The 115,343-nt window shown below is 60.9% G+C and carries 95 protein-coding genes, 4 tRNA genes and 5 pseudogenes (1 of these 104 cut by a window edge); 62 read left to right on the top strand and 42 right to left on the bottom strand.

The genetic code is table 11. The features are described from left to right. Window positions 1–32: 32 nt before the first annotated feature. Complete coding sequence (locus tag POF45_RS06020; protein ID WP_282315324.1) at window positions 33–812, top strand: AraC family transcriptional regulator; 780 nt, start codon at window positions 33–35, stop codon at window positions 810–812. A 191-nt stretch (window positions 813–1,003) separates the two neighbouring features. Here the strand turns inward: POF45_RS06020 and codA are convergent, their stop codons facing one another. The 3 genes from codA to POF45_RS06005 form a co-directional block, all read right to left on the bottom strand. Then, window positions 1,004–2,248: a cytosine deaminase gene (gene codA / locus POF45_RS06015; protein ID WP_282315323.1), complete on the bottom strand. Its 1,245-nt coding sequence runs from the start codon at window positions 2,246–2,248 to the stop codon at window positions 1,004–1,006. 129 nt (window positions 2,249–2,377) lie between these two features. Further along, the gene (gene queD / locus POF45_RS06010; RefSeq protein WP_017736453.1) at window positions 2,378–2,734 is read right to left on the bottom strand and encodes a 6-carboxytetrahydropterin synthase QueD; all 357 of its coding nucleotides are present in this window, start codon (window positions 2,732–2,734) and stop codon (window positions 2,378–2,380) included. Between the two features lie 83 nt (window positions 2,735–2,817). Further along, window positions 2,818–3,897 (bottom strand): patatin-like phospholipase domain-containing protein, encoded by a 1,080-nt coding sequence (locus POF45_RS06005; RefSeq protein ID WP_282315322.1) that lies wholly within the window; start codon window positions 3,895–3,897, stop codon window positions 2,818–2,820. A 272-nt stretch (window positions 3,898–4,169) separates the two neighbouring features. Here POF45_RS06005 and POF45_RS06000 point away from each other — a divergent pair, with 272 nt between their 5' ends. The 4 genes from POF45_RS06000 to POF45_RS05985 are packed head-to-tail and all read left to right on the top strand — an operon-like array spanning window position 4,170 to window position 6,771. Next, window positions 4,170–4,478, top strand: coding sequence for a PepSY domain-containing protein (locus POF45_RS06000; protein ID WP_259495131.1), 309 nt, complete (start codon window positions 4,170–4,172; stop codon window positions 4,476–4,478). Next, window positions 4,478–4,789: a PepSY domain-containing protein gene (locus POF45_RS05995; RefSeq protein ID WP_259495129.1), complete on the top strand. Its 312-nt coding sequence runs from the start codon at window positions 4,478–4,480 to the stop codon at window positions 4,787–4,789. The genes POF45_RS06000 and POF45_RS05995 overlap by 1 nt, the downstream gene beginning before the upstream one ends. A 3-nt stretch (window positions 4,790–4,792) precedes the next feature. Continuing rightward, window positions 4,793–5,461 (top strand): response regulator transcription factor, encoded by a 669-nt coding sequence (locus POF45_RS05990; RefSeq protein ID WP_259495127.1) that lies wholly within the window; start codon window positions 4,793–4,795, stop codon window positions 5,459–5,461. Further along, on the top strand, window positions 5,458–6,771 hold the full coding sequence (locus tag POF45_RS05985) for a sensor histidine kinase (protein ID WP_259495125.1): 1,314 nt from the start codon (window positions 5,458–5,460) through the stop codon (window positions 6,769–6,771). Before POF45_RS05990 ends, POF45_RS05985 begins: the two co-directional genes overlap by 4 nt. A gap of 83 nt (window positions 6,772–6,854) precedes the next feature. Here POF45_RS05985 and POF45_RS29805 read toward each other — a convergent pair. Both POF45_RS29805 and POF45_RS29800 read right to left on the bottom strand, forming a co-directional pair. Continuing rightward, window positions 6,855–7,448 (bottom strand): annotated as a pseudogene (locus tag POF45_RS29805) (methyl-accepting chemotaxis protein); the annotation flags it as partial. 264 nt (window positions 7,449–7,712) lie between these two features. Further along, window positions 7,713–8,783, bottom strand: a pseudogene (locus POF45_RS29800) (PDC sensor domain-containing protein); the annotation flags it as partial. 488 nt (window positions 8,784–9,271) lie between these two features. Between POF45_RS29800 and POF45_RS05975 the strand changes: the two are divergent. The 5 genes and pseudogenes from POF45_RS05975 (at window position 9,272) to POF45_RS05960 (ending at window position 12,781) form a co-directional block, all read left to right on the top strand. Beyond that, window positions 9,272–10,591 carry a Na+/H+ antiporter family protein gene (locus tag POF45_RS05975; RefSeq protein ID WP_259503214.1) on the top strand — a complete coding sequence of 440 codons (1,320 nt, stop codon included), beginning with the start codon at window positions 9,272–9,274 and terminating at the stop codon, window positions 10,589–10,591. Between the two features lie 140 nt (window positions 10,592–10,731). Further along, a pseudogene (locus POF45_RS29795) lies at window positions 10,732–11,508 on the top strand (cache domain-containing protein); the annotation flags it as partial. Window positions 11,509–11,592: 84 nt separating this feature from the next. Next, the gene (locus tag POF45_RS29790) at window positions 11,593–12,414 is read left to right on the top strand and encodes a methyl-accepting chemotaxis protein (RefSeq protein ID WP_409077965.1); all 822 of its coding nucleotides are present in this window, start codon (window positions 11,593–11,595) and stop codon (window positions 12,412–12,414) included. Window positions 12,415–12,424: 10 nt separating this feature from the next. Next, window positions 12,425–12,546: pseudogene (locus tag POF45_RS05965) on the top strand (DMT family transporter); the annotation flags it as partial. A gap of 76 nt (window positions 12,547–12,622) precedes the next feature. Next, on the top strand, window positions 12,623–12,781 hold the full coding sequence (locus tag POF45_RS05960; RefSeq protein ID WP_259495122.1) for a metallothionein: 159 nt from the start codon (window positions 12,623–12,625) through the stop codon (window positions 12,779–12,781). A 142-nt stretch (window positions 12,782–12,923) separates the two neighbouring features. Here POF45_RS05960 and POF45_RS05955 read toward each other — a convergent pair whose 3' ends face one another. Then, a complete protein-coding gene (locus POF45_RS05955) occupies window positions 12,924–13,151 on the bottom strand; it encodes a DUF6555 family protein (RefSeq protein ID WP_123516283.1) in 228 nt (75 codons plus the stop codon). 145 nt (window positions 13,152–13,296) lie between these two features. Here POF45_RS05955 and POF45_RS05950 point away from each other — a divergent pair, with 145 nt between their 5' ends. The 3 genes from POF45_RS05950 (at window position 13,297) to POF45_RS05940 (ending at window position 15,353) form a co-directional block, all read left to right on the top strand. After that, window positions 13,297–14,064 (top strand): AraC family transcriptional regulator, encoded by a 768-nt coding sequence (locus POF45_RS05950; protein ID WP_259495120.1) that lies wholly within the window; start codon window positions 13,297–13,299, stop codon window positions 14,062–14,064. 128 nt (window positions 14,065–14,192) lie between these two features. Beyond that, entirely contained in the window at window positions 14,193–14,366 is a 174-nt protein-coding gene (locus POF45_RS05945; RefSeq protein ID WP_259495119.1) for a XapX domain-containing protein, read from the top strand. A 30-nt stretch (window positions 14,367–14,396) separates the two neighbouring features. Continuing rightward, window positions 14,397–15,353, top strand: coding sequence for a quinone oxidoreductase family protein (locus POF45_RS05940; RefSeq protein WP_259495118.1), 957 nt, complete (start codon window positions 14,397–14,399; stop codon window positions 15,351–15,353). Window positions 15,354–15,384: 31 nt separating this feature from the next. On the opposite strand, the gene POF45_RS05935 is transcribed toward POF45_RS05940, so the two are convergent. Beyond that, window positions 15,385–16,419 carry a purine-nucleoside phosphorylase gene (locus POF45_RS05935; RefSeq protein WP_282315321.1) on the bottom strand — a complete coding sequence of 345 codons (1,035 nt, stop codon included), beginning with the start codon at window positions 16,417–16,419 and terminating at the stop codon, window positions 15,385–15,387. Between the two features lie 15 nt (window positions 16,420–16,434). Next, window positions 16,435–17,391 (bottom strand): nucleoside-specific channel-forming protein Tsx, encoded by a 957-nt coding sequence (locus POF45_RS05930; protein ID WP_259495116.1) that lies wholly within the window; start codon window positions 17,389–17,391, stop codon window positions 16,435–16,437. A gap of 456 nt (window positions 17,392–17,847) precedes the next feature. Here POF45_RS05930 and POF45_RS05925 point away from each other — a divergent pair, with 456 nt between their 5' ends. From POF45_RS05925 to mnmH, 3 genes are all read left to right on the top strand, one after another. Next, on the top strand, window positions 17,848–28,341 hold the full coding sequence (locus tag POF45_RS05925; protein WP_282316008.1) for an autotransporter-associated beta strand repeat-containing protein: 10,494 nt from the start codon (window positions 17,848–17,850) through the stop codon (window positions 28,339–28,341). 157 nt (window positions 28,342–28,498) lie between these two features. Continuing rightward, window positions 28,499–29,533, top strand: coding sequence for a selenide, water dikinase SelD (gene selD, locus POF45_RS05920; protein ID WP_259495114.1), 1,035 nt, complete (start codon window positions 28,499–28,501; stop codon window positions 29,531–29,533). Continuing rightward, on the top strand, window positions 29,533–30,636 hold the full coding sequence (mnmH, locus tag POF45_RS05915; RefSeq protein ID WP_282315320.1) for a tRNA 2-selenouridine(34) synthase MnmH: 1,104 nt from the start codon (window positions 29,533–29,535) through the stop codon (window positions 30,634–30,636). Before selD ends, mnmH begins: the two co-directional genes overlap by 1 nt. A 124-nt stretch (window positions 30,637–30,760) precedes the next feature. On the opposite strand, the gene POF45_RS05910 is transcribed toward mnmH, so the two are convergent. Continuing rightward, window positions 30,761–31,816 (bottom strand): permease, encoded by a 1,056-nt coding sequence (locus POF45_RS05910; protein ID WP_282315319.1) that lies wholly within the window; start codon window positions 31,814–31,816, stop codon window positions 30,761–30,763. 201 nt (window positions 31,817–32,017) lie between these two features. Continuing rightward, window positions 32,018–32,692, bottom strand: coding sequence for a histidine phosphatase family protein (locus tag POF45_RS05905; RefSeq protein ID WP_259495110.1), 675 nt, complete (start codon window positions 32,690–32,692; stop codon window positions 32,018–32,020). A 237-nt stretch (window positions 32,693–32,929) separates the two neighbouring features. On the opposite strand from POF45_RS05905, the gene POF45_RS05900 reads away from it, so the two are divergent. The 3 genes from POF45_RS05900 (at window position 32,930) to hemB (ending at window position 35,653) form a co-directional block, all read left to right on the top strand. Then, complete coding sequence (locus POF45_RS05900) at window positions 32,930–33,628, top strand: glutathione binding-like protein (RefSeq protein WP_259495109.1); 699 nt, start codon at window positions 32,930–32,932, stop codon at window positions 33,626–33,628. 29 nt (window positions 33,629–33,657) lie between these two features. Continuing rightward, window positions 33,658–34,500: a PhzF family phenazine biosynthesis protein gene (locus tag POF45_RS05895; protein WP_259495108.1), complete on the top strand. Its 843-nt coding sequence runs from the start codon at window positions 33,658–33,660 to the stop codon at window positions 34,498–34,500. 178 nt (window positions 34,501–34,678) lie between these two features. Further along, window positions 34,679–35,653, top strand: coding sequence for a porphobilinogen synthase (hemB, locus tag POF45_RS05890; protein WP_259495107.1), 975 nt, complete (start codon window positions 34,679–34,681; stop codon window positions 35,651–35,653). 184 nt (window positions 35,654–35,837) lie between these two features. Here hemB and POF45_RS05885 read toward each other — a convergent pair whose 3' ends face one another. Beyond that, the gene (locus tag POF45_RS05885; RefSeq protein WP_282315318.1) at window positions 35,838–37,367 is read right to left on the bottom strand and encodes an FAD-dependent oxidoreductase; all 1,530 of its coding nucleotides are present in this window, start codon (window positions 37,365–37,367) and stop codon (window positions 35,838–35,840) included. Window positions 37,368–37,584: 217 nt separating this feature from the next. Here POF45_RS05885 and POF45_RS05880 point away from each other — a divergent pair, with 217 nt between their 5' ends. Next, window positions 37,585–38,679, top strand: a complete 1,095-nt coding sequence (locus tag POF45_RS05880) for a DUF1615 domain-containing protein (protein ID WP_282315316.1) — start codon at window positions 37,585–37,587, stop codon at window positions 38,677–38,679. A 331-nt stretch (window positions 38,680–39,010) separates the two neighbouring features. Further along, window positions 39,011–39,634, top strand: coding sequence for a glutathione S-transferase N-terminal domain-containing protein (locus tag POF45_RS05875; RefSeq protein WP_282315314.1), 624 nt, complete (start codon window positions 39,011–39,013; stop codon window positions 39,632–39,634). 1,159 nt (window positions 39,635–40,793) lie between these two features. On the opposite strand, the gene POF45_RS05870 is transcribed toward POF45_RS05875, so the two are convergent. Then, the gene (locus POF45_RS05870) at window positions 40,794–41,234 is read right to left on the bottom strand and encodes a CBS domain-containing protein (protein WP_259495103.1); all 441 of its coding nucleotides are present in this window, start codon (window positions 41,232–41,234) and stop codon (window positions 40,794–40,796) included. A 255-nt stretch (window positions 41,235–41,489) separates the two neighbouring features. Here POF45_RS05870 and POF45_RS05865 point away from each other — a divergent pair, with 255 nt between their 5' ends. After that, entirely contained in the window at window positions 41,490–43,850 is a 2,361-nt protein-coding gene (locus tag POF45_RS05865) for a DNA polymerase II (RefSeq protein ID WP_282315312.1), read from the top strand. Here the strand turns inward: POF45_RS05865 and POF45_RS05860 are convergent. Together POF45_RS05860 and POF45_RS05855 are read right to left on the bottom strand one after the other, a co-directional pair. Next, window positions 43,815–44,285 carry a DUF1810 domain-containing protein gene (locus POF45_RS05860; protein WP_282315310.1) on the bottom strand — a complete coding sequence of 157 codons (471 nt, stop codon included), beginning with the start codon at window positions 44,283–44,285 and terminating at the stop codon, window positions 43,815–43,817. The two genes, POF45_RS05865 and POF45_RS05860, sit on opposite strands and share 36 nt — an antisense overlap. A 29-nt stretch (window positions 44,286–44,314) precedes the next feature. Further along, window positions 44,315–45,136, bottom strand: a complete 822-nt coding sequence (locus POF45_RS05855) for an aldo/keto reductase (protein WP_259495098.1) — start codon at window positions 45,134–45,136, stop codon at window positions 44,315–44,317. Window positions 45,137–45,326: 190 nt separating this feature from the next. Between POF45_RS05855 and POF45_RS05850 the strand changes: the two genes are divergently transcribed. Next, window positions 45,327–46,064, top strand: a complete 738-nt coding sequence (locus tag POF45_RS05850) for a hypothetical protein (protein ID WP_259495097.1) — start codon at window positions 45,327–45,329, stop codon at window positions 46,062–46,064. Between the two features lie 222 nt (window positions 46,065–46,286). Further along, entirely contained in the window at window positions 46,287–47,072 is a 786-nt protein-coding gene (locus tag POF45_RS05845; RefSeq protein WP_259495096.1) for a sulfite exporter TauE/SafE family protein, read from the top strand. Window positions 47,073–47,160: 88 nt separating this feature from the next. Here POF45_RS05845 and POF45_RS05840 read toward each other — a convergent pair whose 3' ends face one another. After that, on the bottom strand, window positions 47,161–47,631 hold the full coding sequence (locus POF45_RS05840) for a GNAT family N-acetyltransferase (protein WP_259495094.1): 471 nt from the start codon (window positions 47,629–47,631) through the stop codon (window positions 47,161–47,163). Window positions 47,632–47,858: 227 nt separating this feature from the next. Between POF45_RS05840 and POF45_RS05835 the strand changes: the two genes are divergently transcribed. Then, window positions 47,859–48,425 (top strand): DUF4174 domain-containing protein, encoded by a 567-nt coding sequence (locus POF45_RS05835; protein WP_282316007.1) that lies wholly within the window; start codon window positions 47,859–47,861, stop codon window positions 48,423–48,425. Window positions 48,426–48,569: 144 nt separating this feature from the next. Here POF45_RS05835 and POF45_RS05830 read toward each other — a convergent pair whose 3' ends face one another. The 5 genes from POF45_RS05830 to ampC all read right to left on the bottom strand — a co-directional run bounded on the left by POF45_RS05830 (window position 48,570) and on the right by ampC (window position 57,501). Continuing rightward, window positions 48,570–50,711, bottom strand: a complete 2,142-nt coding sequence (locus POF45_RS05830) for an autotransporter outer membrane beta-barrel domain-containing protein (protein ID WP_282315308.1) — start codon at window positions 50,709–50,711, stop codon at window positions 48,570–48,572. Window positions 50,712–50,867: 156 nt separating this feature from the next. Continuing rightward, a complete protein-coding gene (locus tag POF45_RS05825; protein WP_282315307.1) occupies window positions 50,868–54,434 on the bottom strand; it encodes an ATP-binding protein in 3,567 nt (1,188 codons plus the stop codon). A gap of 3 nt (window positions 54,435–54,437) precedes the next feature. Beyond that, on the bottom strand, window positions 54,438–55,061 hold the full coding sequence (locus POF45_RS05820; protein WP_282315305.1) for a response regulator transcription factor: 624 nt from the start codon (window positions 55,059–55,061) through the stop codon (window positions 54,438–54,440). Window positions 55,062–55,328: 267 nt separating this feature from the next. Further along, window positions 55,329–56,123 carry an SDR family NAD(P)-dependent oxidoreductase gene (locus tag POF45_RS05815; protein ID WP_259495088.1) on the bottom strand — a complete coding sequence of 265 codons (795 nt, stop codon included), beginning with the start codon at window positions 56,121–56,123 and terminating at the stop codon, window positions 55,329–55,331. 220 nt (window positions 56,124–56,343) lie between these two features. Next, window positions 56,344–57,501 (bottom strand): class C beta-lactamase, encoded by a 1,158-nt coding sequence (gene ampC, locus POF45_RS05810; RefSeq protein ID WP_409077964.1) that lies wholly within the window; start codon window positions 57,499–57,501, stop codon window positions 56,344–56,346. 168 nt (window positions 57,502–57,669) lie between these two features. Here ampC and POF45_RS05805 point away from each other — a divergent pair, with 168 nt between their 5' ends. Beyond that, window positions 57,670–58,554: a LysR family transcriptional regulator gene (locus tag POF45_RS05805; RefSeq protein WP_282315302.1), complete on the top strand. Its 885-nt coding sequence runs from the start codon at window positions 57,670–57,672 to the stop codon at window positions 58,552–58,554. A 128-nt stretch (window positions 58,555–58,682) separates the two neighbouring features. Here the strand turns inward: POF45_RS05805 and gudD are convergent, their stop codons facing one another. Both gudD and POF45_RS05795 read right to left on the bottom strand, forming a co-directional pair. Further along, window positions 58,683–60,026, bottom strand: coding sequence for a glucarate dehydratase (gene gudD, locus POF45_RS05800; protein ID WP_259495084.1), 1,344 nt, complete (start codon window positions 60,024–60,026; stop codon window positions 58,683–58,685). Between the two features lie 24 nt (window positions 60,027–60,050). After that, on the bottom strand, window positions 60,051–61,394 hold the full coding sequence (locus tag POF45_RS05795; RefSeq protein ID WP_282315300.1) for an MFS transporter: 1,344 nt from the start codon (window positions 61,392–61,394) through the stop codon (window positions 60,051–60,053). A gap of 281 nt (window positions 61,395–61,675) precedes the next feature. Between POF45_RS05795 and POF45_RS05790 the strand changes: the two genes are divergently transcribed. Continuing rightward, on the top strand, window positions 61,676–62,386 hold the full coding sequence (locus POF45_RS05790) for a FadR/GntR family transcriptional regulator (protein ID WP_259495080.1): 711 nt from the start codon (window positions 61,676–61,678) through the stop codon (window positions 62,384–62,386). A 59-nt stretch (window positions 62,387–62,445) separates the two neighbouring features. Here the strand turns inward: POF45_RS05790 and trhP are convergent, their stop codons facing one another. Beyond that, window positions 62,446–63,771 carry a prephenate-dependent tRNA uridine(34) hydroxylase TrhP gene (gene trhP / locus POF45_RS05785; RefSeq protein ID WP_282315299.1) on the bottom strand — a complete coding sequence of 442 codons (1,326 nt, stop codon included), beginning with the start codon at window positions 63,769–63,771 and terminating at the stop codon, window positions 62,446–62,448. A gap of 162 nt (window positions 63,772–63,933) precedes the next feature. On the opposite strand from trhP, the gene POF45_RS05780 reads away from it, so the two are divergent. Then, a complete protein-coding gene (locus tag POF45_RS05780; RefSeq protein ID WP_259495077.1) occupies window positions 63,934–64,995 on the top strand; it encodes an AI-2E family transporter in 1,062 nt (353 codons plus the stop codon). Here the strand turns inward: POF45_RS05780 and POF45_RS05775 are convergent. The 3 genes from POF45_RS05775 to POF45_RS05765 all read right to left on the bottom strand — a co-directional run bounded on the left by POF45_RS05775 (window position 64,961) and on the right by POF45_RS05765 (window position 66,049). Continuing rightward, a complete protein-coding gene (locus POF45_RS05775) occupies window positions 64,961–65,173 on the bottom strand; it encodes a hypothetical protein (protein ID WP_259495076.1) in 213 nt (70 codons plus the stop codon). The genes POF45_RS05780 and POF45_RS05775 overlap by 35 nt on opposite strands. Window positions 65,174–65,273: 100 nt before the next feature. Then, complete coding sequence (locus POF45_RS05770) at window positions 65,274–65,468, bottom strand: hypothetical protein (protein WP_123409983.1); 195 nt, start codon at window positions 65,466–65,468, stop codon at window positions 65,274–65,276. Window positions 65,469–65,716: 248 nt separating this feature from the next. Further along, on the bottom strand, window positions 65,717–66,049 hold the full coding sequence (locus POF45_RS05765; protein WP_259495072.1) for a hypothetical protein: 333 nt from the start codon (window positions 66,047–66,049) through the stop codon (window positions 65,717–65,719). Window positions 66,050–66,295: 246 nt separating this feature from the next. On the opposite strand from POF45_RS05765, the gene POF45_RS05760 reads away from it, so the two are divergent. Both POF45_RS05760 and POF45_RS05755 read left to right on the top strand, forming a co-directional pair. Beyond that, window positions 66,296–67,114 (top strand): shikimate 5-dehydrogenase, encoded by an 819-nt coding sequence (locus POF45_RS05760; protein ID WP_259503211.1) that lies wholly within the window; start codon window positions 66,296–66,298, stop codon window positions 67,112–67,114. Between the two features lie 182 nt (window positions 67,115–67,296). Continuing rightward, entirely contained in the window at window positions 67,297–67,815 is a 519-nt protein-coding gene (locus POF45_RS05755) for a cupin domain-containing protein (RefSeq protein WP_259495070.1), read from the top strand. Between the two features lie 138 nt (window positions 67,816–67,953). Here POF45_RS05755 and POF45_RS05750 read toward each other — a convergent pair whose 3' ends face one another. Next, window positions 67,954–68,601, bottom strand: a complete 648-nt coding sequence (locus POF45_RS05750; RefSeq protein WP_282315298.1) for a YceH family protein — start codon at window positions 68,599–68,601, stop codon at window positions 67,954–67,956. A gap of 137 nt (window positions 68,602–68,738) precedes the next feature. On the opposite strand from POF45_RS05750, the gene POF45_RS05745 reads away from it, so the two are divergent. After that, on the top strand, window positions 68,739–69,248 hold the full coding sequence (locus POF45_RS05745) for a DUF1993 domain-containing protein (RefSeq protein WP_259495066.1): 510 nt from the start codon (window positions 68,739–68,741) through the stop codon (window positions 69,246–69,248). 75 nt (window positions 69,249–69,323) lie between these two features. On the opposite strand, the gene sstT is transcribed toward POF45_RS05745, so the two are convergent. After that, window positions 69,324–70,556, bottom strand: a complete 1,233-nt coding sequence (gene sstT / locus POF45_RS05740; RefSeq protein WP_259495064.1) for a serine/threonine transporter SstT — start codon at window positions 70,554–70,556, stop codon at window positions 69,324–69,326. Between the two features lie 329 nt (window positions 70,557–70,885). On the opposite strand from sstT, the gene POF45_RS05735 reads away from it, so the two are divergent. Then, window positions 70,886–72,043: an MFS transporter gene (locus POF45_RS05735; protein WP_259495062.1), complete on the top strand. Its 1,158-nt coding sequence runs from the start codon at window positions 70,886–70,888 to the stop codon at window positions 72,041–72,043. Here the strand turns inward: POF45_RS05735 and nhaR are convergent. After that, window positions 72,038–72,938, bottom strand: a pseudogene (gene nhaR / locus POF45_RS05730) (transcriptional activator NhaR). The gene POF45_RS05735 and the pseudogene nhaR overlap by 6 nt on opposite strands. A 123-nt stretch (window positions 72,939–73,061) precedes the next feature. Here nhaR and POF45_RS05725 point away from each other — a divergent pair. Beyond that, window positions 73,062–73,304, top strand: coding sequence for a hypothetical protein (locus POF45_RS05725; protein WP_259495060.1), 243 nt, complete (start codon window positions 73,062–73,064; stop codon window positions 73,302–73,304). Between the two features lie 28 nt (window positions 73,305–73,332). Then, window positions 73,333–74,079: a TerC family protein gene (locus tag POF45_RS05720; protein ID WP_282315296.1), complete on the top strand. Its 747-nt coding sequence runs from the start codon at window positions 73,333–73,335 to the stop codon at window positions 74,077–74,079. Window positions 74,080–74,159: 80 nt separating this feature from the next. Here POF45_RS05720 and POF45_RS05715 read toward each other — a convergent pair whose 3' ends face one another. Continuing rightward, window positions 74,160–74,324: a hypothetical protein gene (locus POF45_RS05715; protein WP_259495058.1), complete on the bottom strand. Its 165-nt coding sequence runs from the start codon at window positions 74,322–74,324 to the stop codon at window positions 74,160–74,162. A 210-nt stretch (window positions 74,325–74,534) separates the two neighbouring features. Between POF45_RS05715 and POF45_RS05710 the strand changes: the two genes are divergently transcribed. The 3 genes from POF45_RS05710 (at window position 74,535) to POF45_RS05700 (ending at window position 75,817) form a co-directional block, all read left to right on the top strand. Continuing rightward, the gene (locus POF45_RS05710; protein ID WP_282315295.1) at window positions 74,535–75,236 is read left to right on the top strand and encodes a C39 family peptidase; all 702 of its coding nucleotides are present in this window, start codon (window positions 74,535–74,537) and stop codon (window positions 75,234–75,236) included. A gap of 89 nt (window positions 75,237–75,325) precedes the next feature. Beyond that, window positions 75,326–75,529, top strand: a complete 204-nt coding sequence (locus POF45_RS05705) for a DUF6021 family protein (RefSeq protein ID WP_259495055.1) — start codon at window positions 75,326–75,328, stop codon at window positions 75,527–75,529. A gap of 90 nt (window positions 75,530–75,619) precedes the next feature. Then, entirely contained in the window at window positions 75,620–75,817 is a 198-nt protein-coding gene (locus POF45_RS05700; RefSeq protein ID WP_259495053.1) for a hypothetical protein, read from the top strand. A gap of 55 nt (window positions 75,818–75,872) precedes the next feature. Here POF45_RS05700 and pbpG read toward each other — a convergent pair whose 3' ends face one another. Then, window positions 75,873–76,811 (bottom strand): D-alanyl-D-alanine endopeptidase, encoded by a 939-nt coding sequence (pbpG, locus tag POF45_RS05695; protein ID WP_259495052.1) that lies wholly within the window; start codon window positions 76,809–76,811, stop codon window positions 75,873–75,875. A 243-nt stretch (window positions 76,812–77,054) separates the two neighbouring features. Next, complete coding sequence (gene folD, locus POF45_RS05690) at window positions 77,055–77,909, bottom strand: bifunctional methylenetetrahydrofolate dehydrogenase/methenyltetrahydrofolate cyclohydrolase FolD (RefSeq protein WP_259495051.1); 855 nt, start codon at window positions 77,907–77,909, stop codon at window positions 77,055–77,057. A gap of 273 nt (window positions 77,910–78,182) precedes the next feature. On the opposite strand from folD, the gene POF45_RS05685 reads away from it, so the two are divergent. From POF45_RS05685 to POF45_RS05635, 11 genes are all read left to right on the top strand, one after another. Further along, window positions 78,183–78,259, top strand: a tRNA-Arg gene (locus POF45_RS05685). 32 nt (window positions 78,260–78,291) lie between these two features. Next, window positions 78,292–78,367 (top strand) — tRNA-His (locus tag POF45_RS05680). Window positions 78,368–78,423: 56 nt separating this feature from the next. Beyond that, window positions 78,424–78,508: transfer RNA gene (locus tag POF45_RS05675), tRNA-Leu, on the top strand. A gap of 78 nt (window positions 78,509–78,586) precedes the next feature. Continuing rightward, window positions 78,587–78,662, top strand: a tRNA-His gene (locus POF45_RS05670). Window positions 78,663–79,065: 403 nt separating this feature from the next. Next, a complete protein-coding gene (tig, locus tag POF45_RS05665; RefSeq protein WP_259495050.1) occupies window positions 79,066–80,376 on the top strand; it encodes a trigger factor in 1,311 nt (436 codons plus the stop codon). A gap of 93 nt (window positions 80,377–80,469) precedes the next feature. Further along, a complete protein-coding gene (gene clpP, locus POF45_RS05660; protein ID WP_282315294.1) occupies window positions 80,470–81,102 on the top strand; it encodes an ATP-dependent Clp endopeptidase proteolytic subunit ClpP in 633 nt (210 codons plus the stop codon). A gap of 112 nt (window positions 81,103–81,214) precedes the next feature. Further along, entirely contained in the window at window positions 81,215–82,498 is a 1,284-nt protein-coding gene (gene clpX / locus POF45_RS05655) for an ATP-dependent Clp protease ATP-binding subunit ClpX (RefSeq protein ID WP_054596541.1), read from the top strand. A 161-nt stretch (window positions 82,499–82,659) separates the two neighbouring features. Next, the gene (gene lon / locus POF45_RS05650; RefSeq protein WP_259495046.1) at window positions 82,660–85,056 is read left to right on the top strand and encodes an endopeptidase La; all 2,397 of its coding nucleotides are present in this window, start codon (window positions 82,660–82,662) and stop codon (window positions 85,054–85,056) included. Between the two features lie 148 nt (window positions 85,057–85,204). Further along, a complete protein-coding gene (locus POF45_RS05645; protein WP_002552737.1) occupies window positions 85,205–85,477 on the top strand; it encodes an HU family DNA-binding protein in 273 nt (90 codons plus the stop codon). 234 nt (window positions 85,478–85,711) lie between these two features. Continuing rightward, on the top strand, window positions 85,712–87,583 hold the full coding sequence (locus tag POF45_RS05640) for a SurA N-terminal domain-containing protein (protein WP_282315292.1): 1,872 nt from the start codon (window positions 85,712–85,714) through the stop codon (window positions 87,581–87,583). A 250-nt stretch (window positions 87,584–87,833) separates the two neighbouring features. Then, on the top strand, window positions 87,834–88,700 hold the full coding sequence (locus POF45_RS05635; RefSeq protein WP_259495043.1) for a DUF2242 domain-containing protein: 867 nt from the start codon (window positions 87,834–87,836) through the stop codon (window positions 88,698–88,700). A 298-nt stretch (window positions 88,701–88,998) separates the two neighbouring features. Here the strand turns inward: POF45_RS05635 and POF45_RS05630 are convergent, their stop codons facing one another. Beyond that, entirely contained in the window at window positions 88,999–90,039 is a 1,041-nt protein-coding gene (locus tag POF45_RS05630) for an AraC family transcriptional regulator (RefSeq protein WP_282315291.1), read from the bottom strand. A gap of 3 nt (window positions 90,040–90,042) precedes the next feature. Then, window positions 90,043–91,173, bottom strand: a complete 1,131-nt coding sequence (locus POF45_RS05625; protein WP_282315290.1) for a carbon-nitrogen hydrolase family protein — start codon at window positions 91,171–91,173, stop codon at window positions 90,043–90,045. A 208-nt stretch (window positions 91,174–91,381) separates the two neighbouring features. Between POF45_RS05625 and POF45_RS05620 the strand changes: the two genes are divergently transcribed. Both POF45_RS05620 and POF45_RS05615 read left to right on the top strand, forming a co-directional pair. Next, window positions 91,382–93,421, top strand: a complete 2,040-nt coding sequence (locus POF45_RS05620; RefSeq protein WP_282315289.1) for an NADPH-dependent 2,4-dienoyl-CoA reductase — start codon at window positions 91,382–91,384, stop codon at window positions 93,419–93,421. A gap of 72 nt (window positions 93,422–93,493) precedes the next feature. Further along, window positions 93,494–94,420, top strand: a complete 927-nt coding sequence (locus POF45_RS05615) for a 1-aminocyclopropane-1-carboxylate deaminase/D-cysteine desulfhydrase (RefSeq protein ID WP_282315288.1) — start codon at window positions 93,494–93,496, stop codon at window positions 94,418–94,420. Between the two features lie 115 nt (window positions 94,421–94,535). On the opposite strand, the gene POF45_RS05610 is transcribed toward POF45_RS05615, so the two are convergent. The 3 genes from POF45_RS05610 to POF45_RS05600 form a co-directional block, all read right to left on the bottom strand. Next, a complete protein-coding gene (locus POF45_RS05610; RefSeq protein WP_259495036.1) occupies window positions 94,536–95,096 on the bottom strand; it encodes a cytochrome b in 561 nt (186 codons plus the stop codon). Window positions 95,097–95,241: 145 nt separating this feature from the next. Continuing rightward, window positions 95,242–96,069 carry a phosphonoacetaldehyde hydrolase gene (gene phnX, locus POF45_RS05605; RefSeq protein WP_259495035.1) on the bottom strand — a complete coding sequence of 276 codons (828 nt, stop codon included), beginning with the start codon at window positions 96,067–96,069 and terminating at the stop codon, window positions 95,242–95,244. A gap of 153 nt (window positions 96,070–96,222) precedes the next feature. Then, the gene (locus POF45_RS05600; protein ID WP_282315287.1) at window positions 96,223–97,332 is read right to left on the bottom strand and encodes a 2-aminoethylphosphonate--pyruvate transaminase; all 1,110 of its coding nucleotides are present in this window, start codon (window positions 97,330–97,332) and stop codon (window positions 96,223–96,225) included. A gap of 109 nt (window positions 97,333–97,441) precedes the next feature. Here POF45_RS05600 and POF45_RS05595 point away from each other — a divergent pair, with 109 nt between their 5' ends. Beyond that, window positions 97,442–98,302, top strand: a complete 861-nt coding sequence (locus POF45_RS05595) for a LysR substrate-binding domain-containing protein (RefSeq protein WP_259495033.1) — start codon at window positions 97,442–97,444, stop codon at window positions 98,300–98,302. A 227-nt stretch (window positions 98,303–98,529) separates the two neighbouring features. Here POF45_RS05595 and POF45_RS05590 read toward each other — a convergent pair whose 3' ends face one another. Together POF45_RS05590 and POF45_RS05585 are read right to left on the bottom strand one after the other, a co-directional pair. Next, window positions 98,530–99,882 carry an OprD family outer membrane porin gene (locus POF45_RS05590; RefSeq protein WP_259495032.1) on the bottom strand — a complete coding sequence of 451 codons (1,353 nt, stop codon included), beginning with the start codon at window positions 99,880–99,882 and terminating at the stop codon, window positions 98,530–98,532. 300 nt (window positions 99,883–100,182) lie between these two features. After that, window positions 100,183–101,610, bottom strand: coding sequence for a type VI secretion system Vgr family protein (locus tag POF45_RS05585; RefSeq protein WP_282315286.1), 1,428 nt, complete (start codon window positions 101,608–101,610; stop codon window positions 100,183–100,185). Window positions 101,611–101,841: 231 nt separating this feature from the next. Here POF45_RS05585 and POF45_RS05580 point away from each other — a divergent pair, with 231 nt between their 5' ends. Continuing rightward, entirely contained in the window at window positions 101,842–102,549 is a 708-nt protein-coding gene (locus tag POF45_RS05580) for a YebC/PmpR family DNA-binding transcriptional regulator (protein WP_259495030.1), read from the top strand. 137 nt (window positions 102,550–102,686) lie between these two features. On the opposite strand, the gene POF45_RS05575 is transcribed toward POF45_RS05580, so the two are convergent. Next, complete coding sequence (locus POF45_RS05575; protein WP_282315285.1) at window positions 102,687–104,000, bottom strand: leucine-rich repeat-containing protein kinase family protein; 1,314 nt, start codon at window positions 103,998–104,000, stop codon at window positions 102,687–102,689. 319 nt (window positions 104,001–104,319) lie between these two features. On the opposite strand from POF45_RS05575, the gene POF45_RS05570 reads away from it, so the two are divergent. From POF45_RS05570 to POF45_RS05540, 7 genes are all read left to right on the top strand, one after another. After that, window positions 104,320–104,835: a Csu type fimbrial protein gene (locus tag POF45_RS05570; RefSeq protein WP_259503208.1), complete on the top strand. Its 516-nt coding sequence runs from the start codon at window positions 104,320–104,322 to the stop codon at window positions 104,833–104,835. A 107-nt stretch (window positions 104,836–104,942) separates the two neighbouring features. Further along, complete coding sequence (locus tag POF45_RS05565; protein WP_282316006.1) at window positions 104,943–105,476, top strand: Csu type fimbrial protein; 534 nt, start codon at window positions 104,943–104,945, stop codon at window positions 105,474–105,476. 20 nt (window positions 105,477–105,496) lie between these two features. Then, window positions 105,497–106,033, top strand: a complete 537-nt coding sequence (locus POF45_RS05560) for a Csu type fimbrial protein (RefSeq protein WP_282315284.1) — start codon at window positions 105,497–105,499, stop codon at window positions 106,031–106,033. A gap of 4 nt (window positions 106,034–106,037) precedes the next feature. Next, window positions 106,038–106,538 carry a Csu type fimbrial protein gene (locus POF45_RS05555; RefSeq protein WP_282315282.1) on the top strand — a complete coding sequence of 167 codons (501 nt, stop codon included), beginning with the start codon at window positions 106,038–106,040 and terminating at the stop codon, window positions 106,536–106,538. Window positions 106,539–106,577: 39 nt separating this feature from the next. Next, the gene (locus tag POF45_RS05550; RefSeq protein WP_259495024.1) at window positions 106,578–107,366 is read left to right on the top strand and encodes a fimbrial biogenesis chaperone; all 789 of its coding nucleotides are present in this window, start codon (window positions 106,578–106,580) and stop codon (window positions 107,364–107,366) included. 208 nt (window positions 107,367–107,574) lie between these two features. Continuing rightward, a complete protein-coding gene (locus POF45_RS05545) occupies window positions 107,575–109,932 on the top strand; it encodes a fimbria/pilus outer membrane usher protein (protein WP_282315281.1) in 2,358 nt (785 codons plus the stop codon). After that, the gene (locus tag POF45_RS05540) at window positions 109,929–110,900 is read left to right on the top strand and encodes a Csu type fimbrial protein (protein WP_259495022.1); all 972 of its coding nucleotides are present in this window, start codon (window positions 109,929–109,931) and stop codon (window positions 110,898–110,900) included. The genes POF45_RS05545 and POF45_RS05540 overlap by 4 nt, the downstream gene beginning before the upstream one ends. 123 nt (window positions 110,901–111,023) lie before the next feature. Here the strand turns inward: POF45_RS05540 and POF45_RS05530 are convergent, their stop codons facing one another. Both POF45_RS05530 and POF45_RS05525 read right to left on the bottom strand, forming a co-directional pair. Then, window positions 111,024–111,776, bottom strand: coding sequence for an anti-sigma factor family protein (locus POF45_RS05530; protein WP_259495021.1), 753 nt, complete (start codon window positions 111,774–111,776; stop codon window positions 111,024–111,026). Continuing rightward, window positions 111,773–112,279, bottom strand: coding sequence for an RNA polymerase sigma factor (locus POF45_RS05525; protein ID WP_259495020.1), 507 nt, complete (start codon window positions 112,277–112,279; stop codon window positions 111,773–111,775). Before POF45_RS05525 ends, POF45_RS05530 begins: the two co-directional genes overlap by 4 nt. Window positions 112,280–112,437: 158 nt before the next feature. Here POF45_RS05525 and POF45_RS05520 point away from each other — a divergent pair, with 158 nt between their 5' ends. The 3 genes from POF45_RS05520 to POF45_RS05510 form a co-directional block, all read left to right on the top strand. Then, window positions 112,438–113,523, top strand: coding sequence for a catalase family peroxidase (locus POF45_RS05520; protein ID WP_282315280.1), 1,086 nt, complete (start codon window positions 112,438–112,440; stop codon window positions 113,521–113,523). After that, entirely contained in the window at window positions 113,520–114,065 is a 546-nt protein-coding gene (locus tag POF45_RS05515) for a cytochrome b (protein ID WP_259495017.1), read from the top strand. The genes POF45_RS05520 and POF45_RS05515 overlap by 4 nt, the downstream gene beginning before the upstream one ends. Before the next feature lie 268 nt (window positions 114,066–114,333). Further along, window positions 114,334–115,343: the 5' portion of a hypothetical protein gene (locus POF45_RS05510; protein WP_282315279.1), read on the top strand. It continues 328 nt past the right edge of the window; only the first 1,010 of its 1,338 coding nucleotides appear in the window; its start codon is at window positions 114,334–114,336; its stop codon lies off the right edge, out of view.

Genomic DNA, 115,343 nt, shown 5'->3' with positions numbered 1-115,343 from the left:
GATCAAGGCCATTCGATAACGTGAAACTGCCAATGAACACACCGCTGATTTCCACTGAGCTGGCACAGTCTTGCACCGCTGCGCGGATGATTGCCGTGATTCAGGACAGCCCGCTCGAGCGCCAAAGCGCCTTGCACCAGCATGCTCGCGGCCAGTTGCTGGGGGCGCGGCGCGGGCTGTTGTCGGTGGCGGTGGCGGATCATCATTGGGTGGTGCCGGCCACCCACGCGGTGTGGATTCCCCCGAACGTGCTGCACGGCTTGCGCTCCCATGGCCCGTTCCATGGCTGGAGCGTCTATGTCGCAGCACCGGCCTGTGCCGGTTTGTCCGGGCACCCCTGCATCATTGCGACCTCGCAACTGCTGCGCGCCGCCGTTGATCGGGCGGCAACCTGGGGCGAACACGCACTAGATCCGCGACAGGAGCGGATCGCTCAACTGATCCTCGACGAAATTTGCGCATCACCCGCCGAGCCGTTCGGCCTGCCGCTGCCCCGCGACTCGCGATTGCGGGGCATCACCCAGGCGCTGGTCGATGATCTGGCCGATAACCGTTCACTGGCGCAATGGGCGCAGTGGGGCGGATTGTCGTCGCGGACCCTGGCCCGGCGCTTCGTCAGCGAAACCGGCTTCACTTTCAGTCAGTGGCGCCAGCGCGCGCGATTGCTGCGGGCGCTGGAACTGTTGGCAGCGACCGTGCCGGTGACCACCATTGCGCTTGAATTGGGCTATGAAAATGTCAGCGCGTTTATCGCGATGTTCCGGCGAGCGTTCGGGGTGACGCCGGGGCGGTATTTCGTCGTTGAGGTGTGACTTCTGCAGCGGACACCGGGGCATTGTCGAGTGATGAACAAGTGTTGGCGGATGGGGTGAATTCAAGATGGTCATCGCGAGCAAGCTCGCTCCCACATTGGACTCGTGTCGAATACACGATCTGTGACCACTGAAGATCAGCTGTGGGAGCGGGCGTGCTCGCGAAGAGGCCCGCCCAGTCGGCGATAAACTCAGACTTGTTGCGGCCACTCCACCACCGGCATTGTGCGTTTCATCAACACCTTCCCCCCGCGAATCGAATACAGCGGCAAGCCCTGGCTACGGATCACTTCGTAATCGCTGTCCGCCGACAGAATCAGCAGATTCGCCGGACGCCCCGGTTCCAGTCCATAACGCTCGCCGAGGTTCATGGCCTTGGCGCTGTTGTCGCTCACCAGGTCCAACGCACTTTGCAGGTTGCGATAACCGAGCATGTGGCAGATGTGCAGGCCGGCTTCCAGGACACGCAGGATGTTGCCGTTGCCCAGCGGGTACCACGGGTCGACGATGGAATCCTGGCCGAAACACACGTTCATGCCCGCTTCCAGTAACTCGTTGACTCGGGTCACGCCCCGGCGTTTCGGGAAGTTGTCGAAGCGTCCTTGCAGGTGAATGCTTTCGGTGGGGCAGGAGACAAAACTGATGCCCGAATGCCCGAGCAGGCGGAACAGTTTTGCGCAATAAGCGTTGTCGTAGGAGCCCATCGCAGTGGTGTGGCTGGCGGTGACGCGCGAGCCCATGTCGCGGCTGCGCGCCTCTTCAGCCAGCACTTCAAGGAAGCGCGAGTGCGGGTCGTCGGTTTCGTCGCAGTGCACGTCCACCAGGCAGCCGGTGCGTTCGGCCAGGTCCATCAGGAACTTGACCGAGCTGACGCCCTGATCGCGGGTGTACTCGAAATGCGGAATGCCACCGACCACATCGGCGCCCATGCGGATCGCTTCTTCCATCAGCTCACGGCCATTGCGGTATGACTCGATGCCTTCCTGGGGGAACGCGACAATTTGCAGGTCGATCAGGTGACGGCTTTCCTCGCGCACCTCAAGCATCGCCTTGAGCGCGGTCAGGTTCGGGTCAGTGACATCGACGTGGGTACGCACATGCTGGATCCCATGGGCGGCCAGGGTCTGGATGGTTTTTTGGGCGCGGACCCTGGTGTCTTCGAGGGTGATGGTGGCCTTGCGTTCGCCCCAGCACTCGATGCCTTCGAACAGCGTGCCACTCATGTTCCAGCGCGGCTCGCCGGCGGTGAGGGTGGCGTCGAGGTGAATGTGCGGTTCGACGAAGGGCGGCACCACCAGATTGCCGCCGGCGTCCAGGTCATTGGCGCCCAGGTTCGGCGCTTCGGTCTGGCGGGCGATGCTGCGGATCAGGCCGTTTTCCAGGTGCAGCTCATGCAGGCCTTCTTGATTGCGCAGGCGGGCGTTGATGATGAGCATCAGGACAATCCTTTTTTCGGTCTTGGTGGTTACTTATAGCCGAGATCGGGATTTGTCTGGAATGGTGGTGCCGAGAAAACACATGACCCCCCTTGTGGGAGCGAGGGGTGTGTTGTTTTGAAGGGGGGGTTACTCGCCGCGATAGATGCAGCCGCTGGTGCAGGTCTCGTGGATGCGAATCGCGCTGAGTTCCGGCAGCAATGGCTTCAACTCGGTCCAGATCCACTTGGCCAGCACTTCACTGGTCGGGTTTTCCAGGCCGGGAATGTCGTTCAGGTAGTTGTGATCCAGGCGCTCATACAGCGGCTTGAAGATCGCCTTGATTTCCGAGAAATCGCGGATCCAGCCGGTGTGCGGGTCGAGGTCGCCGCTCAGGTGGATGGCCACTTTGAACGAGTGACCGTGCAGGCGACCGCACTTGTGGCCGTCCGGCACGTGAGGCAGGCGGTGGGCGGATTCGAAGGTAAATTCTTTGAAGATTTCCAAGGGGTTTGAGCTCTGTCAGGTGGCGATCGCCGCAGCGATGTGGGCAGTCGGCGAGTTTACCAGAGCTCTGGGCAAAACACTGACTAAAGGGTCAGCAAGCGCTCGCCCAGGCGACCGTTGGCGGCCAGTTCCAGGAACTCGTCACCCAGGCGCCGGCTTTCATCCATCGCCGTGCGCCAGTATTTCTGCCGGCTCGGGGCATCGCCCATGAAGCGCTTGAAGTCGTTACGGTCGGGCAATTTTCCGTAGGGCAGGCGGGCCAGATAGTCCCTGGAGGGCGCCAGCAACAGCACATCCTGCAAACGTGTGGGGCAGGCGCGGCGCCACGGCAGGGGCTTGTCGAACCAGCCGGGAATGACCCGGTCGGTGAAGTGTGGGTAGAGCACGATGTCGCTGCCGCTGTAGGGCAAGTCCAGGTGATAGTCCAGCAGCCCCCCATCGCGGAACGTCCCGGCGCCAGCCCCCGGCAGGTCGCGCACGCCTTCCATGATCATCGGGATCGAGCCCGAGGCCAGCAGTGCCTGGCGCAGATTGCCGGCGTTCAGCATGACGAAGCGTGACGGGAAATCATTCAACGCGTTGACCGGTGGCGCCAGGCGCGGGTCATGGATGATCAGCCGTTCGAAGTGCCGCGCCAGCCGCGCACGACCGCGCAGGTTGTCGGCGATGACCGAGGACAGCCCCAGCCCGAGCCGGCCACGATGGTCGTCGGCGAGCAGGCCGTGGCTTTTGACCACCATGATGTTCAAGCGGTAATCGGCGTTGTTGAGGATCGAGGCGTCGCGCCCCTCGAGCAGGTCATCGAGCATGCGCTGCGAGCTTTGACTGATTTGCGCCATGGTCACGCCCTTGGCGAAATCCTGCTCGGTGTACAGGTGGCCGAGCCGGCGAATACCCTCGGCGGCATCCGGCAGGCAGGCGCTGGCGAACCGCCAGGAACCCACCGAGGCGCCGATCAGCGAGCGCTCCCGTGGCGCCGCCGGCAGCCATTGGCCGAATAGCGCCAGGTCCAGACCCTGGATTCCCAACGCCTTGGGACCCCCGGCTGCGCCCGGCAATGTGCCGACATCGGCGGCGCTCAGGCCATCCTTGCGGATACGCGCCAGGGCACGGGGGCCGGCCTTGAGGGTCAGGGACGGGAACTTGATGTGGATAGCGGTCATACCGGTCTCGATGTCAGGCAAGCGGCGAATTATAGGCGGATTCTGGAGCTGGACAATTTCAATGTGGGAGCGAGCCTGCTCGCGATAGCTGGGCATCAGGCGATTGAAAGGGTGAATCTCACAAAGCCATCGCGAGCAGGCTCGCTCCCACAGGTTCTGTGTCAGTCAGCCGGTCGCAGTGCCATGACAGATGATGGCAATTCAGTTTCAGTTAAGTTCATCCCGTTAACGTGTCCCCGCCACGCAGCACATAAAAAAATACGGAGACACCCATGAAAATCCTGACTGCCCTGTTCACCGCATCCCTGATCACAATGACCGCCAGCCTCGCCCACGCTCGTGACCTGGGCCCTGACGAAGCCCTGAGGTTGCGCGACGCTGGTACCATTGTCTCTTTCGAGAAGCTCAATGCCCTTGCATTGGCCAATCACCCCGGTGCCAATGTCACGCAAACCGAGCTTGAAGAAGAGTACGGCAAGTACATCTATCAGGTGGAACTGCGCGATCCCCAAGGCGTTGAATGGGATGTGGAACTGGACGCTGTCAGCGGCCAGGTGCTCAAGGATCATCAGGATACGTAATGAAGTTGAATCTACGCGCCAGCAGTCGAGCAGCCTTGGCGCTCCTGGCTTTTTGCTCGGTGGTCATGGCCCGCGACCTGGATCAGGACGAAGCCCTGCGCCTGCGCCAACAAGGTGTGATCCTGCCGCTGGAGCAATTGCTGGCACAGGCACTGGACCGGTATCCCGGCGCCAAACTGCTGGAAGCCGAGCTTGAAGAAAAGCACGACGTCTACATTTACGAAGTCGAGTTGCTGACCACCGCAGGCGTGGTACGGGAGCTGGATATTGAAGCCGCCACTGGCCGCTTACTCAAAGACAAGGAAGATTGATCGATGCGTTTGCTTCTGGTGGAAGACCATGTGCCGCTGGCGGACGAGTTGATGGCCGGCCTCAGCCGTCAGGGCTACGCCGTGGACTGGCTGGCCGACGGGCGTGACGCGGTGTATCAGGGCCAAAGCGAGCCCTATGACCTGATCATCCTCGACCTCGGCTTGCCTGGTTTGCCGGGGCTTGAGGTGCTGGAGCAATGGCGCACCGGCGGGCTGGCGACGCCGGTGCTGATCCTCACGGCGCGCGGTTCCTGGGCCGAGCGCATCGAAGGCCTCAAGGCTGGCGCCGACGACTACCTGACCAAACCCTTTCACCCCGAAGAACTGCACCTGCGGGTACAGGCGCTGCTGCGCCGCTCCCATGGCCAGGCCAATCAGCCGACACTCAAGGCCGCCGGGCTGCACCTGGACGAGGGCCGCCAGTGCGTGGTCCGTGACGGTGCCGACATCCAGCTCACCGCCGCGGAATTTCGCCTGCTGCGCTATTTCATGCTGCACCCCGAACAGATTCTCTCCAAGAGCCACCTCGCCGAACACCTTTATGACGGCGAAACCGAGCGCGACTCCAATGTGCTGGAAGTCCACGTCAATCACCTGCGGCGCAAGCTCGGTCGCAGCGTGATTGAAACCCGTCGTGGCCAGGGCTACCTGTTCGGTGGGCAAACTCAGTGAAGTCGATCCAGCGCCGCCTGAGCCTGGGGCTGATCAGCGTGATGGTGGTGGTGGGTCTGGTGTTGGCACAAACCAGCCTGTGGCTGTTCGAAGTGGGTTTGCAGCGGTATCTGGAAGCCGGTTTGCGCGAGGACAGCGAAAGCCTGTTGCTGGCACTGGTGCGCGGACCGCAGGGCCTGAAACTGGATGAACGGCATCTGTCACCGGCCTATCAGCGGCCGTTTTCCGGTCATTACTTTCGCATCGATTTTGCCGACAGCCATTGGCGTTCGCGCTCGTTGTGGGATCAGGAACTACCGCTATTGTCGCAACCGGGCCTGCACAGCAACCTGCAACTGGGGCCGGAAGGGCAACAACTGTTGGTGCTGCGCTCGGACTATCGCCGGCTCGGCCAGTCGATTTCCATCAGCGTGGCGCAGGATTACACGCCAGTGCGCCAGAGTTTCCAGCGCATGCGCCAGATCGGTCTGGGCCTTGGGCTGACGGCGCTGTTGCTGATTCTGCTGTTGCAGCGAGTTACCGTGCGCCGGGCCTTGCGCCCGCTGGAAAAAGCCCGCGAGCAGATCGCGCAATTGCAGCAGGGCCAGCGCTCGCAACTTGACGATCAGGTGCCAGTGGAACTGGAACCGCTGGTGGCGCAGATCAACCATTTGCTGGCCCACACCGAAGACAGCCTCAAGCGTTCTCGCAATGCCCTGGGCAACCTGGGGCACGCGCTGAAAACCCCGTTGGCGGTGCTGTTGAGCCTGGCGTCCAGCGACAAACTCGACGCCCATCCGCAACTGCGCAAAGTGATTCTGGCGCAGCTTGACCAGATGGAGCAGCGCCTGGGCCGCGAACTCAATCGCGCACGTTTGTCCGGCGATGCGCTGCCGGGGGCGTTGTTCGATTGCGATGCCGAACTGCCGGGATTGCTGGCGACGTTGAACATGATTCACGGTGAGCACCTTGATTTGAGCTACCGCGCTCCGGCCGGTTTGCAGCTGCCGTGGGACCGGGAAGACTTGCTGGAATTGCTTGGCAACCTGCTGGACAACGCCTGCAAATGGGCGGACGCCGAGGTTCGCCTGAGCGTGGTCGAGACCGCTGAAGGGTTTGAACTGAACGTCGAAGACGATGGACCAGGGATCCCCGAAGTGCAGCGCGATCAGGTGTTCAGCCGGGGGACTCGACTGGATGAACAGACTGAAGGGCATGGTTTGGGATTGGGGATTGTGCGCGATATTGTCGACAGCTGGGGCGCGGTATTGCGGTTGGGGGAGAGTGAGTGGGGTGGGCTGAAGGTCGTCATCGAACTCCCAAAACGCTGACACAACTCTAAAGCCAACGATAACCCTGTGGGAGCGAGCAAGCTCGCTCCCACATTGGATCTTTATCTGGCGCTAGATAGGGATTAGACCCTGAACTGATCCATCAAGCTCTGCTGCTGATTCGCCAGGCTGTTCAGCGACTGGCTGACCCGCGCCGACTCGTTCGCCTGCCCCGACAGTGATTCAGTCACATCGCGGATCGTCGCCACGTTATTGTTGATTTCCTCGGCCACCGCGCTCTGTTCTTCGGCGGCAGAAGCGATCTGCAAGTTCATGTCGCTGATCACCGTCACGGCATCGCCGATCTGGCGCAGGGCGATCACGGCCTGGCCGACCTGTTCGACACTGCCTTGCGCCTGGCGATGGCTGTTGTTCATCGAGCCCACCACTTGCTGGGTGCCGCTCTGCAATTGCTCGATCACCTGACGGGTTTCCTCTACCGACTCCTGAGTGCGGCGCGCCAGGTTGCGCACTTCATCGGCCACCACCGCAAAGCCGCGTCCGGCCTCACCGGCACGGGCCGCTTCGATGGCGGCGTTCAGGGCCAGCAGGTTGGTCTGCTCGGCGATGGCGCGAATCACTTCCAGCACCGAACCGATCTTCTCGCTGTTGGCCGCCAGGCCTTCGACTTGCACCATGGCTGCGCTCATGTCGGCGGCCAGGTTGTCGATGCTGGTGGTGGTGCGGTCGATCACGGTCAGACCCTGGCGCGTCGCCTGATCGGCGTCCCGCGCGGCATGTGCAGCCTGTGCGGCGCTGCGGGCGACGTCTTGCGCGGTGGCGCTCATTTCGTGGGATGCGGTGGCCACCTGATCGACCTGACGGTACTGCTGCTCCATGCCGGCGCTGGTCTGAGTGGCGATGGCCGAGGACTGATCGGCAGTACTGCGGGCGTCCTGCACCGAGCGTTTCACTTCGGCGATGATCGGCTGCAACTTGTCGAGGAACCGGTTGAACCAACCGGCCAACTGGCCCAGTTCGTCCTTTTTGTCGTAGGCCAGGCGTCGGGTCAGGTCGCCTTCGCCACTGGCAATGTCTTCCAGCATCTGCGCCACGCCGAGGATGGGCTTGGTCACGCTGCGCGCCATCAGCCACACCAGCAACAGACCGATCAACGCGGCCAGGACGCCCAGGCTGAGTTCGGTCAGGGTGCCGGCGGTGTTGCTGTCATCCAGCTGCTTTTTCAGTGCATCGGCGGGGCCGACCAGGACTTTTTCCGGCACGTCGAGCAACACGCCCCAGGACTTGCCGCCGGGAATCGGCTGGAAGGGCGACAGCACTTTCAATTGCTGATTGCCATGCAGGCTGTTGGTCTGGTTGCTGCTGGCGAGCATACGCAGCAACTCGGCGCCGCTGGTCTTGTCCACGGCGTCCAGGCGCTGGCTGAGTTTGCTGGCGTCCGGACTGTAGCCGGCGAGCAGGCCCACCGGGCTGACGATGCTGACGCTGGTCTGGCCGTCATAGAGTTTTTTGCTGGCGTTCTGGCTGATCGCTTGCAGGCTGTTGAGGTTGATGTCCACCGACAACGAGGCGATCACTTTGCCGTCGACCATCAGCGGGAACACGATGCTGGTCATCAGCACGTTCTGGCCATCGATCTGATAGAAGTACGGCTCGATCACGCACGGCTTGAGTGTGGTGCGCGGGCAGGTGAACCAGGCGTTGGCCGCCTCGCCGCTGGGGCCGGTGCTGGTGTCGGCCATGTCGTGTTCCGGCAGCGACATCGAGGTCAGCTTGCCCGGGGTCGGCTGCGACCAGTACAGGGCGAAACGGCCTTTGTCGTTACTGCCCAGTTCCGCTTGCCCGGCGAACAATTCGTCCTTGCCGTCCAGCGCGTTGGCTTCGAACACCAGCGACAGGCCGAGCAAGTCAGGGTTGGCTTGCAGCGCCGACTTGACCTGACGGGTCAGGTCTTCACGCAGGTCGAAGGCATCGAGAAAACGCTTCTCGGCCTGCTCGCGCAAAAACAGCACCTGACGCGAAAAGCCGTGGCCATATTGATAGGCGTCCATGAACTGCTGGCGAATGCCCAACGCCTGGACTTCACCCTGGGACTCGATCCGCGCCTGGGCGGATTCGGTGAGCATCTCCATGCTTGAGGCTTTCACCAGCGCCGAGCTGTGCTCCATGCGATACAGCGAAAGACCCACCAGCAGGGTCACGATGCCCGCCAGGCACAGCCCGGCCAGCAGGGTGATTTTCCATTGAATGGAAAGTTGACGCAGCGGCATGGGAATGTCCTTATTCGATAAATATCTGAGACTTTGCACTGTAACGGCTGCGATTCGGCTTTCTTTATGTTGCTTCCAGCGCTTTTTATCGCGACGCAATCCCCTTGGGGGATCATAAGTAGTTACACATCTACAGGGCCCATGCGCTTTGACAAGGCGCCAACGGTCCGGCACAGTGCGCGCCCTCTAATAAAACCCATTCCTTTATCCGCTGGCGGCCTGTGCAGGCAGCCGGACGGACTCATTTCGTCTGTCTTGAGGTTGTGATGATTAATGCTGTAATTGCCGCGGTTGGCGTCATGCTGATCCTCAGCCTGTGCCGCGTGCATGTGGTGATCGCGCTGATCGTCGGTGCGCTGGTGGGTGGCCTGACCGGTGGCCTGGGCATCGACGCGACCCTCAAAGCGTTCAACAGCGGCCTCGGTGGCGGGGCGACAGTGGCATTGTCCTACGCCTTGCTCGGCGCTTTCGCGGTGGCGATTGCCAAGTCCGGCATGGCCCACGCGCTGGCCGACAAGGCCCTGGCCATGGTCGATCGCCAGCACGCCCATGGTGCCGGGCAGGTCAAGTGGCTGCTGATCGGATTGCTCTGGGTGGTGGCCATCGCCTCGCAGAACATATTGCCGATACATATCGCCTTCATTCCGTTGCTGGTGCCACCGCTTCTCTATGTGCTGACCAAATTGCAGCTGGATCGCCGGCTGATCGCCTGCGTCATGACCTTCGGCCTGATCACCCCGTACATGGTGTTCCCGGTCGGTTTCGGCAACATCTTCCTCAATCAGATTCTGCTGGCCAACGTCGCCAGGAGCGGCGTCGACATCAGCCAGATCAACGTCATGCACGCCATGGCCATTCCGGCGCTGGGCATGGTCTTCGGGCTGTTGATGGCGGTGTTTGTCAGCTACCGCAAGAAGCGCGTGTATGACCTGGCGAAGATCGAGCAAGTGGAGCAGGTCAGCGTTGCCTACAACCCGAAAACCATCGGTGTCGCGGGCCTGGCCATCGTCGCCGCGTTTGTCATTCAGTTGCTGCTGGACTCGATGATCATCGGCGCGCTGGCCGGGTTCCTGATTTTCTCGGTGTCGGGCATCGTCAAATGGCGCGAGACCGACGACCTGTTCACCGAAGGCATGAAGATGATGGCGATGATCGGCTTCATCATGATCGCCGCCTCCGGTTTTGCCGAAGTGCTCAAGGCCACCGGGCAGGTCCGCACGCTGGTCGAAAGCGCGGCGGCGTGGATCAATCACAGCAAGGCGATTGGCGCGCTGTTGATGCTGTTGGTGGGGTTGCTGGTGACCATCGGCATTGGCTCGTCGTTCTCCACTGTGCCGATCCTGGCGGCGATTTTCGTGCCGCTGTGCGTGCAACTGGGGTTCAGCCCGATGGCCATCGTCTGCATCGTCGGCACGGCGGGGGCACTGGGGGATACGGGTTCGCCAGCCTCGGATTCGACCTTGGGGCCGACTTCGGGCTTGAACGTTGACGGTCAGCACCACCACATCTGGGACACGGTGGTGCCGACGTTCCTGCACTACAACCTGCCGTTGCTGGCGTTTGGCTGGGTGGCGGCGATGGTGTTGTAAATTGCCTGCAGGAGGGCTTTTGTGGCGAGCAAGCTCCCTCGCCACAAAAGCGGATACTGGGGGAGTGATATTCAACTTTTGGCCCGGCGTGCCGTTACAGCCTTTAACCACGCCAATAAAACCAAAAGAGTGAACGCCCCATGCGCCTGAGCCTGAAGGCTAAAGTCCTATCCCTTGCGGTCCTCCCGGTATTACTGTTTGCGCTGGTCATCAGCCTGACCACGCTGTTCATCTTGCAGGCCCAGGCCCGCAATGAAGTCGAAGAAACCCGCCAGCGTCTGCTCTCCGATGCCAAGGCCACCCTGCAAAGTTATGTCGCGGTGGCAATGACCACGATCAAACCCCTGTACGACGCTGCCGCCCCCGGCGATGACGCGGCACGGGCGCAGGTGGTCAAGTTGCTGTCGAGCATCAGCTACGGCAAGGACGGCTACTTCTTCGGCTACGATTCCAACACCGTGCGCCTGTTCAAGGCCAACAGCCCCGAAGGCGTGGGCCAGAGCTTCAAGGACAACCGCGATCCGAACGGCGTCTACGTCAACCGCGACCTGGTGAAAGTGGCCAAGGACGGTACGCACTTCCTGGAATACAGCTCGCCGCTGCCCGGCAACAGCCAGGTGCAGGTGCCCAAACTCGGCTACACCGACTACCTGCCGAAGTGGGACATGGCGATCGGTTCCTCGGTCAATCTCGACGGGATCGAGGCGCAGGTGGCCCAGGTTCAGGCCCAGGTCACCGAACGCATGGAAGGCGTGGTGTGGAGCATCGTCGCGATTGCCGCCGTGGTGCTGCTGGTGATCGCCATCGTCGGCATGCTGCTGGCCAACGCGATTCTGCGTCCGCTGAACCTGATGAAAGCCAACCTCGACGACATCGCGGCGGGTGAGGGCGACCTGACCCGGCGCCTGAACATCACCGGCGAAGACGAACTGGGCCAACTGGCCGGTTCGTTCAACCGCTTCGTCGACAAGATCCACGGCCTGGTGCGGCAGATCACCGAAATGACCGGGCAACTGACCGGGCTGGTGAATCAGGTGTCCGATCAGGCCCAGCGTTCGGACCAGGCCATGGAACGCCAGCGTCACGAGACCGATCAGGTCGCCACCGCGATCAACGAAATGTCGGCAGCGGCGCAGGAAGTGGCCAAGAGCGCGCAGAACGCCGCCGTGGCAGCCCAGCAGACCGACGAAGAAGGCCAGGCCGCCAAGCGCGTGGTGGCCGGTAGCATCGTCAAGATTCATGCGTTGGTGGACGATATTCGCAGCAGCGGCGTGTCCCTCGACAGCCTGCAAAAGGACGTGTCGTCGATTGTCAGCGTCCTGGGGGTGATCCGCTCGATTGCCGAGCAGACCAACCTGCTGGCGCTGAACGCCGCCATCGAAGCGGCTCGCGCCGGTGAGGCCGGTCGTGGATTTGCGGTGGTGGCGGACGAGGTACGGGCGCTGGCCAGTCGCACGCAGATCAGCACCCAGGAAATCCAGGGCATGATCGACCGCTTGCAGGCCGGCACCCAGTCGGCCGTGGAAGCCATGCGCCGCTCCAGCGAGGCGGGTGACGGCACCTCGGCGCAAGCCAATGAAGCCGGTGCGTCACTCGACACCATGGCGCAGTTGATCGGCACCATCAACTCGATGAATGCGCAGATTGCCAGCGCCGCTGAAGAGCAAACGGCGGTGGCCGAAGAGATCAACCGCAGCGTGCATCAGATCGCGGTGGCGGTGGATAACGTGGCGGACGAGACGCAACTGGGTGCGCAGACGTCGCGCAGCCTGGCGGATCTGGGACAGCGTCTGGGCAAGCTGGTCGGGCAATTTCGTATCTGAAAGCGCCGGCATCGACAACTTCGGCTGGCTGGGCAACCCGGCGATCGAGTTGTCCGGCAGCCGGGTGCTGGCGATGCTTGTCTGGCGCTGGCGCTGGTGTTCATGTATCGCAGCAGTACCCGGCAGGCATAACGCGTTGCAGCTCCTACACTGGTAGAACGGTGCGCAGTCAAAGCACCGGACGACCACACAAAATGGAGTCAGACCGATGACTGAACGTACCTGCGACTGCCCGAAATGCACTTGCAAACTGGGCGAACATCCGATCGTGCGCCACGGCAAACACTATTGCTGCGAAGGCTGCGCCAAACATCACGAACACGGTGAAGCCTGCACCAGCAAAGGCTGCAAGTGTGCCGCGCACTGACGTTTCCTTCAGCTAACACACCACACAAACTGTGGGAGCGAGCCTGCTCGCGAAGGGGCCGTCAGCTTCAACGTCAATGTTGACTGATACGCCGCTTTCGCGAGCAGGCTCGCTCCCACAGTAGATTTGCGGTGTCTGGTGTTCAGTTCGCGGGTCGCCACGTCACGTTTTCGACGCCGAATTTCTCCGCCAGCGGTTTGCTGGTCTTCTGCACCTTTTCACGACCAAAGCGCGGGATGCGTCCGACGCCGGCGTCACAACTCGCCCAGTGCCACGCTTCTGCGTTGTCCATTTTGTCCAGGCGGATGATGAAGGACTTGGGCGCGCCATGAAGGGTGTATTCAATGACGAAAAGTTTTGCGTTGTTCATAAAGCCTTTATTCCTCCCTGTGGTAATAGAAGGATCATTGGCGCCGCGGAAAATTCAGTCGGATTGTCAGGCGGCTGCCGCCAGTGGCGACAAGATCGGCGGCTGGTTACCATGCATTTCCTGAAAACCCCTGTGATCCTTGCCCATGGCCCTCGCCACGCCCCCTGATCTGAGTGACACCAATGTGCCCGTGCAACCGCTGGCGCGCACCTACCCGCGCGGCTTGTACATCGAGCCCCACGAGCATGCCTGGGGGCAACTGCTGTACGCGATGAGCGGGGTGATGTGGGTCGAGACACCGCACGAAGCGCTGGTGGTGCCGCCGCAACGGGCGGTGTGGCTGCCACCAGGCGTGCCCCACGGGATTCGCGTGGTCTCGGACTTGCAGATGCGTAACATCTACCTGCGGCCCTCATTGGCGGCGACGCTGGACGATACGGTCCAGGTACTCGAAGTCGGTGGGCTGCTGCGCGAGCTGATCGTGGGGCTGGTGGAGCAGGGCGACAACGGTGCACCAGACTATTACGAAGCGCTGGTCAGCCTGGCACTGCTGGAGCTTGGGCGAGCCCGGCGAACGCTGCTGAAAATACCACTGCCGGACGACTCCGACCGACGCTTGATGAATCTGTGTCAGGCGGTCATGGCCGCGCCATCGCTGGAGATTCCCTTCGAACAACATGCCGAAAACGCCGGGGCCAGCGTGCGCACCCTGGCGCGGTTGTTCAAGGACGGCCTGGGGATGGGCTTTGCCGAGTGGCGGCGGCAGGTGCAGTTGGCGACGGCGGTGGCCGAGTTGATCCAGGGCGCGTCGGTCGGCGTGATTGCCCGGGAACTGGGCTATTCGCCGAGCAGTTTCAGTGACATGTTTCGGCGGGAGCTGGGCATGGCGCCTTCACAATATCCAGTCAGCTGAAACACAAATCCCCCTGTGGGAATTGCGGTGTTCAAGGTATTTGGCCGAAATTCAGAAGCACTTGGCCGATGCCATTCTTCAGCGCCCTCTAGACTCTGCACATACCCCTTTGTGCCATGGAGTCTGTCATGAATTACCTCATTTCCCTGGGCATCGGCCTGGGTGTCGGTCTGCTCTACGGCGCTCTGGATTTTCGTTCCCCGGCGCCACCGGCCATCGCGCTGGTGGGCCTGCTGGGCATGCTGGCTGGCGAAAAACTCTGGCCCATGGGCAAGACGCTCGTGGCTGGCTGGATCTCCTGAACCTCTTCAAACCCTTCGACGGATACGCTCATGAAAGCACTGCAATTTGATAAAACCGGCGACCTGTCAGCCTTGCGCTACGTTGACGTGCCGACCCCGGTGGCCGGGCCTGATGAGGTGTTGGTACAGATCAAGGCCGCGGGCCTGAACCCCAGCGATGTGAAGAACGTACTGGGTCGTTTTCCCTACACCACGCTGCCACGGATCCCGGGTCGGGATTTTGCCGGCGTCGTGGTTGAAGGCCCGCAGGCGCTCATTGGTCAAGAGGTGTGGGGCACGGGCCGTGAGCTGGGCTTCTTCGCTGACGGTTCCCATGCACAATTCGTCAAACTGCCGGCCAATGGTGTTGCGCACAAACCGACGCACTTGAGTTTCGCCCAGGCCGCCAGCCTCGGCGTGCCGTTCACGACGGCCTGGGATGCGCTGGAACGCAGTCGGGTCTTGGCCGGCACCCGTTTGCTGGTGATCGGTGGCGGGGCAGTCGGTACCGCGGCATTGGCACTGGCCAAGGTGCGTGGCGCCGAAGTGCTGGCAGCGGCGCGACGGCCTGAGCAGGTCAAGGAATTGCAAGCGCTGGGGTACCAGACGCTGCAACTGGACAAGCCAGAAGACCTCGGAGCGCAGGTGCATGCGGTGTACGCCAAGGGCGCTGAAGTGATCTTCGACACCACCGGTTTCTGGTTGCCGGCCTCGGTGGCGGCACTGGCCGCTTTTGGTCGCATCGCGATCATTGCCGCGCCTGTGGATGGGCATGTGCAGTTGCCGGCGCTGGGTCTGTATCGCAAGGGTGGGTCGGTGGTGGGCATCAACTCGTTGTTGTATGGCGTGCAGGCGTGCGCAGTGATGCTGGAGCAGTTCGGTCAGTTCTTTGATCAGGATTTGTTGCCGTTGCCGCAGGGGCTGGTCGAATCGCCGCTGGCTGAGGGGGTGGAGCGCTATGGCGAGGTGAATAGCGGGGGCGGGGACAAGATCATCCTGTTGCCATAACCCGCTCCCACAGGTTTTTTGCAGTGTCAGATCAGGCCTCGGGAACACCTTTCTCCCACGCCGACCAGTGCTGCAAAATATCCTGCACCAACGGATTCCCCGTCCGGTACAGGTTCTCCAGCGCCGGCACGAACCCGCCCTGATCGGCGTACTTCAACAGGTTGTCCACCTCACTCTGCCCCGGCGCCGGGCGGTCAAAGTCGGACCCGGCACGCACCACCGCCAGGCGCTGCACATCCACCAGTCCCTCGCGTCCCGCGCGCAGCAGCGCTTCATAGGTGGAGTTGTCTTCCTGCTGAGTCGTGCAGTAGTCGCCCTTGTTGTCGGTCAGCAATTTGGTCCAGACCTCGGCCCGCTCGCTCAGGCGCGTCCCGGAGAACCAGGTGTTGCCCGCCGCCGTATCGCACTTCGTCACCACCGGTGGCTGATTGGCCGGTGTCTGCGGGTATTTCAGGCGCCACGCCGCCGATTCCTTGCTCTCGCTCAACTCAACCTTGTGCGACAGGGCGAAGGCCTTGGCCTGCAACTTCGGGTTGAGCTCGAAGACTTCGGTCTTGTAGTCCAGCGGCGGTTTTTCGTTCGGGCCTTGGGTGTTGATGCCGATGTAGCCGGTCGGCCAGTCTTTGGGCACGTCCCGGGAATCGATCTCCCACTGGGTGCCGAATTCCACCAGATAATGCGCCCACGCCGCGGTGCCGATGGTCCCGTATTTCGGGCTGATCCCGGCGATCCCGGCGATCAGGAAATAGCTTTTACGCAGGTCGAATTTCGGCGACAGGGCCAGCGCCAGGGTAGAAGCGGCGGCGTTGGTCTGGCCCATGCCGGTGACCATCAGGCACACCTGCTGTGCGTTGCAGCGAATGCTCGGGTACTCGGCGGACAACCCTGGTACGCGAACTTCCTGCTTGAGTTCCAGGCGATCGATCCAGTTCTGCGCCTCGGGGGCGAACATGGTGATCAGCATCACTTTCGGCCGAATCGGTGTCTCAGCGGCCCAGGCGGTGGAAGCGAGCAGGGTGCCGCAGGCCAGGGCCACGGACAGGGAAAGACGCGTCATTGCTTTCATACAACCTCCTTGTTTTCAGAACTGATAACCGATACCGGCGTAGTAACCCCAGCCATTGGAGCGCGCGCGGAATTCGCCGTCGCCGAAGTTCAGCACGCTGCCATCTTCCCAGTTGCCGCCGTTGTGGAAGTAACGGCCCACCAGGGTGAAACGCAGGTGGGTGAATGAGTACAGCAGCACGTTGGTGGCCACCGTGGCGTTGGCGGTACGAGCCGGGTTGTCTTTGTGCAGGTCCGAGCCGAAATCGAAGTTGGTGAAGCCGATGTAGGTCAGCGACGCGCCGTTGCTGTAGCTGTCGATCGGCACGATGTATTTGAGCTGGGCGCGGTAGCCGTCCCACGAATACTCGTTGCTGGCGCCATAGTTTTCCCACTGGTAACGACCGTAGAAGTTGGCCGACAGGTTGACCTTCGAATGGGTGTCGATGTCGGTGCCCAGACCGCTGTACAAGGTGTTGGCGCGGTTGGCGGTGCTGCTGCCGTGGTCGTAGATCCAGTCGAAGGCCACATACCATTCCTTGAACGGCCCGACCGCCAGGCTGCGACCGGTCAGGTAGTCGATGGAGATGCGCGGCTCGTGCTCCATGAACACCGGCGAGCCGTGATCCCAGGCGCCTTTGTCATGGCTGTTGCCGATGTCGAAGATCTTCGGGATGTCGACATAGCCGTACAGCTCGAAGGGGCCTTTGCGGCCGAAGTATTCGTATTCCAGGTACACATCGTCGGCCGGGCGCGGGCCGAAGCTGATGTCCTTGCTGCCGATGACGGTCAGGTCCTGGTTGAACCAGTCCGACAGATAAGCGCCTTTTTTCGGCGGGCTGGCTTCCGGGCTCAGGGTTTCGCCCTGGGCGGATTCTTCAGGCAGGGCGGGTTGCGCCAGAACAGTGCCGCTGAGTAGTCCTGTAACGCTGGCCAGTAGCAAGGAAACAGCAAAAGTGCGCGAGCAGGTCGCGCCGCTGGACGTGCAATGCATTAAAAGTCCCTTTTCGTGCAGGTCGAAGGCCCGGTTTTTCGGGCTTGCGCGGTTAGGTTGCGAATAGGCCGGTATCGGCGACTCGCAAACGTTTGCACAAGTTATACCAATTGTTTCAATTACATGAAAATTCTGGTGAATCTGCGTTTTAGCTGACGGCTTCGTCAAGCGTGCAATTGGTCGAAACCGACACAACCCCCACAGGGGACCAAAGGGCGGTAAACGGCCCGCGTGCACCAAAGTATTAATACTATTTTTCCCCGGTGCTTTTATGCCCCAACGCTGTGCGTCTACTACCGTGTGTCACGAATGATACGGTTCTTTCAACCGTCGCAGTCTTGATTCGCGTGTGATCGGATTCATGGCCAGGCTGGCCGTTGTAACACGCCCTTCAAGGAAGAAAGGTTCACCACGAAAAAGGAGTAACACGTGGATTTCAGATCTGTCGCCGCCCCGATGTCTCGCGTTTCCCCTCTCTTTCTCGCTGTTCGCCTCGGTATAGTCGGTGCGGTTGTCGGCCTCGTCAGTCCGCAAGCGCTGGCGGCGTGTACGCCCGCCAGCCCGACAGCGGGCGCCACGGTCACCTGTACCGGTGTGCCGTCGTTGCCGCTGTTTCTCAATACCTTTGCCAGCGCTGTGAACAACCTGACGGTCAACGTCAACTCCGGCGCGCAGATGAACGCGACGCTGGGCGGGGTGGCGCTCAACCTCACCGGCAACAACCTGACTTTCAACAACTCCGGGACGGTCGATCCGGGTTTGCTGGGGGCGGTGACGGCCCTGAGTGGCGGCCTGACGCTGGGCAATACCAGCGCTTCGACCGTCAACATCAACAACACCCTGACCGGGATCATTCGCGGCACCGGTGATGTGCTCGGTGTGAACCTGACCAGCCTCGCCGGCATGGCGATGAGCGTGGTCAACGGCGCCGGCGGTGTTACCAACATCACCAACAACGGCACCCTCGGTTCCAATGCCTTGCTCAACGTGACGCTGTTTGCCTCCGACACGCCCATCGTCGCGGTGCAGGGCGGCTCGCAGATCAACATGGTCAACAACGGCACCTTGACCGGCCGGGTGGCGTTCGAAACCTCGTCCACCGGCAACACCTTCATCAACACCGGCACCATCAGCGGCGGCGTGTCGATGGGTACCGCCAGCAACAACACCTTCACCGCCGTCACCGGTTCGAGCATTTCCAGCGGCGGTGGCGTGGGGATCAGCCTCGGCGGCTTGATCGGCGTCAACCTGACCTTCGCCCCCACCGGGCAAATCGATGGCGGCGCGGGCGGCAACAACTCGCTGATCCTGCAGAACACCATCGGCGTCGGCGGTGGCACCAGTGGCACCGGCACGGCATCGAGCGCCAACTACGTCAACTTCAACAACCTGACGGTCAACAGCGGTACGTGGACCCTGCAAGGTCCGCTGGTCAGCGGCGCCGCCACCCTCAATGGCGGCATCGCGCTGTTCAACAACGCCCAGTCGTTCGGCACCGGGGTGCTGACCTCCAACGGCGGGACGATCCAGGCCAGCAACGCCGGCCTGACCCTCAACAACCTGATTACCCTGGGCAGCGGCGGCCTGGCGGTGCAAGGCACCAACGGCACGACCCTGGGCGGGGTGGTTTCCGGCACGGGTGGCTTGACCAAGGCCGGCACTGGCCAGTTGACCCTCAGTGGTGCCAATACTTTCACCGGCAACACCACGATCAATGCCGGTTCGGTTCAGGTACTCAACAACCAGGCCTTCGGGTCCGGCGCCGTGACCTTTGGCGGTGCAGCGACGCTGACCTCGCCAGGCACCATCACCCTGAACAACCTCATCACCCTGACCGGCGACATGACAACCACCGGCAGCGGGGCACTGACCCTGGCCGGCGTGATCAACGGCGCGGGCGGCATCAACAAGAACGGCAACGGCAGCCTGATCCTCAACGGCAACAACACGGCCTACACCGGCACCACCAACCTGAACACCGGTACGCTGGTGGTGGGCAACAACAACGCGGTGGGCACCGGCGCCTTGAGCGTCAATGGCGGCGCGAGCCTCGATAGCAGCGCCAACGTGACCCTAAGCAACAGCATCGGGCTCAATGCCAACCTGACCACGGTCGGCAGCAACGCCTTGACCCTCGCCGGGGCGATATCGGGCGCGGGCGGCATCATCAAGGACGGCGCGTCGACCCTGACCGTGACCGGCAACAACAGCCAGACCGGCGCCACCGCACTTAATGCCGGCACGCTGCTGGTAGGCAACAACAACGCCCTGGGCACTGGGGCCCTGAACACCGCCGCCGGTACCACGCTGGACGCCACCACCGCCGTGACGTTGGCCAACGCGGTCACCATGGCCGCCGACCTGACCATCGGCGGGACGCAGGCACTGGGCCTGACCGGTGTGGTCAGCGGCGCAGCCGGGATCATCAAGAACGGTACGGCGGCGCTGACCCTCGGCGGCGCCAACACCTACACCGGCAACACCGCGCTCAACGCCGGTTCGCTGATCGTCGGCTCCAATACGGCGCTGGGCGTCGGCGGTACCTTGAATACCGCTGACGGCACCACGCTGGATGCGAGCACCGCAACAACCCTGGGCAACGCAGTCAACGCCACCGGCAACCTCAACATCGGCGGCACATCCGACCTGACCCTGGGTGGCGTGGTGGCCGGCGGCGGCCTGACCAAAAACGGCACTGCCAACCTGATTCTCAATGGTGCCAACACCTTCCTCAACGGTGTGACCCTGAACGCGGGCACGCTGACTGCCGGCACCAACACGGCGCTGGGCATCGGCAACCTGACCGTCGCCGGTGCCGCCTCGCTGGACAGCAGCGCCAACGTGAACCTGGCCAACAACGTCGCGTTGAACGCCGACCTGACCGTGGCGGGCACCAACCCACTGACGCTGGGCGGGGTGCTCAGCGGCACCGGTCAACTGATCAAGAACGGCGTCTCCAACCTGGTGCTCAACGGCGTCAACACTTATGCGGGCGGCACCACGCTCAATGCCGGTGGCCTGGTCATCGGCAACGGCGCAGCGCTGGGTACCGGTGCACTGACGGTGGGCGGCGCCAGCAGCCTCACCAGCACGGGCGCGACGACCCTGAGCAACGCGATCAACCTCAACGCCAACCTGAGTGCCGGCGGCGCCAATCCGATGACCCTCAACGGTCTGATCAGCGGCACGGGCGGCTTGATCAAGACCGGCCCGTCGGTCTTGACCATCAACGGCAACAACACCTATTCAGGCCCTACGGCGCTGGACGCCGGCACGCTGATCATCGGTTCCAACACCGCACTGGGCACTGGCGCGTTGAATGCCGCCAGTGGTACCACGCTGGATGCCAACACCGCCGTCACCCTGGCCAATGCGGTCAGCCTCGCGGGCAGCCTGACCTTCTCCGGCAGCAATGCGCTGACCCTGGGCGGCAACGTCAGCGGCGTCGGCAGCCTGATCAAGAACGGCGCGGCCGACCTGACCCTCAACGGCACCAACAACTACCAGGGCGGCACCACGCTCAACGCCGGCAAGATCATTGTCGGCGCCAACAATGCCTTGGGCAGCGGCCTGCTCACCACGGCCGCCAACACCGCCCTGGACGCCAACACGGCCGTCAGCCTGAACAATCAACTGAGCCTGGGCGCCGCCCTGAATGTCGGCGGCACGGCAGACCTGACCTTGTCCGGTCTGGTCAACGGTGCCGGCAGCCTGGTGAAAAACGGTACAGCCAACCTGACTCTCAACGGCGCCAATGGCTTCCTCGGCGGCACCACGTTGAACGCCGGCACCCTGACCGTCGGCAGCAACACGGCGCTGGGCCTTGGCAACCTGACCGTCGGCGGCGCCTCGACCCTGGACAGTAATACCGCGGTGACGCTGGCCAACAACGTCGCGCTCAATGCCGACCTGACGGTTGGCGGCACTCAAGGCCTGACACTGGGTGGCGTTGTCAGCGGCACCGGGGAGTTGATCAAGAACGGCGCGGCCAACCTGACCCTCAACGGCATCAACACTTACAGCGGCGGCAGCACGCTCAACGCCGGCACCCTGACGTTGGGCAACGGCGCGGCGCTGGGCAGCGGTAGCCTGACCGTCGGTGGCACCTCGACGCTGGACAACAGTGCGGCGATGACCCTGAACAATGCCATTGCCCTCAATGCCGACCTGAGCGTGGCCGGCAACAACAACCTGGCACTCGGCGGCGTGATCAGCGGCGCCGGCGCCCTGAACAAGAACGGCCTGGCGGACCTGACCCTCAGTGGCAGCAACACCTTCACCGGTCCGCTGAACGTACTGTCCGGCAGCGTGACCACCGCCAGTGCCGGTGCGTTGGGCAACACCTCGGGCGCAGCGGTCAGCGCCGGTGCCAGTTTGATTCTGGGCAGTGATGCCAGCCTCGCTACCCTCAGCGGCAGTGGTGGCGTGCAAATCAGTGGCAGCAATACCTTGTCGGTGGGTGGCGTCAACTCCACCAGCACCTTCGATGGCAGCCTGACCGGCACCGGTGCGCTGAACAAAGTCGGCACCGGCACCCTGAATGTCACCGGCATCAACAGCCTCAGCGGTGATACGGCGGTCAACGGCGGCACGCTGAATCTCAGCGGCTCGCTGGCCAGTGCCAATGTCAACGTCAACACCGGCGGCACCTTCACCGGCACCGGTTCGGTACTCGGCGCGCTGAATGTGAACAATGGTGGCCATCTGGCCCTGAGCAGCGGCAACACGCTGTCTGCCGGTTCGCTGGTCATGAGCGGCAACTCCAACCTGGACGTGGCGCTCGGTGCACCGTCCACCACGTCACTGCTCAACGTCGGCGGCAACCTGACCCTGGACGGCAACCTGAACGTCAGCGATGCCGGTGGCTTCGGCGTCGGCGTTTATCGCTTGATCAACTACACCGGCAGTCTCACTGACCTGGGCCTGACGGTGGCCGGCGTGCCGGTAGGTTATGGCCTCGGCGATCTGGTGGTGCAGACCTCGGTCGGCAATCAGGTCAACGTGCTGGTCTCGGCACCCGATGCCAACATCCGCTTCTGGGACGGTAGCCAGACCATTGCCAACGGCGTGGTGGATGGCGGTACGGGCACCTGGACGGCGGGCGGCACCAACTGGACCTCGGTCAACGGCACCGTCAACTCACCCTGGGCCGGTGACTTCGGCGTGTTCCAGGGCACGGCGGGCACTGTCACCGTGGCGGGCGCGCAGCTGTTCACCGGGCTGCAATTCGTCACCAACGGCTACAACCTCGTGGCCGGCAGCGCTGGGCAATTGACGGCGGTCAACGGCACCAGTGGCAACACGGCGATCCGAGTCGATCCGGGCTCCACCGCGACCCTCGGCGTCGGCATCGACGGCAGCGGCATCATTGCCAAACTCGACAGCGGCACCCTGGTGCTCAACGGCGCCAACAGCTACACCGGTGGCACCGAACTTCAGGGCGGTACGCTGGTAGTGGGCAGCAACACGGCGCTGGGCACTGGTTTGCTCACCACGTCCACCGGCACCACACTGGACAGCAACGCGGCTGTCGCGCTGGGCAACGCCGTGAGTCTGGGCGGTAACCTGACCGTCGGCGGCAGCAATGCGCTGACCCTCAACGGGGCGATCGGCGGCGTCGGCGGCCTGATCAAGAACGGCGCCGCCAACCTGACCCTGGGCGGCAACAACAACTTCCTCGGCCCGGTCGCGCTGAACGCCGGCGGGCTGATCCTGGCGTCGAACTCGGCGCTCGGTTCCGGCGCACTGAACGCAGCCAGCGGCACCACGCTGGACGCCGCCTCTGCGGTGAGCGTCAACAACGTGATCAACCTGGCCGGTAACCTCGGCATCGGTGGCACGGCAGACCTGACCCTGGATGGCGTCATCAACGGTGCCGGGAGCCTGAGCAAGAACGGCGCGGCCAATCTGACGCTCAATGCGATCAACGGCTTTACCGGCGGCCTGACGCTGAACGCCGGCACCTTGACCGTGGGCAACGGCCAGGCCTTGGGGTTGGGCAATCTGACGGTCGCAGGCGCTGCGAACCTGGACAACAGCGTGCCGTTGATTCTGTCCAACAACATCGGCCTGGATGCCGGTCTTGCGATCAATGGCAGCAATAACCTGAGTCTCGTCGGCGTGATCAGTGGCACTGGCAGCCTTAGTAAAAACGGTAACGCCAACCTGACACTTAACGGCGTCAACACCTATGGGGGCGGCACCACCCTCAACGGCGGCACCCTGACCCTCGGCAACGCGGCGGCTCTGGGCACTGGCGCCTTGACCGTGGCGGGCGCCTCGACGCTGAATAACAGCTCGTCGCTGGTGCTGGCCAACAACGTCAATGTCAACGCGGCACTGGCAGTGGCCGGCAGCAACAACCTGACCCTGACCGGTGTGCTGGCCGGCACCGGAACGCTGACCAAGAACGGCGCGGCTGACCTGAGCCTCGGCGGCAGCAACACCTTCAGCGGCAACTTCAACGTGCTGGGCGGCAGCCTGAGTACCACCAGTGCCACGGCGCTCGGCGACAACGCCGGGATGAACCTGGGCACCGGTACGCAACTCAACCTCGGTGCGTCCGCCAGCCTCGGCAGCCTCACTGGCAGCGGTACGGCGCTGGTCGGTGCGGACAACACCCTGAACATTGGCGGCGGCAACCAGAGCAGCACTTTTGCCGGTGTACTCGACGGCGCCGGTCAGTTGAACAAAACCGGCACCGGCACGTTCACCCTCGGCGGCGTCAACACCCTGAGCGGCGACACCAGCATCAACGGCGGCACCCTGAATGTCAGCGGTTCGCTGGCCAGTGGCAACGTGGCGGTCAACAGCGGCGGTACGCTGACCGGCGCCGGCAGCCTCGGCGGTGCGGTCACGGTGGCCGATGGCGGTCATCTGGCAGGCGCGACCGGCAGCACGCTGTCGGTGGGTTCGCTGGTGCTGTCCGGCAACTCCAATCTGGATGTCGGCCTCGGTACGCCGGTGTCCGGTGGCGGCAATGCGCTGATCAACGTCGGCGGCAACCTGACCCTGGACGGCAACCTCAACGTCAGCGATATCGGCGGCTTCGGCAGCGGTGTGTATCGCATCATCAACTACACCGGTGCCCTGACCGACAATGGCCTGCTGATCGGCAGTGTGCCGGGCAGCGTGGTGCCGGGGGATCTGCAAGTACAGACTGCGGTCGGCAATCAGGTCAACCTGCTGGTGACCGCTGCGAACACCACTGTGCAGTTCTGGGACGGCAGCCAGTTGGAGGGCAATGGCGCCATTGAAGGCGGCAGCGGCTCATGGGGCGGCAGCACCACCAACTGGACCAATGTCGACGGCACCGTCAATCAGGCCTGGGCCAACAGCTTCGCGGTGTTCCAGGGCACGGCGGGCACGGTCACGGTCAACGGCGCGCAAAGCATCACCGGGATGCAGTTCGTCAGCAACGGCTACAGCCTGGTGAACGGCACCGAGGGCGCGCTGACGCTGGTCAACGGCGCCATGGGCAACGCGTCGATTCGCGTCGACCCGAACGCCACCGCGACCCTCGGCGTCAATATCAACGGCGCCGGTGCCCTGGGCAAATACGACACCGGTACGCTGGTGCTCAACGGCAATAACACCTACACCGGCGGCACCGCGCTCAACGGCGGCACACTGGTGGTCGGCAACAACAGCGCGCTAGGCACAGGCATATTGACTGCGGCCAACGGTACTGCGCTGGACAGCAACACGGCGGTCAGCCTGGCTAACGCCGTGGTGTTGAACGGCGGCCTGAGTGTCGCCGGCTCCAACGCGCTGACGCTTGGCGGTGGGGTCAGCGGCAGCGGTAGCCTGATCAAGAATGGCGCGTCCAGCCTGAGTCTCAACGGCACCAACACCTACAGCGGCGGTACGCAACTCAATGCAGGCACGTTGGTCCTGGGCAACAACAGCGCCATCGGCAGCGGTGCGCTGAGTATCGGCGGCAATGCGGTACTCGACAGTACGGCGGCACTGCAACTCAATAACGCCATCAATCTTGGCGGGCAATTGAGCCTGGCCGGCACGCAAGACACCACCCTCGTTGGCGTGATCGCCGGCAGCGGCAGTCTGGTGAAAAACGGCAACGGTGCGCTGTTGCTCAGTGGCGCCAACACCTACAGCGGCGGCACCACGCTCAACGGTGGCAGTACCAGCGGCGACACCAGCACCCTGCAAGGGGCAATCCTCAACAACGCGGCACTGACTTTCGCGCAGAACAGCGATGGCACCTACAGCGGCACCCTCACCGGCAGCGGCACGCTGAACAAAACCGGCGGCGGCCAGTTGCTGTTGACCGGCACCAGTGGGTTTACCGGTAACACCAATGTGCAGGCCGGCACTTTGCGGGTCAACGGCACGCTCAACAGTGGCAACGTCAGCGTCGCCAGCGGCGCGACCCTCGGCGGCAACGGCCAGCTTGGTGGTGCCGTGCAGCTGGCGAGTGGCGCGACCCTGGTCGGTGGCGGTACGACTACGCCGCTGTCGGTCGGTTCGCTGTCGCTGGCTTCGGGCAGCAACCTGAACTTCAGCCTCGGTTCTGCCACGGCCTCGACCACGGTGGTCAACGTCGCCGGCAACCTGACCCTCGACGGCACGCTGAACGTCAGTAATGCCGGTGGTTTTGGCACCGGCGTCTATCAGCTGTTCCGCTACGGCGGCAGCCTGACCGACAACGGTCTGGTGTACGGCTCGCTGCCGGGCGATATCGTACCGGGTTCGTTGACACTGCAAACCGCCCTGGCCAACCAGGTCAACCTGTTGGTACAGAGCATGCCGGGTGAGGTGCAATTCTGGAACGGCGGCAAAACCAGAGCTGACGGCAGCATTGGTGGCGGCAGTGGCGTCTGGGACAACAACACCAACTGGACGGACGCCAGCGGCACCGTCAGCGAGGACTCGAACAACCAGTTTGCGGTATTCGGCGGGCAGGGCGGCACGGTGACCGTGGTCGGCAACCAGGGCTTTACCGGGTTGCAGTTCCTCGTCAATGGCTACAGCCTGGTGGCCGGTGCGAATGGCAGTTTGAGCCCGACCAACGCGGCGGACGGCAGTCTGGCGGCGGTTCGGGTCAACGGCGGCGACACCGCGCAAATCGACGCGCCGCTGGTGGGCGCTGGCGGTATCAACAAGATGGACTCCGGCACCCTGGTGCTGACTGGCGCCAACACCTACAGCGGTGGCACCACGGTCAGCGGCGGTACGCTGGTCGGTAACACCACCAGCCTGCAGGGCCGTATCCTCAACAACGCGCGGCTGTTGTTTGCGCAAGCCGGCAACGGTCGCTTCAACGGCACACTCAGTGGCACTGGCGACGTGGTCAAGCAAGGCGCTGGCACGTTGCTGATTGACGGCAGCCAACCGTTCAGCGGCACCGTCGAAGTGCAGCAGGGCATGTTGCAGGTCGGTGATGCGCCCGCGAATTTTGGTGGGCAGATTACCGTCTCCAATGGCGCTGCTTTAAGTGGTAACGGCAGTGTCGGTTCTGTGGTCAACCATGGCCTGGTGTCCTCTGGCACCAGCATTGGCAACCTGAGCGTAACGGGCAACTTCACCAACGCCGCGGATGGTGTGCTGGCGCTGACCGTGAATTCGCCAACCGTCACACCGTTGGCCGTCGGCGGCACCGCGACCCTGGCGGGCGGTCTGCAAGTCACCAATCTGGCACCCTACACCGGCAACACCACCTACGCGCTGATCACGGCGGGCGGTGGCGTCAACGGCACCTTCAGCGCCGCTGATCTGCCGGAAACGGCGTTCCTCAACGCTTCGCTGGTGTACACCGGCAATGAAGTCGGCCTGGCGGTCAGCCGTAATGGCACATCGTTCGCCGATGTCGCCACCACCGGCAACCAGCGTGGCACGGCCACGGCCCTGTCCAATAATGGCCCGGCCGGTGCGGCGTTGCAGAACCAGATCGTCAACCTCTCGACAGCCGGTGCCCGTGCGGCGTTCGACAGTTTGTCCGGGGAGATCCACGCCAGTACCGCCAGTGCCATTCTTGAGGACTCGCGCTACATCCGCGACGCCGTCAACGACCGCATGCGTCAGCCATGGTGCAGCGGCATGGATGATCCGCGTACGACCCTGGCCCCGAGCGAAAACCGCCTCACCAGCGGCGGCTGCCACGGTGAAATGGTTGGCTGGATGCGCGCCATCGGCACCTGGGGCAAGATGGACGGTGACAGCAACACCGCCCGTCTTGACCGCAAACTCGGCGGTTTCATGCTCGGCACCGACAAGCAGATCGACGACACCTGGCGCGCCGGTATGGCCGCCGGTTACACCCGCAGCAGCCTGGATGCCAATGACCGCAATTCCAATGCCACGGTCGACAGCTACCATCTGGCCGCTTACCTCAACTCGCAGTTCGACGCCCTGGCCGTCCGCCTCGGCGCCGCCTACAGCTGGCACGACATCGAGACCGAACGCGACGTCAACGTGGGCGCCTACAACGACCGGTTGAAGGCGCACTACGATGCACGCACCGCACAGGTCTTCGGTGAAGTGGGTTATGCCATCAACGCGGGCGGCTTTGCGCTTGAGCCGTTCGCCGGTCTGTCCTACGTCAACTACGACAGCGACACCGGTAAAGAGAAAGGCGGGGTAGGGCGCCTGAAGGCCCAGTCCAGCCAGGACATCACCTTCTCCACCCTGGGTGTTCGCGTCGGCAAGCTGCTGACCCTGGCCAACGGCAGTCAACTCACGCCGCGTGCCGCGATTGGCTGGCGTCATGCCTACGGCGACACCAAACCGGATGCCGACCTGACCTTCATCGATGGCGGCGCCTCGTTCAGCACCCAGGGCGTACCGATTGCCAAGGACAGCGCACTGCTTGAAGCGGGTGTGGACTTCCAGGTCACGCCGAACGGCAAGCTGGGGATTGGCTACTCGGGGCAGGTGTCGGGCGACAACAACGACAACGCGATGACGCTCAGCTACAGCCTCACGTTCTGAACATGGTCGAAGCACTTTAGCCGCCCGAAAGGGCGGTTTTTTTTTTGCGTACCGTTTTCAGGGTGTAGACAGACCCCATGTGGGAGCGGTCGGCGGGACTCATCGGTGGCCCCGCTCTGCTAGAATCGCCCCCATTGACCCCACCGAGGTGCACCCCATGAGCGAACCCGTTCGTCTGACCCAATACAGCCACGGCGCCGGATGCGGTTGCAAGATTTCCCCCCAGGTGCTGGAAGTGATTCTGGCCGGCAGCGGTGCGCAGAACCTGGATCCGAAACTGTGGGTCGGCAACGCCTCGCGCGATGACGCGGCAGTGTATGCCATCGATGAAGAGCGCGGCGTGGTTTCGACCACCGACTTCTTCATGCCGATTGTCGACGACCCGTTCGATTTCGGCCGCATCGCCGCCACTAACGCCATCAGCGACATCTACGCCATGGGCGGTGATCCGTTGATGGCGATTGCAATCCTCGGCTGGCCGGTCAATGTGCTGGCCCCGGAGATTGCCCGGGAAGTGATTCGCGGCGGGCGCTCGATCTGCGACGAGGCCGGTATCCCGCTGGCCGGGGGCCACTCCATTGATGCACCGGAGCCGATTTTTGGCCTGGCTGTCACCGGTCTGGTGCAAAAACGCCACATGAAACGCAACGACACCGCCACCGCTGGCTGCCTGCTCTATCTCACCAAACCGCTGGGCATCGGCATCCTCACCACCGCCGAGAAGAAGGGCAAGCTGCGCCATGCCGACATTGGCCTGGCCCGTGACTGGATGTGCACCCTGAACAAACCCGGCAGCCGCTTCGGCAAGCTCGAAGGCGTGAGCGCAATGACTGACGTCACCGGTTTCGGCCTGCTCGGGCACCTGGTGGAAATGGCCGATGGCAGCGGCGTCACCGCACGCATCGAGTACACCCGCGTGCCGCAACTGCCGGGGGTCGAGTACTACCTGGAACAGGGCTGCGTGCCCGGCGGCACGCTGCGCAACTTCGACAGCTACGCCAGCAAGGTCGGGCGGGTGCAGGAGCTGCACAAGCGCGTGCTGTGCGACCCACAAACCAGTGGCGGCCTGCTGGTTGCCGTCACGCCTCAGGGCAACGCCGAGTTCCTCGCGGTCGCCGCCGAACTGGGCCTGGCCCTTGAGCCGATCGGCGAGCTGGTTGAGCGACAGACCCACGCGGTCGAGGTGTTTTGATGTCAGTCGACTTCACCGATTACCGCGACATCTTTCTCAACGACCGGCCGATGATGGATGCGCGTGCGCCGGTCGAGTTTGTCAAAGGCTCGTTCCCCGGCGTGGTCAATCTGCCGCTGATGAATGACCATGAACGGCAACGCGTCGGCACCAGCTACAAGCAGCAGGGCCAGCAGGCGGCCATCGCCCTCGGGCATCAATTGGTGTCCGGCGAGGTCAAGGCTGAGCGTGTCGCCGCCTGGGCCGATTTCGCCCGATCCCACCCGGACGGCTATCTGTATTGTTTTCGCGGTGGCCTGCGCTCGCAGATCGTCCAGCAGTGGCTCAAGGATGAGGCCGGTATCGACTATCCGAGGATCGGTGGCGGCTACAAGGCCATGCGTTCGTTTTTGCTGGAGACCATGGATCAAGCCATTGCCCAGTGCGACTTCGTCCTGCTGGGCGGCATGACCGGCACCGGCAAGACCGAGGCGCTGGTTCAACTGAGCAACGGCCTGGACCTTGAGGGCCATGCCAATCACCGCGGTTCCAGCTTCGGCAAGCGCGCCACCGGCCAGCCGTCCAACATCGATTTCGAAAACCGTTTGGCCGTCGACGTGCTGAAGAAACGCGCCCGTGGCATCGACCAGTTCGTGCTGGAAGACGAGAGCCGCGCAGTGGGCAGTTGCGCACTGCCGTTGCCGCTGTTTCAGGGCATGCAGCAGTTTCCGATGGTCTGGCTGCAAGACAGCCTCGAGGGCCGCGTCGAGCGGATCCTGCGTGATTACGTGGTGGATTTGTGCGCCGAATTCATCGGTGTGCATGGCGATGACGGCTTTGCACTGTTTTGCGAGCGACTGCTGGAAAGCCTGAACAACGTGCAGAAGCGCCTGGGCGGCGAGCGTCATCGGCGGCTGTTTATTTTGATGGAAGATGCCCTGGCGGAGCAGGGTCGCAGCGGGTCGGTGGATGTGCACCGGGGCTGGATCGAAGGATTGCTGCGCGAGTATTACGACCCGATGTATGCGTTCCAGCGCGAGAAGAAAGGCGCACGGATCGAGTTTGCGGGGGAGCAAGGGGCGGTGCTGGAGTATCTGCGCGAGCGGGTCAGTTCGCGCGGGTGAGGGGGTTTCGCCCGGCCCCTTCCCGAGTAAGCCCGCCCCCGCAATTGATCGAGTTGTCCTGACGAACGCGATCAACTGTGGGAGCGGGCTTGCCCGCGAAGAGGCTTGACGGATGCTACAAATCCTAGAGCACCACCGTCCCGATCAACCCGCAAATCACCCCGACCAGCATGGTCATCACCGCCACGCTCACCAGTACCCGCGCATCGAAATCCTTACGCAGCATCAGCAGCGACGGCAGGCTGACGCTCGGCAGCGTCATCAACAGGGCCACCGCCGGGGCGGTGCCCATGCCCAGCGTCATCATGGTCTGCACAATAGGAATTTCAGCCGCCGTCGGGATCACGAACAGCGTGCCGATGATCGCCAGCGGCACCAGCCACAGCAGGCTGTTGGCCATGGCGCCATCGATGTGCGGGAACACCCAGACCCGCACCGCACCCAACACCAGCACCGCGAGGATGTAGACCGGGATGGTGCTCCAGAACAGTTGCCAGAGCGTCTTGCCCCAGCGGGTCAGAAACGGTTGGGTGTCCTGTTCGCTGGCGTCGGCCACGGCTTCGACGGCAGCTTCAGGCAGCGTTTCCGGGCCGGCGATGCGCTGGGCGACCATTGATACGCCAAACACCAGCACGATGCCCGCCACCAGGCGCAACACGGTAAAGCCCCAACCGAGCACGAAGCCCATGAACACCAGGGTCGCCGGGTTGAGTACCGGGTTGCCGATCCAGAACGCCAGCGCCGCGCCCACCGATACGTTCTGACGACGCATGCCCGCCGCCACTGGCGCGGCGCAGCACGAACACATCATGCCCGGCAGGGCGAACAGGCCGCCGCGTACCGTCGAGGCGAAACCGGCGCGGCCAAACAGGCGCAGCAGCCAGTCCCGTGGGATCAATACTTGCAGCAGCGAACCGAGAATCACCGCCAGCACGGCAGCCTTCCAGATCGCCAGGAAATACACCTGGGCATAGGCCAGGGCGGCGCTCAGGGGCGTGGTCTGTTGGTCGTTGAGAATCGAGGCGCCGATGCTGTGGTTATCAGCGGCGACGAAGGCCTTGAAGTAGTAGGGCGACCACTTGACGTAGTAGAGGCCGACACAGGCGACGAGCACGAACAGGGCGGGTTTCCACCAGAACGACCAGCCCCGGACAGGGGCAGCGACGGTTGTGAGAGACATGACATGATTCCGGGAGAGGGGGCAGATGCAGACATGATAGCCCAGGCCCATTACCAACGCTGATTCCGAGTCTGGAGAATGACCTGTGGGAGCGAGCTTGCTCGCGATAGCGATGTCAAGTTCAACATCAATGTTGGCTGACCTATCGCCTTCGCGAGCAGGCTCGCTCCCACAGGGTTTTGTGTTGTCTGTACTTACTTGTTATGTCGGGCAGCTCTGCGGCCCGTTATCCAGCCCCTGCTTGTAGCTGTGACTCACCACGCTGGCCTTGCCGTTGTGCCAGGTCAGGGTCAGCACGAACAGCGAGTCATAGTCGCTGGACGCCCAGTCCTCGGTGATGTTCTGTTTCTTGCCCGCCGCTTGCCCGGCGACCTTGTTGATCAGCTCCGGCAGGTAGCCGTGGGACCAGGCGGTGTAGATGATCGAGTTGTGGTACTTGTCGTGCAGCAGTTCGTCCGCCAGGTCGCTGGTGTCGTTGGCCGAGAACTCGATATTCACCGGCAGGCCGAGTTTGATGGCGCTGGGGCCGATGGTCATCAGCGGGCGGATGTAGCTGTAGGAATTGTCGAATTCGCCTTCCTCGACGTTACGGGTCGGGTTGGCGGCGAACACGTAATCGGCCTTGCCGAACTTTTCCGGCAGCAAGGTCGCCAGGTTGATGGCGCGATTGAGGCCCTGGCAATTGAGCTGGCCCAGACCGCCGGCGGGTTTCTCGGCGTGACGCAGGAACACCAGGGTTTGCGTGCCATCCGCCGGTTGGGCGCGGCTTTCGCCGGACTCAAGCGACAGCAACAGCGTGCTGGCCGCCAGCAGGATGGGCAGCAACAGATACGCGCGATGCTTGAAACGTTTGGCCAAATGCAATGGGTTCATCATTCGTCAGGAATTCTTGAGCTCGGTCGGTTAAGGGCTGACAAACCGTTACACCGCGCATTCCCTGCGTCGGTGTTTTCCCTGTCATTGAATCGCTCCATCTGAGTCACTACAGCCCCGTTGGTTCAGAAGCCGCCGCACTGTAGCGGCAACCATGAAGGGGCTGGGATGAAGGTTAACGACAGGATGTTGCGGATTTATGGATATGATCAGCGTTCCCATAGTTTCGTGGACGTTGCCATGACCGATCTCACTGCGTTCCCTGTTACCGGCAAATGGCCGGCGCATTACCCGGACTGGATCCAGCTGTACTCCTTGCCGACACCCAATGGCGTCAAGGTGTCGATCATGCTTGAAGAGATCGGCCTGCCCTACGAGCCGCACAAAGTCAGCTTCGAGACCCAGGACCAACTGTCCCCCGAGTTCATGTCGCTTAACCCCAACAACAAGATCCCGGCGATCCTCGACCCTCACGGTCCCGGTGACACTCCGTTGCCGTTGTTCGAGTCCGGGGCGATCCTGATCTACCTCGCCGACAAGAGCGGGCAACTGCTGGCCCAGGAATCGGCGGCGCGCTACGAGACGATCCAGTGGCTGATGTTCCAGATGGGCGGTATCGGTCCGATGTTCGGCCAGGTCGGGTTTTTCAACAAATTTGCCGGCAAGGACTTCGAGGACAAACGCCCGCGTGATCGCTACGTCGAGGAAAGCAAACGCCTGCTCAACGTCCTCGACACCCATCTCGAAGGCCGCGACTGGATCATGGGCGAGCGCTACACCATCGCCGACATCGCCACGTTCCCGTGGGTGCGCAACCTGATTGGTTTCTACGAGGCCGGTGATCTGGTGGGCATCAATAATTTCCCGAATGTCACACGGGTGCTGGCGCGCTTCCTCGCCCGGCCAGCGGTGATTCGTGGGCTGGAAATTCCCAAATAAGACAGAATCATCAAAGACCAGGGCAGGCCATGCATTCCTACGATTTCAAGCAAGTCGATGTCTTCAGCCGCGTTGCGCTCAAGGGCAACCCGCTGGCCGTGGTATTGGGGGCTGACGACCTCGGCGACGAACGCATGGCAGCGTTCGCCAGTTGGACCAACCTCAGCGAAACCACGTTCGTGCTCAAGCCCTGTGACCCGCGGGCCGACTACCGGGTGCGGATTTTTACCACGCTCAGCGAGTTGCCGTTCGCCGGGCATCCGACCTTGGGCACCTGCCATGCCTGGCTGGAAGCCGGTGGCGTGCCCAAGGGTGAGGACGTGGTTCAGGAGTGCGGTGTCGGGCTGGTGCGGGTCCGACGCCAGGGCGCGGAGCTGGCGTTTCTGGCGCCGCCGCTGTTGCGCACCGGGCCGGTAGAAGCCGAGGTGCTGGAGCGCGTGCGGCGCGGACTTGGGCTGGAACCGGGGGCGATTGTCCGGGCGCAGTGGGTCGATAACGGCGCTGGGTGGCTGGCGCTGATGCTGGGTGATCGCCAGCAAGTGCTGGACTTGCAGCCGGATCACTCGCAGATGTCAGGGTTGGCCGTCGGCGTTATTGCACCGTGGCAGCCGGAGCGTGACGGCGATGAGGCACAGTTCGAAGTGCGCGCTTTCATTTCCGGCGACGGCATGCCCGAAGACCCGGCCACCGGCAGTCTCAATGCCGGCATCGCACAATGGTTGCTGGGTGAAGGGCTGGCGCCGGCCCGTTATGCCGTCAGCCAGGGCCTGACCATGGGCCGGGCAGGGCGGATCGAGGTGGAGCAGGTGGGGGATGAGATCTGGGTGGGTGGGGCGGTGGTGACGTGCATCAGTGGGCAACTGACCCTTTGAGCCGAATCAGCCCCTGTGGGAGCGGGCTTGCTCCCACAGGGGTTATGTATTCGATCAAAGGATTATTGCCAAACCGGTAACGGTTTTTATGCGCCCGGGATTTGTGTCCGGCGCCTTGCAGGGCATAAGCTTCGCCCCCTACGACGTTTGTCTCGTCCCCGATTTTTCAGGAATGCCCATGTCCAGTCAGTTCCCCGAAGCACGTCCACGCCGTCTGCGCCGCAATGCGAGCCTGCGCAGCCTGTTCCAGGAAACCGAGTTCAGTCTCAACGATCTGGTGCTGCCGATTTTCGTTGAAGAAGAGATCGACGACTTCGTGCCGATCAAAAGCATGCCGGGTGTGATGCGTATTCCCGAGTCGAAACTGGCCGGCGAGATCGAGCGCTATGCCCGTGCCGGTATCAAGTCGGTGATGACCTTCGGCGTGTCCCATCACCTGGACGCCAGCGGCAGCGACACCTGGCGCGACAACGGCCTGGTGTCGCGCATGTCGCGCATCGCCAAGGACGCCGTGCCGGAAATGATCGTGATGTCCGACACCTGCTTCTGCGAATACACCGACCACGGTCATTGCGGCGTGCTGCACAACCACGAAGTGGACAACGACCAGACCCTGATCAACCTCGGCCGACAAGCCGTTGCTGCCGCCCAGGCCGGGGCCGACGTGATCGCGCCGTCCGCCGCCATGGACGGCCAGGTCCAGGCGATTCGCCGGGCGCTGGATGCTGCCGGGTTCACCCAGATTCCGATCATGGCCTACTCGACCAAATTTGCTTCGGCGCTGTACGGCCCGTTCCGCGAAGCCGGTGGCAGCGCGCTCAAAGGCGATCGCAAAAGCTACCAGATGAACCCGATGAACCGCCGCGAAGCGGTGCGCGAATCGTTGCTGGACGAGCAGGAAGGCGCCGACGCGCTGATGGTCAAGCCGGCCGGCGCGTACCTGGACATCATCCGCGACATCCGCGAAGTCTCGCGCTTGCCACTGTCGGCGTATCAGGTCAGCGGCGAGTACGCGATGATCAAATTCGGCGCACAGGCCGGGGCGATCGATGAAGACCGCGTGGTGCGCGAAAGCCTGGGCGCGATCAAGCGGGCGGGCGCAGACTTGATCTTTACCTACTTTGCGATGGACCTGGCACTGGCCGGGATCTGACCCCTTCCAGTCACTGGATACTGTGTGGCGAGGGAGCTTGCTCCCGCTCGGCTGCGAAGCAGTCGTAAATCCGATGACCGTGGCGTCTCAGGCTAAACGCCGTTGTCGGTGTTGGGGCGCGCTGCGCAACCCAGCGCGAGCAAACTCCCTCGCCACAAGGATGGATGCGAGCCTGAAATCCGGGTCAGCCGAAAAACGCCCGAATCCCGTGATCACGCAAATACCGCTCGATCACTTTCGGATCGGCACTGTTGTCGGCAATCGCCACATAGGTGTCCGGACGCAACAGGTAAAACCCGTTGCGCGCCAACCCGGCTTCCTCAAACGCCGGCCGCCAGTCAAACACATGCAATGGCAGTTGGTGCTCATTGCACCAGGCGATCATTTCGTCGCTGGTGTCGCCGTAGACATGCACCTGCCAGACCGGGTTTCTCAGCGGTTCGAAATTGTCCCCTTCGTCATCATGCGCCCAAGGCAGACGGTCGCCACCGTGAACGTGACCGGCAACGCCTTCGCTCAGCGGCATGCCTCGGTAGTTGAGGGTGATCTGCGACACCGTGCGAAACAGAAACTCGCGACCCGCCTCCAACGAGGCCATTTTCGGAATCAGGAACGGCGCCAGGCGCGTGCGCAGCAGGTCGGCAACCTTGCCTTCGGCGGTGACAAAACTGAACACCCGGTCCGTGGTACTCACCAGCCGTCGGGCGAAGGCAATGCGTTCGGTTTCATAGCTGTCGAGCAGTTTGTCCTTGGCGCGGCCATTGAGCACCGCCGCCAGTTTCCAAGCCAGGTTGATGGCGTCGCCGATGCCGGTATTCATGCCCTGGCCGCCCACCGGACTGTGCACATGGGCCGCGTCGCCGAGCAGAAAGGCGCGACCGCTGCGAAAGAACTCCGCCACGCGGTGATGCACCCGGTAGGTGGAAAACCAGTTCACGTGTTCGACCTGCACGTTCAAGTGTTCGATGGCGTGGTGGCTGACGTCTTCGAAACGCAGCGTCTCGGGGTGATCGGCGCGCTCGTCGCGCACGGTGCCGATCAGTCGGGCATGGCCCTCACTGGCCAGCGGGAACACTGCCAGAAAGTCCGCCTGGTCGAGGTCCACATGCAGCTCACCGTTGAACGTCGGGCCACTGGCCTGGACATCGGCCACGTAGAAAATCTGCTGGTAGGTGCCACCGGGAAAATCCGCGTCAAGGGTCTTGCGCACGATGGAGCGGGCGCCATCGCAGCCGGCCAGGTAACTGGCTTCAAACGTTTGCTGCTGTCCGTCGGGCAGACGCAGCTGCGCGGTGATGCCGTCGCCGGTTTCCTTGAAACGCTCAAGTTCGGTGTTGCGCTCCACCCGCACGCCGAAGCGCTCCAGGCGTTCGATCAACAGCTTTTCGTGCGCGTCCTGCGGGAAAATCTCCATGAACGAGTAGGGCGTCAGCCCTTCGCCGATTTTGCTCAGGGGCAGGCGCGCAACAGCTTCACCCTTGACCCAGAAATTCGCCGCCGCCACCCGATGGCCGTTTTGCACGATGGCCTCGCTGAGATCGAGCTGGCGATACAACTCCAGCGTCCGCGCCTGCACCGCCAATGCCCGGGAGGTGGTGCCGGGGGCGCTGGTCCTGTCGATGATCCGCACCTGAACCCCGAGTTTGCTCAGCCACAACGCCAGCACCAACCCGGTGGGGCCGGCGCCGATGATCAGCACGTCACTTCGGTTCATGGGGCGATTCTCCGAGAGGGTGGGTGGGGCAAGTATGGTTCAGAGTGGGTGCTATTTCTTGAGACTGACAAATATCCCCTGTGGGAGCGAGCCTGCTCGCGAAGGCTGTGGCACATCCGATATTGATGCTGACTGACACACCGCTTCGCGAGCAGGCTCGCTCCCACAGGTTTTTGATCGTATGGTTGTCCCGGTTAAATGGTTGTCAGGGAGCCCCATGCAAGCCAACAGATTGATCACCACCCTCAGCGCACTCATCCTTCTGGCCGGTTGCGCCGGCCAGCGCGCCCAGCAAACTGCCGCCCGTCCCCCGGCTGAAGTCAAAGCCGAACTCGTGCGCCTGATGCCGGCCAAAGTCGCCGACCGCGAAGGCTGGGCAACCGATATTTATGCCGCGTTCGCCGCGCAGAAGCTCTCGCCAACCACGCAAAACCTCTGTTCGGTGCTGGCCGTTGCCGAGCAGGAATCGACCTTTCAAGTCGACCCGACCGTGCCCGGCATGGGCAAGATCGCCCGTGACGAAATCGACCGTCGTGCCGCCAGGGTCCATATTCCCGCCCTGTTGGTCAGCGCCGCGCTGCAAGTACGTTCGCCCTCGGGCAAGCGTTACAGCGAGCGCCTCAACGCCGCTCGCAGCGAAAAGGAATTGAGCGCGATCTTTGATGACTTCATTGCCATGGTGCCACTGGGCAAGACGCTGTTTGCCGGCTTCAACCCGGTGCACACCGCAGGACCGATGCAGGTCAGTGTCGAATTCGCCGAGCAGCATGCGCAGAATTACCCGTACCCGGTCACCGGCACGATCCGCCACGAAGTGTTTACCCGGCGCGGCGGCATGTATTTCGGCATCGCGCACTTGCTCGGTTACCCGGTGAACTACAACGACCCGCTGTACCGGTTTGCCGATTTCAACGCCGGTTGGTACGCCAGCCGCAATGCCGCGTTTCAGAACGCAGTGTCGCGTGCCTCGGGCGTGCCATTGGCGCTGGACGGCGACGTGATCCGCTACGACTCGATCATGCCCGGCACCACGGAACTGGCGGTGCGTACGCTGGGCAAGCAGCTGGGCATGCGCAATCCGGCGATTCGCGATCAACTGGAAAAAGGCCAGACCCTCGGGTTCGAAGACACCCAGCTGTACAAGCAGGTCTTTGCGTTGGCCGAAAAGGCCGAGGGCAAGCCGCTGCCCCGGGCGGTGCTGCCGGGCATTGAACTGCATAGCCCGAAGATCACCCGCAAACTGACCACGGCATGGTTTGCCAAACGGGTGGATGAGCGGTATCGGCGGTGTATGGGGCGGGCTGGAGCATAGAACCCTCAAACACTACAAAACCTGTGGGAGCTGGCTTGCCTGCGATAGCGGACAGTCAGGCGACATAAATGTTGGCTTCCCGACGCCATGGCAGGCAAGCCAGCTCCCCCATTTGATTGATGGTGTTGCTTAGAGGGTTGGCACGGGCATGGGCCTCGTCGCCCCCGCCGGGTCGCAATCCTCAGCAATCCTTGTGGGCGCCGCGATTGCTCGCGATGGCGCCAGCACCGTCAATAGCGATGTCGCCTGGCACGTCGCCCGGAGCACGCTCTGCTCCCACAGACCGCGTTCCAGTGACTATGCTTCGAACACGCCAGGAGGAGGCACTGACATGTATCAGCTCTACGGAAAAACCAACTCCGGTGCGGCCGCCATCGAAGCGGCACTGGAACTGTGTGACGTGCCGTATCGCTTCATCGATGTAGAGGCATCGGCCGAGGCCACGCAGGCGCTGGAAAAGCTCAACCCGCTGCAACAGATTCCCACGCTGCAAACCCCATCGGGCGATGTGCTGACCGAGAGTGCGGCGATCCTGATTCACCTGGGCCTGACGTTTCCCGCCGCCAGACTGCTGCCGAGCGATGCCCGCGAACGCGACCAGGCGATTCGTGGGATGACCTACATCGTCACTAATTGCTATGCGGCCATTGGCATAGTCGACTACCCCGAACGCTGGCTGGCCGAGGCGGATGAGTCGTCCCGGGAAAACCTGATGGCCGGCGCCCGAGCACGTTTGCACTGGAGCTGGGAGGTGTTTGCCGATCAGTTTTCCGGCGAGTTGTACCTGGGGATCGAGAAACCGGGGGCGCTGGATGTGCTGGCAGCGGTGGTGAGTCGCTGGGCGGGCAGCCGAGAGTATTTGCGCAATGCCCGGCCCGGGTTCTCCACCTGGCTGGAACGTATCGACCGGCACCCGACACTGGCCCCGGTATTTGCGCGGCATTGGCCATCCTGAGAACACCACAAGACCAAAAGTGTGGGAGAGAGCCTGCTCGCTCCCACAGTTGATTTGTGTCGGGCCCAAAAACTCGAAAACACCGCAGAACCAATGTGGGAGCGAGCTGCTCGCGATGAGGGTGTGGCAGTCAACACCTGGGCTGGCTGATACACCGCTTTCGCGAGCAGGTTCGCTCCCACAGTTGATTTGCGTCGGGCCCAAAAACTCGAAAACACCGCAGAACCAATGTGGGAGCGGGCTTGCCCGCGATGAGGGTGTGGCAGTCAACACCTGGGCTGGCTGATACACCGCTTTCGCGAGCAAGCTCGCTCCCACAGTTGATTTGTGTCGGGCCCAAAAACTTGAGAACACCGCAGAACCAATGTGGGAGCGAGCTGCTCGCGATGAGGGTGTAGCAGTCAACACATGGGCTGGCTGATACACCGCTTTCGCGAGCAAGCTCGCTCCCACAGTTGATTTGTGTCGGGCCCAAAAACTTGAAAACACCGCAGAACCAATGTGGGAGCAGGCTTGCCCGCGATGAGGGTGTGGCAGTCAACACATGGGCTGGCTGATACACCGCTTTCGCGAGCAGGTTCGCTCCCACAGTTGATTTGCGTCGGGCCCAAAAACTCGAAAACACCGCAGAACCAATGTGGGAGCAGGCTTGCCCGCGATGAGGGTGTGGCAGTCAACACATGGGCTGGCTGATACACCGCCATCGCGAGCAAGCTCGCTCCCACAGTTGATTTGTGTCGGGCCCAAATACTCGAAAACACCGCAGAACCAATGTGGGAGCGGGCTTGCTCGCGATGAGGGTGTGGCAGTCAACACCTGGGCTGGCTGATACACCGCTTTCGCGAGCAGGCTCGCTCCCACAGTTGATTTGTGTCGGACCCAAAAACTTGCAAACACCGCAGAACCAATGTGGGAGCGGGCTTGCCCGCGATGAGGGTGTGGCAGTCAACACCTGGGCTGGCTGATACACCGCCATCGCGAGCAAGCTCGCTCCCACAGTTGATTTGTGTCGGGCCCAAAAACTCGAAAACACCGCAGAACCAATGTGGGAGCGAGCTTGCTCGCGATGAGGGTGTGGCAGTCAACACATGGGCTGGCTGATACACCGCTTTCGCGAGCAGGCTCGCTCCCACATTGGATGTGGGGTGTAGCGGGTGGATCACTCCCCCCGAATGTACTGCTCCAACTGCTTGATCAGCTCCGCCTGTTCGGCAATTGCTTCCTTGACCAGGTCACCAATCGACAGCAACCCCAGCAACTGGCCGCCCTCGACCACCGGCAAGTGGCGCAGGCGTTTGTCGGACATGATGCCCATGCAGGTCTCGACGCTTTGGTGGGTGTCCACGGTGATCACCGGCGACACCATGATCTCGCTGACCGGGGTGCCCACCGAGGAACGCCCCTTGAGCACCAGTTTGCGCGCGTAGTCACGCTCGCTGATGATGCCGACGACTTCGCCTCCTTCGACGACCGGCAGCGCGCCGACGTTTTTGGCGGCCATGACCATCAGCGCTTCCAGCACCATCTGATGCGGGGCGATGGTGTGGACTTGCTGGTTTTCGTTGGCCTTCAGCTTGAGCAGTTGGGCGACAGTTTTCATGGCAGTTTCTCGGTGTTGTCGTTGTTATAGAAGCATCGTAGACGCCAGCGCGCAGAGCAAGGCGCAAAGCGCCGGATAACATGCAAAAAACGTCATTTGGCGGGTATTCGTCAATAAATACCCAATGACACATATGAAACTGTGGTCAATGGTTCTCCATAGATAAAGCGTGGCCGCAGGAGTGGAATTGGCCGGGGCAATCAGTGTGATGACGCGTAGAATCTGCACCTGATCAAATTGTCGAGGTTTGCAGTGGTGGATTTACAGCAGGGCTTCGTCCTGACCCGGCATTGGCGCGATACCGCGGCCGGTACGCAAGTCGAGTTCTGGCTGGCGACCGACAACGGTCCCCGGCGCATCCGCCTGCCGCATCAGCCGTCGGTGGCGTTTATCCCCGTCGTTCAACGCGAGCAGGCCGAAACGCTACTGCGCGGCGAAAAGAACGTCGAGCTCAAACCGCTCGCGCTACAGGACTTCGAACATCGCCCGGTGCTGGGCCTGTATTGCCAGCAGCACGGCCAGCTGATGCGCCTGGAAACCGCCCTGCGCAAAGCCGGGGTCGAGGTGTTCGAGGCCGATGTGCGCCCGCCCGAGCGCTACATGATGGAGCGTTTCATCACCGCGCCTGTGACGTTCGGCGGCACCGCCGATGGAGCCGGCCTGCTGCTCGATGCGCAGATGAAACCGGCGCCCGATTATCGTCCCGCGCTGCGGCTGGTCTCGCTGGACATCGAGACCACCGAGCAGGGCGAGTTGTATTCGATCGCCCTGCAAGGCTGCGGCGAGCGGCAGGTGTACATGCTCGGCCCGCCCAACGGCGATGCCAGCGCCGTGGATTTCCAGCTCGAATACTGCGAGTCCCGCACCCTGCTGCTCAAACGCCTCAACGAGTGGTTCGCCCGCCACGACCCGGACGCCATCATCGGCTGGAACCTGGTGCAGTTCGACCTGCGGGTGCTGCATCAACATGCCCGGCGCCTGGCGGTGCCGCTGAAACTGGGACGTGATGGCGAGGAAATGCAATGGCGCGAACACGGCAGTCGCAGCCACTACTTCGCTTCGGCGGCGGGCCGGTTGATCATCGACGGCATCGAGTCGCTGCGCTCGGCGACCTGGAGCTTCCCTTCGTTCAGCCTGGAAAACGTCGCGCAAACCCTGCTCGGCGAAGGCAAGGCGATCAGCACGCCGTACCAGCGCATGGACGAAATCAACCGCATGTTCGCCGAGGACAAACCGGCGCTGGCCACCTACAACCTCAAGGACTGCGAGCTGGTGACGCGGATCTTCGCCAAGACCGAGTTGCTGACGTTCCTGCTGGAACGGGCCAGCGTCACCGGTCTGCCGGCGGATCGCAGTGGCGGATCGGTGGCGGCGTTTACCCACCTTTATATGCCGCTGATGCACCGTCAGGGCTTCGTCGCGCCGAACCTCGGCAGCAAGACGCCTGAGGCCAGCCCCGGCGGCTTCGTCATGGACTCGCAACCGGGGCTCTATGAATCGGTGCTGGTGCTCGACTACAAAAGCCTTTATCCGTCGATCATCCGCACCTTTCTGATCGACCCGGTGGGGCTGATCGAAGGGCTTGAACACCCGGACGACAGCGAGTCGGTGCCGGGCTTTCGCGGTGCGCGGTTTTCCCGTACCCGGCATTGCCTGCCGGCCATCGTCGCCCGGGTCGCCGAAGGTCGGGAAACCGCCAAGCGCGAACACAACGCACCGCTGTCCCAGGCCCTGAAAATCATCATGAACGCCTTCTACGGCGTACTCGGTTCAAGCGGCTGCCGCTTCTTCGATACGCGGCTGGCTTCGTCCATCACCTTGCGCGGCCACGAGATCATGCTGCGCACCCGCCAGTTGATCGAGGCCCAGGGCCATGCGGTGATCTACGGTGATACCGACTCGACCTTCGTCTGGCTGCGTCGCGCCCATGGCCAGGAAGAAGCGGCAAAGATCGGGCGGGCGCTGGTGGACCATGTCAATCAGTGGTGGCGCGAGCATGTGCGTCAGCAATACGGGCTGCAAAGCGCCCTGGAATTGCAGTTCGAAATCCACTACAAACGCTTTCTGATGCCGACCATTCGCGGCGCCGAGGAGGGCAGCAAGAAGCGCTACGCCGGGCTGGTGACGCACGCCGATGGCAGTGATGAGATGGTCTACAAAGGTCTGGAAACCGTGCGCACCGACTGGTCGCTGCTGGCGCGGCAGTTCCAGCAGGAGTTGTATACGCGGATTTTCCACCGCAAGCCCTATCAGGACTATGTGCGCGACTACGTGCGCAAGACCCTGGCCGGGGAGTTTGACGACCGCCTGGTCTACCGCAAGCGCCTGCGCCGCACCCTCGATGACTACGAACGCAACGTGCCACCGCATGTGCGGGCGGCGCGCATGGCCGACGAGTTCAACGACCGTCAGGGCCGCCCACGGCAATACCAGAACGGCGGCTGGATCAGCTACGTGATCACCCTGGCCGGGCCCGAGCCGCTGGAGATCCGCAGCGCCGCCATCGACTACGACCACTACGTCACCCGGCAATTGCAACCGGTGGCAGATGCGATCCTGCCGTTTGTCGATGACGACTTCTCAACCCTGATTGGTGGGCAGCTGGGCCTGTTTTGAGTCCAGCAGCAACAGCGTCCAGTCATCGGCAATGCCGTGAAAATACTGCTCCAGTGCCTGGTGAAACACGCTGTCGGCTGCAGCCACCTGAGCGAACAGGGTGATCGATGAGTGAAATTTCAGGTCGTCGGGGTGGCCGAAAATCTCGGCAATCGAGTGCTGGCGGATGTTCAGCACCAATTGCGTGCAGGTGCGCAGGCGTGCGCCCAGCAGCGGGTGCTTGAGGTACGCCGCCGCTTCTTCTCGTGAGCCGAGGGCAAAGTAGCGCGACATTTCACTGGCGCCGAGGCCGGCCAGCTGAGGGAAGATGAACCACATCCAGTGCCGGCGTTTGTGCCCGGCGCGCAGTTCTTCCTGGACCCATTCGAACACCGGGTCTTGCGCCGGGATAAAGCGTTGCAGATTGAACGTGTCGAGCGGATCGGTACTTCGCATGCCGACGTCCTCCCACAGACTGCGCCGGCTCAGACCATGGCCAGTCGCTGTTTGCGTTGTGGCGCTTGAAATGCCTGGTCCAGCGCCTCCAGATCCCCAGCGTCCAGCTGTATGTGTGCGGCTTGCGCATTGAGTTGCACATGCTCGGGCCGCACCGCCTTGGGAATGGCGATCACCCCGTCCTGGCGCGCAATCCATGCCAGCGCCACCTGAGCCGGCGTCACCCCATGACGGGCGGCGACCTGCTTGAGGGTCGAATTGACCAGCATATGCCCACCCTGGCCAATCGGACAGTAGGCCATGAGCGGTAGTCGTCGCTGCTGGCTCCACGGCAGCAGGTCGAACTCGATGCCGCGCGACTCCAGGTTGTACAGCACCTGATTGGTGGCGCACTCCGGCGCCCCAAGCTCTTCAAGGTCATCGACGTCAAAATTGGACACGCCCCAACGGCCGATCTTGCCGTCTTCGCGCAGGCGCTCAAAGGCTTCGACGGTTTCCTCCAGCGGATACTGGCCGCGCCAGTGCAGCAGGTACAGATCGATGTAATCAGTACCGAGCCGTCGCAGGCTGCGCTCGCACGCCTGGGGAATGCCTTTGCGACTGGCGTTGTGCGGATAGACTTTGCTGACCACAAACACCTGGTCGCGCAGGCCTGTGATGGCTTCGCCCACCACTTCCTCCGCGCCGCCCTCGGCGTACATTTCGGCGGTGTCGATCAGCGTCATGCCCAGTTCAATGCCCTGGCGCAGCGCCGCGACTTCCTGTTTATGCGCCGAGCGATCCTCGCCCATGCGCCAGGTGCCCTGACCGATGACCGGAACGCTGACGCCTGCCAGTTCGATCGTGTGCATGTAAACCTCCTGTTTAAATACCGATGGATACTGCTGTGGGCAGCAGAATAGCCCACGGGTTCAGTCGGCGGATGATCACGCAGGTTGCCGGTGATCGGTCGATACTGCACTTTTTGCCGTTAACCGGCTCTATCCATGGCCAGGTTGTGGCGACTCCCGCCGCAACAGACATGTGTAAGCCCAACCCTCTATGGTTCGAGCGTTAGCCCATTGCCTGATCCCGATTCGCCTGTTGGCCGGTTTGCTATTGCTGTGTGCCAGTGGTTGCAGCCAGCAGCAAGGCGGCGACATTTTCAACCAGTTGCGCGAAGGCACGCCCCAGGAATTTCTGCAAACGAGCGTCGATCGCATGGCCACCCTGGCCATGCGTGACAACCTCGACAGCCTCTATCTGTTGATGAACAAGCTCTACCGGCGTAACCCCGAAGAACTGAAAAAATCCGGCTTCATCGATGCCCCCACCGCCGAGAAGCAGGTGCGCGTGGCCATCGAACAGCAGCAACCATTGCCCACCCTCGGCGGCAGGAAAGACCTGGCCGCGCTCAGTTATGCCATGAGTCCGGGATTTCTCGGCGACCGGGTCGGCGCCTTCATCTATGCCATCGGCAGCATGCTGGTCACCGCCCATGGCAACCGGGTGGCGTTCTACATGACCGATGCCATTAACCCGGTGTTCGTCAGCAACGCGGCGCGCAACATTGAAAAGGCCACGTGGATGCTCAGCCAGCGACAAAACGCCAAGGGCGAACTATTGCTGTTCTCCAACGAAATCTCGGAGGAGGGCAGCAACCTGAGTTTCGCCGTGGAGTTCGGCAAGATCGTGGCGCGCCTCGACCTGCTGACCCAAATGCTGGATGAGCGTTATCGGCGCATCGGCCTGAATTACGCTCAGAGCCTGTTGTTCTTGAATTTCTTGCCGGTGCAGTGAGGGGTTGATTGGCGCAGGGCCTGGATCAACTGGCATTTAAAGCCAGGAGCGGATTCTCACTGACTTCGTTCAATCCCACAGTGGAAATTTTTTACAGGGGCATTTATGGAGTGTCAGTAGTTTGTTCGGGGCATAACGATAGACCGCAACGATATAAGTGGTTATAAGAAAAATCGCTATGCTGCGGGCCAGTTTTTTCATGCGTTTTGTGCGGGCGTGTTAATGGATTTCGGTCATTTCGGGTTAATCGTTGCAGGCTTGGTGGTAGGTTTTATCGTCGGGATGACCGGCGTGGGCGGTGGTTCGCTGATGACGCCGATCCTGCTGTGGTTCGGCGTCAACCCGGCCACGGCGGTGGGCACCGATCTGCTGTACGCGGCCATCACCAAATCCAGCGGCGTGCTGGTGCACACGAAAAACAGGAACATCGACTGGGCCATCACCGGCTGGCTGACCCTGGGCAGCGTGCCGGCGGTGATGATGACGCTGTGGTTCCTGAGCAGCCTGCACACCGCGCCCGATGCCATGAACACCATCATCAAGCAGGCCTTGGGCTTTGTGCTGTTTGCCACGGCTTTGGCGATCTTTTTCAAGAAACGCCTGCTGGATTTCGCCCACAAACGCGCTGGCGGCAACTACAACCCCAGCGGTCCGCGCCTGAACGTGCTGACGGTCATCACCGGTCTGATCCTCGGCACCATGGTCGCCCTGACGTCCATCGGCGCAGGCGCTTTAGGCACCGTGGCGCTGTTTATCCTCTATCCGCTGTTGCCGACCCGCCGCCTGGTCGGCACGGAAATCGCCCACGCCGTGCCACTGACCCTGGTCGCCGGCCTGGGTCACGCGAGCATGGGCAACATGGATTGGCAGGTGCTGGGCTTTCTGCTGATCGGGTCGTTGCCGGGCATCTGGCTGGGCAGCCACCTGACTGGGCGCATCTCCGATGAAGTGCTGCGCCCGTGCCTGGCGACGATGCTGTTGTTGATCGGCTACAAGCTGGTTTTTTGATCCGGCTTCGATCGCTTTTCAGTCATACCAGACCGGCACAATTGATGTGGGAGCCAAGCGCGCTCCCACAGGTTTCACTGAATTCAGTTCATGCCGCGGTACCACGCTTCATGACCGTCACCACGACGTCATCTTCTTCTACATCCTCGACCACCTCCCAACCCAGCCCCGCATACAGCGCTTGAGCGTGGACGGTACACAGATACAGCTCTGGCACACCGATCAGTCTCGCTTCCTCGACAATGCGCTGCACCAGTTGCGAGGCAATGCCCCGACCCCGATGTTCTTCCTTGACGTAGACGCCGGCGAGCCAGGGCGTCAGTTCAGGACGCGAGTCCAGGTCATTGACCAGCAGCAGGGCGCCGCCGAGTAACTGCGCGCCGTCATGGGCGATCACCACCGAGGGCACCGAACCCTTGCCGCAACTGGCGCGCATGCGCTCGGTTTGTGCCTCCAATGTATTGCCGGGTTTGTAGTGGCCCCATTCGTTGAAATTGAGTTCGGCGAATTCCGGGAGCAGGGCGGGGTAGTCACTGAGGTAGTCGAGTTGTATGGCCAATTGCAGCTCCTTTTCCGGGGGGCGGCGCGTCGGTTGCGAGCCTGGCGATTCACCATAGAGCGGTCATCAATCGTAATCAATTGGTGCTCACAATCCTTCACAGTCTGTTGCGCAATGCCGGCCCTGACCTAAGCTTGGGGCAACGCGAAACATATTCGCGGATCGTCACCCGGAACGATCGCCGCGATGCGCGTTCATTAGAGCGTGGATATCAAAAGGAGATGCGCATGCTCATCAGGTCTTTGACCCTGGCAACCCTGCTGGCTTTCGCCGGCCCCCTGTTCGCCGCTGACAGCGACTCACCCCTGGCACCGGAGCTGGGCAAGTCCCGGCCGCTGATCGTAATCGCTTCCAGTACCGTCGATCCCGTTTGGATGAGCCTGAAAAAGTCGCTGGACGATCCCGCCAACAAGCAAGGTGTCGCCCAGCGCAATATCAAGGTGTACAGCGTGCTGAACATGTTCGGTCAACTTGACGGCAAGGATCTCGGCCAACAGGACACCATGGCGCTCATCCGTTCGCTGAAACTGGGTGCAGGGGCGTTGCCCAAAGTCATCCTGCTGGGCAAGGACGGCGAGATCAAACTTGACAGTTCAGGGGAAGAATCAAAATCGGTCGACTTGAAGAAAATATTCGACACCATTGATGCCTTGCCGGCAGCCGAGAAAGAATTGACCCCACCGGCACCTCCAGCGACGGCCGAAACGACACCGGCCAAAGGCGCCAAAGGTGCCAAGACGAAAGCAGGCAAGACTGCAAAACCTGCCGCCCCGCCTGATCAGCCGGATGATTGATTACGCCGCCTGCCACAAAAGCGGTGCACCCCGAATATCCCCTGTGGGAGCGAGCCTGCTCGCGAATGCGCTGGATCAGCCAACGTAAATGTTGACTGTGCCGCCTTCGCGAGCGGGCTCGCTCCCACAGGATTGGCGCTGCGGTTACCAGCGATACCGATACCCCACCGTCACCGCCCAGGGCTGTTCGATACCCCGTCCCTTGGTGTATTGGCCGTCGACAAAGACGTTGTGTTTGTCCGCCACCGACATCATCACTCCGCCACCTATCTCGCCCCGTGAGCCCGGCAAACGACTGTCCAGCGGCGAGCCGCTGACGGTCACATGGCTGTCGCCGGCATGCTCGGTGATCCACGTCGCCTTGGCATAGGGTTTTACCCTGATGCCGTTGTCGAATTGCAGGTTGCGCCCCAGCATCCCGCCCACACGGCTTTGCACTGAAGTCATCGCATCCTGTTCAACGTCCAGGCCGTTACTGGCGGTGTAACGCCCACTGCTGAGGCGCGACACCTGAACCCCGGCCTGCGGTTCGACGAACCAGCCTTTGCCCAGGTCGATGGACTTGCCCAGTTGCACATCGCCGCTCACAGCATGGTTCTTGTAGTGTGCCTTGACGCTGTCGCCGAGGTTGCTGGTGATGTCGATCCGGTTGTTCAAGCGGCTGTATTTCAGCACGCCATCGACGTACCAGCCGCTCTGATCCAGGTAGCTGGCATAACCACCGAGGGTGGCGCTGTCGATGCTGCCTTTGCTGTTTTCGCCGAACTGTTGCCGCGCCTGTCCCTTGCCGAGCAACCCGCCCACATACAGCGTGCCGGTGGCGAAGGGCAGGGTTTTGTCGGCGCCGATTTCCATGCCATCGACTTGCTGCTGGAAGTCCCGGCTGGCGCCTGTGTCCAGGTGTTGTTCGGTGCCGTAACCACGAGTCCAGAGGCCGCCCTGATCCTGGCCCGAACGCAGATCACCGAAGTGCCCGGTGGTGGCATTCATCTGAGCACCGAGCAGCGCTGCGCTGGCGGCAGGGCTGGCGACGGCGGCGTTGGCGCCTTTGCTCAGGGTTTCTGGCTGAGGCAGGTGAGCTGGTTGTACGGGCTCCGCGGGCTGAACAGGTTCAGCGGGCTGACCGGGATCAACAGGTTCAGCGGGTTTCACAGGTTTAACAGGTTCAACAGGCTTGACCGGTTCAACCGGTGGTTCTGGATCGGTTGGCGTCTCTGGTTGCACCACGGTGTCCGGGTCTTGCGGGGCACTCGCCAGACTGGCCAGGTACCAGTCATTACCCTGATGCTGCAATTGATAGCGATAAGCGCCGGCGTCCACCGTCTCTCCGTAGAGTTTGAAGTCGCCGACGCCGCCATTGCCGTTCACCAGCATCAGTTTCTGCAAAGCCTCGCCAGGCGCGTTACCGGAGTCGGCCACCACCAGTGTATGGCGGTCGCTGATCAGGCCGTTGACCTTGATCAGATCCCCCTTCAAGGCAGCCAGGTCGGTGTTCATCATGAACGTGCCGTTGCCACTCAGCGGGCCATCGATGGTCAGCGTGTGAAATCCGCCGAAGGCCGGGTCGGCAAACGTCACCCGGCCATCGACACGAGCCGGGCCTCTCAGGTTGGCGAAGCCTTTGAGCAACAAATCACCGTCGCGGTTGATCAGGGTGTTCTCGGCGGCCGCGCCATCACCCAGCACCATCAAGCCACCCTGATTAACCGTGGTAGAGCGAACACTGGTGCCGGCCACGCTCTCCATCACCCCGCCCTGATTGATCACGGTGTTGCTGACCTTGGCCGTGTCGTTCACCGACAGCAAGCCACCCTGATTGACCGTTGTACGGTCGGCATTGCCGTTTTGATAAACCATCATCTGGCTGTTGCTGACGCGGGTGTTCTTCGCCATGGCGTCAAAGTACACGTACATACGGCCGCCATTTAGCGACGTGTCGCTGACCACCGCGTTTTCGACGACCTCCAGGTCGCCGCCACTGATCGTGGTATGCAGGGCGGTGGCCGAGCCGCTGACGAGCATCACGCCGCCGTTCATGACGGTGTCTGTGGCCTGGCCGTTGTCATGAAGCGCCATCCAGCCGTTGCCGTCGATGGTGGTGCCGATCGCGGTGCCTGTCTCCCATAGATGCAGTTGCCCATCGCTCACGGTGCTGTTGCTGACCCTGCCACCCGTGCCGACGCCCAGCCACGAACCGTCGTTGAGCAGTAGATTGTCCTGAGGGGTGGTCACACAATCAGCGTCGCAGGCTGCATTGGCCAGCCATGGCGCAGCACCCAGAAGCAACAACGCACCTGACATCGAAACCCGCGAAAACCGCACACCAAATGCAAACATAGTGACCCGCCGACTGCATGAAATAGAGCGACGGATTCTGCGGATGTCAGCGGTGTGGGTAACGCAGCCGGTTCCGATTATTGTGTAGGATGAGTCCTACAAAAATCAGCCGTGGACACTGGCCCGAATGCTCTGTTGCAGGCACGTCATCTGCTTGATGAAGGCCTCTACCAACGGGCTCAGCCCGGCGGCATCGGTGGTGACCTGACAGCCCTGTTCCAGCTGTTCGCAAACGCTGATGAGCATGTCTGCGTGGATGATTCGTGCACTGCCGAGGATCTTGTGACAGCAACGTGCCATTGCGCGGTAGTCGCCTGCGCCATACAAACCTTGCAAGGCTTCGAAGTCTTCCTGGTTGGTACGCAGCACCGTGCTCAGCAATTGACGAGTCAGTGTCGCATCGCCTGCGGTGATGTCGTTGACCCTGGCAATGTCGAAGCACGGCGCACTGGTCAGACGCGCCGCTTCAGCCTCGTGCAGGTAATGCTCAAGCACATGGCGGGTGACCGGTTTGAACAGGCAGTCATTCATGCCCGCTGCCAGGCAACGGCGGATTTCCAGCGGCTGCGCATTGGCAGTCAGGCCCAGCACGTGAACGGGCGAGCGCCCTGTGTTCACCTCGGTTTCGCGCAGTTGGCGGGTCATCTGATCGCCGTTCATCTGCGGCATGTTGCAGTCGGTGATCACATAGTCGAAGTCCTCGCGAGCCCACAATCGCAGGCCTTCCAGGCCGTTCTCGGCGCAGGTGACGTGCATGCCCAGCGATTCGAGCTGGCGCTGCAGCACCACCCGGTTGAACTCGTGGTCCTCGACAATCAGAATCCTGCGCACGGGCAGCGGCAGCTGTTTTCCGCCCGGGAGTGATGGCACACCGGCATCGCCCGGCGCCTGGGCGGCATTCAGCCTCAGGGTGAAACACGAGCCTTGTCCAGGCGTGCTGGTGCAAGTCAGTTGCCCACCCATCAGTTCGGTCAATTGCCGACAGATGGCCAGGCCCAGGCCGGTGCCGATCTGCAGCTCCGTGTCGCTGCTGCCGACCTGTGTGTAGGGCTGGAACAGCCGCTGCTGTTGCTGCTCGTCCATACCGATGCCCGTGTCGCGAACCGTCAGGCGCAATTGCACGATGTCGTCAGCCGGCACCAGCGCCAGTTCAACGGTCACGGTGCCCTGAGGCGTGAATTTGATGGCGTTGCTGATCAGGTTCGACAGGATCTGCCGCAAGCGCAGCGAGTCCAGCTCCACGGCGATGTCGGCGATCGGACCGACGAACTCCAGCGCCACGCCTTTGTGCCGGGCGAGGCTGGCAAAGCCCTGAATCACCGTGCGCACCAGGTGTTCGGGGTGACAGGTGCCACTGCGCAGTTCGAACTTGCCCGACTCGATTTTCGACAGATCGAGAATCTCGCCGATCAGCTCCATCATGCCGCTGGCGGACTTTTGCGCGATGTCGATCAGTTCGGCGTCCGGGCGCCCGTCGCGCATCAGCTCCAGTACGCCGACCAGCGCGCTCATCGGTGTGCGGATTTCGTGGCTCATTACCGCCAGAAAGTGACTCTTGCCCCGGTTGGCGGCTTCCGCCAGGTCTTTGGCCTGATGCAGCGCATGTTGCAGGTTCTGCTGCTCGGTGAGGTCGATCCAGCCGCCAATGACGCCGGTCATGGTGCCGTCGGAGTCGCGGTAGGGCAGGGCCCAGTGGTAGATGTGATAGTGCCTGCCGTTGACGGTCATGGCGAAGCTGTCGAACGACGGCTCGCCGCTGGCGAGGGTGGCGCGGTGGATGCGTTTGTAGTTGTGAACATCGGCCATGGGCAGGATGTCCGCTTCGGCCAGCCCCTTGTTCAACACGCGATCGAGTTCGACTTCCATCACCCGCAAATAGGCGCGGTTGCAGGTCAGCAGCAGGCCTTCGCGGCTGCGCACGTAGATCGGATGCGGCGTGCCGTCCACCAGCACTTGCATGAACACCAACTGATCGTTCAAGGCTTTCTGCGCCTTGAGACGCTCGGCGATTTGCCGGCGTAAGCCGACGTTCCACGCCAGAATCGCCAGCAGCACCATCAGCGTTGCCGCCCCGGCCTTGTAGAACCAGCTCTTGTAGGCGTTCCAGCCGCCCTCGCTTTCCTGGGTGTTCTGCCAGCGGTTGACCAGATCGGTGAACTCGTCCGGACGGATGTCGAGCAGCGCCTTGTTGAGGATCGAGATCAGTTCGGCATTCTGCTGTCCACTGGCAAAAGCGATCAGCGCCGGTGGTGCGCCGATCACTGAGTCGATTTGCAGGCGGCCCCGGAAATAGCGGTCTATCAGGTAGGAGGCGCCCAGTTGCGGCTGAATCACGCCCTCGACCTGGCCTTCGGCGAGCAATTCATAAGTCTCGATGGGCGCATCGACCATTACTTGCCGGACATCCGGCCACTCGCGTGCCAGCCAGTTCTGCGCGGCCGAGCCCTTGATGATCGCCACCCGCTGGCCTTTCAAACCGACCAGGCCCGAATGTTCGGGCTGCACGCGGGTGACCAGTACGTACGGATTGACCAGATAGGGCCTGGAAAACGCCAGCGTGGACTCGCGGTCGGCGCTGTAGGTCAGTGCACCGATGATGCTGACCGGATTGCGCTGCACGCGGCTGATCATGGCGTCGACCGAGGTGATTTTGCCCGGATTGAACACCAGCCCGGTGCGATCATTGATCATTTCCAGCAAGTCGGCGGCCATGCCCCGCAACTGCCCCTGAGCGTTGAAAAAGCTGAACGGCGAGTACAAGTCGTTGGCCAGCACGTCGACGGTCGGGTGGTCCTTGATCCACTGTTGTTCGGCGGGGGTCAGTTGCAGTCGGCTGTAACCCAGTTTCGGATTGGCGCCGATGCCCCAGCGTCGGGCAATCACGGCACGTTCGGCGGGGGAAATATTCGACAGGACGGTGTTGAGCAGCGTCAGCAGTTGAGCGTTGTGTCGCTGTATGGCAAAGCTGAAACCCAGCCCCTCAGAGTCGCGCTGGATGGTTTGCTTGAGGCTTTGCTGATAGCGCTGTTCCAGCAGGTATTGCGCTGAAATCGCATCGGTCAGCAGCACATTGCCGGTGCCATAGGCCACCAGCCCCAGTCCCTGCTCGGTAGAACGTACGGACTGCACTTGCAGGTCGGGAAACAAGGCGGCTACCCGTTCCTGCTGAACCCAGTCCGGGTCGAACAGCACCGTGGTGCCGGCAGGCGGCCGATCATTGGGCCAATGCGTGCCGAACTGGCTGATCAGCACCGCCTGATCGTAGGCATAAGGTGCGCTCAGTATCAGGTCGGCATAATTCTCTTCGAGGTGGTTGGTGCGCGGCACCAGATCGACGTCACCGCGTTGCAGCGCCGCCAGCGCCAATGCCTGGCTGTCATAACGATTGACCTGCAAACGCACGCCCAGACCGCGTGCCAGCACATCGAGATAATCGGCGGACAGGCCTTCGTAGTCCTTCTGGTTGGCGGTCATGTCCAGTGGCGGGCGGTCAGGCAGGTAGGCACCGATTCGCAGCTCGGCCTTGTGCGCCAGCCATTGCCGCTGTGTTGCCGTCAGCGCCGGGTTGACGCTGCTTTCGGCGGCGCGGCTGAGCAGCGCAAGGGGCTCGGCAGAGGCCGGTAGCGCGAGGAGCAGAAGTACGCCCAGCAATGTCCGACAGATCGCGGTCATGGCTCAGACCAGGTCGTTGCGTTTGGCGAACTCGATCAACTCCAGCAGCGTGTCGGCGTTGAGTTTTTGCATCAGGCGGGTTTTGTAGGTGCTGACGGTCTTGTTGCTCAGCAACATGTCGTCGGCTATTTCCTTGTTGCTTTTGCCCTGGGCCAAACCGTGCAGCACTTTGAGTTCACGGCGCGACACGCCGCTCAGCAGCTGCGCGTCGTTCTGGGCGAAGTCGCTTTTGCGCACCGAGCTGAAGGTGCCAATGGGGAACCAGGTCTTGCCGCTGGCGACGGCCTGGAGCGCGGTGGCGATTTCCACCGGGTCATCGACTTTCGACAGAAACGCCGCCGCACCGGCGCGCATGCATTGCGCCGCGTACGCCTGGCTTTTCAAGCCGGTGTGCACCAGCACATGCGCCGGGCTGCCGCCGATGCGCAAGCGGTCGATCACTGCCATGCCGTCGAGTTGCGGAATGTCCAGGTCCAGCACAATGGCGTCCGGCTTGAGCTCGAAAGCCTTGGTGAGAGCGTCCACGCCGTTGTCGCATTCGCCGACAATCTCATGGCCTTCGCGAGCCAGGATCATCCCGACTGCCATGCGTACTACCGCGTGATCATCGACCAACAGCACTTTCATCGATCAGCCCTCATGCCTTGATTCAGCATAGTCCCGGAGCTGAAAAACGGCTCGGAAGGCCTGATGCGTGGCGAGGCACTGTGAAAAAAAGGCGCGATCGTACTCGGTTTGTGGGCCTAAGTAATCTTCAAGTTGATCGCAATCCCCCCCTGTGGGAGCGAGCCTGCTCGCGACGGCGGTCTATCAGTCGGTAGTGGCTTTGGCTGACACACCCTCTTCGCGAGCAGGCTCGCTCCCACAGGTTGTAGTGCTGTAGTGCTGGTCCGCTCAGGCGATGGTGTCCACGACGCCGCCATCCACCCGCAACGCGGCGCCCGTAGTAGCGGATGCTTGAGGCGACGCCACATACACCACCATATTCGCCACTTCTTCCATGCTCGCCGCCCGCTGGATAATCGAACTCGGACGATTGGCCATGACAAAGTCCGCCGCGACTTTTTCCATCGGCTCACCGGACTGTTGTTGCTGCTCCTTGAGCATGTCGCGCAGCCCATCGGACAGAGTCGGCCCCGGCAGCACTGCATTCACCGTAACCCCGGTGCCGGCCATGCGCTTGGCCAGGCCACGGGAAATCGACAGGTTGGACGTCTTGGTAAACCCGTAATGAATCATGTCCGCCGGAATGTTCAGCGCCGATTCCGACGAGATGAACACCACTCGGCCCCAGCCGTTTTTCTCCATGCCTTGCAGATAGGCGCGCGACAGTCTTACGCCGGACATCACATTGACTTCGAAGAATTTCTCCCAGACGTCATCTTCAGTCTCGAAAAAATCCTGCGGGCCGTAAATGCCCACGTTGTTCACCAGAATATCGACCTGGGGCAGGGCGGCGACCATCGCCTTGCACCCCGCCGCGCTGCCGACATCGGCGGCAATCCCGCGCACGCTGGCGGACGGCAGCAGTTTGTGCAGTTGACTGACAGCGGCCTCCACCGCGTCCTGCTTGCGGCCATTGATCACCACCTCGGCACCGGACAGCGCAAGGCCTTTGGCGATGGCAAAACCGATGCCTTGGGTGGAACCGGTAATGAGGGCGGTTTTGCCGGACAGGTCAATGTTCATGGAGAGGCTCGCTCTTGAGTGGGGAGACAAGAGGGATGACTGCGTGGGGGGCAGGCTAGTTCAAGAGATCACCATTTTTCTGGCCGCCCATAACCCTTGTGGGAGCGAGCCTGCCCGCGAAGGCGCCGGCACATTCGACATCAATCTGGCTGACAGACAGCTTTCGTCGGAACGCCGCCCGGACCAAGCCCGCTCCCACAGGTTTTTTTGCGTTTTGTGCTTACTCGCTCAGTGCCCCCAGAATCTGATGGGCCATCTTCACCCGATCCGGAATCGGGTAATTCTTGTTGGCCATGATCACGATGCCGATGTCTTTGCTCGGCACGAACGCCACGTACGTACCGAAACCACCGGTCGATCCGGTTTTATTGAGCAGCACATTGCCAGGCTCAGGCTGCGGCGGCGTCAGCCATTGGACTTTGTGCGCCTCCATGGCCATCGGCGTCGAGTTGCCGGCCAGCAATTTGTCGAGGGTGATCGGGTAGCTGTAGCGCTCCCAGCCCAGGCCCTGGGTCATGTCGCCGACGGTGTAGTAACCGGTGTGAGTCAAGGCAATCGCCTGCTGCAAAGGCTTTTCCAGCGCAGCCGGTTTCAGGTTCGCTTCGACGAACCGGAGCATGTCTGATGCACTGGTTTTTACCCCGTAGGCCTCGGAATCCAGCGCTCCCGGATCGACGTGTACAGGCTTGTCGGCCTTGTCATAGCCCATGGCGTAGAGCCCCAGCTGATCCTGTGGCACGTGCAGATACGTGTGTTTCAGGCCGAGCTTCGGTAACAGGGTGTTTGCCATCGCCTCATCAAACGGCGCGCCCAGGCTGTGGGCCGCCAGATAGCCGAACAGGCCGATGCTCGGGTTGGAATACTGGCGATGGGAGCCGGCCGGGTACACCGGTTTCCATTGTTGGAAATAGCCGAGCATCTTGTCCGGATGATCCGCTGCATCGGGGAATTGCAGGGGCAGGCCGCCGGCGGTGTAGGTGCCCAGCTGCACCACGCTGATGTTGTCGAAAGCGCTGCCACGCAGCGCCGGCAGGACGTGGCTGGCCTTGTCCGACAGAGACAGTTTGCCGCTGGCCAGGGCATAACCGCCGAGGGTGGCGGTGAAGGTTTTGCTGACCGAGCCGATTTCAAACAGCGTGTCGCGGGTGACGGCTTGCTGGTTTTCCCTGGAGGCGACGCCGTAATTAAAGTAATGCGCCTTGCCGTTGACGGTCAGGGCGATCGCCATGCCAGGCACGCTCTGTTGTTGCATGACCGGTGTGACGGCAGCGTCTACCAGCGCCTGCAACTGTGCGTCCGTCTGTGCCATGGCCATGCACTGGCCTGCACCCAGAAAAAGTCCGAAAGCACTGTAGGACACGAGTCTGTTGAATTTCATATTGGGCATGATTAAGCCGCTTTCCCTGAGATTTGGTTGTGTTAGCCGCTACACTCTGAGCGGTCTTCAATACGGGGCACTGCTGAGCCAGGCAAATTTAGGCAGTCTGGCGCTGATCGGCAAACAATGATATTTCGCATGAGCCATTAGAAAAATTTGGGAGTGGGCATGATTCGGCCTCAACTACCGTTGAACGCACTGCGCGCCTTCGAAGCGTCGGCGCGGCATTTGAGCTTCACCCGGGCGGCGGTGGAGCTGTGCGTGACGCAGGCGGCGGTGAGCCATCAGGTCAAAAGCCTGGAGGTGCAACTTAACGTCACCCTGTTCAAACGCTTGCCCCGCGGCCTGATGCTGACCAGTGAAGGAGAAACCCTGCTGCCGGTGTTGCGCGAATCCTTCGACCGCATCGCCGAAACACTGGACAGGCTGGAAGGCGGACATTACCGCGAAGTGCTGACGGTCGGGGCGGTGGGGACATTTGCGGTGGGTTGGTTGTTGCCGCGACTGGCCGACTTTCGGGCGAAACATCCGTTCATGGATTTGCGCTTGTCGACCCATAACAACCGGGTGGACGTGGCGGCTGAAGGGCTGGATTACGCCATCCGTTTTGGCGCGGGAGCGTGGCACGGCATCGAGGCGTTGCGCTTGATCGATGCGCCGCTGTCAGTGTTGTGCGTGCCCGAGATCGCCCGGCAGCTGAAATCTCCGGCTGACCTGTTGCAGCAGACGTTGCTGCGTTCATATCGCACTGATGAATGGCCTGAGTGGTTTCAGGCGGCGGGTTTGGCGACCCACGCCGCGCCGCCGCAAAGCATCGTGTTCGATTCGTCGCTGGCGATGATGGAAGCGGCGCTGCAAGGCGCAGGCGTGGCGTTGGCGCCGCCGCTGATGTTCGCTCGGCAACTGGCGGCGGATGCGATTCGCCAGCCGTTCGCGATTGAAATCTGCACGGGAAGTTATTGGCTGACGCGCTTGCAGTCACGGCCCGAAACGGCGGCGATGGTGGCGTTCAAGAGGTGGTTGTTGCAGGCAACACAAACCCGTTGGGGTTAACCCGGGCCCCCACTGTGGGAGCGAGCCTGCTCGCGAATGCGGTGGATCAGTAACAACAATATCGACTGACACTGCGTCTTCGCGAGCAAGCTCGCTCCCACAGGGATTGTGTAGTGCTGGAAGAACGCCTAGCGCACCAGGCTCGGCCGTTTGTTATCGAACGTCCACCCCGGTATCAGGAACTGCATTGCCACGCTGTCATCCCGCGCGCCCAGGCCCATGCCTTTATACAACTCATGCGCCTTGGCCAATTGGTCCATGTCCAGCTCCACCCCAAGCCCCGGCTTCTTCGGCACCTGCACGCAGCCATCGACGATTTGCAGCGGGGCCTTGGTCAGGCGCTGGCCGTCCTGCCAGATCCAGTGAGTGTCGATGGCGGTGATTTCGCCGGGCGCGGCGGCGGCGACGTGGGTGAACATGGCCAGGGAAATGTCGAAGTGATTGTTGGAATGCGAACCCCAGGTCAGGCCCCATTCGTGGCACATCTGCGCCACGCGCACCGAGCCCTGCATAGTCCAGAAATGCGGGTCGGCCAGCGGGATGTCCACCGAGTGCAACTGCAGGGCGTGCCCCATTTCCCGCCAGTCGGTGGCGATCATGTTGGTGGCGGTTTTAAGGCCCGTGGCACGCCGGAACTCGGCCATGACTTCGCGCCCCGAGTAGCCGTTTTCCGCACCGCACGGGTCTTCGGCATAAGCCAATACGTGGTGTTGATCCCGGCACAGGCGAATCGCCTCTTTGAGTGACCAGGCGCCGTTCGGGTCGAGGGTGATACGCGCCTCGGGGAAGCGCTCGGCGAGGGCGGTGACGGCTTCTAATTCTGCATCGCCGCTGAGCACGCCGCCCTTGAGCTTGAAGTCCTTGAAGCCGTAGCGCTTGTGTGCGGCCTCAGCCAGACGCACGACCGCCTCGCTGGTCATGGCTTTTTCGTGACGCACGCGGAACCAGTCGTTGTCGGCGTCCGGCTCGCTGCGATAGGCCAGGTCCGTCTGTTGGCGATCACCGACGTAGAACAGATAACCGAGCATCTTCACTTCGTCGCGCTGCTGGCCTTCGCCGAGCAATGCGGCCACCGGTACGTCCAGATGCTGGCCAAGCAGATCGAGCAGGGCAGCTTCAAGGCCGGTGACGGCGTGGATGGTGATGCGCAGGTCGAACGTCTGCAAACCGCGACCGCCGGCATCGCGGTCGGCGAAGGTCTGGCGCACCTGGTTGAGGATCTTCTGATACGTGCCGATGGGGCTGCCGACCACCAGCGAGCGGGCGTCTTCCAGCGTTTGCCGGATGCGCTCGCCACCGGGTACTTCGCCGACGCCGGTGTGCCCGGCGTTGTCGGTGAGCATCACGATATTGCGGGTGAAAAACGGCCCGTGGGCGCCGCTCAGGTTAAGCAGCATGCCGTCGTGGCCGGCCACTGGCACCACTTGCATGTGGGTGATGATCGGGGCTTTTGCGCTGTCTTGTGTGTTCATGTTGTTGTCCTTTCAAAACCGGATTCAGACGTGGTGCGGCGTGGGAGTGACGACGGCAGCGGGTGTGTTTTTCGGCGTGTTGCGGGCGGCGAAGACGATGATTGCGGCGATGATCGAGGTCGCGGCCAGACCATACAGCCCGCCCTGGATCGAGCCGGTGCGCTCTTCGAGAAAGCCGAAGGTCGTCGGGGCGACGAAGCCGCCGAGGTTGCCCACCGAGTTGATCAGCGCAATCACGCCAGCGGCGATGCGGGCATCCAGATACGACTGGGGGAGCGGCCAGAACAGCGACGAGGCGGATTTGAAACCCAGCGCGGCAAAGCAGATGGCAACGAAGGCGAAGATCGGCCCGCCGGTGGTGGACATGAACATCCCCGCTGCCGCGATCAACAGGGCCGCCGCGACCCAGGCTTGCTGGTGTTTCCATTTCGCTGAAAAAGCGGCGAAGGCGTACATGCCGACAATCGACAGCAACCACGGAATCGAGTTGAACAGCCCGACCTGAATATCGCTCAGGTCGCCCATCTTCTTGATGATGCTCGGCAGCCAGAACGTGGCGGCGTAGATGGTCAGCTGGATGAAAAAGTAGATCAGGCAGAACAGGATGATCTGACGATCCTTGAGCAGTGTGACCAGCGACGGTTTGATCGGTGTGGCGGCCTCGCGAGCCAATTGTTCGGCGTCGATGGCGTTGACCAGTGCGTCCTGTTCGGCGCGGCTCAGCCATTTGGCGTCGTGGGGCTTGGAATCGAGCCAGAACCAGACGAATACGCACAGGCCCACCGAGAACATGCCTTCAATGAAGTACATCCATTGCCAGCCGTGCAGGCCAAAACCGTTGAGTTGCAGGAGCATGCCCGACAGCGGGCCGGAAATCAGTGAGGCCACCGCCGAGCCGCTGAGGAAGATGGCAATCGCCTTGCCGCGTTCCACACCCGGCAGCCAGCGGGTGAAGTAGTAGATCACCCCCGGAAAGAACCCGGCTTCGGCCACGCCCAGCAGAAAACGCAGGATGTAGAAGTGGGTTTCGGTCTGGATGAAGGCCATGCCGGCGGCCACCAGGCCCCAGGTCAGCATGATGCGGGTCAGCCAGATGCGCGCGCCGACTTTTTGCAGAAGGATGTTGGAGGGCACTTCGAACAGCGCGTAGCCGATGAAGAACAGGCCGGCACCGAGGCCGTAGGCGGCAGCGCCGATGCCCAGGTCCTGCTCCATGTGGGCGCGGACAAAGCCGATGTTCACGCGGTCGATGTAGTTGACGATGAACATGATGACGAACAGCGGCAGGACGTGGCGTTTGACTTTCGAGATGGCGCACTGGAGGACCGAATCGGCGCCATCGTTCATCTCGGATATGGATGCTTTCACTGCTTTTCTCCCACTCGTTATTTTTATGCGGGGTGTGGCTGGGTGCTGCGATGTTGATAGACATCATACAACTGTATTTTTTCAGTCGGCAAGCGACTTGTTCAACGAATCTGCGCTATTCAGGCGGTTTTATAGGCTTTTTAGTGTTGTGCTCGGCAGATGATGCAGCTAATACGGCGATTAATGTTGAGTGTTGTCATACAAGTTGGTGGATGTTTTTCAAGGTTTCCCATTCATCGCGGTGCTACGATCCGGATAGCCCTGCTCTAAGGATGAACACCATGCAAGACGACCTCGACGCACCTGCCCGCAAGCGTCCCCACAACCTGGCTCACGATCTGGTCGCCAGGTTGACCCAGAGCATCCTGCTCGGCCAGATGCTGCCGGGGGACAAACTGCCGTCGGAAAACAGCATCGTTCAGGAACACGGCGTCAGTCGCACGGTGGTGCGCGAAGCGATTTCGAAATTGCAGGCGTCGGGGCTGGTGGAAACCCGTCATGGCATCGGTACGTTTGTCATCGAGCGGGCGACAGAACAGGGGCTGCGGTTGAACGTCGATACCGCGCTGGGGGTGCGCAGCATTCTGGAGTTGCGCATGGGCCTGGAAACCCAGGCTGCCGCGCTGGCGGCGGTGCGGCGCACGGATCAGCAACTGGTGCTGATGCGCGAAGCGCTGGACGATTATCAGAAGCTGCTGGCCAACAACGACAGTTGCGTGGAGGCCGACCGGCGCTTCCACCTGCTGATCGCCGAAGCCACCGGCAATCTGTGTTTCAGCGAAATCATGCAGCATCTTGGCAGTGCCATGATTCCACGAACCCGGGTGAATGCCGTCGAGCGCGGGGCGGCGGATTTGAGCAAGCTGGGGCAGTTGGCCAACCTGGAGCACGAAGCCATCTTGAATGCGATCAAGCGCCAGGACCCGGACGCGGCGCGGGCGGCGATGTGGTTGCATCTGACGAACAGTCGGGATCGGTTTTCGGCGAATTAGTCCAGATCGCCTGAACACCGAACATCCCACAGGGGATCACAGGTTTTTTTGGGGATGCCTCAGGTGGCGTTGATATCGCGCATCAACAACCCAAAGCGCAAATCCACCGCATCCGGGATCGGCACGTACACGGTATGCCCGTCCCCCGGCGCCACGTCGACCGGCTCGCCCTTGGCGTTCTGCATCTGGTGCAGATCAAAATGGAAGTTGCCCTTGGGCGTCATCAATTCAAGGTGATCGCCCAGGCCAAAACGATTTTTCACCTTCACTTCGGCTAGCCGGTCCCGGCGCTCGCCCGTCAGTTCGCCGACAAACTGCTGACGCTCTGACACCGAGCTGCCGTTCTGGTAATTCTGATACTCGTCATGCACATGTCGACGCAGAAAGCCCTCGGTGTAACCACGCTGGGCCAGCGATTCCAGGTCGTTCATCAAGCTGCGGTCGAACGCGCGACCGGCGACGGCATCATCAATCGCCCGACGGTACACCTGCGTGGTGCGGGCGCAATAGAAGTGCGATTTGGTGCGGCCTTCGATTTTCAGCGAATGCACGCCCATCTGCGTCAGGCGCTCGACGTGCTGCACGGCGCGCAGGTCCTTGGCGTTCATGATGTAAGTGCCGTGTTCGTCTTCGAAAGCCGGCATCAGTTCGTCCGGGCGATTGGCTTCCTGTAGCAGGAACACCTGATCGGTGGGCGCGCCGATGCCCAGGGTCGGCTCGGGTGAGTACTGCTGGACGATCTCGCCGAGCTGGTTTTCAGTGGCCGCCTGCGCCGAGTATTTCCAACGGCAGGCATTGGTGCAACTGCCCTGATTGGCGTCGCGCTTGTTCATGTAGCCCGAGAGCAGGCAGCGGCCGGAGTAGGCCATGCACAAGGCGCCATGGACAAACACTTCCAGCTCCATCGCCGGCACGTGCTGACGAATCTCGGCGATTTCTTCCAGTGACAATTCCCGGGACAGGATGATCCGGCTCAAACCCTGCTGCTGCCAGAACTCGACACTTGCCCAGTTCACCGTGTTGGCCTGCACCGACAGGTGAATCGGCATCTGCGGGAAGTGCCGGCGCACCAGCATGATCAAGCCGGGATCGGACATGATGAACGCGTCCGGCGCCATGGCGATTACCGGTGCCAGGTCTTTGAGAAAGGTTTTGAGTTTGGCGTTGTGCGGCGCGATGTTCACCACCACGTAGAAGCGCTTGCCCTGGGTTTGTGCTTCCTGGATGCCGAGGGCGAGATTGGCGTGATCGAATTCGTTGTTGCGCACCCGCAGGCTGTAGCGCGGCTGGCCGGCGTACACCGCATCGGCGCCGTAGGCGAAGGCGTAACGCATGTTTTTCAGGGTGCCGGCGGGGGCGAGCAGTTCGGGTGTCGCGAGGGTCATGGCGGTATCGGTCGCAAAAGCGGCACAGGATAGGCGCTTGCCCGTGGGCTTTATTGATCTGGATCTATGCTTGATGCACAAACGGATGGCACTCGGGCGGACCTTGGTGGACTAAGCATCACGGTGCGAGCAAGTGCCGGTACGGACTGATATGGATTGGACATGAACGAAACGACGCTACAAGACAAATCGCTGCTGGTATTGCTGGTGGCGGTGACGCTGGCCTTTATCTGGATCCTGCTGCCGTTCTACGGCGCTGTGTTCTGGGCGGTGATCCTGGGCATAGTCTTTGCGCCTATGCAGCGCCGGCTGCAATTGAGGTTTGGCTGGCGGCGCAACCTGACCTCCTTGTGCACCTTGGGCATCTGCGTGGTGATCGCGATTTTGCCGGTGATCATCCTCAGTCTCCTGCTGGTTCAGGAAGGCGCATCGCTGTACAAGAGCATCGACAGTGGGGAGCTGGACATAGCGGGGTATGTGGCGCAGTTCAAGCACGGTTTGCCACCGTACTTCCAGCATTTGCTCGATCGTTTCGGTGTGGGTGAGTTGCACGGGCTGCAGGAGAAAATCGTCAAAGGGGCGATGCAGGGCAGTCAGTTTTTCGCGACCCAGGCAGTCAGTTTTGGCCAGGGCACCTTCGAATTCGTGGTGAGTTTTTTCATCATGTTGTACCTGTTGTTCTTTTTTCTGCGCGATGGCGCCGAGCTGGCGCGCAAGATCCGCACCGCCGTGCCGTTGCAGGAACACCAGAAGCGCCGTTTGCAGCTCAAGTTCAACCGCGTGGTGCGTGCCACCGTCAAAGGCAACCTGCTGGTGGCGATCACGCAAGGGGCTTTGGGCGGTTTGATTTTCTGGTTTCTGGACATCCCCAGTGCATTGCTCTGGGCGGTGCTGATGGCGTTTCTGTCGCTGTTGCCAGCGGTGGGGGCGGGCATCGTCTGGGCGCCGGTGGCGATGTACTTCCTGCTCAGTGGGGCCATCTGGCAAGGCGTGGTGCTAGCGACGTTCGGGGTGTTGGTGATCGGTCTGGTGGACAACCTGCTGCGACCGATCCTGGTGGGCAAGGACACGCGCATGCCCGATTACCTGATCCTGATCTCGACCCTGGGCGGGATGGCGATCTTTGGCCTGAACGGCTTTGTGATCGGGCCGTTGATCGCTGCGCTGTTCATGTCGAGCTGGGCGATTTTCATCGAAACCAAGCCGAAGGTTCAGTTGCCTTAGGCAGGCAACCAGCAGGCATCGAGATGTTCGACAATGCCTGGGCCGCCGGCAATGAGGTGAGCGGTCCGCTGACCGGTTCGCCATCCTGCACCAGATACCAACAGGCGAGCAATCCTAGCTCTCTGAGCGGTGCGGGAACGGCGCTGCCGACAACGGACATGATTTGAACCTGAGACATAAGGACCTCCAGTGATCTATGGAGCTACCTTACGGAGCAAACGGTTCTACGGATAATCAACGCGCTCGATAGTGGACATTGATGCCGGCGAGTCTGGCGCTCAGTCCACGACCAGGTCGAGCATGTGGACCACTTCCTGCTCGTTGAGCAATCCCTTGCGGACCAGGTTTTCCGCCAGCAGCGAGAGAAACTTGGCGCTGCGATGGCCTTCCAGGTGCTTGAGTTCGGTCAGGGCGTTGTACACCTTGCTGGAGGTGCACAAACCGACATTGCGGTGCGGATTTTGTGTGGGCATGAGGTCGTCCTTGTTGTTATCAACCTGTTGTTTACGGACAGGCCCAAGCTTGGGGGCCTGACATGACATAAATATGACCGTTTTCTTCAAGCGGAAGGAAGGGCTTATGTCAATCATGCCGATTCTAGTCGCAGGCACTGTCCTGACAGCGACCCGGAAGAGATTTATTCAGACACCTGAACGAAAACAGGCCCCGCCTTGCGGCGGAGCCTGTTTCATCGACAGCCAGAACTTTACAGCCGTGGACCTCAGTAGCGAGGTTGAACGTAGTAGCCCTGTGGCTGTACGTAAACCGGTTGAGGGGGTGGCTGGTAGTAGACCGGTGGCGGTGCATAGACCGGCTGCGGTTGGACGTAGACCGGTTGCTGTACGTAAACCGTGCGCGGTCCGGACATCACCGAACCTGCTACCACGGCGCCCAGAACTGCACCGACAGCAGCCGGTCCTACCCAGCCTCCGTGACCGCCGCCCCAGCAGCAGCCGCCGTGGCCATGGCCATAATAGTAACCACCGGCTTGCGCCTGTCCGGCGACAGCCAATGCACCGATCAGCAAAGCTAAGACAGGAAGTTTACGGATCATGATAATTCCTCGTTAATTCGACCCAGCGCTTGAATCTGCAAATAGACCCAAGGATTATCGCGGGGATACTTCTAAGACAGCGTCTTTTTGAAAATCAGCACAGCCATTAGGTAAAGTTTGTGTAAGGTCTGTACCGGCTTCTTTACTGCCCCCCGGATACCGGGCGCAGACACCTCGCTATGATCGAACAGAACGGGGGCCATGGCTAATCCCGTCTATCTGAAAGTGCCACTGAAGGAGATTGCGATGCAGATGAACCCCAACAAAGACACCCGGCTATGCATGTCGCTGTCTGGGCGCCCCGGCAACTTCGGGCTGCGATTTCACAATCATCTGTATGAACAACTGGGCCTGAATTTCTATTACAAAGCCTTCAGCAGCCAGGACCTGACCGGCGCCGTCGGCGGCATTCGCGCGTTGGGCATTCGTGGCTGCGGCGTGTCGATGCCGTTCAAGGAAGACTGTATTGCGCTGGTCGATGAGCTTGATCCGTCGGCGGCGGCCATTCAGTCGATCAACACCATCGTCAACACCGACGGGCATCTGAAGGCGTACAACACCGATTACATCGCCATCGCCCAGTTGCTGGAAACCCATCAGGTGCCCAAGGACTCGAGCTTTGCCCTGCGCGGCAGTGGCGGCATGGCCAAGGCGGTGGCCAGTGCCTTGCGTGATGGCGGCTACAAACACGGCGTGATCGTGGCCCGTAACGAACGTGCTGGCCGTGCGCTGGCCGAGTCGCTGGGGTATGAATGGCAAGCGGAGCTGGGGCCGCTGCGTCCGCAGATGCTGATCAACGTGACGCCCATCGGCATGACCGGCGGCCCTGAAGCGGATCAACTGGCATTTGAAGCTGAGGCCATCGTGGCGGCGCAGACGGTATTCGATGTGGTGGCGATCCCCTCGGAAACACCGTTGATCGTGCGTGGACGGGCTGAAGGCAAGCGGGTGATTACCGGGCTGGAGGTGATTGCGATCCAGGCGCTGGAGCAGTTTGTGCTTTATACCGGGGTGCGGCCGACCGAGGAGCAGTTTCAGGCGGCGGTGGCGTTTGCTCGTAGTTGACCCCGTGGTTTATTGATTGGCGGTGATGCCCCCTTTGCGAGCAGGCTCGCTCCCACATTTGATCGCATTCCTCAGAAAGGGCTCGGTCACTTGTGGGAACGAGCCTGCTCGCGAAGGCCGCGACTCGGTCTTCCATGTGATCTAGGATTGTCCACACAACAAACACAATGACCGAGGTTCCCATGCATCCCGCCATTCTCAATCTGGATCAGGCCGAACTCGGCCCGTTGCCTGAGGCCTTTGCCCCCACCGGTGAGGCTGCCGGTCGCTATCAGCAGCGCATGTCCCGCATCGGCCAGCAACTGGGCGCGCAGAAGCTCGGTTATCGCTTGTACGCGCTGGAGCCGGGCATGCGTGGCAGCCCGTTTCACAGTCATCGCGTCAACGAGGAGATGTTTTACATCGTCGCCGGGGAAGGCGAGGTTCGTTTGGGTGCCGAGCGTTTTCCCATTCGTGCCGGTGACGTGATCGCCTGCCCGCCAGGTGGCCCGGAAGCGGCGCATCAGATCATCAATACCAGCAACGGCGAATTGCGTTACCTGGCGGTCAGCACCCAACAATCGCCGGAGATTTGCGAGTACCCGGATTCGGGCAAGTACGCGGTGATGGATGACTTCAAGGTGGATGCCAAGGGCAATGCCTCGGGGTTTGTGGCGGTGGCCAGGCCGGGGGACGGGGTTGATTATTGGGACGGGGAGTAGCCCCCCCAATCCTGTGATCAACACAGACCCCTGTGGGAGCGGGCTTGCCCGCGAAGGCGGCGGCACATTCAACGTTGATGTGCCTGAACGAACGCGATCGCGGGCAAGCCCGCTCCCACAGGGGCAGGTGTTACAGGGTTATTCGAGCCGTGCCAGCCGCTCTTCCAGCGCCGCAATTCGCGCTTCAAGTTCTTCGATCCGCTCCACCGAAACGCCGCTGCCGGCGCCACGCTCCACCGGGTTCTGCCGGGCTGCCAGGATCGCCTCGATGTCCGCCGGATCGCCCAGCGCGTGCATGTAGCGGTCTTCACGCTGACCGGCCTGACGCGGGATCAACAGCGCCAGCCCACGGGCAATCAGGCGCTCCAGTTGATGCACCACCTGCTCGGCGTCTTCGAACTCATGCATGCGCCCGCTGCGGGTCAGCAATTCATTGACCGTTTGCGGGCCGCGCAGAAACAGCAGCCCGGCCAGGATCACCTGCGCCGGCACCAGCTCCAGAGCCTTGTCTATCTTGTGTTCCCAGCGATCGGCACGGCTGCCCATCACCAGTTTGGTAAAACCACGCCCTTCGAGGGCGCGCAGGCTCTGGCCGACCTGGCCTTGGGTCAGGTTCATCACCGGTTCGCGGCTGGTTTTCTGATTGCACGCAATCACCAGCGCATTAAGGGTCAACGGATAGGTTTCCGGGCTGGTGGCCTGTTTCTCGATCAGCGAACCCAGAATGCGGATTTCCGTGCTGTTGAGGCGCGGTTCGTCGATGGGTGTTTCTTGCTCGGTGCTCATTCGCGCTTGTCCCTTTGCTGTCAAAGCATGCAGTCGAAGGCGCCTAGCCTAATCCTTGCCAGATAAAAGACAAGCCGCAGATGGGGCGTGCGTGGCTATAATCGACCGACGTTTCCCTGCCATCACATGAGATTGCCATGACCATTTCCCTGTACGCCGCCTCCGTTCCGGTCTTCAAACAAATGCTCGGCGCCCTGAGCGACGTTCTGAACAAGGCTGAAGCCCACGCCACCGCGAAAAACATCGACCCGAACGCATTCCTGCAAGCCCGTCTGTACCCGGATATGTTCCCGCTGGTGCGTCAGGTGCAGATCGCCGTCGATTTTGCCAAGGGCGTTTCCTCGCGTCTGGCCGAGATCGAAGTGCCGAAGTACGAAGACACTGAAACCACTTTCGCCGAGCTGCAAGCGCTGCTGAGCAAGGTCCTGGCGTTCATCGGCGAGATCAAGCCTGAACAGATCGACGGCAAGGAAGGCATCGAAATCGTCACCCGTCCGGGCACGCCGAAAGAGAAGCGCTTCACCGGCCAGGCTTACCTGCTGAGCTACGGTCTGCCGCAGTTCTTCTTCCACGTCACCACCACCTATGCACTGCTGCGTCACAACGGTGTTGAAGTGGGCAAGCGCGATTACATGGGCGCGTTCTAAACCCCGCCTGCAAAAAAGCCCGCCAAGGTTCGCGCCTTGGCGGGCTTTTTTGTATCAATGAAAAGTCAAAGATCGCTATGCCAGACGCTGCGCTTTCTCGTCTTCACCCAGGCAAGCAGCAGCGGTGAACAGCACGTCGGTGGAGGAGTTCAGCGCGGTTTCCGCCGAGTCCTGCAACACGCCGATGATGAAACCGACCGCGACCACCTGCATGGCGATTTCGCTTGGAATGCCGAACAGGCTGCACGCCAGTGGAATCAGCAGCAGCGAACCACCGGCCACACCCGAAGCGCCACAGGCGCAGATCGCTGCAACCACGCTGAGCAGAATCGCGGTCGCAATGTCCACGGCGATGCCCAATGTGTGCACGGCAGCCAGGCTCAGTACGGTAATGGTGATCGCCGCACCGGCCATGTTGATGGTGGCACCGAGCGGAATCGACACCGAGTATGTGTCTTCATGCAGCCCCAGGCGCTTGCTCAATTCCAGGTTGACCGGAATATTCGCCGCCGAACTGCGGGTGAAAAACGCGGTAATGCCGCTTTCGCGCAAGCACATCAGTACCAGCGGGTACGGGTTGCGCCGCAACTTCCAGAACACGATGGCCGGGTTCATCACCAGCGCCACGAACAACATGCAGCCCAGCAGCACGGCCAACAGGTGCAGGTAGCCGATCAAGGCGCCGAACCCCGAGGTGGCCAGCGTTGAAGCCACCAGACCGAAAATCCCCAGCGGCGCGAAACGAATCACCAGGCGCACGATGACGGTCACACCGTTTGACAGGTCGCCCAGCACTTCGCGGGTGGTGTCGCCAGCATGGCGAATGGCAACGCCCATGCCGATGGCCCACGCCAGGATGCCGATGAAATTGGCGTTCATCAGGGCGCTGACCGGGTTGTCCACCACGCTCAGCAACAGGCTTTGCAACACTTCGCTGATCCCGCCCGGTGCGGTCACGGCAACATCATGGGTACTCAGCACCAGGTGCGACGGAAACAACATGCTGGCGACCACCGCCACCACGGCGGCGGCAAAAGTGCCCAGCAAGTACAGAAACAGAATCGGCTTGATGTGGGTTTCCTGGCCGTGCTTGTGGTTGGCAATGGATGCCATCACCAATACGAACACCAGAATTGGTGCGACCGCTTTCAGGGCCGCGACAAAGACTTTGCCGATAAACCCGGTGGACTTCGCCACTTCAGGCGCGAACAGGGCCAGGGCAATACCGGCAATCAGGCCGATGATGATCTGCGTGACCAGGCTGGTGCGTTTCAGGCGTAGTAACAGGGAAGGGGATGCAGCGCTCATAACGGTATCTCTGATTTTTTTAATTGCGCGGTTTCATGCAGCAAAAAAGCGGGCAGGCCACAGGCTGGAACCGAAGGGATCGTGCGACATCAATGCCAGAAACTGGCCGATGAACAGGGTGTACGAATTGCAGGGCGCGGACTTTATCACAGGGTCGTCTCGATCCTTCAGACCTGTGACGATCTGCCACCCAAGTGTTTCAACGTATTTAGGCAGGTTCGTGCAACCCGCCCCGGAAACACTCTGTTAAGATTCACCATCCTCATTTTCAAATCTCGCCGGTGGGCCTTCGGGCAAGCACTGGTGTCGTCGTTTTTCTGGAGTTCTGCATGCTGTTGCCCATTCTTCTGTTGTCGGCTGCCGGTTTCACGGTGCTGACCACGGAATTCATCATCGTCGGTCTGTTGCCGGCGATTGCTCGCGACCTTGAAGTCACGATCCCTCAGGCGGGACTGTTGGTGACGTTGTTCGCCTTCACTGTCGCCGCGTTCGGTCCATTCCTTACCGCGTACTTCGCGCGGTTCGAGCGGCGCAAGCTGTTTATCAGCGTGCTGATCATGTTCGGCGTGGCCAATACCGTTGCCGCCTTTGCGCCGAACATCTGGGTGATGGCCGCCGCCCGCTTGCTGCCGGCGCTGGGTTTGCCGGTGTTCTGGGCGTTGGCCAGTGAAACCGCAGTCGATATTGTCGGCCCGCAGTACGCCGGACGCGCCATCGCCAAGATCGGCTTCGGCATCGTTTGTGCCACGGTGTTCGGCATTCCGGTGGGCACGCTGATTTCCGACGCATTTGGCTGGCGCACTGCCTTCGGCATTCTGGCGGTGATCGCGTTTGCCAAGGCCTTACTGCTGTTTATCTACCTGCCGAAAACCAGCCTGCACCAGCATCAGGTGAGTTTCCGTTCGCAGTTCAAGATCCTGCGCAGCCCACTGATGGTGGGTCACGTACTGCTGTCGATCCTGGTGTTTAGCGGCATGTTTACCGCGTACACCTATCTGGCAGACATCCTTGAGCGCCTGGCCGGTTTCAACGGCACGGTGGTCGGCTGGTGCCTGATGGGCTTCGGCGCAGTGGGCCTGATCGGTAACTCGCTGGGCGGTCGTGCGGTGGATCGCCATCCGCTGGTTGCGTCGATGATGTTCTGTGCGTTCATGATCGCCGGCATGGTGGCGCTGGTGCCGAACATCCATTCGCCACTCGGGCTGGCAGCCGCTCTGGGCATCTGGGGTGTGACGCAGGCGGCATTGTTCCTGGTCAGTCATGTGCGGTTGATGAAGGCAGCCCCCGAAGCACCGGCCTTTGCCGCATCGCTGAACATCGCCGGGGCCAACCTCGGCATCGGTCTGGGCGCCATGATCGGCGGCCGGGTCATCGATTCGGTGGGCCTGGGCGGTCTGGGTTTTGCCGCTGCGGCGTTCATTCTGGCGTCGATTCTGCTGGCCATTGCGCTGATGACCTTCAAACCTCGCGAAGTCTGCGCCTCATAACGCGGTAAAGAGTTCCCGGCGGGCACCTTCGGTAATGGCGACAATGCCGGGGTGCTTGACCTTGCGCTCCACTGAAATGGCATAGAACGACTCGGTCACCGCGTCGGTCTGGCCAATCAGCTCCACGCCGTATTGGCGTTTCACTTCTTCGGCAATCACGCTCGGGCCGATGAAGATCCCGCTGCCGGACTGGCCGAAGGCCTGCATCAACGCGCTGTCGTCAAACTCACCGACTATCCGTGGCTGAATCTGCTGCTCGGCAAACCAACGCTGCAAACGACTGCGGACCACGGTTTCCGGCCCGGGAATCAGCAACGGTGCGCCGTTCAGGCTGCGCGGGAAATCCTGACCGTACTGCGCTGCCAGCGCGGCGGTCGCAAAAAAAACTGATGCCGCATTCGCCGAGTTTCTGGCTGTAGCCCTTGATGTCCAGGTGCGACGGCATCGGGCTGTCGGAAATCACCAGGTCCAGGCGCTGGATTGCCAGGTCGGCGAGCAGGCGTTCCAGTTTGTCTTCGCGGCAGGTGATGCGCAGCGGCTCGCTCAGCTCCATGGTCGGCGCGATCAGTCGATAAACGATGGACTTGGGCACCACGTCCGCCACCCCCACCCGGAACAGAATCTGCTGTTCATTGGGTTGCGCCCGCAGCATCAGTTCCAGTTCGCCCCCCAGCTGAAACATTTGCTCGGCATAAGGCAGGGTCTGACGCCCGGCTTCAGTGAGTTCCAGCTGCCGGCCTACGCGTCGGAATAATTCAATGCCATAGGTGTGCTCCAGCAGGGAGATTTGCCCGCTGATGGTCTGTGGCGTCAGGTTCAGTTGCTCGCACGCACGCACGATGCTGCCGGTCTTGGCCACGACCCAGAAGTAGTGCAGTTGTCGATAATTCAGCATAACGGTCTACAGTTCGTAAAAACCGAAGTATATACGCTAAAAATACGAATTTTCCTGAAGTGTTTGCCTCTCTAGAATGCGTCCCATCGACGGGGTACCGTCTGTTCTATTGAGGAATGCACGATGAAGTTCATGGCACCGGCAATTGTGATCACGTCTTTACTGGTATTGGCCGGTTGCGACCAGGCTGAAAAGAGCGCTCAGCAACTGATGGGCAAGGCGGCAGAAACCGCCAAGCAGGCCATCGATGACACCCACAAGGCTGCCGAAGCGGCCATCAGCGACGCCACCGGCGGCCTGATCAGCAAGAAAGAGCAGCCAGCTGAAGACAAAGAGACAAAACAATCTTCGTCCCAGGATATCTAAATCGCCTTAAACGAGTCAGGACTGACCCATGGATTACCTTTTACAACTTGCTGCAAGCCCCACTGCCTGGGTCGCCCTGGCCACGCTGGTGGTCATGGAAATCGTGCTCGGCATCGATAACCTGATCTTCATCTCGATCCTGACCAACAAGCTGCCACCGGAACATCGGCAGAAAGCGCGGCGCATCGGTATCGGCATGGCGTTGATTCTGCGACTGGCGCTGCTGAGCACCGTCGCGTTCATCGTCCAGTTGACGGCGCCGGTGATCGAGATTCTCGGCCACGCGTTCTCCTGGAAGGACATGATCCTGATTGCCGGTGGCCTGTTCCTGTTGTGGAAGGCGACTACCGAAATCCATCACAGCATGGACCCGGCGCCGCAGGATCCGAAGTCGGCAACATCGAGCGTGACCCTGGGTTTTGCCGCGGCAATCGGTCAGATCCTGATGCTGGACATGGTGTTTTCCATCGACAGCATCATCACCGCTGTCGGCATGACCGAGCATTTGCCGATCATGATCATCGCGGTGGTGGTGTCGGTACTGGTGATGTTGCTGGCGGCTGATCCGTTGGCCAAGTTCATCAACGACAACCCGACGGTGGTGATGCTGGCCCTGGGCTTCCTGATCATGATCGGCATGACGCTGATCGCAGAAGGCTTCGGCGCTCATGTGCCGAAGGGCTATGTGTATGCCGCCATGGCGTTCTCGGCTGCGATCGAGGTGTTGAACATGCTGTCGCGCCGGGCCCGGCAGAAGCGCTCCACTGAAGCCTGATCAGCGTTAAAAGAAACGGCCGCCTGCACTCGCGAGAGTCCAGGCGGCCTTTTTTTTGGATACGGCGTGCAAGGATCGGGTCAGTGCGCTGTTGCGGGTTGAACAGCTGTCTTGTCGGTTTTGACCGCTGGCTTCGATTCAACCGGAGGGTGACGGCGGCTCACGCGCAGCACCCCCCATAACATGGCGGCGGCCACGGCCAGCCAGCCGATAATCAGCATTGCGACGGTCATTGTCAGGCTCATCAGTGCCTCCTCTTTGCCCTGCTGCGGGCGCACTCTTGTGACAGGCATGTTCTTTACACCTGACAGTCTAGTTGTCGCTGTGTTTCAGGCTATTGACCAAAGGTCGCCTGTGACCAACCAGTTCGCTCTATCGAATGCAAACAACTGCCGGTTAAGGCTATACCGCTGCCGTGCGCCGTCCTATGATCGACAGCCACAGCCGGGCGCACGATGACCTGGCGACTGAACAAGAGAGTGACGATGGTGCGGGTATTTCCTCGAATTCGAACGGCGGTGTTGGTGATCGGCTGTGTGGCCGCATTGGCGGGTTGCGCGGGCAGCGTGGCACCTGAGATCAAGCGCTTGCCGGAGCGCGTGGAACTCAGCGGTACGTTCTATCGTGGTGATGCCAATGAAAGTGGCCCCCAGGTGCTGGCCAGCATGTTGTCGCAGCAAGGCATCGTGATCACGCCGGGGCTGCTCAACAAGCCGTTGCATTTGCCGGGCGCCGAGGCGCAGTTGCAACAGAACATGCAAAACCTGGCGCGTGAGTACGCGATGGTGGTTTATCCCCTCGACAGCAATCTGCCTGCGCTGTTGACGCAAGTGGCCGCCGGCTACCCGGTGATGGTGCGCTTTACCGAAGGTTCGGCGTTTTGGGCCGGCCCGCGCTACGCGATTCTCGCCGGTTACAATCGGCAGAAGCAGACGGTATTGCTGCGAGCAGGGATGAATCGACGCCTGTTGATGAAGTTCAGCGCCTTTGAGTCGGCGTTCAAGGATGCCGGCGGCTGGGCGGTATTGATCCAGAAGCCGGAGCAGATTCCGGCCCAGGTCGATCAGCAGCGCTGGCTCAAGGCCGCCAGCGAGCTGGGGCAGGCCGGTGAAGAACAGGCGGCAGCGCGGGCGGTCAAGGCGCTGAAGGCCCAGTAATCCGTTCGTCATTTGGCGGGCACCACCGCGTGTTACTGACCTCTGAGGGATAAGGCCCGGGTATTCCGGGCCCTGACCAGGAGGTATCTATGGCTGATTCCACGACTCCCGCCGGCCCGCATTCGTCAGAACATTCGTCTGGCGATGAACTGGGTTTCGACCCCGATTCGCCGGACGTTGCCGACCCTCAGGTTGACCCCGTCGGCCCGGCCAAGGCGCCGAAAGATGTGAAGCCGGGGCAGGGCAAGACCCCGGCTAAACCCTATGACCCGCTCGCCGATCTCAAGCCCTGAGGCCGTTCGTCAACCCGACCGCACCTCGCTGAACAGCTGACTTCCAACGGTTATGGCCCGGCGATATCGGGCCCTATGAGCGAGGTGCATATGGCTACCGATTCGAGTTTCAACGACGAGCACCCGGACAGCGTCCCCACAACGCCTGATTCGGATAATCCGGCCATGGATCCGGACAGCCCGCTGAGGGATCCACTGGCCCGGCCCAATGTGGTGACCCCGGAGCATGAGCCGAGCGCGGGTGATGGCATTCCGGATGATGACCAGATGCCACTGCCCAATGATTAGGCCGGACATGAAAAAGCCCTGAATGCTCAGGGCTTTTTCGTGTGCGCAGTGCTGATTATTTCGACGCTTCGACCACGCCACTCTGGCGGTGCTTGAGGTTCTTCTCGGCTTTGTACTGCAGCGCTACCGCTGGCACATTGGTGCTTCGGCCGGTCTCGACCCAGCTACGAATCCGGCTGGCATCGGCGAAGTGGGTGAACTTGCCGAAGGCATCGAGAATCACCAGCGCCACCGGGCGATTGCCCATGGTGGTTACCAGCACCAGGCAGTGACCGGCCTGGTTGGTAAAGCCGGTCTTGGTGATTTTGATGTCCCAGTTGGCCTTGTTGATCAGGTGATCGGTGTTATGGAAACCCAGGGTGTAGTTGGGTTTGCGGAACGAGACGGTTTTTTCCTTGGTGGTGCTCAACTGGCTCAGCATCGGGTATTTGCGTGCCGCGATCAGCAGTTTGCTCAGGTCACGGGCGGTGGACACGTTATGGATGGAAAGGCCCGTCGGTTCCACGTAATGGGTGCTGGTCATGCCCAGCGCCTTGGCTTTGGCGTTCATGGCCGCGATGAACGCGACATAACCGCCCGGATAATGGTGGGCAAGCGTCGCTGCAGCGCGATTTTCCGATGACATCAAGGCAATCAGCAGCATTTCCCGGCGCGGCAACTCACTGCCCAGCTTGACTCGGGAGAACACGCCTTTCATTTCCGGGGTATCGGCGATGTTGACGGCGATGTACTCATCCATGTTCTGCTTGGCATCGAGTACCACCAGGCCAGTCATCAGTTTACTGACGGAGGCAATCGGCACGACCACGTCCGGGTTGCTGGAATAGATGACTTTGTTGGTCTGCAAATCCAGCAGCAAGGCACTGCCGGAAGCGATCTTGAGTTGTGAGGAATCCCGTGGAGCAGCGGTGGTTTCAGCGGCGTTGACCGCTGGCGTGATGAAAGTGCCTGTAAATGCAAAAAATAGGCTGATGATCGAAAGACGAATTTTCACGCGGGCGAACTCATTAAAGTTGGATATGCCGTTTTTTGTAACGGGCTATTTCATTAGAACAGCGCATTTTAAGAGTATGTGCCAGGAATACGCTAGGCGCCTGTTTTACAGGGCCTTTAGATGAAAAAAGTTTAATCTTCGCAGTAGGGATCGGCCAATGATTGCGGGCGCCGGGACTCTTTGTCGATGGCACAAAAAAGCCCCGCAAATGGCGGGGCTTCGTTGTGAGGCGTGCTGGCGAACTCAGCTATGCAGGGTTTCGGCAGCGTAGAGCGTGTTTTCCAGCAGGCAGGCGCGGGTCATAGGGCCAACGCCGCCCGGCACCGGGGTAATCCAGCCAGCGCGGGGCAGGGCGGTTTCATAAACCACATCGCCGACCAGCTTGCCGTCTTCCTGGCGGTTGATACCGACATCGATGACGATCGCACCTTCCTTGATCCACTCGCCTTTGACCAGGCCCGGCTTGCCGGCGGCCACGACCACCAGATCGGCGCGGCCGACATGACCGGCCAGATCCTTGGTGAAGCGGTGGGTGACGGTCACGGTGCAACCGGCCAGCAGCAATTCCATCGCCATCGGGCGGCCAACAATGTTGGAGGCGCCGACCACGACTGCATCCATCCCGTAGAGATCGACGCCGGTGCTTTCCAGCAGCGCCATGATCCCTTTGGGTGTGCAGGGGCGCAGCAGCGGAATGCGCTGGGCCAGACGGCCGACGTTATAAGGATGGAAGCCGTCCACGTCTTTGTCCGGGCGAATGCGTTCCAGCAACTTGGACGAATCCAGGTGCTCAGGTAAAGGCAGTTGAAGCAGAACGCCGTCGATGGCCGGGTCGTCATTAAGACGATCGATCAGGTCGGTCAATGCTTCTTGGGTGGTTTCGGAAGGCAGGTCGTAGGCCTGGGACAGGAACCCGACCTCTTCACAGTCTTTACGCTTGTGCGAGACATAAACCTGAGAGGCAGGATCGCTGCCGACCAGGATCACCGCGAGGCCCGGGGTGCGCAGGCCTTGCTGGCGACGCTCGGCAACTCGTTTGGCGATCTGCTGGCGCAGGCTGGCGGCGATCGATTTGCCGTCGATTAGTTGTGCAGTCATTGCGCGTGATTAACCGTCGAGAGGGGAAAAAAAGAGAACGCATTCTCGCATGTCGTGAGGTGAGGGCAAAGGCGCTTGGTCTGCAAATTCCCCTAACCCCTTTAATTAAATGAATTTTTTTCAAAAAGGATTTGACGACCCTCAGGGGGCTCTATACTATTCGTCGCACTTGTCGGGCACAGCCTAGCACTGGTTAAGAAGGTCGAGCGGAATCACAGTTCTGCGAGACTGAAAAGCTTTAGTTTGTAGTCTTCAAGAGTGCAGATTAATAAGGCGCCCGTAGCTCAGCTGGATAGAGCATCCGCCTTCTAAGCGGATGGTCGCAGGTTCGAGTCCTGCCGGGTGCGCCATTAGGCAGCTTTGGCACAAGTAGCGCAATATGGTGGGCGTAGCTCAGTTGGTAGAGCACGGGATTGTGACTCCCGTTGTCGAGGGTTCGATCCCCTTCGTCCACCCCATATTTCGAAAGGCGCCAGATTAACAGTCTGGCGCCTTTGCTTTAACAGCTTCAACCGCGGATGTGGTGGAATTGGTAGACACACTGGATTTAGGTTCCAGCGCCGCGAGGCGTAAGAGTTCGAGTCTCTTCATCCGCACCAAATAAAGCTTCAGTCGGGCCGGTTGGCTTGGATGGGGCTCAACAAAGAGGTTGTTTGGCTTCTTTGTTACGCAATATGGTGGGCGTAGCTCAGTTGGTAGAGCACGGGATTGTGACTCCCGTTGTCGAGGGTTCGATCCCCTTCGTCCACCCCATATTTCGAAAGGCGCCAGATTTAACAGTCTGGCGCCTTTTTTGTTTTAGCGGTTTGAGTGTTCGGCGGCTGCAGGTTCTGGGTCGCAGGGGCAGGGCGCTTTGTCGTATTTTTGTTTCTCGATGATGCCGCGCTGCCCGCCGGCCTTGTTCGCAAGATCGGCTGTCAGGGAGATGACGGACAACCTCTTCTATAATAAGAAGGGTTGGCGCAGAGCCCTGGCGTGATTGGCTGTATTTGCCATCGGGGCGAGGTGCATTCGTGCATTCGCACCTATAAATTTGCCTGCTGCTTTTTTACCCGTTTTCAGTAGGGTGACTTCTTGAGTTTGACCCACTAGAATGCATGCCCTTGATTCTGGGGTCGGAAACGGCCGGCTAACGTCTGTGCAACGAGGAATATCCATGCAAGTTTCTGTTGAAAATACTTCTGCTCTTGAGCGCCGCATGAGCATCACCGTGCCGGCTGAGCGCATCGAGACTCAGGTCAACAAGCGTCTGCAGCAGACCGCCCAAAAGGCCAAGATTGCTGGCTTCCGTCCAGGCAAAGTGCCAATGAGCGAAATCAAGCGCCGTTTCGGTGCTGATGCGCGCCAGGAAGCTGTTGGTGACGTGATCCAGTCCTCCTTCTACGAAGCGGTCGTTGAGCAGAAGCTGAACCCGGCTGGCGCTCCTTCGATCGAGCCTAAATCGATGGAAGCGGGCAAGGACCTGGAATACGTCGCCATTTTCGAAGTGTTCCCTGAGTTCACCGTTGCCGGTTTCGACGGTATCACCGTAGAGCGCCTGAGCGCTGACGTGGCTGACGCCGATCTGGACAAAATGCTGGAAGTCCTGCGCAAGCAGAACACCCGTTTTGAAGTGGCCGATCGCGCTGCCCAGAACGAAGACCAGCTGAACATCGATTTCGTTGGCAAGGTTGACGGTGAAGTGTTCGCTGGCGGTTCCGCCAAGGGCACCCAGCTGGTATTGGGCTCGGGTCGCATGATCCCTGGTTTCGAAGACGGTCTGGTTGGCGCTAAAGCCGGCGAAGAGCGCGTTCTGAACCTGACCTTCCCTGAGGACTATCAGAACCTGGACCTGGCCGGCAAAACCGCCGAGTTCACCGTGACGGTAAACACTGTTTCCGAGCCAAAACTGCCAGAGCTGACCGAAGAATTCTTCGCTCAATTCGGCATCAAGGAAACTGGCCTGGAAGGCTTCCGTACCGAAGTTCGCAAGAACATGGAGCGCGAGCTGCGTCAGGCCATCAAGTCCAAGGTCAAGAATCAGGTAATGGACGGTCTGCTGGCCACCAACCCGATCGAAGTGCCAAAGGCGCTGCTGTCCAACGAAGTTGACCGTCTGCGTGTGCAGGCTGTTCAGCAGTTCGGCGGCAACATCAAGCCTGATCAACTGCCGGCCGAGCTGTTCGAAGAGCAAGCCAAGCGCCGCGTTGTGCTGGGTCTGATCGTGGCTGAAGTGGTCAAGCAATTCGACCTCAAGCCTGACGAAGCCCGCGTTCGTGAAATGATTCAGGAAATGGCTTCGGCCTATCAGGAACCTGAGCAGGTTGTGTCCTGGTACTACAAGAACGAGCAACAACTGAACGAAGTCCGTTCGGTTGTGCTGGAAGAACAAGTTGTGGATACTGTTCTGCAGAAGGCTAGCGTGACCGATAAATCGGTCTCTTACGAAGAAGCAGTCAAGCCGGTAGAAGCACCACAAGCCGACTGATCGTTTTTGCGGTAAGAAATACACACCATAAGCCAGCCTTCGTGCTGGCTTATGCGTATTCAAGACTTAACTATTTGGGAGTGACTGCGAGACATGTCCCGCAATTCTTATTATCAGAGCTCTGACATCCAGGCCGCAGGCGGCCTGGTCCCGATGGTTGTCGAGCAGTCCGCTCGTGGCGAGCGCGCCTACGATATCTACTCGCGTCTTCTCAAAGAGCGAGTGATCTTTCTGGTTGGTCCGGTAGAGGACTACATGGCCAACCTGATCTGTGCGCAGTTGCTCTTCCTTGAAGCGGAAAACCCGGACAAGGACATCCATCTTTATATCAACTCGCCGGGCGGTTCGGTGACGGCGGGCATGTCGATCTACGACACCATGCAGTTCATCAAGCCGAACGTCTCGACTACCTGCATTGGTCAGGCGTGCAGCATGGGGGCATTCCTGCTGACAGCGGGTGCTCCAGGCAAGCGTTTCTGCCTGCCGAACTCGCGTGTGATGATTCACCAGCCATTGGGCGGTTTCCAGGGTCAGGCGTCGGATATCGAAATCCACGCCAAGGAAATCCTCTTCATTCGTGAGCGTCTCAACACGCTGATGGCCCAGCACAGCGGGCACACGCTTGAAGAAATCGAGCGCGATACCAACCGCGATAACTTCATGAGTGCAGAAGCCGCGCGCGAGTATGGGCTGATCGATGAAGTGATCGACAAGCGCCCTGCTTAAAATAAGCAGCTCAAAATAAGGTGGGTCGGCAGTTCCGATCACCAGCGGGCTTGAAAAAGCCCGCAATAGCCTTCATCTTGTGTTGCAAGCCTATCGGATTTGGATCGAACGAATGACTGACACCCGCAACGGCGAGGACAACGGCAAGCTGCTCTATTGCTCCTTCTGTGGCAAAAGCCAGCATGAAGTGCGCAAATTGATTGCCGGCCCCTCGGTCTTTATCTGCGACGAGTGCGTCGACCTGTGCAATGACATCATCCGTGAGGAGGTGCAGGAAGCACAGGCCGAAAGCAGCGCGCATAAATTGCCTTCGCCTAAAGAAATCAGCGGCATCCTTGATCAGTATGTGATTGGTCAGGAGCGTGCGAAAAAGGTTTTGGCCGTAGCGGTGTACAACCACTACAAGCGTCTGAACCAGCGTGACAAGAAGAATGACGACGTCGAACTTGGCAAGAGCAACATCTTGCTGATCGGCCCGACAGGCTCGGGTAAAACCCTGCTTGCCGAAACACTGGCCCGCTTGCTGAACGTTCCGTTCACTATCGCCGATGCAACCACCCTCACCGAGGCTGGTTACGTGGGTGAAGATGTCGAGAACATCATTCAGAAGTTGCTGCAGAAGTGCGATTACGACGTGGAAAAAGCCCAGATGGGCATTGTCTACATCGATGAGATCGACAAGATCTCGCGCAAGTCTGACAACCCGTCGATCACCCGGGACGTTTCCGGTGAAGGCGTGCAGCAGGCCCTGCTCAAGTTGATCGAAGGTACGGTCGCTTCCGTTCCGCCGCAAGGTGGTCGCAAGCATCCGCAGCAGGAATTCCTTCAGGTCGACACCCGTAACATCCTGTTCATCTGCGGTGGTGCGTTTTCCGGTCTGGAAAAGGTTATTCAAAACCGTTCCACCCGTGGCGGCATCGGCTTCAATGCAGAAGTGCGCAGCAAGGAAGAAGGCAAGAAGGTCGGTGAATCCCTGCGTGAAGTCGAGCCTGACGATCTGGTCAAGTTCGGTCTGATCCCTGAATTCGTTGGTCGTCTGCCGGTCCTCGCCACGCTGGACGAGCTTGATGAAGCTGCTCTGATGCAGATTCTCACCGAGCCGAAAAATGCGCTGACCAAACAGTACGCCAAGCTGTTCGAGATGGAAGGCGTGGACCTGGAATTCCGGGCCGACGCACTGAAATCGGTCGCAAAACGTGCACTGGAACGTAAAACCGGTGCCCGTGGTCTGCGCTCGATTCTCGAAGGTGTGTTGCTCGACACGATGTACGAGATCCCCTCGCAGTCCGAGGTGAGTAAAGTCGTGATCGATGAAAGCGTTATCGAAGGCAAGTCCAAGCCACTGTATATCTACGAAAACAGTGAGCCGGCTGCCAAGGCGGCGCCAGACGCTTAAGCGTTGCACTGCTGGAATAAAGAAGGGGCCTTCGGGCCCCTTTTCTTTTAACGCGTTTTAACCGACTCATTGCGCTTGTTTTTTTTGAAAGCAGCCCCCATCTTGGTTTCAAGCTTACTTCCATCTGTTTACGGCCTTATGGCCGCCGTAGAGGCGAAATCATGAAGACAACCATCGAATTGCCTCTCCTGCCATTGCGTGATGTTGTGGTTTATCCGCACATGGTTATCCCGCTGTTCGTGGGGCGCGAGAAATCCATCGAAGCTCTCGAAGCAGCGATGACGGGCGACAAGCAGATCCTTCTGCTGGCCCAGAGAAACCCTGCTGACGACGATCCCGGCGAAGACGCACTCTATCGCGTTGGCACCATCGCGACCGTTCTGCAGCTGCTCAAGCTGCCTGACGGCACGGTCAAGGTTCTGGTCGAGGGCGAGCAGCGGGGCGCCGTGGAGCGCTTCAGCGAAGTGGACGGCCATTGCCGTGCCGAAGTCTCGCTGATCGACGAAGTCGACGCACCTGAGCGTGAGTCGGAAGTGTTTGTGCGCAGCCTGCTGGCGCAGTTCGAACAATATGTCCAGCTGGGCAAGAAAGTCCCGGCTGAAGTCCTGTCTTCCCTCAACAGCATCGATGAGCCTGGCCGTCTGGTAGACACCATGGCCGCGCACATGGCGTTGAAGATCGAGCAGAAGCAGGAAATCCTCGAAATCATCGATTTGTCGGCCCGGGTCGAGCACGTTCTGGCGTTGCTGGATGCCGAGATCGATCTGCTGCAAGTCGAAAAACGCATTCGCGGTCGTGTCAAAAAGCAAATGGAGCGCAGTCAGCGCGAGTACTACCTGAATGAGCAGATGAAGGCCATTCAGAAAGAACTCGGCGACAGCGACGAAGGCCATAACGAAATCGAAGAGCTGAAAAAGCGCATCGATGCCGCCGGCCTGCCAAAAGACGCACTGACCAAGGCCACCGCCGAGCTGAACAAGCTCAAGCAAATGTCACCGATGTCGGCTGAAGCCACCGTGGTGCGCTCCTACATCGACTGGCTGGTGCAGGTGCCGTGGAAGGCACAGAGCAAGGTGCGTCTGGACCTTGCCCGTGCCGAAGACATTCTCGACGCCGACCACTATGGTCTGGAAGAGGTCAAGGAACGCATCCTCGAATACCTCGCCGTGCAAAAGCGCGTGAAGAAGATTCGTGGTCCGGTGTTGTGCCTGGTCGGTCCTCCAGGGGTGGGTAAAACTTCCCTGGCGGAATCGATTGCCCACGCGACCAACCGTAAATTCGTGCGCATGGCTCTCGGTGGTGTGCGTGACGAGGCGGAAATTCGTGGCCATCGCCGCACTTATATCGGTTCGATGCCAGGAAGATTGATTCAAAAGATGACAAAGGTGGGTGTGCGCAACCCGCTGTTCCTGCTCGATGAAATCGACAAGATGGGCAGCGACATGCGTGGCGATCCGGCGTCGGCATTGCTGGAAGTACTCGACCCCGAGCAGAACCACAATTTCAACGATCACTATCTGGAGGTCGACTACGACCTGTCGGATGTGATGTTCCTCTGCACCTCGAACTCGATGAATATTCCGCCGGCGCTGCTGGACCGGATGGAAGTGATTCGTCTGCCGGGTTACACCGAAGACGAGAAGATCAACATCGCGGTCAAGTACCTTTCGCCCAAGCAGATTACTGCAAACGGCCTGAAGAAAGGCGAGCTGGAATTCGACGCCGAAGCGATCCGCGACATCATCCGCTACTACACCCGCGAAGCCGGTGTGCGGGGGCTGGAGCGCCAGATTGCCAAGGTTTGCCGCAAGGCCGTCAAAGAACATGCGCTGGAAAAACGCTTCTCGGTGAAGGTCACTGCGGAGCTGCTGGAGCACTTCCTGGGCGTGCGTAAATTCCGCTACGGCCTGGCCGAACAGCAAGATCAGATCGGCCAGGTGACCGGCCTGGCGTGGACGCAGGTGGGTGGCGAACTGCTGACCATCGAAGCCGCTGTCGTACCGGGCAAGGGTCAGTTGATCAAGACTGGCTCACTGGGCGACGTCATGGTCGAATCGATCACCGCCGCCCTGACCGTGGTCCGTAGTCGTGCGAAGAGCCTGGGGATTGCTGTGGACTTCCACGAGAAGCGCGACACGCACATCCATATGCCGGAAGGGGCGACCCCCAAGGACGGCCCTAGCGCCGGTGTAGGCATGTGCACGGCCCTGGTGTCGGCATTGACCGGTATTCCTGTACGCGCAGACGTCGCCATGACCGGCGAAATCACCCTGCGTGGCCAGGTATTGGCCATCGGTGGCTTGAAGGAAAAACTGCTCGCTGCTCACCGTGGCGGGATCAAGACCGTGATCATTCCTGAAGAGAACGTACGCGATCTGAAGGAAATTCCTGACAACATCAAGCAGGATCTGCAGATTAAACCGGTTAAATGGATTGACGAGGTCCTGCAAATTGCGCTGCAATACGCGCCGGAGCCCTTGCCGGATGTGGCTCCGGAGATTGTTGCAAAGGATGAAAAACGCGAGTCTGACTCTAAGGAAAGAATTAGCACGCATTAGTACGCATTTGCCTGGGGGGCTTCCTTGACAGCTTTTTAGAGCCCTTGTTATAAAGCGGCTCTTAAGTGTCTGTAGGCCATTCAGCACTCGTTTTTGCTTTCACCAAAAAACTTAGAATCATACTCAAATAGATATAAGGGGACTTAGAGTGAACAAGTCGGAACTGATTGATGCTATCGCTGCATCCGCTGATATCCCGAAAGCTGCTGCTGGCCGTGCGCTGGACGCTGTAATCGAATCCGTCACTGGCGCTCTCAAGGCTGGCGACTCCGTAGTTCTGGTGGGTTTCGGTACGTTCTCCGTGACCGATCGTCCTGCTCGCATCGGTCGTAACCCACAGACCGGTAAGACGCTGGAAATCGCTGCAGCCAAAAAACCAGGTTTCAAAGCCGGTAAAGCACTGAAAGAAGCTGTCAACTAAGTTTGATTCAGGTTTTTGCCTATCCGGGTCGGGGTCATGCCTGACCTGGCAGCGGAGCGGTAGTCCAGTCGGCAAGTTGCCGAGCCGAGACGCCGAGGCTCGCGAGTTCGAGCCTTCGGTCCGCTCCGCCAGTTACGAGAAGGCGCATCCTCGGATGCGCCTTTCTTCTATCCGGATTCTACCCACGCTCCACGGTTGCCTAATTTTTGAAGTTCAACCGTTTCTGGGGGACGCATGCTGCAGAATATCAGGGACAATTCACAAGGCTGGATTGCCAAGACCATTATCGGGGTCATCGTTGCACTGATGGCTTTGACCGGTTTCGACGCCATTTTCAAGGCCACCACGCACAGCAATGATGCGGCCAAGGTCAACGGCGAAGAAATCAGCCAGAACGAGCTGAGCCAGGCGGTCGACATGCAACGTCGTCAGCTGATGCAACAGCTGGGCAAGGATTTCGATGCTTCCTTGCTGGATGAAAAAATGCTGCGCGACTCGGCCCTCAAAGGCCTGATCGATCGCAAGCTGCTGCTGCAAGGCGCAGAAAAATCGAAATTCGCTTTCTCCGAAGCTGCTTTGGACCAGGTGATCCTGCAAACGCCAGAGTTCCAGCTGGACGGCCAGTTCAGTCCCGAGCGTTTTGACCAGGTGATCCGTCAACTGGGCTATAGCCGTCTGCAGTTCCGTCAGATGCTGACCCAGGAAATGCTGATCGGTCAGCTGCGCGCTGGCCTGGCTGGCAGTGGTTTCGTGACCGATGCACAGGTACTGGCATTCGCCCGTCTGGAAAAGCAGACCCGTGATTTCGCCACCCTCAATGTCAAGGCCGACCCGGCGGGTGTGAAGCTGACCGACGATGAGGTCAAGGCCTACTACGACGAACACGCCAAGGAATTCATGACGCCGGATCAGGTGATCATCGATTACCTGGAATTGAAGAAGTCTTCCTTCTTCGATCAGGTCGCCGTCAAGGACGAAGACCTGCAAGCGGCGTATCAGAAAGAAACCGCCAACCTGTCCGAACAACGTCGGGCGGCGCACATTCTGATCGAAGTGAACGACAAGGTGACCGAGGCGCAAGCCAAGGCCAAGATTGAAGAAATCCAGGCGCGCCTGGCCAAAGGCGAGAAGTTCGAAGCCCTGGCCAAGGAGTTCTCCCAGGATCCGGGTTCTGCCAACAATGGCGGTGACTTGGGTTACGCAGGGCCTGGCGTCTACGATCCGGCTTTCGAAAAAGCCCTGTACTCGCTGGCCAAGGATCAGGTATCCGAGCCGGTTCGTACCGACTTCGGCTTCCACCTGATCAAGTTGTTGGGTGTTGAAGCGCCAGACGTACCGACGTTTGCCAGCCTGAAAGACAAGCTGACCCGCGAGCTGAAAACCCAGCAGGTTGAGCAACGTTTTGTCGAGACGACCAAGCAACTGGAAGACTCGGCGTTTGAAGCGTCCGATCTCGCTCAGCCGGCTCAAGACCTGAAACTGACTGTTCACACCTCCAAGCCGTTTGGCCGTGAAGGTGGCGAAGGTGTTGCGGCCAACCGTGCCGTGGTTACCGCTGCGTTCAGTCAGGAAGTACTGGATGAGGGTGCCAACAGCACCGCCATCGAGCTGGATCCGGAAACCGTGATCGTGTTGCGCGCCAAGGAACACCTCAAGCCTGCACAGCTGCCGCTGGAAAGCGTCGCCGCCGCCATCCGTACGCAATTGGCCAAGGAGCACGCAAGCGCTGCCGCCAAGACCAAGGCTGACGAGTTGATCGCCAACCTGCGTGATGGCAAGACGCCGCTGGACCAGGCCATCAATGGTCAGGGCTGGAAAGTCATTGCAGCAGCCACTCGCGCTCAGGAAGGGGTTGACCCGACTGTGCTGCAAGCGCTGTTCCGTATGCCCAAGCCTGCCGCCAAGGACAAGCCGACTTTCAGCAGCGTGACCCTGGCCGATGGTAGCCTGGTGATCGTGCGCCTGAACGGTGTGAACGAAGCCGCTGCGCCGACCGATGAAGAGAAGGCTCAATACCGCCGCTTCCTCGCTTCGCGCATTGGCCAGCAAGACTTTGCGGCCTACCGCAAGCAGCTGGAAAGCGAAGCAGACATCAAGCGTTACTAATGCCTGACTGAGCTGCCCGCTACACAAAGACCCTGGCCCAAAGGCCGGGGTTTTTTGTGGGTGAAGCCTTAAGGGTGAGAAGCGGCGGATTTGAAAGATCTTTTGATTTTTGTCTCTCGGCAACAGTGTGTGACATTTCCCGTCTGTGACGGTCAATACACCTGTAACTGTTTTAAGACACCATTCGATGCGCCGCTAAGCATCGATCTGTTGCACAATACGCCCCGGACTGTTTTCCTCAGGATGCTCAATGTTTAAATCATTTCCCATGCGTGTTGTCGGGATGGCTGTGGTGTTGGTCGCTGCTGCCGGCTGCTCGTCGAAAAAAGCCGCCATCTACGAGCATGAGAACTTCGACGATTCCGGGACATTTTCGCGCAACTACCCGGTAACCGATGCGCAGACCTGCGAAGCCGCTCGTCGCGCCTTGCTCAGTCAGGGTTACATCATCACCAGCAGTGACCCGAAACTGGTCAGCGGGCACAAGAGCTTCCAGCAGACCGGCGAGACCCACATGGAGATCAGCTTCAGTGTGGTGTGTGCCGATGATGGCAGCGAAGGGCACCACGCGACCATGTTCGCCAACGCCTTGCAGGACCAGTACGCGCTGAAGAAGACCAACAACTCCGCCAGCCTCGGTGTGGGCGTGTTGGGCTCGGTGTCGATGCCAATCGGCTCCTCCGACGACTCGATGGTCAAGATCGCCAGCGAAACCGTGTCCTCGGCCAAGTTCTACGAACGTTTCTTTACGCTGGTTGAGTTGTTCCTGCCGCCGGAAGCGAAGAAAAAGGCACATATCGCCGAGAAGCCGAAAACCGATCTGGGTGTGCCTGAGGCCAAGGCCGCACCGACAGCTGCTCCGACGCCAGCGCCGATCGTCGTGCCAACGCCGGCTCCAGCAGCCGAGCCTGCACCAGCACCAGCACCAGCACCAGCAGCTCCAGCGCCTGTCGAGGCCGCTCCTGCATCCGAGCCGGTAGCGCCACCACCGGAGGCGGCACCCATTACGCCAAGCGCGCCTGCAGTGCCTGTTGAAGAACATGTAACGCCGCCTCCGGCCAGCACATTACCCGCACCGACCGAGCCAATTCCCGCGATGCCGGGCAACAGTCAGTAAGATCGATCGTCACGGGGTTGGTTGGGTCCAGATCAACCCCGTAACGCTACGCAATAAATTCCCCCGGTAAATCCCACACCCTCTGCTACGTTTGATCAATGAAGGCTGCGCTTCATTTTTCCTTCACACGGGCACTTTATGCTCAAGGCACGGGTCAGTTGTTCAGACCTTTTTATGAATGGCTGATGAGCAGCAGGGGAGTTACACAATGGACGATTATCAAGAAGAGTTGCTCGAATTCCAGGCGTTCGAACTGGACCCGCTGGAACCGGCCGAAGACGCTACCGAGCTGTAGGCGTCAGGCGGATTGGCGATGACTGCGGCGAAACTCGCCGGGTGTCTGGCCATTCCAGCGTTTAAAGGCCCGTTGAAACGCTTCGGCTGAGGCAAACCCCAGCAGGTAGGCTATTTCACCGAAGGCCAGTTCCGTGTCGCGGATGTAGGTCATGGCCAGGTCGCGGCGGGTGTCATTGAGGATCGCGCGGTATTGCGTGCCTTCCTCGGCGAGTTTGCGACGCAAGGTCCAGGTGGGCAGCTTCAGGCGTGCCGCCACTTCTTCCAGGTCGGGTTCCCGACCACCATTGAGCAACGGCCCCAGTAGCTGAGTGATGCGTTCACGCAAGCTGCGGGTGCGTGTCAGTTGCTCCAGTTCCCGTTCACACAGTTGCAGCAGGTGCCGCCAGGTGCTGGGGCAGTGCTGCGGGTTGCGTTGCGCAAGGCTGCTCAGGCTCAGGCGCAGTTGATTGTGCTCGGCGCCGAACTGGATCGGGCAATCGCCCAGCACGTCATAGGCGTCTCGATAATCCGGTGCATCGAATTCGATCTCGATGCGTTCGGCCCTTAGTGGGGCAGGGCTCAGACTCGATAACTGCTGTAGCCAGCCGGCAATGATCGAGTCCACGACAAAGCGGTTGTAGGCGTTGTACGGGCTGATGGAATAGAAGCGCAGCCAGGCGCCCTGAGCGTCTTCGTGGAAGCTCGACTGGCCTCGATAGTTCGAACCGTACAGGGCTTCGAAGCGGATCAGGCAACGCGCCGCTTCACGCACCGTGGGTGCCTGGGCGGCGGTGACGCCGGCCAGACCCGCTTGGCTCAGGCGACTGAGCTGGCCCATGCGCAGGCCCAGTGCCGGGTCGCCCGTGAGTTGAATCGCGCCATGTCCCAGGCGCATGTACCGCGGGATCGACAACCGCGCACCGGCCTCGCCAAGGCGCGCCGCATCGAGACCGTACTGCTCCAGCAGTGGCTGCGGATCGACGCGATGGCTGCGCACCGCATCGGCCAGGCTATGCACAAAGCCCACCGACAGATCCCCGAGGCGCATCGGAAGCGGTTTCATGGTTTACAGCCAGAGGTTCAGCAAGCGGGCGCCACGGTCATTGCCGTCGGCGGCGTGCTGGCCGTTGCTGCTGAGAAAACTGTGGCCGGCACTGCCCTGGTCCCAGAACTGCCCGCGCAGGAACACGCTGACGCCGGCGACAGCACGGCTGCTGGGGGGCTGGGCGGTCAGCGTCAGCCGATGCCAGGCGTCGCCTTCGCTGATTTCACCTGGCTTGAGGCTGATGGAGCTTGGCGTCGAAAGGCCTTTATAGCCACCCCAAGGCTTGTCCCACGTGCCGTGCCCGACAATGTACGCCGGCACCGCCACCAGTTGCGCGCCTTGGGCGTCGAGTTTGCGGTAATTGTCCGGGTACCAGCTGTCACTGCCGATCAGGATGCCCAGGCGTCCGGCAGGGGTGTCGATGACGTTGATGGTTTGTTCGGTGTTGGCGGCCAGGGTGTCCTGGTCATTGAAGATCGGGTGCATCTGCCGCTGCGGCTGACCGATAGGCACGCCATCGCGGTCGAACACCACGCTGCTGTTGAACAGTGCGCCATGGCCAATTTTCAGTTGTCCATCACGGATGCTCGGCTCGGGCAGCACGATGGAGCCGGCCACCAGCGTCACATGGAATTCTTTCGCCAAACCGCCGAACAACGCCTGGTAATCCTTGGCCATGCTTTTGGCTTTCATGCGCAGGTGCGCATCGTCCAGACGACTCTCGCCCTTGGCGCTGATCAGGGCACGAATAAACTGCACCGGGTTGCTCGCCGCCAGCCAGTTCATGGCTTCTTGCAGTGTGCTCGCCTGATACAGCTCGTCTTTTTCCCCACTGACCATCAGCCAGGTGCCGACATGCTCGGGCAGCACGACGATGGTTTTGTCGTTCAGCAGGCCCTGGTCCTGGGCTTTTTGCAGGTAGGCCGCCAATTTGCGGTGCAAGCGCTCAGGGCTTTGATAGTCCGTGGGGAACAGCTCGGGTTGAATGCCCAGCAGGTTGCCGCGATCGGCAGGTGTGCCCTGATCGACCGCCAGGCTGATGCGCAGGTCCGACAGGTAATGACCCGCAGGACGGTCCGCGGCCCACATGGCGTAGGTCGTGAGGGCGGCGACAAGCGCCATGGAGAAGGTCAGGTACAGAAGTTTGCGCATGGGAAAGCAGTCAACGGCCGTGTGCAGGATTCGCCGACTAGGGTAGGGCCCACGCCCGCGCTTGCCAAGGGGCGCTGCGCATTTTGATCATTAAGTTGTCAGTTACGGTCATTGAGTGACATCGAGGCGACTCTTAGTCTGTGACACATGACTGACGGAGGCCGAAGAGCCTGCGCATTTCCCGTGAACGCTCGATGTGGAGTTACCGATGGCCGCCGCTCATTACCCGCACCTGTTGGCCCCGCTGGACCTGGGTTTTACCACGCTGCGCAACCGCACCCTGATGGGCTCGATGCACACCGGCCTTGAAGAAAAGCCCGGCGGTTTCGAACGCATGGCGGCGTATTTTGCCGAACGTGCCCGTGGCGGTGTCGGCCTGATGGTGACCGGTGGTATCGGCCCCAACGATGAGGGTGGCGTGTACTCCGGTGCCGCCAAACTGACCACCGAAGAAGAAGCGCTCAAGCACCAGATCGTCACCCGCGCCGTGCACGAGGCGGGCGGCAAGATCTGCATGCAGATTCTTCACGCCGGTCGCTATGCCTACAGCCCGAAGCAGGTCGCGCCAAGTGCCATTCAAGCGCCGATCAACCCGTTCAAGCCTAAAGAGCTTGACGAAGAAGGCATCGAGAAGCAGATCAGCGATTTCGTCACCTGCTCGGTACTGGCGCAAACCGCCGAATACGACGGCGTCGAAATCATGGGCTCCGAAGGTTATTTCATTAACCAGTTCCTCGCGGCCCACACCAACCACCGCACCGACCGTTGGGGCGGCAGCTACGAAAACCGCATGCGCCTGCCGGTGGAAATTGTCCGCCGCGTGCGTGAAGCGGTTGGTCCGAATTTCATCATTATCTTCCGCCTGTCGATGCTCGACCTGGTGGAAGGCGGCAGTAGCTGGGAAGAAATCGTGACCCTGGCCAAGGCCATCGAGCAGGCCGGTGCGACAATTATCAACACCGGCATCGGCTGGCACGAAGCGCGGATTCCGACCATCGCCACCAAGGTGCCGCGTGCGGCCTTCAGCAAAGTCACCGCCAAGCTGCGTGGTTCGGTCGGCATTCCGCTGATCACCACCAACCGTATCAACACCCCGGAAGTGGCCGAGCAGATTCTGGCCGAAGGCGACGCCGACATGGTGTCCATGGCACGGCCGTTCCTGGCCGACCCGGACTTCGTCAACAAGGCCGCCGCTGGCCGTGGCGATGAAATCAATACCTGCATCGGTTGCAACCAGGCCTGTCTGGACCACACCTTCGGCGGCAAGTTGACCAGTTGCCTGGTCAACCCGCGCGCCTGCCATGAAACCGAGCTCAACTATTTGCCGGTGCAGCAGATCAAGAAGATCGCCGTGGTCGGTGCAGGACCTGCGGGTCTGGCTGCTGCTACCGTGGCCGCCGAGCGTGGTCATCAGGTGACGCTGTTCGATTCGGCCAGCGAAATCGGCGGCCAGTTCAACATTGCCAAGCGCGTGCCGGGCAAGGAAGAGTTTTTCGAGACCCTGCGTTACTTCAATCGTAAATTGCAGACGACGAACGTCGAGGTGTGCCTCAACACCCGCGTGGATGTGGCTCAACTGGTGGCGGGCGGTTTCGACGAGATCATCCTCGCCACCGGTATTGCGCCAAGAATCCCGGCGATTCCGGGCGTCGAGAACGCCAAGGTACTGAGCTATCTGGACGTCATTCTCGAACGCAAACCCGTCGGCAAACGTGTGGCGGTGATCGGTGCCGGCGGTATCGGTTTTGACGTCTGCGAATTCCTGGTACACGAAGGCGTGGCCACCAGCCTGGATCGCGAAGCGTTCTGGAAAGAGTGGGGTATCGATACGCATCTGCAAGCACGTGGCGGCGTGGCCGGTATCAAGGCAGTGCCTCATGCACCGGCTCGCGAGGTGTTTTTGTTGCAGCGCAAGAAAACCAAGGTGGGCGACGGTCTGGGTAAAACCACCGGCTGGATTCACCGCACCGGTTTGAAGAACAAGAAAGTACAAATGCTCAACAGCGTCGAATACCTGAAAATCGACGACGAAGGCCTGCACATCCGCATCGGCGAAACCGGCGAGCCGCAATTGCTGGCGGTGGACAACATCGTCATCTGCGCCGGCCAGGATCCGCTGCGCGAGTTGCAGGACGGACTGGTGGCAGCGGGGCAGAACGTGCATCTGATTGGCGGTGCGGATGTGGCGGCGGAGTTGGATGCCAAGCGCGCCATCAACCAGGGCTCGCGGTTGGCCGCCGAGTTGTAACCGGCAGGTAGAGCGTGCCAATGGCCTGTGAGCGACTAGAATGCTCGCTCATACCAGGCACAATCAGGCCCCATGTTTTCTCTTCCTGCTCATTGGCAACCCCAAGCTCCCCTCGAACCCCTTCACCTGGACTGGCTCGCCGGCGCGGGCCTCGACGTCGCCATCCTGCGCCTGGACCTGATCGACCCGCTGATCAGCGGCAACAAATGGTTCAAGCTCATCGAACACCTCAAAGCCGCTGAACAGGCCGGCGCCAACGGCATCATCAGTCTCGGTGGTGCGCATTCCAATCACCTGCATGCGCTGGCGGCGGCGGGCAAGCGCTTCGGTTTCGCGACCGTCGGCCTGTTGCGCGGTCATCCGCAAGAGACCCCGACAGTGGTGGACTTGCAGGCATTCGGCATGCAGCTGCACTGGCTGGGTTATGGCGGTTATCGTGCACGTCACGAACCCGACTTCTGGCTGCCGTGGCAGGTGCAATACCCGACGCTGCATCCGGTGCCCGAAGGCGCTGGCGGTCTGCCTGGGGCGTTGGGTTGCATGTCGCTAAAGACTCAAGTCGACCGGCAACTGAGCCACTTGGGTTGGTCCGATCACGATGGCTGGTGGCTGGCCTGCGGAACTGGCACTACGCTGGCGGGCCTGGTGTTGGCAGAAGCGCGGAGACGTCCGGTCTACGGCGCTTTGGCGGTGCCGGATGACCACGGTGTGGCGCAGCAGGTTGAATCGATTGTGCGGGAGGCGGGGCTGGTCGAGCCGGTGTATCAACTGTTCGACGCCAGCCGTGGCGGGTTTGCCAAGGTCGATGCGCAGTTGCTTGAGTTCATCGAGCAGAGTGAGCATGCCTGCGGCGTACCACTTGAACCACTTTATACCGGCAAGGCGTTACTGGCGCTCAAGCAGCAGGTGGCGGCCGGGAAATTCGCTCCAGGTACACGGTTGGTGTTCGTTCACACCGGTGGCTTGCAAGGGCGACGGGGTTTCACAGCACAGCGATGAAATAACGCTATTCCCTGTGGGCTTGCTCGCGAAAGCGGTGGTTCAGTGCAATTCATGTCGACTGACACGCCGCTTTCGCGAGCAAGCCCGCTCCCACAGGGTTTTATCATCGGCCTCAGGAGTTGCGGCTCACCCGCTTCGGCATCATCCGCAACAACGTGTTGTCCCCCACCACATAGTGATGATAGAGCCCGGCCAGCGCATGCAGGCCGATCAGCCAGTAGCCGATGGTGCCGCCCAGTTCGTGCCAGCCCTGCACCTGCCGGGCAAATGGCTTGTTTTCAGAGACCAGCATTGGCAGGTCGAAGCCGTAGAACATCACCTGATGGCCCTTGGCACTGGTGACCAGCCAGCCGAGGATCGGCATCGCGATCATGAACATGTACAACGCCCAATGCATCACCTTGGCCAGAGTGACCTGCCAGTGGGGCGAGGCCGGGAAAATCTGTGGCGCCGGGCCGAGGCTGCGGGCGAACAGGCGTAGCCATACCAGTACGAACACCGTCAGGCCGAGCATGAAATGAGTTTCGGTAATCAGCGTCCGACCGCCGCTGCCTTTGGGGAAAATCCCGCGCAATTCGATGCAGGCATACACCAGTATCAACAGGACCAGCATCAACCAGTGCAACAGGATTGATACGGTGCTGTAACGTGATTCGGAATTTGTCCATGGCATACGGTGTTCCTCGCAGGGCGGATCTAAAGCAACCGCTGTTTTCAGTCGGTGTGCTTGTACTGTAATCCGCTTTGCGACGGTTTGCCTGAGACAGATCAGGGTTTTTATGGGAGCGCCGCGCCCCCACAAGGTGCAGGACGTTCAATCAACTGCTTTGCGGCATCTCTCCATTGGCCAGGCGCCGATTGATATCGGCAATGACCGCTGGCAGATCGGTGATGGTGTCGATCATGTAGTGAGGACGCGAGCCTTCGAACATCCCGTGAATACGCCGGCGTTCGCTGGCCAGTTGCTCGCTGCCGAGTGCCTGATACCCCGCGTAATCCAGTCCCAGCGCGTTGCCCGAGCAGATCAGCGCCACGGTCCACATCCCGGCACGGCGGCCTTCGAGAATGCCCGGCACGGTGTCATCGATCTTCACGCACGCCGCGACATCATCAATACCCAGTGCAATGACGTTGGCCAAGGCCTGAGCCGGCCATGGGCGGCCATTGGGCACTTCGTCGGTGGCCACCACGTGATCGGCGACATACCCGTTGTGGGCGGCCAGTTCGACGACCTTGTCCATGACCTGTTTCGGGTAGCCGGAGCAGGAGCCGATTTTGATTCCGTTCTGGCGCAGTTGGGCAATGGTCTCCAGCGCACCAGGAATCAGCGCCGAATGCTCGGCGATTTTCTCGATCTGCAACGGCATGAAACGCTGGTAGATGGCAGTGACGTCATCGTCGGTCGGCGTGCGGCCGAACACCGAGCGATAACGCTCGGCGACCTGCGGCTGATCGCACAGGGTACGGATGTGGTCCCACTTGCCCATGCCCATTGGGCCGCGGGCCTCTTCGATGGACACTTGCACATCAAACTCGGCGAACGCTTCGACAAAAATCTGCGTGGGGGCGAAGGAGCCGAAGTCGACGACGGTGCCGGCCCAGTCGAGGATCGCGGCTTGCAGTTGGGTCGGTTGGGTGTAGTTCATGGTGAGCAGGATCCTGTGTTGACTGGCTAATGTGGTAGACGCTTTTGTGGGAGCGAGCCTGCTCGCGATTACGGTGTGTCAAACGACAAAAAATGTTGGCATTCAGTCCGCTATTGCGAGCAAGCTCGCTCCCACAGTTGAGGGCGGTGTCATTTAGATTTCTGTTACTTCCATCTCGCGCAGGGCCTCGGCAATGGCCGCTACAGCCGCGCGCATATCGGCCGGATGCACATGCCCGATACAGCCCACACGGAACGTCTCGACCTCGGTCAACTTGCCCGGATAAAGAATAAAACCCTTGGCCTTCACCCGCTCATAAAACGCCTTGAACTGATAACGCGGGTCTTTTGGTGCGTGGAACGTGACGATAATCGGCGCCTGGATCGCGGGCGGTAGAAAGCTGCGCAGGCCGACTCTGGCCATCTGCTCCAGCAACACCTGGCAGTTGTCGGCGTAGCGCTGGTGCCGGGCCGGCAAGCCGCCTTCTTCGTGGTACTGCAGCAGGGCTTCATGCAGCGCCGCGACCACGTGGGTCGGCGGGGTGAAGCGCCATTGGCCGGTCCTGGCCATGTAGCGGTGCTGGTCGAATAAATCCATCGCCAGTGAGTGCGAATTGCCAGCGGCGTTGTCCAGCGCTTCTTTGCTAGCGAAGACAAAGCCCATCCCCGGCACGCCTTCAAGGCATTTGCCCGAGGCGGCGATCAGCGCATCGAACGGCACCTGTTGCGCGTCCACCGCCAACGCGCCAAAGGAACTCATGGCATCGACGATCAGGTGTTTGCCGTGCCGGGCCACCACCTGGGCGATCTCCGGCAGCGGGTTGAGAATGCCGGTGCTGGTTTCGCAGTGGATCAGCGCCACATGAGTAACGCTGGCGTCGGCGCGCAGCAGACGTTCAACGTCGGCGGCGGTGGTCGGCTGGTCTTCGGCGGTCTCGAAGGTGCTGAACGAACGGCCAAGCACTTCGCATATCTTCGCCAGACGTTTGCCGTAGGCGCCATTGATCAACACCAGAACCTTGCCGTCCCGTGGCACCAGCGTGCCGATCGCCGCTTCAACGGCGAAGGTGCCGCTGCCCTGCAATGGCACACAATGGTGGCTGTCGGCGCCATTGATAATCCCCAGCAGTTGTTCGCAGACGCTGGCGGTCAGCTGATTGAAACGCTCATCCCATGACCCCCAATCGACCATCATCGCCTGACGGGTGCGGGCCGAGGTGGTCAGCGGGCCGGGGGTCAGCAGGATTGGAGCGGCAGTACTCATTCAGGCGTCCTCGCATTCGATGGCATCAAGCTACGGGGCTTAAATTGCAATTTGCCGCGCCATCAATCAAATTGTTTATTGTTATGCTAGTCATCAGTGAGGCTTATTCATGAATCTGTTCCAGCTGCGTGCGTTCGACGCGGTGGCCCGGGAGGGCAGTTTTACCCGGGCGGCTGCGCGGCTGTTCATCAGTCAGCCGGCGGTCACCGGGCACATCAAGGCGCTGGAGGAGCACTACCAGATCACCTTGTTGCGGCGCACGGCGCGGCGGGTGGAATTGACGGAGGAGGGCACGCGCCTCGCGGCGATCACCCGAGCCATGTTCAGCCTGGCCGATGAGGCGCAAGTGATGCTGGAGGCCAACCGGCAGTTGCTGACCGGGCGTCTGGAAGTGGCGGCTGATGGCCCGCACCGGGTCATGCCGATGCTTGCCAGCCTGCGCGCCCGTTATCCGGGTGTCACCGTCAACCTGCGTCTGGGCAATGCTCAGGAAACGCTGGCGGCGTTGTTGTCCGAACATGCGGATGTGGCGGTGATGACCGAAGTCGAGCCGCGCAAGGGGCTATATCTGCAAGCCTTGAGCGCGTCGCGAATCTGCGCGTTGGTGCCGGTCGCTCATCCTTGGGCGCAACTCTCGCAGGGCATACGGCTCAAGGATCTGGATCAGGTGATCATGGTGTTGCGCGAGCCGCATTCCATCACCCGCCGCACGTTTGACGATGCGTGCGTTCAGGCCAAGGTCAACCCGCGGGTGTTGCTGGAACTGGACAGCCGTGAGGCAGTGACCGAAGCCGTCGCCGCCGATTTGGGCGTGGGGGTGGTGTCGTCGGTGGAAGTCAGCCATGACCCGCGAGTGACGGCGGTGCCCATTCTCGGTGAGGGGCTGGTTAACCGGCACATGATCGGGTGTGTGGAGCGGCGGCGGGATTTGCGTTTGATTCAGGCGTTTTTCGAGTTGGCGCCGGCCTGATGGACCGAGGCGCAGCCTTCGCGAGCAAGCTCGCTCCCACAGTGGATTTGTGCCGCTCACAAAATATGTGTTCACTATCGATCCACTGTGGAAGCGGGCTTGCTCGCGAAGAGGCCATCAGCTTCAACATCAATGCTGACTGAATCACCGCTTTCGCGAGCCTGCTCGCTCCCACATGGGGCTCGCTTAATGGCAGATATCAAGGCAAGCCGATGTACCCATGGCGCCTACCAAAGTGGCACGACATAACTCACATAAAGCCGGTTCTCGTCCTGCTGCGTCTGTCCGGTCATGCTCGGATTGGCCATGGCGTTTTTCCAGGTCACGCCAAAGCCTTTCAACTTGCCGTCAGGCACCTGATAGCTCAGCGCCAAGTCTCGCTCCCACTCGCTATTGCCGCCGCTGGCCACCCGGATTTGATCGCCATGGGCGTAGGTCGCCTGGAAGCCAAGGCCTTTAAGGCCCAACTCACCGAAGTCGTATTTGTATTGCGCCAGCCAGGTTTGCTCGCCCGCGTGCTGGAATTTGTTCAGTTGCAGGTTGGTCAGCGCCGGGGTGTCGGCGCCTGCGCCAGGGCCTTGTCGGGCGTCGCCGCTGTTCAGTCCGGAATCGAGGTAGGGAAAGTCACTGTCACCGGTGTTCTTTTGCGCGCCGATACCGAGGGTATGCCCCGCCAGGCTATAGCTTTCCATCAGGCTGATGGTGGACTGGTTGATACGGCCCTTGCTGGCGCCGTTGTCGTAGGAGCCCGCGGCAGCGTAGTCGGCGTCGCCATCGGCGTTACCGCCCACCCCCAGGCTGCGGTAGGCACGAAAATCACTGAGCAGGCTGCCCACCGGCAGGGCGGTGGTATTTTTCGCGCCAATGAACGCTTGTTGGTAGTAGTCCTGCAGATTCGAATACCACAGGCTCACCGTCGTGTTGGCCAGACCCGTGTAATCGGCGCCGCCATAGACGAAGCGATCGCTGAGTTTCGTACCGCCGCCGGTGGTCATGTCGCTGTCGCCGCTTTCATTGCGGATCTTGGTTTTGACGATGTCACCGCCGGTAAAGGTGAAATCGGACAGGTCTTTGGATACCAGCTGCACGCCGGTGTTGGTCTGGTGGTACAGACGCCCGTCGGTGTTGGCCAGCATCGGGTTGTTCTGACTGAGCATGCCGACGCGCAGCTCATCCTCGAGGAAACGCATCTTGAAGGTCGGACTCAGGACACTGAAGTCATTGGCAGATTTGCCATCGTCCAGCGGGAACATGCTCCCCGGATATTGGCCCTGATGACTCTTGTCATTCAGGTCGCCACCGGAGTCGAGCTTGAGGCCGTAGAAGGCTTCCACATCCAGCCCGAAGCCCACTGGGCCCTCGGTATAACCCGACTTGAAGTTGAACTGAAAGCCCTGGCCCCAATCGCGGTAACTCTTGGCCTTGGCGGTGCTGCCTGCAACGTCGCGGCCCTCCTGGTTCAGGTAGCGATTGAGCAGCGTCAGGTCGGCGTGACTGTCATCGATGAAGTCCGCATGGGCAGGCAACATCACGCCGCCCAGCAAGGCGCCGACAAGGGGTGTGGCAAGTTTCTTGATCATCATGGATCTCGTTCATCAGGTGATTCACCCTGCCGATGGCGCTCACGTGAGGCGCGGCTCATGGCCGCGCATCGGCAGTGTTGCGGTCCTGCCGCAACATCCTGAAACGCATTAAGAGGTGGCCACATGACAGTGCCGTGACCGGCCTGATGAACAATATTTCACCCCGATTCACTGGCTTTTTTGGCGAGCGAGCTTGCTGGCGCTGGAGTGTGCAGCCGTTGCGCCTGGTTCGACCGACCGCGACACGGCTCGGCGCCCACTAGCTCCCCCGCCACAGGCTGAGTGCCAGGCCACGGTTTACGAACCAAGATCCGGACGGTTGATCAACCAGTCCAGCAGTAACCGCGTATCGCTGCGTGGCTTGCGGGCCGCAGCGGGCTGTGGCGGCTCACAGCCGGAAGTGATGAACAGGACCGGCCGGTCCGGATCACCGTCGAGGAAGTTGATCAACACATCACTGCCGGCGCGCGGCAGTCTGTACCGATCGGCTCCGCCCTCGCAGGCGCCAATGACCACCGGCAGCCAGATGCCACCGGCTTCCTCTGCAACAGCGCCCGCCGTTGGCCAAAGGGCGATCAGAATCCGGCCATGATCATCGACCGTCGCCGGCTGCCCGGCGGGGCCCAGAACTCTTGCCGGCTGATAACCGGGGACAATGGGGCGGGCGTGTTTGAGCGACGGCCTGAACGCCGTGGACCAGGCGATGGCCGAAAATTCATTGCGATAGCTTCGGGGGACGCCAGACGGGTCCTGCTCGAGGATCGAAGTTTGTTGTCCATGGTGCTGAATTTCGGTGAGCAGCCACTGATTGTTGAAACAGGGAAGCGGGTGTTGTTCCACTTGCAAGATCGTTGCGCTGAGCAACCGTGGCTGGTCGCTTTGGCCGCGGATCTGCGTGTGCTGGCAGCGCAAGCGTTCCAGGCCCCGGCGGCTGAGTTGGTCACAGTGTTGTTGCTCGGGAGCAGGGCGCTGGATCATCGAACCCGCACTGGCGTGTGGCTCGTTGGCCGCTCCGTCACTTGAGGCCGGTGCGCCTCTGCTGCGCGAAGTGGAGGGCGCGCGGGTGGCGGGCGACTCATGGCGCTGGAACAACTCGCTGATACCGGCTTCGCCAGGATTGCGGTTCGTCGCGCTACGAAAGGGCGTCAGGACCGGCTCCTGGGGAAAACCCAGGCTGTCATCGGCCAACACCAGCACATGGCCGTCGTGGCGATGCTCAAAGTGGTAGTGAATGCCTTCTTCTTCACAGAGCCGGTGCAGCAGTGCCAGATCGCTTTCTTCGTATTGAATGCAAAACGGGCGGACGGGGTAGTGTCCGGTGGTCAATTCAATACGGTAGCTGCTCTCGGGCAGGGCATGTTCTTCCAGTAACTGACGCACAATATCCGGCACGCTCAGGCGATGAAATACCCGGCGTCTGCGCTGTTGTTCAAGGGTTTGCAGGTGCGGTACGAGTACCAGATGGTAGCCAACCCGGTGCGCGCCGCGATGCTCACGACTGGCGCTGTGGAGGCGGCCGTGAAAGCCCTGGTCGTCGCCAAGGCTGAGAAAAGCCGATTGTTGCAGCAACCGGTCGAGCTCCATGGGCGGCGTCAGGCCGATGGCATCGACAGTGAATCGATAGGGTTGGTTAAGGCCTTCGTGGCCACTGAACTGCAACACCTGCAAACTTAAATCCCTCTCGACGAGGGTGAGGGTGAAAGGACTTTCCTTGTCGTTGTGCATGCCTGCGCGTCTACTATGAAATACCAAGTGCAGAGGGTACGAAACCCCGGCCTTGAAGTGTCACCGCATGCGCCTTTTCAGAATCGCCCTACAAGTCCTGTTGAAGATGTTGATCATCCACGCCCGTGTACAGGTGGAATTTTTGGTCGATTGCCGACTTTAGGCCGTATAAACTTGGCGCCATGCGTCGGCCAATAGATGTCTCGGCGCCACAGATCAAGAGAGTGAGTAATGGGCGCACAGTGGAAGGTTAAACACAAAGAAGCGGCATCCAACGCCAAGGGCAAGATCTTCGGCAAACTGGTGAAAGAGATCACCATTGCCGCGCGCAACGGTGCCGATGTCACCACTAACGCGCACCTGCGTCTGGTGGTTGAACAGGCAAAAAAGGCCTCGATGCCCCGCGAAACCCTTGAGCGTGCGATCAAGAAAGGCTCGGGCCAGCTCGGCGAAACCGTGCAATACCATCGCGTGACCTACGAAGGCTTCGCCCCGCATCAGGTGCCGCTGATCGTTGAATGCGTGACCGACAACATCAACCGCACCGTGGCGGAAATCCGCGTCGCTTTCCGCAAGGGCCAGTTGGGCGCTTCCGGTTCGGTCAGCTGGGACTTCAACCATGTGGGCATGATCGAGGCGTCCCCGGACAGCCCGGATGCCGACCCTGAAATGGCCGCCATCGAAGCCGGCGCCCAGGACTTCGAGCCGGGTGAGGAAGAGGGCACCACCCTGTTCCTGACCGAGCCGGCCGACCTGGATGCGGTGCAGAAAGCCCTGCCTGAGCAAGGCTTCACTGTGCTGGCGGCCAAGCTGGGCTACCAGCCGAAAAACCCGGTCAGCGGCCTGAGCGACGAGCAGATGGCTGAAGTCGAGGCGTTCCTTGAAGGCCTGGACAATCACGATGACGTGCAGGACATGTTTGTCGGGTTGGCGGGTTAAGCACGTGTGTCATTGACGGTTCTGTCATTTGACAGGCCGTCTTCACGAGCAGGCTCGCTCCCACAATGGTTTTGTGCCGTTCACATACAGTGAGACCAACACAACGCCCTGTGGGAGCGAGCCTGCCCGCGAAGCAGTCACCGTCTCTTCAGTTCCTGCACAATCTCGCTGAACCCAGGCCGCCCCAGCACATCCGCTTGACAGCAACGCTGCTCCAACCGCTCAAGCTCCAAACGGTCTGCATCGCTCAACCCTGAGTCGATTCGCTCCAGCAATTCCCCCAACAGTACGCCAAACGCCCGCACCTCGATGCGTTGCAGCGCACGGCTTTCCAGGTTGTCGGTGGTGGCATGGAACGACGCCGCACCAAAGTCCCCCAACAGGCAGTCGCCATTTTCATGCCACAGAATATTGTGGCCATAGAGATCGCCGTGGGTGATGCCTTGCTGGTGCAGGTGTTCGGCCACCGACGCGATGCCACTGGCCATGCGCAAGGCGACGGCCGCCGTGAACCGAGTGTCGTCGGTATAAATGTCCCGGCTGCAGGACGCCAGGCTCGGCAGTGCTGCAAGGTTGCGGTAGCTCGGATCGATCAGTTGCATCACCAGCCCGGCCTGGGCTTGCGGGTGATCGATGATCCGCCCCTCGACCCGGATCAGATTCGGGTGCAGCCCCGCCGTAATGCAGGCGTTCATTTCGTGCAGCGGCGAGCCGTCGCTGGTCATTTCGCCTTTATAGAGTTTGACGGCCACGGCAACAGGCCCCAGCCCGGTTCGTTGCCACGTCGCGCGATGAATCACCCCGGACGCGCCTTCCCCCAATTTCTGCTCCAGCTGCAATGCGCCCCATGCAATGCCGGGCGTGGCGTCGAGGGCGGCAGCATCGGCTTCGGTTTCCAACGGGTTGCCGGCGTAAGCCAGCCAAGTCAGGCTCGGCAGGGTCAGCAGCCACTCGGGCAGTGCGGTCATGCGGTTGGCGGCGATGCGAATCAGTTCCAGACGATGGCAATTGCGCAGGCTTTCGGGCAATTGCTGCAAGCGGTTGCCGGCCAACATCAGTTTTTGCAGGTAGGGGCGCTCGCCCAGTTCACTCGGCAGCTCTGCAATATTATTGTCAGTCAGGATCAACCAGCGCAGCCGCGGCGGCAGGGACGCACCCGGTACACGTTCGATACCGTTGGCCTTGAAGCCGATCATCGTCAGTTCGGCGCATTGGCCCAGGCACACTGGCAACTCGTTGAAACGGTTGTCCGAGCAGAACAACACCCGCAACCGGGTCAGACGGTGCAGGTCGTGCGGCAAACTGCTCAAGGCGTTGCCACTGAGATTGAGGATCTCCAGCGAATCGGCCAGCTCGAAGATTTCCCGGGGGAACTCCGTCAGACCACACGACAAGTCCAGACGGGTAATACCTGCCAGCTCGCCGGCCCGCAGTTGTGCAAGGGTATTCATGAACAGATTCGCTATTGATAGGGATGAGGGCACACAGCCCCTGAAAATGGCCGATATGATAACGATTTGAAGCGGTTTGGGCCCCAAAAGATCTACAGCGCCATCTGTGGTGACAGGGTGCCTGTGGGCATTGGACAAAAAACTGCGCTGTGTACAACGGCGTTCCCCGCAAAATAACCGCGTTTTTTCAATAATTCGATACAACTCCCTGCCATGTTCATGGATCCGGAGGCGGTGCCTGACTGGCGAAATCCAGTTGCATTGCTAATCTGGTTTTCACAAGCCACCCCTGATAAGGAATGGGGCCGTGAATGGATTTATGGTGTTGGCAGTCTTGAGCTTGATGCTCGGCACACAGGTGTTGGCCGCAGAACTCCAGGTGGAGGTGCGAGTCGACGTCAAGCGCGGCTGCCAATTGGTCGGCCAACAACGCAGTGCCGGCATCGAGCAACTGGGCGTGCTGGACTTCGGCAGCACTGCGCGGCTGGACGATCCGGCTGGCCCATTGGGCGCGGCATTGATGAGCCAGCGCTTGCCACGCCTGGAATGCAACCCTGATACCCCCTATCAATTACGCGTCGACGGTGGCCAGCACGGCGGCGTTGGCGATGTGCGCTACATGGCGGGCACCGCCGTCCACAGCAAACCCATCCCTTATCGGCTTTATCAGGACCCCGCGCGGTTGATCCCGCTGGCGGTGGACGTCCCGATGAGTGGCCGCGTCCCGGACTCCGGGTCGGTGGATTTGCCGTTGTATGCGCGTATCGAACGGCTGGCGGACATTCCACGGGTCAGTCGCTATTCGGACCTGGTGAAGGTGACAGTCACCTGGTAATGGCAACGATGTGATCGCCCACCCGACAGATGCGGGGGGCGCAGGGGAGCGCCGTTCCCGTGAGCGGCCATGGTTTTCGAATCCTGAAGGAGTCGGGATTGGGCGTTATGACGAGCAAGCACTGGATGGTCATCGCTGTTGCTGCGCTACTACTTCTGGCCGAGGACGCACGGGCGGCGATCAGCGGGCAGATTCATGCGCGCCTGACCATCATCGCCGGCTGCGAAGTGACCAATGGCTCCAGCCCCGGCAGCCCGGTCAGCGACTTCGGCAACCTCGACTTCGGCCAACAGGGCCCGACCTGGAATGCCCCGATCAAGGCCAGCCTCAGCAATGATGCAAGCGGCAAACTGAATGTGGCCTGCAACCCGTCGGTCACCGGTTTCACGGTCACCATCGACGGCGGCGTCCATGGCGACGGCACGACCCGGCGCCTGAGTAATGGCAGCCAGACCCTCCCTTATCAATTGTTCCTCGATGCCTCGGGTAGCCAGAGCTACAGCATCGGGCAGCAGCACAATTTCGCTGTCACCAGCGGGGCGCAGGTGCCGATCCCGGTATTTGGCTCGGTGGTGGCGAATACCCGCGCGGTGCCGGCAGGGGTCTACACCGACACCCTGACGGTGACGCTCGATTGGTAAACCCGTAGAGGACGGACACCATGCACATGCTTGTATCAAGGATCGGTTTGTCATTGCTTGGCCTGGCGCTGGTGTCCAGCGCCCAGGCAGCTACCACTGTCACCGGCCAGATCAGCTCCACGTTGATCCTGACCAGCAGTTGCCTGGTCAACGGCACGGCCGGCAGCACCGGCCTGAACTTCGGGACCGTGAACTTCGGCACCACCACCAGTCTGTTCACCGAAGCTGACGGCCAGGTGCTGGGCGGTGGTGGCGGCGCGCTGTCAGTCCAGTGCTCCAGTGGCACCTCGCCAACCATCACCGTTGGCGCCGGCAGCCATGACGCGCAGTCCACCGGTGGCTCCCGGGCGCTGTACGACGGCGTCGCCAACTATGTGCCTTACGACTTCTATACCGACGCCGCGCACTCGCAACTGCTCGCCATCAATGGCGTGATCAACCTCACGGCGAGTACCGGCCAGGCTCAGGCGGTGAACATCTACGGTAAAGCCGTAGGCAAGGCCGGGCTGCCCGCGGGCACCTACACCGATACCGTTGCCGTTCAGCTGACCTTCTAGTGCGATGGCCCGGCATGGTTATGCGGCGTTACTCCTGCTATGCGCGGGTGGCGTGCCGTTGCCGCTGGCGGCGGTGACCAGTCAGAGCTTCCAGGTCAGCGCCACGATCACTGCTGGATGCCTGGTGGTGGGCGGTGTGTCGAACTACGGCAGCCTGAACTTCGGCAGCCAGTCGGCGTTGGCGACCAGCAAAGTGCAGGTGGCCCTGACCGGCGGCGTGCAGTTGCAATGTACGCCGGGGGTGACCCTGAACATGAGCGTCGACGGCGGTCAGTACAACAGCAGCGGGCGACACATGCAGTTGAGCACCGGCAGCAACCGCGTGGCGTATTCGTTGTTCAGCGATGCGGCTTACAGCCAGGCCCTGGGGATCGGCCAGAGCGTGGCCGTGGCGTATTCCGATGCCAATAACATCAGCCTGCCGATTTACGGACAGGTGCAGTTGCCGGGCACTCAGCCTGGGGGGACGTACAGCGATGTGCTGCAAGTGCAGCTGTCGTGGTAGCGCGGCGTTTTGATCAGGCCTGATATAAGGAGTAGACGTATGGATTCACCTTCGCGGCGGCGTTTGGTCGTGCGGTATGCAGTGTTGGCGATGGTGCTGATGGGGACGTCCAGGGTGCAAGCCGCCAGTTCGGTGCTGATCTGGCCGATCGACCCGGTGCTGGAGGCCGATCAACAGGCCAGTGCCCTGTGGCTGGAAAATCGCGGCACCGAGACGGCCAACCTGCAGATCCGGGTCTTTGCCTGGAGCCAGAGCGGTTTCGACGATCAATACCAGAACCAGCGCGATGTCATCGGCAGTCCGCCTGTGGCAAAGATCGAGCCGGGCCAGAAACAGCTGGTGCGCCTGACTCGCACCAAGGACGTGCCGCCAGGGCAGGAGCTGGCCTACCGCATCATCATCGACGAAATCCCCTCCGCCAAACCACCCACCGCAGAGGAGGGCAAGACCGCGGCGGCGATTCGTTTCCAGATGCGTTATTCGGTGCCGTTGTTTGCCTACGGCGCAGGGCTCTGGAGCAAGGAGGACACCACCCGGCCGCGCGATCCCAAAGGCATCGGCCTGCCGGATCTGAGCTGGCGTACGGTGACGGTGGACGGTCGGCCTTATGTGGAAGTGCGTAATCAGGGCGCGGTGCATGCGCGCCTGACCGATGTCGCGCTGAAACAGGGGGGGCAGAACAAACCGCTGGTGGAAGGGTTGCTGGGCTATGTGTTGCCGGGCGCGATCATGCGTTGGCCAGCGCCCGGACCGATTGCCGGGGATCCGGCGTTGCAAGTGCGAGTCAATGGGGCGCCGCAGGTGCAAAGCGTGACGCCAGCGCGGTAACCCACTGAAGCGGATGGTTTTTTGTGGTGAAGGGGCGTGCGCGCACGCACAACCTTGTGGGAGCGAGCTTGCTCGCGAAAGCGTCAGGCCAGTCGACATTGATGTTGAATGTACGACCTCTTCGCGAGCAAGCCCGCTCCCACAGGTTTTGATCGCCGCCAGGTTAGGGTAAGAGGGGAACCTGTCCATTGACGGACGCACAGCATTAATGGCCCAGGGTTGGGCTCGACATTTCCAGTGTCCGTTGTGGGTGGCGACGTGCATGGCGAGCCTGTTGCTCTCACAACCCTCCGCGGCCGGCAACTTGCCGCCCGCACCCAGCGGCATGGAGGCCGTGGCTGATGCACAGTTGTTTCTGGAATTGGTGGTCAATCAGATGAATACCGGGCGTGTCGTGGCCGTTCAACAGCGCGGCGGGCGATTGTTCGTACCGGCCAGTGCGTTGCGCGAGAGTGGCATCAAGCTGCCCGATAACATCGGCAGCGAAGTCGATCTCGACAGCCTGCCGGGCTTGCACAGCGACTACGACAGTGTCGGCCAGCGGTTGCTGCTGAACGTGCCGCCAGAGTGGCTGCCGGAGCAGTTTGTCGGCAACCGCGAAGCCTATCCACGAACCCCGGCCCTCAGCAGTTTCGGGGCCTTGCTCAACTATGATCTTTACCTCAATGACACCGATGATGCCGGCACTTATCTGGCGGCATGGAACGAAGTGCGGCTGTTCGACAGCTGGGGCACCCTGTCCAACACCGGACAATACCGGCGCACCTTGTCAGGCAATGCGGTCAGTACCCTGAACAATGGTTATCTGCGCTACGACACCACTTGGCGTTACTCCGATGACGAACGACTGCTGACCTACGAGGCCGGCGACCTGGTCAGTGGCGCCTTGCCCTGGAGCAGTTCGGTGCGCCTGGGTGGTGTGCAGCTGTCCCGCGATTTTGGCGTGCGTCCGGACTTGGTGACTTACCCGCTGCCGCAATTTGCCGGTGAGGCGGCAGTGCCATCCTCGGTAGACCTGTTCATCAACGGCTACAAATCCAGCAGCGCCGAACTGCAGCCGGGGCCGTACACCCTGACCAATATTCCGTTCATCAATGGCGCCGGTGAAGCGGTGGTGGTGACGACCGATGCGCTGGGGCGCCAGGTTTCGACCACTGTGCCGTTCTACGTCACCAGCAACCTGCTGCAAAAAGGCCTGAGCGATTTTTCCGTGGCCGCCGGTACGTTGCGGCGCGATTACGGCATCCGTGATTTTGGCTACGGCCCCGGCGTCAGTTCCGCCAGCCTGCGTTATGGCCTGAGCGACTACTTCACCCTGGAAAGCCACGCCGAAGCCTCGGATTCGCTGACCCTCGGCGGCTTGGGCGGCAACCTGCGACTGGGTAACTTCGGTGTGCTGAATACCGCCCTCAGCCAGAGCCGTTTCGAGGGTGAAACCGGCCAGCAACTGAGCCTCGGCTATCAGTACAGCAGCCAGCGCTACAGCTTTTCCTATCAACGCTTGCAGCGGCGCGATCAATACGCCGACCTGACCGTGGTCGACAGCGACTACCTCACCCTGAGCAAGCGCAGCGAGCAGGCGACCCTGAGCCTGAACCTCGACACCTGGGGCAGCCTCGGTGTGGGCTATTTCGATGTACGCGCCGCAGACGAGTCGCGCACCCGCCTGCTCAACCTGACCTGGAGCAAACCGTTGTGGCGCGACACCAGTTTCTACCTGTCGGGCAACCGCGAGATCGGCGACAGCAACTGGACAGTGCAGGCGCAACTGGTGATTCCCTTCGACCTGCACGGCAGTCTGGCGATCAGCAGCGAGCGCAGCAAAACCGGGCAGAGCCAGCAACGGGTCAACTACAGCCGCGCCGTGCCGACCGAAGGCGGGTTGGGCTTCAACCTCGGTTACGCCAAGGGCGACGGGCCGGATTACCGTCAGGCCGACCTGACCTGGCGCCTGCAATCGGTGCAATTGCAGGCCGGGGTCTATGGCACCAGCGACGCCGAAACCCGTTGGGCCGATGCCAGCGGTTCGCTGGTGTGGATGGACCGGCAAGTGTTCGCCGCCAACCGCATCGACGACGCTTTTGTGGTGGTCAGCACCGAGGGTTATGCGGGTGTGCCGGTGCGCTACGAGAACCAGCAGGTGGGCTTGACCGACAGCAACGGCCATTTGCTGGTGCCATGGACCAGCGCCTATTACCGGGGCAAGTATGAAATCGACCCGCTGAACCTGCCGGCCAACGTACGCAGTCCGGATGTCGAACAACGCATCGCGGTGCGCCGTGGCAGTGGTTATCTGCTGGAGTTCCCGCTAAGCCGGGTGATCGCCGCCAGCATCGTGCTGGTGGATGCCGGACAAAAGGAATTGCCGCTGGGCAGTGGCGTGGTGCATGAACAGAGCGGCACGCAAACGGTGGTGGGCTGGGACGGCCTGGTGTACCTGGAAAACCTGCAGGCGCAGAACAGTTTGCGGGTGACCCTGGCTGATGGAAAAACCTGCCAGGCGCAGTTCGCCGTGGACATGAAACAGGACCAGATCCCGTTGATCGGGCCATTGGTGTGCCAATGAACGCGCTGAAATATGGGCTGCTGCTGGCACTGTGGCTGCCGGGGTCGGCCTGGGCGCTGTGTTCGGTGGTGACGACGACGCCGGTCGCGTTCGGCTCGGTCAGTTCGATTGCGCTGCGCACCACCTCGCAATCCAGTTCCACCCTGAATGCGGGGCTCAGTTGCACCGGATCGCTGCTGACGCTACTGAGCGCCAACGACCATTTCTACGGCACCGTCACGTCCACCCAAAGTGGGCTGCTCGGTCCCACGGGCGATGTCATCAGTTACACCCTGTACGCCAACAACTCCACCAGCTACCCGATGACCCGTGGCGTGGCCTATGACTTCGCTCGCAATGGCATCATTGACGCTCTGGGCTTGTTGGGCGGATCAACACCGAAAACCGTGCCGCTTTACCTGGGCACCACCATCGGCAGCAACGTGGCGGCGGGGGTTTATACCGAGACTCTGAGCATTTTCTGGAACTGGAATTACTGCTCCGGCATCGGTATTGGCAGTATTTGCCTGGGCCGCGACATCAATAGCGGTACGACGACGTTGACGGTGAACCTGACAGTGGCCAACGACTGCACCATCACCGCGCCGAACATCAGTTTCGGCAGCGCGCCGGTGATCAGCGCGTTCACCGCGGTCAGCGGCCAGACCATCAACCTGGCCTGCACCAAGGGCAGCGCCTACACCGTTGGCCTGAGCGATGGCCAGCAAGCCGTCAGCGTGGGCGGGCGGCGACGGATGATCTCGGGCAGCAATTACCTGGCCTACGACATCTTCAAAAGCGCCGGCACCACTCGCTGGGGCAGCGTCGGTACGGCGCGGCGAGCCAGCACCGATGCCGAGGTCAACCCCGGCAACGGACTGGGCACCGGGAGTCAGGTGTTCAACTACAACGCCAAGATCTACACCGACCAGACCACACCGCCAGCCGGGACGTATCTGGACAGCGTGGTGCTGGATGTGGGGTTCTAAATTCCACCCCTGATCCAATGTGGGAGCGAGCCTGCTCGCGAAGGCGGAGTGTCAGTCGATGCTGATGTTGGCTGACCCAGCGCTTTCGCGAGCAGGCTCGCTCCCACAGGGGAATTGCGGTGATCAGAATTTCTGCGTCTGTCTCAACATCTGCGCCGCCGCCGTATCGCTCGGGCTGACCATTGCATAGTTGTAGCCTGGCCCCGACCAGTACTCGGCCTGAAGCTCGCCATCACTGCGACTGCCCCGTGGCAGCAAATTGTTTTTCGGGCCAGGGGGGCGCACGTAAAAGCTGATCTTGTGCCCGCTCGGGTCCTGGTACATCACCATCGCCGCCGGCCCTTGCTCGGTGCTGAGCAAGCGCCCGCTGACCGGCTTGTAACCCGCGTTCGACAGGTCCGGCAGGCGATTGGCCTGGGTAAAGTAGCGGTCGAGCCAGCCCTGCATGTCGCCGTCGTCGCTGACCTTGTAGTCCGCCGGCAGAATGCCTTCCTGGGCAAACAGGCGGTACGCCTGCATCGCGTCCGTCATCGGCGGCGAAGCACTGACCAGCGTCATCTCCCGGGCTTGCCAGCCACTCAAGCCGCCGACACTGACTGCAATCAGCAGCACTGCCGCGCTGGCGAAGTGACGATAGGAACGGCTTTTCAGGCGCTGACGGATGATGGCCGGGTCCAGGTCCGGGTTGGCCGGTTGCTGCAACGCACCGCTCAGGGCGGCGCGCAGTTGCTGGGCGTCCTGCTGCCAGCCGCGCACTTGGGCGGCGGTTTCGGGGTTGGCCGTCAGAAAAGTCTCCACCAGGCGTCGGTCGGCGTCGCTGAGCTGGTGATCGACGTAAGCGTGCAGGTCACGCTCGCTTGGGGGCATGCTGATCATTTGAGTCTCCGCAGGGAAGGGCGGTTGATTTCACCGTCGCTGAGTTCGCGCAGGGCCTGGCGGGCGCGGGACAGGCGGGACATCACGGTGCCAGTGGGCACGCCAAGAATCTCGGCGACCTCTTTGTAACTCAGGCCTTCGACCGACACCCACAGCAGCAGGGCACGCTGTTCGGCGGTGAGCCGGTCGAAGGCTTCGAGGGTCGATTGAGCGATGACGGTGCGTTCTACCGAAGGCTGTGCGTCGTCGCGACCGGTGAAGAATTCGAGCATCCGCGCATAACGTCGTGAGCGGCGATGAGCGTCGAGAAACTGGCGATACAGGATCGAAAACAGCCAGGCCCGCAAGTCGCCCTCGGGGCGCTTGTCACCCCAACTTGACAGCGCCCGCTCAAGGCACGACTGCACCAGATCATCGGCGCTGCTGGGATTGCGCGTCAACGACACGGCAAACCGCCGCAATCTGGGAATGATTTCACTCAGTTGTTCGTCGATATCGTTCATGAAATTCTGGCTAGTCACTACGCTGTGGACTAGGAAGACGCCCGGCACTTGAGGTTATTCCACGCCTGAAAAAATAAATACCACGCGATGGAATAAACCCGCACGGGGTTCGTCTGCTTGATTCTTCTCACTTGTGGCCGATGGCCCTGGAGTCTTTCATGGTAGATCGCTCATCACCGCCCACCCGGCCGCCCTTGAGTGCTGCAAGCCTGATGTTGCGTCTGGCGGGTATCGGGGTTGTCGTCGCCGCCGTGGCCGGGGCATTTGCCTACGTCAACGGCACACTTGACCCACAACGTCTGACCCCCAAAAAACTGATCAATGTATTGGAAACCAATAACGGCGTTCATCCGGGGTTCCGTCGTAACCACGCCAAAGGCGTGTGCGTGATCGGCCATTTCGAGAGCAGCGGGCAAGCGCGCAGCTATTCCAGCGCCCAGGTGTTCAACGAGGCCCAGACCCCGGTGGTCGGGCGTTTTGCGCTGCCGGCCGGCAACCCCTATGCACCGGACACCAGCGTACCGATTCGCAGCATGGCGCTGCGTTTCACTCAGGCCAACGGCCAGCAGTGGCGCACCGGCATGAACAGCATGCCGGTGTTCCCGGTGGGCACGCCCGAAGCGTTCTACCAACTGCAACAGGCGCAGTCGCCGGACCCGGCCACGGGCAAACCGAATCCGGCAGCGGTGCCGGCGTTCTTCGGCTCACACCCGGAAGCCGCGCCATTTCTGGCCTGGGTCAAAACCGCCAAGCCGTCGGCCAGTTACGTGACCGAAACTTATAACAGCATCAATGCGTTCTATCTGGTGAATGCCGCCGGTCAACGCCAGGCGGCGCGCTGGAGCATGGTCCCGGTGGCGAAGGACGAGTCGGGTGCAGCCGCGCCTGCCGGTGGCGATTTCCTGGAAAAGGATCTGGTGCAACGTATTGCCGCCGGACCGCTGCGCTGGCAGCTGAACATCACCCTGGCCAACCCCGATGACCCGGTCAACGACGCCAGCAAGGCCTGGCCCGAGGGTCGCAAGGTGTTGAATGCCGGCACCCTGGTGCTGGAAAGTACGCAACCGCAACTCAATGGCGAATGCCGCGACATCAACTACGACCCGCTGGTGTTGCCAAGCGGCATCGAAGGCTCCGATGACCCGCTGCTCGCCGCGCGATCAGCCGGTTACGCCAGCTCCTATCTGCGTCGCACCAGCGAAGTCAGCCAGTTGCCCGCCGCCACACAGGAGGCTCATCAATGAGCGCTCAACCGAATCATTTCGCGCCGCTGGCGCGACTGCTGCACTGGCTGATGGCACTGATGATCATCGCGATGCTGTTCATCGGTGCGGGCATGGTTGCCTCGGTATCCGAACGCCATGAATGGCTGATTCACCTGCACAAGCCCTTGGGCATTGCGATCCTGCTGCTGGTGGTCGTGCGTCTGGCAGTGCGTTTTTCCACCCGACAGCCACCGCTGCCGGCAGACCTGCCCGGCTGGCAGGTGCTGGCGGCCAAGGCCTCGCATGTCCTGTTGTATGCGCTGATGCTGATTCTGCCATTGCTGGGTTGGGCGATGATCTCGGCGGCAGGCGACCCGGTGATGCTCGGCAGCTCGTTGCAACTGCCGTCGATTTTGCCGGCCAACGCGCAGGTGTTTGCGTTCCTGCGCAAGGCGCATGGCTATCTGGCTTACTTGCTGTTCCTGACCGTTTTGCTGCACTTGGCGGCGGCGTTGTTCCATGGCTGGGTGCGGCGTGACGAGGTGCTGGACAGCATGTTGCGGGGCAAGGATCGGGTTTGAGTGGTGTTTGCTGAACCCAGTGTGGCGAGGGGATTTATCCCCGTTGGGCCTGACTGGCGACCCAGAGCAAAGTAAGCCCTGGAACACCACTCAGCGCGGTGTATCGGATACCGCGCGCTGAGTGCGTTAGCCACTTTTTTTACTCGTCTACCTGTCAATGTTGACAGTATCGCGCCCCTGAAAATGCGCATTCAATGCTTGGAGACTGTAGCGGCTTCGGACGAGGCCGGTCGAAGAGTACTGTTTATGTCATTCAGGGAGTCAAATTATGTTCAAGATTGCAGATATGCGTTCCATTGGGCGTGCTGTTCACATGCTCTGCGGCGTGGTGATGGCGGGGGGGCTCAGCGCCTGTGCTCATTCATCGCTACCTGATCCCGGAAAGCCAAAAAACTGGGTAGTCGCGAATGTGGCGAGTAAATCCACCGCCGAGTTGTATGCGGACTTGATTGCACCAGCAGTTTTTAAGCGGTCCAGTTCGAAAGTCATTAATGGTTATACCGTTGAAAGCGGTAATTTGCTGATGCCGGATAAGTCCGAAGGCTCTCTGGTGACGGTTCGTTCGGCAGACGGAAGCGTGACCGCTTTAATTAACAGGCCGGGGGAGATCGGTTCATTGCATGTTGATAATAAAGGGGTGAGCCGTTTCATCCCTGAGCCTGTTGTGGATTCCCATATCGAAGACGAGGTAACAAGTCCGAACGAAACCATTACCACTTCACCTGTGGATCCCGCATCAACGGAATCCCATGTGGTTGATATCCTGATGGGGTATTCCCGTGCAGGCGTTGAGCGGGCTGGCGGCGATGCAATGGGTGATGCGCTGGCTAAAGTTGAGCTGGTTAATTTGGCACTTCGGAATTCATTGGTGAGTAATGTTTCGTTCAAGTTGGTGGGGATTCAGATTGTCGAGCAGGAGTATGAAGTAAGCAACGAGACTCTTGCGAAAGTGCCGACTATCTTCGCTGAGGGGATCAAGCAATTTGAACCCGACGTGATTTACGGAAATTTCGCGACTTTTGTGCCTGGTGGACCCACAGGGATAGCCTATAAGCCTGGCCGTACTGGAATAACCATATCTAACGCTGCTATGACATTTGCTCATGAGCTTGGGCATAATGCGGGTAGCGATCACTGCAATACTACTGGGGCGACTGATTATAGGTTTGGCTACGATAATGGGCGTTCGGGGAGCCTGCTATGTGGCGGGAATCGTGAACTTTATTATTCAAATCCGGCGGTGAAAGATCAATATGGTTTACCGCGAGGTAATGCGGT

The organism is Pseudomonas fungipugnans (genome assembly GCF_029955235.1).
Classification (GTDB): Bacteria; Pseudomonadota; Gammaproteobacteria; order Pseudomonadales; family Pseudomonadaceae; genus Aquipseudomonas; species Aquipseudomonas fungipugnans.
The sequence above is the reverse complement of the archived record's forward strand: the minus strand, read 5'-3'. Positions and strand labels throughout refer to the sequence as shown.

What these genes read in the sequence shown, in the direction of transcription:
- POF45_RS06020 (WP_282315324.1), top strand. Translation starts at nt 33, where the DNA reads ATGAACACACCGCTGATTTCCACTGAGCTGGCACAGTCTTGCACCGCT.
- codA (WP_282315323.1), bottom strand. Translation starts at nt 2,248, where the DNA reads ATGCTCATCATCAACGCCCGCCTGCGCAATCAAGAAGGCCTGCATGAG.
- POF45_RS06005 (WP_282315322.1), bottom strand. Translation starts at nt 3,897, where the DNA reads ATGACCGCTATCCACATCAAGTTCCCGTCCCTGACCCTCAAGGCCGGC.
- POF45_RS06000 (WP_259495131.1), top strand. Translation starts at nt 4,170, where the DNA reads ATGAAAATCCTGACTGCCCTGTTCACCGCATCCCTGATCACAATGACC.
- POF45_RS05995 (WP_259495129.1), top strand. Translation starts at nt 4,478, where the DNA reads ATGAAGTTGAATCTACGCGCCAGCAGTCGAGCAGCCTTGGCGCTCCTG.
- POF45_RS05990 (WP_259495127.1), top strand. Translation starts at nt 4,793, where the DNA reads ATGCGTTTGCTTCTGGTGGAAGACCATGTGCCGCTGGCGGACGAGTTG.
- POF45_RS29790 (WP_409077965.1), top strand. Translation starts at nt 11,593, where the DNA reads ATGACCGGGCAACTGACCGGGCTGGTGAATCAGGTGTCCGATCAGGCC.
- POF45_RS05960 (WP_259495122.1), top strand. Translation starts at nt 12,623, where the DNA reads ATGACTGAACGTACCTGCGACTGCCCGAAATGCACTTGCAAACTGGGC.
- POF45_RS05955 (WP_123516283.1), bottom strand. Translation starts at nt 13,151, where the DNA reads ATGAACAACGCAAAACTTTTCGTCATTGAATACACCCTTCATGGCGCG.
- POF45_RS05950 (WP_259495120.1), top strand. Translation starts at nt 13,297, where the DNA reads ATGGCCCTCGCCACGCCCCCTGATCTGAGTGACACCAATGTGCCCGTG.
- POF45_RS05945 (WP_259495119.1), top strand. Translation starts at nt 14,193, where the DNA reads ATGAATTACCTCATTTCCCTGGGCATCGGCCTGGGTGTCGGTCTGCTC.
- POF45_RS05940 (WP_259495118.1), top strand. Translation starts at nt 14,397, where the DNA reads ATGAAAGCACTGCAATTTGATAAAACCGGCGACCTGTCAGCCTTGCGC.
- POF45_RS05935 (WP_282315321.1), bottom strand. Translation starts at nt 16,419, where the DNA reads ATGAAAGCAATGACGCGTCTTTCCCTGTCCGTGGCCCTGGCCTGCGGC.
- POF45_RS05930 (WP_259495116.1), bottom strand. Translation starts at nt 17,391, where the DNA reads ATGCATTGCACGTCCAGCGGCGCGACCTGCTCGCGCACTTTTGCTGTT.
- POF45_RS05925 (WP_282316008.1), top strand. Translation starts at nt 17,848, where the DNA reads ATGTCTCGCGTTTCCCCTCTCTTTCTCGCTGTTCGCCTCGGTATAGTC.
- selD (WP_259495114.1), top strand. Translation starts at nt 28,499, where the DNA reads ATGAGCGAACCCGTTCGTCTGACCCAATACAGCCACGGCGCCGGATGC.
- mnmH (WP_282315320.1), top strand. Translation starts at nt 29,533, where the DNA reads ATGTCAGTCGACTTCACCGATTACCGCGACATCTTTCTCAACGACCGG.
- POF45_RS05910 (WP_282315319.1), bottom strand. Translation starts at nt 31,816, where the DNA reads ATGTCTCTCACAACCGTCGCTGCCCCTGTCCGGGGCTGGTCGTTCTGG.
- POF45_RS05905 (WP_259495110.1), bottom strand. Translation starts at nt 32,692, where the DNA reads ATGATGAACCCATTGCATTTGGCCAAACGTTTCAAGCATCGCGCGTAT.
- POF45_RS05900 (WP_259495109.1), top strand. Translation starts at nt 32,930, where the DNA reads ATGACCGATCTCACTGCGTTCCCTGTTACCGGCAAATGGCCGGCGCAT.
- POF45_RS05895 (WP_259495108.1), top strand. Translation starts at nt 33,658, where the DNA reads ATGCATTCCTACGATTTCAAGCAAGTCGATGTCTTCAGCCGCGTTGCG.
- hemB (WP_259495107.1), top strand. Translation starts at nt 34,679, where the DNA reads ATGTCCAGTCAGTTCCCCGAAGCACGTCCACGCCGTCTGCGCCGCAAT.
- POF45_RS05885 (WP_282315318.1), bottom strand. Translation starts at nt 37,367, where the DNA reads ATGAACCGAAGTGACGTGCTGATCATCGGCGCCGGCCCCACCGGGTTG.
- POF45_RS05880 (WP_282315316.1), top strand. Translation starts at nt 37,585, where the DNA reads ATGCAAGCCAACAGATTGATCACCACCCTCAGCGCACTCATCCTTCTG.
- POF45_RS05875 (WP_282315314.1), top strand. Translation starts at nt 39,011, where the DNA reads ATGTATCAGCTCTACGGAAAAACCAACTCCGGTGCGGCCGCCATCGAA.
- POF45_RS05870 (WP_259495103.1), bottom strand. Translation starts at nt 41,234, where the DNA reads ATGAAAACTGTCGCCCAACTGCTCAAGCTGAAGGCCAACGAAAACCAG.
- POF45_RS05860 (WP_282315310.1), bottom strand. Translation starts at nt 44,285, where the DNA reads ATGCGAAGTACCGATCCGCTCGACACGTTCAATCTGCAACGCTTTATC.
- POF45_RS05855 (WP_259495098.1), bottom strand. Translation starts at nt 45,136, where the DNA reads ATGCACACGATCGAACTGGCAGGCGTCAGCGTTCCGGTCATCGGTCAG.
- POF45_RS05850 (WP_259495097.1), top strand. Translation starts at nt 45,327, where the DNA reads ATGGTTCGAGCGTTAGCCCATTGCCTGATCCCGATTCGCCTGTTGGCC.
- POF45_RS05845 (WP_259495096.1), top strand. Translation starts at nt 46,287, where the DNA reads ATGGATTTCGGTCATTTCGGGTTAATCGTTGCAGGCTTGGTGGTAGGT.
- POF45_RS05835 (WP_282316007.1), top strand. Translation starts at nt 47,859, where the DNA reads ATGCTCATCAGGTCTTTGACCCTGGCAACCCTGCTGGCTTTCGCCGGC.
- POF45_RS05825 (WP_282315307.1), bottom strand. Translation starts at nt 54,434, where the DNA reads ATGACCGCGATCTGTCGGACATTGCTGGGCGTACTTCTGCTCCTCGCG.
- POF45_RS05820 (WP_282315305.1), bottom strand. Translation starts at nt 55,061, where the DNA reads ATGAAAGTGCTGTTGGTCGATGATCACGCGGTAGTACGCATGGCAGTC.
- POF45_RS05815 (WP_259495088.1), bottom strand. Translation starts at nt 56,123, where the DNA reads ATGAACATTGACCTGTCCGGCAAAACCGCCCTCATTACCGGTTCCACC.
- ampC (WP_409077964.1), bottom strand. Translation starts at nt 57,501, where the DNA reads ATGAAATTCAACAGACTCGTGTCCTACAGTGCTTTCGGACTTTTTCTG.
- POF45_RS05805 (WP_282315302.1), top strand. Translation starts at nt 57,670, where the DNA reads ATGATTCGGCCTCAACTACCGTTGAACGCACTGCGCGCCTTCGAAGCG.
- gudD (WP_259495084.1), bottom strand. Translation starts at nt 60,026, where the DNA reads ATGAACACACAAGACAGCGCAAAAGCCCCGATCATCACCCACATGCAA.
- POF45_RS05790 (WP_259495080.1), top strand. Translation starts at nt 61,676, where the DNA reads ATGCAAGACGACCTCGACGCACCTGCCCGCAAGCGTCCCCACAACCTG.
- trhP (WP_282315299.1), bottom strand. Translation starts at nt 63,771, where the DNA reads ATGACCCTCGCGACACCCGAACTGCTCGCCCCCGCCGGCACCCTGAAA.
- POF45_RS05780 (WP_259495077.1), top strand. Translation starts at nt 63,934, where the DNA reads ATGAACGAAACGACGCTACAAGACAAATCGCTGCTGGTATTGCTGGTG.
- POF45_RS05775 (WP_259495076.1), bottom strand. Translation starts at nt 65,173, where the DNA reads ATGTCTCAGGTTCAAATCATGTCCGTTGTCGGCAGCGCCGTTCCCGCA.
- POF45_RS05770 (WP_123409983.1), bottom strand. Translation starts at nt 65,468, where the DNA reads ATGCCCACACAAAATCCGCACCGCAATGTCGGTTTGTGCACCTCCAGC.
- POF45_RS05765 (WP_259495072.1), bottom strand. Translation starts at nt 66,049, where the DNA reads ATGATCCGTAAACTTCCTGTCTTAGCTTTGCTGATCGGTGCATTGGCT.
- POF45_RS05760 (WP_259503211.1), top strand. Translation starts at nt 66,296, where the DNA reads ATGCAGATGAACCCCAACAAAGACACCCGGCTATGCATGTCGCTGTCT.
- POF45_RS05755 (WP_259495070.1), top strand. Translation starts at nt 67,297, where the DNA reads ATGCATCCCGCCATTCTCAATCTGGATCAGGCCGAACTCGGCCCGTTG.
- POF45_RS05750 (WP_282315298.1), bottom strand. Translation starts at nt 68,601, where the DNA reads ATGAGCACCGAGCAAGAAACACCCATCGACGAACCGCGCCTCAACAGC.
- POF45_RS05745 (WP_259495066.1), top strand. Translation starts at nt 68,739, where the DNA reads ATGACCATTTCCCTGTACGCCGCCTCCGTTCCGGTCTTCAAACAAATG.
- sstT (WP_259495064.1), bottom strand. Translation starts at nt 70,556, where the DNA reads ATGAGCGCTGCATCCCCTTCCCTGTTACTACGCCTGAAACGCACCAGC.
- POF45_RS05735 (WP_259495062.1), top strand. Translation starts at nt 70,886, where the DNA reads ATGCTGTTGCCCATTCTTCTGTTGTCGGCTGCCGGTTTCACGGTGCTG.
- POF45_RS05725 (WP_259495060.1), top strand. Translation starts at nt 73,062, where the DNA reads ATGAAGTTCATGGCACCGGCAATTGTGATCACGTCTTTACTGGTATTG.
- POF45_RS05720 (WP_282315296.1), top strand. Translation starts at nt 73,333, where the DNA reads ATGGATTACCTTTTACAACTTGCTGCAAGCCCCACTGCCTGGGTCGCC.
- POF45_RS05715 (WP_259495058.1), bottom strand. Translation starts at nt 74,324, where the DNA reads ATGAGCCTGACAATGACCGTCGCAATGCTGATTATCGGCTGGCTGGCC.
- POF45_RS05710 (WP_282315295.1), top strand. Translation starts at nt 74,535, where the DNA reads ATGACCTGGCGACTGAACAAGAGAGTGACGATGGTGCGGGTATTTCCT.
- POF45_RS05705 (WP_259495055.1), top strand. Translation starts at nt 75,326, where the DNA reads ATGGCTGATTCCACGACTCCCGCCGGCCCGCATTCGTCAGAACATTCG.
- POF45_RS05700 (WP_259495053.1), top strand. Translation starts at nt 75,620, where the DNA reads ATGGCTACCGATTCGAGTTTCAACGACGAGCACCCGGACAGCGTCCCC.
- folD (WP_259495051.1), bottom strand. Translation starts at nt 77,909, where the DNA reads ATGACTGCACAACTAATCGACGGCAAATCGATCGCCGCCAGCCTGCGC.
- tig (WP_259495050.1), top strand. Translation starts at nt 79,066, where the DNA reads ATGCAAGTTTCTGTTGAAAATACTTCTGCTCTTGAGCGCCGCATGAGC.
- clpP (WP_282315294.1), top strand. Translation starts at nt 80,470, where the DNA reads ATGTCCCGCAATTCTTATTATCAGAGCTCTGACATCCAGGCCGCAGGC.
- clpX (WP_054596541.1), top strand. Translation starts at nt 81,215, where the DNA reads ATGACTGACACCCGCAACGGCGAGGACAACGGCAAGCTGCTCTATTGC.
- lon (WP_259495046.1), top strand. Translation starts at nt 82,660, where the DNA reads ATGAAGACAACCATCGAATTGCCTCTCCTGCCATTGCGTGATGTTGTG.
- POF45_RS05640 (WP_282315292.1), top strand. Translation starts at nt 85,712, where the DNA reads ATGCTGCAGAATATCAGGGACAATTCACAAGGCTGGATTGCCAAGACC.
- POF45_RS05635 (WP_259495043.1), top strand. Translation starts at nt 87,834, where the DNA reads ATGTTTAAATCATTTCCCATGCGTGTTGTCGGGATGGCTGTGGTGTTG.
- POF45_RS05630 (WP_282315291.1), bottom strand. Translation starts at nt 90,039, where the DNA reads ATGAAACCGCTTCCGATGCGCCTCGGGGATCTGTCGGTGGGCTTTGTG.
- POF45_RS05625 (WP_282315290.1), bottom strand. Translation starts at nt 91,173, where the DNA reads ATGCGCAAACTTCTGTACCTGACCTTCTCCATGGCGCTTGTCGCCGCC.
- POF45_RS05620 (WP_282315289.1), top strand. Translation starts at nt 91,382, where the DNA reads ATGGCCGCCGCTCATTACCCGCACCTGTTGGCCCCGCTGGACCTGGGT.
- POF45_RS05615 (WP_282315288.1), top strand. Translation starts at nt 93,494, where the DNA reads ATGTTTTCTCTTCCTGCTCATTGGCAACCCCAAGCTCCCCTCGAACCC.
- POF45_RS05610 (WP_259495036.1), bottom strand. Translation starts at nt 95,096, where the DNA reads ATGCCATGGACAAATTCCGAATCACGTTACAGCACCGTATCAATCCTG.
- phnX (WP_259495035.1), bottom strand. Translation starts at nt 96,069, where the DNA reads ATGAACTACACCCAACCGACCCAACTGCAAGCCGCGATCCTCGACTGG.
- POF45_RS05600 (WP_282315287.1), bottom strand. Translation starts at nt 97,332, where the DNA reads ATGAGTACTGCCGCTCCAATCCTGCTGACCCCCGGCCCGCTGACCACC.
- POF45_RS05595 (WP_259495033.1), top strand. Translation starts at nt 97,442, where the DNA reads ATGAATCTGTTCCAGCTGCGTGCGTTCGACGCGGTGGCCCGGGAGGGC.
- POF45_RS05590 (WP_259495032.1), bottom strand. Translation starts at nt 99,882, where the DNA reads ATGATCAAGAAACTTGCCACACCCCTTGTCGGCGCCTTGCTGGGCGGC.
- POF45_RS05585 (WP_282315286.1), bottom strand. Translation starts at nt 101,610, where the DNA reads ATGCACAACGACAAGGAAAGTCCTTTCACCCTCACCCTCGTCGAGAGG.
- POF45_RS05580 (WP_259495030.1), top strand. Translation starts at nt 101,842, where the DNA reads ATGGGCGCACAGTGGAAGGTTAAACACAAAGAAGCGGCATCCAACGCC.
- POF45_RS05575 (WP_282315285.1), bottom strand. Translation starts at nt 104,000, where the DNA reads ATGAATACCCTTGCACAACTGCGGGCCGGCGAGCTGGCAGGTATTACC.
- POF45_RS05570 (WP_259503208.1), top strand. Translation starts at nt 104,320, where the DNA reads ATGGTGTTGGCAGTCTTGAGCTTGATGCTCGGCACACAGGTGTTGGCC.
- POF45_RS05565 (WP_282316006.1), top strand. Translation starts at nt 104,943, where the DNA reads ATGACGAGCAAGCACTGGATGGTCATCGCTGTTGCTGCGCTACTACTT.
- POF45_RS05560 (WP_282315284.1), top strand. Translation starts at nt 105,497, where the DNA reads ATGCACATGCTTGTATCAAGGATCGGTTTGTCATTGCTTGGCCTGGCG.
- POF45_RS05555 (WP_282315282.1), top strand. Translation starts at nt 106,038, where the DNA reads ATGGCCCGGCATGGTTATGCGGCGTTACTCCTGCTATGCGCGGGTGGC.
- POF45_RS05550 (WP_259495024.1), top strand. Translation starts at nt 106,578, where the DNA reads ATGGATTCACCTTCGCGGCGGCGTTTGGTCGTGCGGTATGCAGTGTTG.
- POF45_RS05545 (WP_282315281.1), top strand. Translation starts at nt 107,575, where the DNA reads ATGGCCCAGGGTTGGGCTCGACATTTCCAGTGTCCGTTGTGGGTGGCG.
- POF45_RS05540 (WP_259495022.1), top strand. Translation starts at nt 109,929, where the DNA reads ATGAACGCGCTGAAATATGGGCTGCTGCTGGCACTGTGGCTGCCGGGG.
- POF45_RS05530 (WP_259495021.1), bottom strand. Translation starts at nt 111,776, where the DNA reads ATGATCAGCATGCCCCCAAGCGAGCGTGACCTGCACGCTTACGTCGAT.
- POF45_RS05525 (WP_259495020.1), bottom strand. Translation starts at nt 112,279, where the DNA reads ATGAACGATATCGACGAACAACTGAGTGAAATCATTCCCAGATTGCGG.
- POF45_RS05520 (WP_282315280.1), top strand. Translation starts at nt 112,438, where the DNA reads ATGGTAGATCGCTCATCACCGCCCACCCGGCCGCCCTTGAGTGCTGCA.
- POF45_RS05515 (WP_259495017.1), top strand. Translation starts at nt 113,520, where the DNA reads ATGAGCGCTCAACCGAATCATTTCGCGCCGCTGGCGCGACTGCTGCAC.